Source organism: Exiguobacterium sp. s145 (assembly GCF_018618835.1).
GTDB classification, from domain to species: domain Bacteria; phylum Bacillota; class Bacilli; order Exiguobacteriales; family Exiguobacteriaceae; genus Exiguobacterium_A; species Exiguobacterium_A artemiae.
In genome coordinates this window covers 1-89626 of the sequence record NZ_JACSMV010000010.1, presented here as the reverse complement: position 1 = coordinate 89626, position 89626 = coordinate 1, and the positions used below count along the sequence as shown (strand labels likewise).

The following is an 89626-nucleotide window of genomic DNA, read 5'->3' as shown; positions in this document are numbered from 1 at the left end:
AATGGGAGACCACGAAAATGTCTTAACTGGAAAACTGCATACGAGGTCTTCACGGAAGAAGTGTTGCACTTAATTTGACAAACCGTCGTTCATAAAAACTGTCTGACAAATCATCCCTCTAAAAATCAAAAATTAAAAACAAATTCTAATGAAAATCGCTATAATCAAATTATCACTAAAATTTGGTATTTTAAAAACGAGGAGGAATGGACATGAATAAAGCAGTGAAACTTATCATGACCGGTGTACTTAGTCTTTCATTGATCAGCGTGACGTCGGCGGAAAGCCATGCAGCAACGAAAGCGAAGACATTCAAGAATTGTACAGAAATGCAGAAAACCTATAAAGGCGGCGTCGCCAAGAAAAAAGGTCTGAAAAACCGGACGGGATACGATAAGAACGGCAAAGCAATTTATAAAAAAACACAACATGCTGCCCACGTCAGTTTGGCGACCTATAACCTTAATAAATCAAAAGACCGTGACAAAGACGGCATCGCCTGCGAACGCTAAAAAAGACCCGCTTCCGATTTTTTCGGAAAGCGGGTCTTCGTCTGTTTAGTTGAAGTTTTTCTTGAGGAAGTCTGTAACTTCTTCCGGTGTTTTCGCGTTGGCACTGTGCAAGTGCCCCAGTTTCTCGTTATTTTGGAAGACGAGTAAGCTCGGGATACCCATGACGACGTTGTCTGATGCGATTTCCGGGAATTCATCTTTGTCGATCGTATAGATCGGCAGTTCGCTGAATTGTGATTCGACGTCCGGCATAAAGTAGTCCATCCGTTTACAGTCCGGGCACCAGTCGGCTTCGAACTTGATAATGACCGGTGTTTCGCTTGCGATTAACTCTTTGAATGTATCTTCACTCTTAATGTAGTTACTCATGTGTTAGTTCCCCCTGTTGTTGGTGTGTATCTTTAGTCTACTGATTCGGGACGCAAGATGCACGGATTATGATTGAAAAGGAACCGGGTTCTGCAAAAATGTTGTAGATCGAAGTAAGAAGAGTATGCGCAAATTGCACAAGAAGCACCAATACACGATTAAATATGATTTGCCTTTAGGAAACACTATTGGTCTTTTGTTAATTAACTAGTTTTAAGCAAAATGATTTCTATAGACCCACTTGATTTCGACCTGTTACGATGAGGTTTGCTAATCGACAGAGCGAGTGGGGGCGACAAAAATGGATCAACAAAAATATGATAATTTAAAGCTTGGTGAGCGTGGTGCCATGATCAGCATCATTGCTTATATTGTCTTATCGGTCATCAAATTGATTGTCGGCTACACGGCGGATTCAGCGGCGTTACGGGCAGACGGTTTAAACAATACGACGGATATCATCGCCTCAATTGCGGTTTTGATCGGATTACGAATCTCAAGACGTCCGGCAGATGATAATCATAAATACGGACACTGGAAAAGTGAGACGATTGCCTCGATGGTCGCTTCCTTCATTATGATGGCAGTTGGACTACAGGTCTTGATTGATACGGTTTCGACGTTGTTCGAAGGAAAGCAGGAGTCGCCGGATATCGTCGCGGCTTACGTCGGGATTGGTTCCGCCATCGTGATGTATTTCGTTTATCGTTACAACCGGAACTTATCACGGAAAATTGACAGCAAGGCCGTCATGGCGGCTGCGAAAGACAACTTATCCGATGCCTGGGTCAGTATCGGGACGACGATCGGGATTATTGGGTCACAGTTCGGGATGCCGTGGCTTGATATCGCAACAGCGATCATCGTCGGATTCTTGATCTGTAAAACGGCTTGGGATATTTTCTCGGAAGCGTCCCATGAATTGTCGGATGGATTTGATGAACAGAAGCTGAAGATGTATGAAGATGTGATTTTTGATTTAGAGGGTGTCAAAGGAATCAAGTCGATCAAGGGACGGAATTATGGGAATAATGAAGTCGTTGATGTCGTGATTCTTGTCAACTCGCAATTAAACGTCAACCAAGCCCATGATATCGCGACGAAAGTCGAAGATACGCTGACGGATGAATATGGTGTCTACGATATTCATGTCCATGTTGAGCCGGAATGAAGCAGATAAAAGGAACGATCGTCATCTGACGACCGTTCCTTTTTTTATTTAATGGAAAGGTTTATAGCCCATCACTGCAACGTTACGGAATTGCCTTGAAACAGGACCTTCAATGAATGAGATATCGGAAAATCCGTGTTTTCTTGCTGCAGGAAGGAGTTCGTCTTGGACTAGATCTCTCACGCCGGTCCAAATGACATCATTCTTACCATCACAAAAGGTGATAACGAAATGACCGCCTGGCTTTAATGCATGATAGAGAGCTGCTAAGGTACCGGAGATGTTTTCCCAAAAATAGAGTGTATGTATCGTAAATACCTTATCGAACTGTTCATTTTGAAACGCCAATTGATTTAAATCTCCATACAGTACCTTGACCCGATTGGATTGGATCGCCTCTTTGTTTCTTTCTTGTACCGAACGTAGCATAGCAGAAGAAGAATCGATACCGGTAATCTGTTTTGCTAATGATTGATGGACAAGTCGCTCGATGGCATAACCTGCCCCGCAGCCAAGTTCTAGAATGGTGTCATCTTGTTGGACGTTCAGCAGATTTACGGTCCACTCAGTCTCAGGTTGATGTTGTCTCACCATTTTTTCCCCGATGTATGTGCCAAACCGTCCTGTAGGATGTACATATTGCTGATCAATGAAACGTTTAATGGTGGCAATGATGGTGATTCGCTCCTTCCGCTTAGAAATTCCGTTCAATCGTTAAAGCCAGTGCCCCGAATTGTTTTTCGGATTCGCTTGAATAAATGGTATAGGTTGCGTTTAATAACTCCTCCATGGACCAGCCGATACAATCGATTTGTTCGAGCGGAATCTGTTCGTACAGTTCTCGAAAATCTTTGAATGATTGACGTGCAGTGACTTGGACAACTACCTGTTCATTCGTTGACAGGTTCGTGAATTCGATTTGATCCGCCACTTGAATCGCTTGGCGCTTTTGGTCGTTTAAACGAATTTCGACCACTTTTCTTCCGGAAACGATGAATTGAAAAGGTTCCTGGTATAACCCCATTTGATGTAACAAAGTAAGTTCTCCTTTTTAATGAATCCTTTAATTGTACGTTTCTTTCATTATACGTGAGATGAATCATATCCTCGTTGCAAATATGTGCATTTTCACATTGTTTCTGCGTTGACATTTGAGATAAATGAGCGTAATTTAATTTACATAGATAATCGTTCGATATGGAACGATTCGAAATGGAACACGGAGGTGGAAGGATGGAAACAGAGCAACGGGAGCCGGTTCGTTCAACGGCCATGATGCAGTCGTTTTGGAATGTGCAACGGCATCTTGTTCGGGCGGCGCATCAGACAGCGCAGGAAAATGGACTCAGTTTACCGCAATTTCACAGCTTAATGACGATTGCGCCAAGAAGTCCGATTACGCAAAAAGAGCTTGCCGCGCATACGCACTTACCGAAAAGCACGCTCAGTCAATCGATAGAAGGATTGGTGCAGTCGGAGTGGGTGATCCGGGAAACGAATCCGGACAACCGGCGGGAAGTCGTTTTACGTTTGAGTGATCACGGACGGCAATTCGTCGAAACGATCAAACAACAGGAGGCCGGGATGCAACAACGGCTCGAACAGGTCCTCGATCAGATCGATCCTGCTGTTTTTGAAAAGATGTTACAGACCCATGCCCAGATTGCAGAAGGGTTAAAAGGAATTTTGTCACCAGGAAACGGAGGCTGTACAGATGATTAAGTTACTCAAAAATCTGACGACCTATAAATGGGCGGTCTTGGCCGTCTTGATTCTTGTCTTCGCCCAGTCGATGTCGGATTTATACTTACCGACGTTGATGGCGGACATCATCGATAAAGGGGTCGTGACGGGGGATACGGCATACATTTGGAAAATCGGCGCCGTCATGCTCGGGATTACTGGACTTGGCGCGCTCGCGGCGATTGCTGCCAGCTACTATTCCTCGAAAGCCGCGATGGGACTCGGCCGCGACATTCGCCGGAAAGTCTTTAACCACGTCGAACGGTTTACGCTACAGGAGTTTGATCAACTCGGAACGGCTTCATTGATCACACGGACGACAAACGATATCACCCAAGTCCAGCAGGTCGTCATCATGATGCTGCGGATGGTCGTCAGTGCGCCGATCATGTTCGTCGGTGGACTGATCATGGCCGTCTCGAAAGATGCCAAACTGTCGCTTGTCATTGTCGCGGCGATGCCGGCGTTGGTCATTTCGATTTTATTGATTCTTTGGAAAGGGGTCCCGTTGTTCGGCCAAGTCCAAAAACGGCTCGACCGCTTGAATCTCGTTTTGCGGGAAAACCTGACCGGGATTCGTGTCATCCGGGCCTTTAACCGGGAATCCCAGGAAAAAGTCCGGCTGACAAAAGCGAATGCCGATTTGACGGACGTCTCGATCAAGGTCAATAAAATCATGGCCTTTTTGATGCCGGTCATGATGCTCGTGATGAACTTGACGGTCGTCGGTGTCATATGGTTCGGCGGTATCCGGATTAATAACGGCGGGATGCAAATCGGGGATTTGATGGCGTTCATTCAATACGTCATGCAAATCATGTTTGCTCTCGTCATGGCGTCCGTCATGTTCGTCATGATTCCCCGGGCGGCCGTCTCGGCGAAACGGATTAATGAAGTCCTTGAAATGGAGCCGACGATGGTCGATGCCGGAACGGCTTCTGCGGATCAAGAACGCGGTACGCTTGTCTTTGACGGGGTGACGTTCAGTTATCCGGGAGCCGAGGCACCGGTCCTGTCCGATATCAGCTTTACTGCCCGACCTGGTGAAATCACGGCTGTGATTGGTGGAACCGGTTCCGGAAAATCAACGCTCGTCAATTTGATTCCACGCTTTTATGACGTGACGGAAGGCAGCATCCAAGTCAACGGCGTCGACAGCCAAGCCGTCCCGCAGGAAGAATTGCGTTCGAAAATCGGCTTTGTCCCGCAAAAAGCGTTGCTGTTTACGGGAACAATCGCGGAGAACATCCGGTTCGGAAAAGAGGATGCGACGGACGAAGAAATCCGGCATGCGGCACAAGTCGCTCAAGCAACTGATTTCATTGAACGGATGCCGGACCGATATGAATCAATGATTGAACAAGGCGGTTCCAACGTCTCCGGTGGTCAAAAACAACGCTTGTCGATTGCTCGGGCACTGGTCCGGAAACCGGATATTTATGTCTTTGATGACAGCTTCTCGGCGCTTGATTTCAAAACCGACGCGACGTTACGGAAAGCTTTGAAACAGGAAACGCAAGACGCAACCGTTCTGATTGTCGCGCAACGCGTCAGTACCGTCATGGATGCCGATCAAATCATTGTCCTGGAAGAAGGACGTGTGGCCGGAATCGGGACACACGATGAACTGTACGAAACGAACGAAGTCTATCAGGAAATCGTTAAATCTCAACTGTCCGAGGAGGAAATCGCATGAGTACCAGTAATACGAAACGACCTGCCGGCGGCCCTCCCGGTGGAGGTCCCGGCGGCGGGAACATGATGATGATGGGCGAAAAACCGAAAAACTTTAAAGCGACGTTCCGCCGGTTACTCGGTTACCTGAAACCACGCCGGAACGCTCTCATAGCGGTCTTTGTCGCGGCGATTCTCAGTACGATCTTCATGATTGCCGGACCGAAAATCATGGGGACGGCGATCACGGAACTGTTTGAAGGCGCCTATGCCAAGTTCCAGGGTGTACCGGGAGCAGCAATCGACTTTACGAAAATCGGACAGATCCTGTTGTTGCTCGCGGGACTGTATGTCGTCAGCAGTCTGTTCAGTTATCTGCAACAGTATCTGATGTCGGGCATCGCGCAAAAAACAGTCTATGATTTACGGGAAGATGTAAATCAGAAGCTCGAGCGGTTGCCGCTGAAGTATTATGACGGCCGACCGAACGGGGAAACGCTCAGCCGGGTCACGAATGACATCGATACGATCGGAAGTACATTGCAACAAAGCGTGACGTCGTTCATTACGTCGATCGTGACGATCGTCGGCATTTTAATCATGATGCTGACGATCAGTCCGCTATTGACGTTGATCTCACTTGTCTCTTTACCAATCTCGATTTTTGCGATTCGTCCGATTTTGAAACGGTCGCAAAAATATTTTGCTGATCAGCAACGGACACTCGGACAACTGAATGGTCATGTCGAAGAGATGTATACCGGTCATCCGGTCGTCAAAGCGTTTGGTCATGAACGCAGAGCGGTCGAACAATTTGATGCCGTGAATGAAGATTTATATGAAGCGGGACGAAAAGCCCAGTTCATCTCCGGAATCATCATGCCGATGATGATGTTCATCGGGAACATCAGCTATGTTCTGATCAGTGTCGTCGGCGGTATTCTCGTCACTCAGCGCAGCATCTCGATCGGAGATATTCAAGCGTTCATCACCTATACACGTCAATTCACACAACCGATCACCCAAACGGCCAATATCGCGAACATCGTTCAGTCGACGGTCGCAGCAGCGGAACGGGTCTTTGAGTTACTCGACGAAGAAGAGGAAGTTAAAGAAGTAACGACGCATCACTTAACAAAAGCCGACGGCGCGGTTGCCTTCGAGCATGTTGACTTCGGTTACGGCGAACAGCTGTTGATTGAAGACATGAACATCGATGTCAAACCGGGTCAGACGGTGGCAATCGTCGGTCCGACTGGTGCCGGGAAAACGACGTTAATCAACCTATTGATGCGGTTTTATGAGTTAAACCGTGGTGTCATCCGCATCGACGGGATCGATACACGGAAGATGTCTCGCGAAGATTTACGGACGACGTTCGGTATGGTCCTGCAAGATACGTGGCTTTTTAACGGTACGATTCGTGACAATCTCGCTTATGGAAAAACCGGGGCGACGGAAGAAGACATCGTCGAAGCCGCGAAAACGGCTCATGCCGATCACTTTATCCGGACGTTGCCGGACGGTTACGATACCGTCTTAAATGAAGAAGCATCAAATATCTCACAAGGGCAAAAGCAGTTGTTGACGATTGCCCGGGCGGTCCTCGCCGATCCGCCGATCATGATTCTCGATGAAGCAACGTCAAGCGTTGATACGCGGACGGAAATCTTTATTCAACAAGCGATGAAACGGTTGATGGAAGGGCGGACCAGTTTCGTCATCGCCCACCGTTTGTCGACGATTAAAGATGCAGATTTGATTTTGGTCATGGATCAAGGCCGGGTCATTGAACAAGGCACACATGAAGCATTGCTCGAAGCAAACGGCTTTTATGCCGATCTCTACAACAGTCAGTTCTCGGAAAAAGAAGTCGTCTGAGGAAATGGCAGCATCCGATCCGGATGCTGTCTTTTTTTGTGGAATCTTTTTTCTTGCACTCATATACCTAAGGGGGTATATTGATGGCAGGAACTTATTCAGTAAAGGGGCAAACAATATGAAAAACATCTCAACCAACGAATTAGAACAGGTACTGCAAGACGACAAAACCATTCAACTGATTGATGTCCGTGAAACGGATGAATACGCCGGCGGTCATATCCGACAGGCGAAAAACCTTCCGTTATCCGAACTGGCGGAACGGACGAATGAACTGGATGCCGACCGGCCATTACATGTCATCTGTTTAGCTGGGGGACGCAGCATGAATGCTTCAACCTATCTCGAACAAGCCGGTTTTGATGTCACGAATGTCGACGGCGGCATGATGAGCTGGCAAGGCGACGTCTCGAAATAATCGATCACACTTATCCGAAGGGGGAACTTCCATGTTATTACGTTACTTTTACGATGAAAAATTAGCCCAAGCTTCTTATCTGGTCGGTTGTCAAAAGACAGGAGAAGCAATCGTCATTGATCCGGCGCGAAATATCGAAGGATATCTCAAAGAAGCGGCAAAAGAAGGATTACACATCGTCGCGACAGCGGAAACGCATATCCATGCGGATTTTGTATCCGGCACACGGGAATTTGCCGAACGGTTTGATACGACGGCGTACCTGTCTGACGAAGGAGACGCCGACTGGAAATACGATTTTGCAGCTGACATCGAAGCGAAACTGGTGACGGATGGAGATCGATTCAAAGTCGGAAACGTGACATTTGAAGTCATGCATACACCGGGACATACCCCGGAACATCTGTCATTTGTGCTGTATGACCGCGATCAGACGGTTCCGATGGGCATTTTTACAGGAGACTTTGTTTTTGTAGGCGATATCGGGCGTCCGGACTTACTTGAAGAAGCAGCCGGCATTCAAGGGACGACGGCTGTCGGAGCAAAACAGATGTTTGCGTCACTGAAACGGTTCAAAGCATTACCGGATTTTGTGCAAGTCTGGCCGGGTCATGGAGCCGGCAGCGCCTGCGGGAAAGCACTCGGTGCGATTCCGACGACGACGGTCGGTTATGAAAAACAAACGAACTGGGCTCTCCAGGCAGAAGACGAAGCTACATTTGTCAAAGAGCTGACGACGGATCAACCGGAGCCGCCGAACTACTTTGCGATGATGAAACGCGTCAATAAAAAAGGAATCGCGGTCACGCCTACGCTTTTAAAGCCGCGGGTCGCTGATGCAACTGAACTGGAAACCCTTGTCGAAACGATGCAGGTCGTTGATACACGTAACGGAAAAGCGTTTGCTGCAGGACATGTACCGGGGACACTCAATATTCCATACAACTCAAAATTCGTCACGTGGGCCGGCTGGTTACTGGACTTTGATCACGATATTGCCGTGATTGCCGAGCCACGTTTACTGGAAGAAATCCAGACCGATTTACAATCGATTGGTCTCGACCGGTTCGTCACATTGGTAGATATAGCAGATTTGTCACCCGAACAATTGACGGAACAGTATCCGGACTGGAGTGCCGAACAAACGATTGAAGCAGCGGAAGCCGGTGACGTGTTTGTCCTCGATGTCCGCAATAAAACAGAATGGGATGCTGGTCATTATGAGCAGGCGAAACGAATTTTACTTGGTAAACTGTCCTCACGTTACGAAGAAATTCCGGTCGATTGTCCGGTCGCCGTCCACTGTGCCTCCGGCGTCCGGTCACGAATGGCAGTCAGTGTCTTACAATCACTCGGCATGAAGAATGTCATCAATATCGATGGTGGATATGCCGCTCTTCAACCGGTTCTTGACCGGCAGGCGTTAATAGAAAAATGACAGCACGATACTAAAAGAAAATAGCTTTTCCAAAATGGATGGTTCTAATCAGAATCATCCATTTTTTTAAATACTATTCACAAACTGCCACTTTCAGGTTAAAAGTGGTTTAGTAATTCCTTTAGCTGGGGAAATTAAAGAAGTGTCGGAAATATATTATTTAGAGATGAAGGAGTGTGGCAGGATGAACAACTTTTGGAACACGACGTCCTTTGACGTCAACGGGATTCTAGGGACTCTCGGAAATATTTTAGGAGCACTTATCGTCTTCTTGATTGGATGGCTGATTGCGAAACTGATCGCAAACGGTATTCAAAAAGCATTAGAAAAATCGGGTGTCGTTCATAAGTTGTCACCACAAAAAGAAGGTACACCACCACAAAAGAAAAAGTGGACGCCTGAAAAAATTATCGGGACAGTCATCTTCTGGATCTTGATGGTATTTGTTCTAATCCTAGTCTTTAACATCTTGAACTTGAACATCATCGCAGGACCACTTGCGGATACGATGAGCACATTGCTCGCAGCGATCCCGAATATCCTGAAAGCAGCATTGATTCTTCTTTTTGCTTACGTCATCGCGGTTGTACTCCGCATGATCATCGTCAAAGGCGGAACGAAGCTGATGTCGAACGAAAAAGTCCGTTCGAACAAAATGCTTCAAGGTCAAACGGATCTTTCAAGTTATCCGAAGATTGCAGGCGAAATCGTCTTCTATCTTGTCTTGTTATTGTTCCTACCGGGTGTACTTGGTGCACTTAACATCGAAAGTGTTTCTGAACCGTTCAGTCAATTACTCTCGTCGTTCCTTGGTTTCATTCCACGTCTGATTGCTGCAGCAGCGATCTTCTTCGTCGGATTCCTCGTTGCGAAAATCGTCCGCGATATCGTTACGAACTTCCTGCATGCAGTCGGTACAGACAAGTTTGCTTCACGCTTCAACATCGGTACAAACGAACAAAAAGATACAAAATCACTTTCTTCAATCTTAGGGACAGTCGTCTTCATCCTGATCTTAATCCCGATCACGATTTCGGCACTTGACCAGCTCAACATCAAAGGTATTACAGGACCAGCCATCAACATGTTAAACGATGTTCTTGGTATGATTCCGAACATCATTATCGGTGTCGTCTTGATCCTTGTCGGTCTTTATGTCGGTCGTTTCGTTAAGAAATTCGTTGCAGATCTCTTGTCACGTCTCGGTTTCAACAACTTAACACGCCACTTGAAAATCGGTAACTGGGATGCAAACAATGCATCGACATCACCATCATCAATCGTTGGATCACTCGTTGAAATCGTCATCGTCGTCTTGTTCGTCGTTGAAGCCTTCAACTTAATCGGTCTTGACTTCATGGTTGATCTTGGTCGCGCGGTTCTTGCTTTCCTTCCAAGCGTCTTGACAGCGATCATCATCTTGGCCATCGGTATCATCATCAGCAACTTGGTGAAACGCACGATGGACAGCCTGTTTGCTAACTCGGATTTAAAAGTTCTTTCAAGCGTCGCGAAATATGCCATCCTTGCTCTTGCTGTCTTCATGGCACTTGATCAACTTGGTGTTGCTGCTACAATCGTTAACTCAGCGTTCATCTTGATTCTCGGTGCTGTTGCTCTTGCTTTCGGACTCGCGTTTGGTTTAGGTGGCCGTGATAATGCATCACGTTACCTCGACCGTCTCCAGAAAAAAGCAGAGAATGCAGATATCGACACATCGAACCTGCCGTCAAACAACACATCGTCTGCTTCGACGAAGCCAAGCTTAAAAGAAGCAGCAAAAGGTGCCGCGTCTAAAGCAGCAGATGACGTTACACCAGATCAAGCACCAAAAGCTTCTAAACCATCATCTTCTACGAACGTAAACCCGACACATGGTACACCAAAAGGGGCACTTCCTGAAAATGATTTAGCACAACAAGACGATTACCCGATCGATCCGGACACACATCGTGGCCCGAACTTAGATCACCCGAACGATCGTCCGTAACATTAATAAAACTCCTTCACCAGCCGGTGAAGGAGTTTTTTTAGTGCGTTAATACATGGCTGCATATTTGTATTGTAGTAAAATAACAAAACTGGTTTGACCAATTTGTGAAAAAAAACAGAAACTTTTGCTTATAAAAGCTGACATCCTTTGTTATGATGAAAAGGTCAATTAGAAAAATGATTTGAATATTCAGAAAAAAGAGAAAGTTCGGAGGGTGTTTTATGAGTTTGCTTCGTAAGAAAGATGTCAGTGTAATGATGGATCAAAAGAGCCATTCTAAACTGGCACGGCATTTATCAGGCTTTGATTTAGTGTTACTTGGGATTGGTGCAATTATCGGAACAGGGATTTTTGTCCTGACCGGAACAGGAGCATTGTATGCAGGACCCGCATTACCGGTTGCCTTTATTATTTCTGCTATCGTCTGTGCATTAGCGGCTCTCTGTTACGCCGAATTCTCATCGATGATTCCCGTCTCGGGTAGTGTGTACACGTACACCTACGCCACAATCGGGGAACTGGTTGCCTGGATCATCGGTTGGTGTCTCATCCTGGAATACGGTTTGGCATCAAGTGCCGTAGCGACAGGTTGGTCCGGTTATTTCCAATCACTATTATCCGGATTCGGAATCAGTCTGCCGACAGCGTTAACGGCAGCACCGGGTGCTGTACCGGGAAGCGAAACATTCTTCAATTTACCGGCGTTCTTGATCTTGATGGTCATCACGCTGTTGCTCTCAATGGGTATTAAAGAAACAAAACGCGTCAACAATATCATGGTTCTTGTAAAAGTAGCCGTCGTTGTCTTGTTCATCGTCGTCGGGATCTGGTACGTCGAACCGGGCAACTATACACCGTTCGCACCGTTCGGTATCAGTGGTGTCCTGCAGGCTTCAGCCATCGCTTTCTTCGCTTACCTCGGTTTTGATGCCGTTACGTCAGCAGCAGAAGAAGTAAAAGATCCGGGCCGTAACTTACCGATCGGGATCTTAGGATCACTTGCCATCGTTACCGTATTATACGTCGTCGTATCCGCCATCATGGTCGGAATCGTACCATTCAAACAGTTTGAAGGGGTCGACAGTCCGGTTTCGTTAGCCTTAAAAGTAGCAGGTCAGGACTGGGTCGCAGGTTTCGTCGACTTAGGTGCGATCGTTGGTATGACAACGGTTATCCTCGTCATGACATTTGGTCTGGTTCGTCTCCTGTTCGCGATGAGCCGTGACGGATTATTGCCGAAAATCTTCTCAGACGTGAATGAAAAATCACATACGCCTGTCAAAGCAACATGGATTCTTGGTACGACTGCCGGTTTGATCGCCGGATTCGTTCCACTCGGTACACTGGCAGAATTGATCAATATCGGAACACTCGCAGCATTCGCTCTGATTTCAATTGCCGTCGTCATCTTACGGAAAACGCGTCCTGATTTGAAGCGGGCGTTCAAAGTGCCATGGGTTCCATTCTTACCGATTCTTTCCGTCCTTGCCTGCATCATGTTGATGTTGAACCTTCAAACATTCACATGGATTGCTTTCTTCATCTGGACAGCGATCGGTCTGCTCGTCTACTTCGGATACGGAAGATCACGTTCAAAATTACAACAATAAACACTCATGCCATCCAGGATTATTTTTGGATGGTTTTTTGTTTGCTGCCGGCAGGAATGAACACCGGAAAAGGCGAACGGTTGTAAAGAAAGGGGCGATCCGAAATGATTCATATTAAACGGGCACCTGATACAGAAACAGCATATTTAGTCATGAAGGAAGGTTTCAGCGATTACATGATTCCACTAGGTCTTTCACCTGAAGTGTTTCAGGAACGAATCTTAGAACGTGACGGCAACCAACTGGAACATTCGTTCATTGCCTATCACGGGGAACGACCGGTCGCGATTTGGTTGAACGGGCTGAAGACGATCAAGAAAAAAACGGTCATGCGTTGTGGCGGACTGGCGGTCGATCCACAGTACCGGCGTCTTGGAATTGCCAAAGCCTTGTATGAAGCACAGCTGAGTTATGCCAAATCTTTGAATATCGATTGCTTGATGCTTGAAGTCATTCAAGGAAATGAGCCGGCGATTACCTTATACAAGAGTTTCGGTTATCAAACTGTCAGTGAACTCGGTTATTTTCATAAAGAAGAACAGGGACAGGTTGAACCGCTTGTTGAAATTGATCAAGTGGCTTTTGAACGGCGGTACATACAGCAGGACGAATACATTTGGCAACAGGATCCGGGCGTTATGAAACTGGCGAAAGCCCGTTACTACGAACTGGATGGTGCCTTTATTGCCGCAGTCAATGAATCAATTTTTGCCATTTTGACAGATGAAGAAGAAGTTGCCCGGATCGCGACCGAAGCAACACGCCGGTTGGCAGGTGAACACTATCATCTGCAGTCGACGAATCAACAGGTATGGGAAGAGTTACGCGAAGCCGGTTGGAAACAGCGGGATATTAAACAATTCATCATGCAAAAACCAATCGAAGTCTAAACAAACGGGATGTGCAGAACGGCCTTTGAGGCAACTCTGTCCATCCCGATTTTTTGTTACATCCACAAGCTGATCATGACGATGACGGCAAAGATCACGAATAAGATCCCTGTGCCACCAAGCATGACGAGCATGATTTTGTTCATCATAAAACATCCTCAAATCTGTAGAAAACTACAATTTATTTTACGAAGTAATTTAAGCTTGCACTATACTTCTCCCATTCGTCGAGTCCTTTGTCATATGTTTTGCTATTAAAACTACGTGAAAGATAACTGTGGGATTCCTTTTCGACTAATTTGTTTTTTACCAAAGAAAAATCATGGAAAATAAAGCCGACTTTTTCACCACCGTTCACATAGATGGGTGTCTGGATTAGGTTTTTATTCATTTTAGGGCGCATACCATAAGAAACAATCGAACCAGGATGACGCACTAATTTTTTATCTACAATTGAGTACGTTTTTAAACTAATTAATGATGAAGTTTCCCGAGTTGATAAGGAAAATACGTTAGGTGATCCTTTTGCATTCCTTAATTTTGCACTCGTTCTGAAATCATGTGCTGCTCTGACATAAGGGTTATCTTTTGTATAGTTGTAAGAATAGTTGGTTGCTTTCCCATTAAGATATAACGTGAACTTTCCTGTACAAAGTTCATCTTTTCCTTTTAACCACCAAGAATCATTTGATGTAGCCTTGTGACAAGTTGCTTTTGTAGAGCGGACCGAAACGATGTGCTTTTTATTGATAGTATCTACGATCGTATAAGTTTGGTCGATTTTCTTTAATGAAGTAGCAGCTTCCGTAGGGAGTGGAAGAAAATTAATTAAAGCCACAGTACAGGTTGTAATTAGTAATTTTTTCAAAGTATAGTCTCCTTTTCATAATACGTTTCCTTTCCATTTTATAACATTTAAAAGGAGGTCAGTTAAAAAGATAAAAAATAAAACCAAAAACGCCTTTCTTTCGTTTTCTGAAGAAGGCGCATGGTCAATCACTTCATGGCAATGTACAGTCACATCTGTTTTAAGTAGTCCTCAATCATCACACGATGCGAGCCGACGATTTGCTCCGGTAAATCTGCCAAAGGGAAATACGTTAACTCAACACTTTCTTCGCTGATGCGTAAGGTGCCCGACGTTTTAGTAGCAAAATAAGCCAGCGTGACGCTTTGAAACACATCACCGTTCGCAAGCGTCGTGACATAGTTCTTACCGGAATAGACACCAAGCAAAGTCAGTTTTTCGGCGACGAGTCCGGTTTCTTCCAACAGTTCACGGCGTGCGGTTTCATCTGTTGATTCCGCCCATTCCATCAGACCGCCCGGCAGTCCGAACCGGGCCTGTGTTTCATTCCGTTGCTCGAGCAAAATCTGTCCGTCCTTGATGACGAGAACGACGGCACCAACGAGAATCAGCGGGGTCTGTCCGATTTGCTTTCGGAGTGTCTCGACATAATTCATCGGGGCGCCCCCTGGTGAAACGGACAGCCGGTTGAAATATTTGGTTCTTCCGCAGGCGCAGAACGGGCAAAGAAATTCGGACGCTTGACGGCCGGATCGAAATCTTTGTGGAAGACATGCGTCGCGGCACCGCTCATGGGCGGTACGAGCCAGGACCATTCTCCGGTTACGTCCCGTTCACAGGCCGCTTCATTTTTTTCGAACCGGGCAAATTGTTTCGTCGCCGTATGATGATCGACGATTGTCACACCGCTCCGTTCAAACGAATCAAGAACGGCATAATTGAGCTCGACGAGTGCTCGGTCCTTCCATAACGACCGCTCCCGTGACGTATTCAGTCCAAGTTGTTTGGCGACCAGCGGCAAAAGATCGTAGCGGTCAGTATCGGCCAAATTTCGGGCACCGATTTCTGTTCCCATGTACCAACCGTTGAATGGAGCACACGGATAGGAAATACCGCCGACTTCAAGCCGCATATCGGAAATCATCGGCACGGCATACCATTTGATTGTCCGGTCCCCAAACAGATTTTGCTCGGGGTGTTGAATCGTGACTTCCAGCACCAGTTCATCCGGAATCGGATGCAAACTGACTTGGCCGTCGAGTTCAATCAGTAAGGGTAAGATATCGAAATCGGTTTTAGATCCGCTCCATCCGAACGACTCACACAACTGAGTGAAGGCGATTGAAGCCGAATCCCCAATGATACCGTCCGGGGTGTCATATCCGGCGTAACGGATCAATTGATGGTTCAAGACACGGACCCGGTCGGGATCGAAAATCGTAAGGGTCGAACGGATCCGGCCTTCGTTGGTCGCATACGAAATGTGACGGAACAAGGCATCCCGGACCGATTCGACTGTCAGCGCATCGCGGGCATCCATGACGTGAAGTTGATCCCAAAAAAGGCGTCCGATACAGCGGTTGCTGTTCCGCCAGGCGAGTTTTGCTCCATACGTAAGTTCTTGAAGCGTTTGCGTATACGTACCTGTCCGCAAAATTTCTTCGCGCACTTCATGCAGGCGATGTGCCTCTTGCGGGTATTGTTCTATATAGTCATAAAAAAAGCGTTCGGCTTCAGTGAGTAAAGTAGACACGGCGTAAATCCTTTCTTTATCCAACACGACGATGGTTCTTGCTTCAGTGTACCGTTTGCTTGCGCTTTGTGCCAAACGATAATCGTTAAACGCTTACTTACAAGTTCAAAAGACGTTAAAAGTTTAGAAAGTGTATGGAAAGGGGGATAGAGGAGAGAACTATTCGAAAGTGAGGAAATTGTTATGTCATTATTAAAACCTGTATTTGCCCGATTTTTTGGCGAAGCCTTTTTTGATAAATCGGCTCAGCTTGCTTATTATCTGATGTTGTCCTTATTCCCATTTTTATTATTCGTAGTGGGCCTTGTGTCTTTTTTACCGTTCACATCGGGTGACGTCCTCGATTTGATCCGTCCGTTTGCTCCGGCGGAAACCTATGATTTAATCCGGAAAAATGTCGTCGGGATTTTTGATAACGGGGGCCTGAAACTGGCCTCGATCAGCTTCCTGGCAGCCTTTTGGCTCGCTTCGATGTCGGTCCAGTCACTGGTCCGTTCGTTAAATGATGCGCTAGAAGTCACGCGGAAAGTGCCGTTTTGGAGAGGGTTACTGCAGGACTTTGGTTTTACGGTCGGAATGATGATTATCTTACCGATGTCGCTTCTCGTTCCGGTTGCTGAAAAGTTAACGCGGCGTTTCATCACGCATTTTGCGATCGTCAATGATGTCGTCACGAACTACTCTTGGATTTGGTTTTTATTCCGTTGGGGACTCGGATCACTGTTCCTGTTGGTCTTCTTCATTCTGCTGTATCGTGTTTTACCGAGTGTCCGGTTGACAGTCCGTCAAGTCTTACCGGGTGCGTTGTTTGCGACAATCGCCTGGCAGGCTGTTTCTGAATTCTTCTCGTATTACGCGGAATTCGGCAGTTACGACCGTTTGTATGGACAACTGGCCGGAATCATCGTCCTGATGACGTGGTTCTATTTGTCATCTGTCGTCCTGATGCTCGGTGGATTGATGAACGCTGAACGGATGCGGCAAAAGAAAGAAGCAAAGGTCTTAAAACCCGAAAAAATCAAACAAGAGACTGTCCGTTAAGGGTAGTCTTTTGTTTGACGTTGACTTACTTTTTGATAGAAAAATACACCGATTAAACCGGTCGTAAACAAGGCAAGCAGAAGTAACGAGAGTTGTTCAAAATGCGTGGTTTTTAAGAAGACGCTCGCTGCAACAGCGGCATAAAAACTGCCAAGACTCTTTTTGACGAATTGACTGCTGAAGAGATTGAGGAATGACGCGCCGAGCGGTGAGCCGATGAGTGCTCCGATGATTAGAGCGATCCCTAAAGCAAGCGGTGCCTGTGTACCTGACATGAAATAACTCGTAACGCCGCCGAGTACAATCAACGTAGCTGCCGCAATACTTGTTCCGATTGCTTGCTTCAGCGGGAAACGCACCCATCCCATCAAAAGCGGTGTCAATAAGAATCCACCGCTGACGCCCATCAAGGACGACAGGATTCCGGCAGCGGTTCCGATCGCGACCAGTTTATAGAACGAGGCGTGCGGCACAGGTGTCTCCCGAATGACTTTTTTAGCCGGTTTCAAAAACTGGATGGCAAACAGCAGGAGCAGAACGATGTAAAGGGTGGAGATGACCGTATCCGCACCGCTGTGCCGTTCCATCCAAAAGACGACAGGCGTAATCGCGGCGGAGCCGATGATACCGGAAACGCCGATCGTAACAGCATCCCGCAGGTGAAAGTTATTTTGACGGAGATGGGCAAAGGTGCCTGTTACCGTCGAACCGAGTGTCAAAAGTAAACTTAAGACGATTGCGGTGCTTGGGGTGTATCCTAAGATCAATAAAAGAGGGGTCAGGATGATGCCTCCGCCGATTCCGAAAAAACCGGAGAGAATGCCGATTGCGGCTCCAAGTACGAGAAAAAGTAATAAATCCAAGCGTATTCCTTCTTTCTGTGAAGTGATACAGATGACTCTACGGGGAAAGTAATGATTAGGAAAATGAATTATACTGATGGTAACGATTAGAAAAATAAATGAGGTGAATCCATGAATTTTAATGAACTGAAGACCTTCGTCGCGTTGGTCGAAACCAAACATTTTACGAAAACAGCGGACCGCTTATACATTTCACAGCCGACGGTTAGTCTCCATTTAAAACATCTGGAAGAACATTTCGGACAAAGTTTGATTCATCGCCATACCTTTAATAAGACGATTGAAATCTCGGAAGCGGGATGGATTGTGTACCGGCATGCCAAGGAAATTTTGCACCAAGCGATCCGGCTCGAGCAGGAAATGGATGAGTTGGAAGGCATTACACGCGGGACGCTCAGAATCGCGGCCACACATACGATCTACGAAGCGATGTTAGAAGAGATGATTCACGACTTTTTGCTGGTCTATCCGGATGTTTCCGTCGATGCGCGCGTCATGAATCAGGAACAAGTCGAACAGGCCTTGCTCCATTACGAGATTGATTTAGGTATGGTAGAAGGACTGCATCGCTCGCACCAAATCGAAGCCATTCCTTTTGCGACAGATCGACTGCGCATCATCGGTCATCATCAGCTGGTTCCGGAACAGGCAACCTGGATTTACCGGGAAGAGGGATCAGCCGCACGTTTAGCACTGGAAACGTGGTTGCAGACACAAGCAATTGTTCCGAAGCGGATAATCACGGTATATTCCAACCGCTTAATCAAACAGTTAATCAAAAATGGAACGGGAATCTCAATTCTTTCGGAACGCTTGGCGGGAAGCCTGCTCGAATCAGAACGGTTTCAGACACACGATGATTCGCAGATTGATCCAAGGATGTTTCAATTCATTACACTTAAAGGAGAGACGACCCGTCTGTCTCAAAAATGGATCGATCAACACAGTAAGTCCGAATAAAAACTTTTTCGTTGACATATACCCCTATAGGTATTATTGTATGGAATGTAGCCAACAGATATGACACAGGTCACACGGTAAAAAGGAGAGTGTTCTTCACATGGAAAAAGTGTACGAAGACAAAATCATTCATCGGATGAACCGGATTGAAGGTCAGCTTCACGGCATTAACCGGATGATGAAAGAAGAGGCATCCTGTAAAGATGTTGTCACTCAACTGAGTGCGACACGGAGCGCGATTGATCGTGTCATTGGACTTGTCGTGAGTGAAAATCTCATCGATTGTGTCACGAATGACGAAACAGCTGATAACCACGAACAGTCTGTAGCAGAAGCTGTTCAACTGTTATTAAAGAGTAGATAAAAAAATTTACAACGATTAATACCCCTTAGGGTAAAATAGATGGAGGAATTTTTCAGATGTCAGAGATTAAAAAAACAACGATTGTCTTGTTCAGTGGAGATTACGATAAGGTCATGGCAGCGTATATCATCGCCAACGGCGCAGCCGCTTACGACCATGAGGTGACGATTTTCCATACATTCTGGGGATTAAACGCAATGCGTAAAGATGAACCGATTCAACCGGATAAAACATTACTTGAAAAAATGTTCGGCAAATTCATGCCCCGCGGTGCCGACAAAATGCCGCTCTCAAAAATGAACTTCGGTGGCGCCGGCCAGAAGATGATCAAAAACGTCATGAAAAAACACAACGCAATGCCGCTTCCCGATTTAATTGAACTGGCAAAAGAACAAGACGTGAAGTTGGTTGCATGTACGATGACAATGGATCTGCTCGGTTTAAAGCAAGAAGAATTGCATGACGGTATCGAATATGCCGGCGTAGCAGCGTATCTTGCTGATGCTGAAGACGGAAACGTCAACCTGTTCATCTAATTTCGAGGAGGATTGATGCAAGTGGATATCTTGAACATCGTATTTCTAGTGATTGTCGCTTTTCTCGCTTACCGGATGTTCGCCCCGACAAAAGGTGTCAACAAATTGTCGGCGTCCGACTTAAAGCAACGGTTAGGCGACCGGACCCGGTTTTATTTGGATGTCCGGACACCGGGTGAGTTCAAAGGAAATCACATTAAAGGATTTAAGAACATTCCGCTCCAAGTCTTGCCGACGCAACTCGATAAGATTCCGAAAGACAAAGAAGTCATCGTAATCTGCCAGAGTGGCATGCGCAGTAAACAAGCGGTCAAACAATTAAAAAAAGCCGGATATACGCAAGTAACGGAAGTGTCAGGCGGAATGAATGCTTGGCGTTAAAAAACACGAGGAGGAATAACAAATGAAACGATTCACAGCAAAAGAAGTACAGGAAAAGCTAGAGAACGGAGAACAACTTAACATTATTGATGTCCGTGAAGTGGATGAAGTCAAAGAAGGTAAAATTCCAAATGCGATTCATATTCCACTCGGTCTCGTCGAATTCAAAATGAACGAACTCGATAAGAAAAAACAATACGTCATGGTTTGCCGTTCCGGTGCCCGCAGCGGCCGTGCCGCAACGTATCTTGAAGGACAAGGCTATGATGTCATCAATATGGATGGCGGGATGATGGCGTACGAAGGTAAAACCAACTAATTTTTTTAATTTTAATTATACCCCTATAGGTAAAAGGAGCGAATACTTTTGCAGACAATCAAAACAGATATCGTACTTGATGCACGTGGTTTAGCATGTCCGATGCCGATTGTTCGGACGAAAAAAACGATGAAGACAATGGAACCGGGTCAAGTCGTAGAAGTTCAAGCGACAGATAAAGGATCGACGGCTGATCTTCGGGCCTGGGCCAACAGTACAGGCAACCAATACCTTGGAACGATTGAAGACGGCGATGTTCTACGTCATTACGTCCGGAAAGCTTCCGGTAATGATCAGGAAGCGCCGGCATTTCAAAAAGTCGTCAACAACGAGACGGTCGAAGCTGTTCGCGGCAACGTGGATACAATGATTCTGGATGTTCGGGAAACGGCGGAATACGCCTTTTCACACATCCCGAGTGCCGTCAACATTCCACTCGGTGAACTGGAAGAACGTATCGAAGAACTCGACTCGTCGAAAACAATTTATGTGGTCTGCCGGACAGGAAACCGCAGTGACTTAGCTTGCCAACAACTCGACGCTAAAGGATTTAACGTTCAAAACGTCGTTCCGGGTATGAGTGACTGGAAATACGACACAAATCAAACCGTTTAATTCGTAAATTATTATCAGGAGGAATACAACACATGGCACAAGCAATGACAACAAAAGAAGTCACCCAAAAAATCATTCGCCGTGAAAAAATGTTTATCTTGGACGTCCGGAATGAAGACGCGTTTCAAGACTGGAAAATTGAAGGCGAACAATTTTCTTATCTGAACGTTCCATACTTTGATTTACTTGATGGTGTGGAAGACATACTGGATCAACTGCCGACCGATCAAAACGTACTCGTCGTCTGTGCAAAGGAAGGATCGTCGATTTTCGTTGCGGATTTGTTGGAAGAAGCAGGGCGGACGGTCTCGTATCTCGCAGGAGGAATGAAAGCCTGGAGCGAACACCTCGAACCAATCTCACTTGGATCATTAAATGAAACCGGTGCAGATCGTGGAGAAGTCGTTCAGTTTGTCCGCATCGGGAAAGGCTGCCTGTCTTACATGATTATCTCGGAAGGCGAAGCCGTCCTCGTGGATGCAACGCGTATGACAGATGTTTACCTCGACTATGCAAAAGAACGTCAGCTTGAAATCACACATGTTTTTGATACACATCTTCATGCCGACCACATTTCAGGTGGACGTGAAATTGCGGAAAAAACAGGCGCGACATATTGGTTGCCACCAAAAGACGCGCCAGACGTCACATTTGATTATGCAGCGCTCGAAGATGGAAGCCACGTTCAGGTAGGAGATACACAAATTGATGTACGGGCACTTTATTCCCCGGGACATACGATCGGATCGACTTCGTTCGTTGTCGATAATCGTTATCTCCTGACGGGCGACATTTTGTTTATTGATTCAATCGGGCGTCCTGATTTAGCCGGTCTCGCAGAAGACTGGGTCGGTGACTTAAGAGACTCGCTCTACAACACGTACCGTGAACTGTCGAAAGATCTGATTGTTCTGCCTGCTCACTTCATGTTAATCGAAGAATTAAACGAAGACGGCAGCGTCGCAGAAAAACTCGATGTATTACTTGCCAACAATCATGGCTTGAACATCGAAGACGAAGAAACATTCCGGAAAATGGTGACAGAAAACTTGCCGCCGCAACCGAATGCGTACCAGGAAATCCGTGAGACGAACATGGGGAAACAGACACCGGATCTCGAAGCACAACGTGAGATGGAAGTCGGTCCAAACCGATGTGCCGTTCGCTAAACTAAAAAAATCACTTCAGGAGGAATTACAATTATGAAATCAGAACTCGTATTAGATGCAAAAGGACTTGCATGTCCAATGCCGATCGTTAAAACAAAAAAAGCAATCGCCGGACTCGAATCCGGACAGATTCTTGAAATCCATGCAACCGATAAAGGGGCTAAAAACGATTTACAGGCATGGGCAAAATCAGGCGGCCATGAGCTCATCAAACACGAAGAAGATGCCAGCGTTTTAAAATTCTGGATCCAAAAAGGGTAATTCAAGTTGAAGGAGGGCTGGCGACAGTCCTCCTTTTTAAAGGAGTGAATTAAATGGAAATTGGATTTATCATTACCATTTTTTTGATTGGATTCGTTGGATCATACATTTCAGGAATGCTCGGAATCGGTGGTTCAATCATCAAATACCCGATGCTGTTATACATTCCGCCGTTGCTCGGATTCGCTGCCTTTTCGGCCCATGAAGTGGCGGGAATCAGTGCGATTCAAGTCTTTTTTGCGACGATTGGCGGCGTTTGGGCTTACCGGAAAGGCGGTTATCTCAACAAGTCATTAATCGTAAGTATGGGTGGCGCCATTTTAATCGGAAGTTTTATCGGTGCCTACGGATCAAATGTCTTGGCGGAAGATACCATCAATATCGTCTACGGAATACTGGCGTTAACGGCAGCGGTCATGATGTTCGTTCCGAAAAAAGGACTGGATGATATTCCGCTCGATCAGGTTCGGTTCAACAAAACAATTGCGGCGAGTAGCGCGTTCATCGTCGGAGTCGGGGCCGGAATCGTCGGTGCGGCGGGAGCATTCTTACTTGTTCCGATTATGCTCGTCGTTTTAAAAATCCCGACCCGGATGACGATTGCTTCGTCGCTCGCGATTACCTTTATTTCGTCAATCGGCGCAACGGTCGGAAAGATTACGACAGGGCAGGTCGATTGGGGACCGGCGGCTGTCATGGTCGTCGCCAGTCTGATTGCGGCACCGCTCGGCGCAATCGCCGGGAAAAAGATGAACACGAAAATACTGCAAATCATTCTCGCTGTCCTGATTTTAGCGACAGCCGTCAAAATTTGGATGGATATTTTATGAAAGAATACAAAAAAGCGATACTTTGCTTGTACGTCAGCAAAGTATCGCTTTTTTTGATGAAGCTACAAACGGCTTTTTTCAATGACATCGACAAGTTGCCGTTCGACATCGAGTGCGACTTGTTTTAACTCGTCTTCTTCCACCAGACCAATCAGTGAGGTCGGGCGCGGCATGCCGACCTTCGTTTGTCCATTTTCCGTATATACAGCGAGCTTACACGGTAAAAAGTAACCGGCTCGTCGTTCAGCCGATACAACACGATGGGCCTCTTTCGGGTTGCAGACTTCAAGGATATGATACTGGTCATCAAACGTTAACTCTTTTTCAGCGAATTTTTTCGCTAAATCAAACTCCCACAAAACGCCAAACGAAACCTCGGCAAGTGCTGTTTTGAGACGTTCGATGGTTTCCTCTGTTGAATGGTTGGAACTGACGGTGTAGTCAAACATAAATACCCCTCCCGGTTTTTCGATTCTTTTATCTTATTCCCTGTCTGAACAAGATGAATCGTCTTTTTTGAATGTGCCGAATGAAAGCAGACCGGGCGACAAACTGTGGGAAATCAAGGTACATTAGAAAAAAGACATCCGTCCGGGTGTGGGGGACGTAAGCTTAAAAAAGGAGGGTGAAGGGAGATGAAGAAACGGATGTTGACGATTCTTTCAGTCGTGGCATTGATTGCCATCATGATTGGCGGCTACTTTATCTTTCAGCAGCAACAGGCAAAATCAAGCGGCAGTAAAGAGCTGACATATGCTAAAGAAGAAACAGCCATTCTTGCAGGCGGTTGCTTCTGGTGTATGGAGCCGCCGTTTGAAGAGTTAAAAGGGGTGAAGTCAGTAGTTTCCGGTTATACCGGCGGAGAGGTGAAAGATCCGACGTATAACCAGGTATCGGCGGAGACAACCGGTCACCGGGAAGCGGTCCTGATTACGTTTGATCCGGATGTCATTTCGTATAAACAACTGCTGGATGTGTACTGGCGTCAAATCGATCCAACCGATCCGAACGGTCAATTCGTCGATCAGGGGGAGTCGTATACGACAGCGATTTTCTATACGAATGCGGAACAAAAACAGATTGCGGAACAGTCGAAGAAGGATTTGGCTGCGAGCGGTATCTTTGATAAAAAAATTGTCACACCGTTGATTGAAGCCGGTCCGTTTTACGAGGCGGAAGCGTATCATCAAGACTATTACTTGAAGAGTGAAACGAAATATAAATTCTACCGGGCTGCATCCGGACGTGATGAGTTCATCAATCAATATTGGAATGATCAGCCAAAACTCGATCTACCGAAGTATTCAAAATTGACCGACGATCAAATCAAAGCAAAATTGACGGATATTCAGTATAAAGTCACCCAGGAAGACGGAACGGAGCCTGCTTTTGATAATCCGTACCATGACTTAAAAGCAGACGGGATTTATGTCGATTTGATTTCCGGTGAACCGTTATTTTCATCAAAAGACAAATTTGATTCGAAAACCGGCTGGCCGAGCTTCATCCGACCGTTAGAAAAAGGAAATATCATTGAAAAAAGCGACTTTGCTTTAGGAATGAAGCGGATGGAAGTCAGAAGCCGGCACGGAAATGCCCACCTTGGTCACGTCTTTAATGACGGTCCCGAGTCGACTGGTTTACGTTATTGCATGAACTCGGCTGCTTTACGGTTTGTGCCGAAAGCCGACCTTGAAAAAGAAGGGTACGGTCAGTATGCTTCTGAATTTAAATAATCAGCTAAAAAGGGATTTTTCACTTTCGTGAAAAATCCCTTTTTCTTTCGAAAATGTAAGGTAGCCGCTCCAAAAATAACTATCCATTTTATCCAAATATTGTTTATACTGTAAACAATGTAAGATCATATCTTGAGGAGGAACATCGTGAAAAAGTTAACGATTTGGCTCATGCTGAGCTGTTTGATTCTGACACTCGGAATCGGACCGTCAGCTGTGAAAACGGCAGCGGCAAGTGAATTGTCGGAAGCCGTCTTATTAAAAGCAGGTCAGGAAACGGTTCTTAAAACCGGAGCCGAAAAAAAGAATACATACTGGTACAAGGTCGAACACCAGGCCGGGATTGAAAAAACGGCGACACACTTTGAATTATCAATCGATACGGATCAGCCGATTGAAGTAACGGCTTACCCGAGTCAGGAAATGGCATCAAAAGACGAGACCTTTGACCGTTACCGCGGATATGCAGAACCTAACGATAAAGAGGTTACAAAAATTGCTGTTCCTTATGCCTGGGACGGACCATACTACGTCAAGGTCGATTATTATCCAGAAATCGAAGAAGACAAGTCGGTCAAACCAGCCAACGTCAAGTTGACATACAACAATGTCAAACTGGCGGTCGAATACGAGCCGATTAGTGATATGAGCTGTATGGCGGAAGAAGCACTCAAACAAACATCAGATGAAAAACCGATGCTTGCCTTGATGCACGCCATTCAAAAACAAGTACTGAGCCAATCGGAACAAGGTCGCAACTTAACTTCGTTGTACTATAAGGCTTCACCATACGTCGTTAAAACGTTGTTGTTCAACAAAGATAAACGGACACAAGCCTACGAGGATTTAAAATCGTTGAAGCCGGCTATGACAGCTCTCGTCAACGGTACAGCGTACACATTGACAAAAACCGATCAGGCAGCCGTCAATCGCTTATACGCATTGACACGTGACGCATCACCGGAAGTCATCGCAACGGAAATCAATCAAGTCGCGAAAACGGCGAACATTGAAACGATCGGCGGTTCAGACTTAACAGAAGCGTTTAAACCGTTCGGTATTCAGGTTAAATCAGAAGCGAAAACACGGTTCATCGTGAAGTTGAAACCGGGTCATACCGAGCGGACGATGAAAATCGCCGGTACACAGGCAACAGACGTTGAGAAGTTATCGCTGGGTAAAACAGGCGAATTCGTCATCGTCACGGAAGATCCGACAGTTAAAAATCAGTCGGCAGCAGTCCTGAAACAATCATTGAAAAAATCAAGTGCTGTTGAGTATGTCGAACAAGTCCAGACATACCGGGCAACAGGAGATATCAACTATGACTACCAATGGTCGCTCAATCAAAAGTCGATGGTTGAACAGTTCCCGGATGCAGGAATCGGATTCGAAAAATTCCTGAAAAACAATGCTGGTCAAAAGTTGAAGCCTGTCACGATTGCCGTCATTGATACAGGAGTCGATTACCGCCTCAAGGATCTCCAAGGGAAAGTTGATATTGCCCAGGAAAAGAACTACGTTGATGTGAATGGAAAAGGTGATGCCATTGACGATAACGGTCACGGTACGCACGTCTCGGGTGTCATTGCAGCCGCTCTCGAAAACGATTACGGCATCCGTGGTATCCATCAGTCGGCAAAAATTCTTCCTGTTAAGGTATTGAATGCCAACGGTGAAGGGGAAACGGATGCGATCGCCCTCGGAATTAAATACGCGGTCGATCACGGAGCAAAAATCATCAACATGAGTCTTGGCGGCGGGGAAAGCCGGACAATGGCATACATGATGAAATATGCGGCAGATCACGGTGTAACGGTCGTCGCGGCGTCAGGTAACGAATACGATTCAATGGTCGGCTTCCCGGCGAGCTCAGAGTACGCGATTTCGGTCGGAGCAACGAATCCGCTCGGTATGGTCGCTGATTACTCGAACTACGGCATCGGACTTGATGTCGTCGCACCAGGTTCAAAAATCGCAAGTCTTGTTCCGGACGGAAATACGGTCTACATGGACGGAACAAGCATGGCAGCTCCGCACGTTGCAGCGGTTGCCGGCATTTTGGCATCACTCGATTCTAAATTGACACCAAAACAAATCGAGACGATCTTACGGACAAGTGCTGAGCCGCTTGCCTTTGAAAATCCAAATGACTGGTACGATGAAGAAGACGATATGGAAGATGAGTATCCACCGGGTTATGAGAAAGAACGGACACCAGACTTCCCGGCTTTCGTCAGTCCGGTATCGGGATACGGAAAAGTCAACATCACACGTGCCATCTCGCAATTGCATTTAAACGGAAAAGTCAATCCGGTCTATGACAATCAGCTTGTTGTCAGCGGACAAGTCAAAACCGGAACAAAAGTTAAAATCACGACAGTCAAGACAACAATGATAAACGGTAAAGAAAAGAAAGAAACGATTACTTTAGCAAACACAACAGCTAAATCCGGTAAATACAGTGTGACGATTCCGCGTCAGGAAAAGACGACTGTGTTGACGATTCATTACACGAACGGTCTGGATGTCACATCGGAACGGACGGAAGTCTTGCCAGGGAAAGCTCCAGCTGCCCCGAAAGTGAACCGCGTATTGGCCGGAGCGACGAAAGTCACCGGTACCGCGATTGCGAACGGTAAGATTACGGTAAAAGATCCGAAAAACAAAGTAGTCGGAACAGCGGTCGTCGACAGCAAAGGGAAGTTCACGGTTAAAGTTAAAGCACTGCAACCAAACACCCGTCTTGCCGTCACGGTCAAAGACATTGCCAACCGTTCGAGTAAAGCCACTGTCGTAACAGTTCTTGCTCCTCCGGCCGCGCCAAAAGTGAAGCCGGTAACAGCTGGTCAAACGAAAGTAACCGGTACTGGTGAGAAGAAAGCGCATGTCTATATCCAAAATGCGAAGAAAAAAGTCATTGCCAAAGGAACGATCACTTCTAAAGGAACGTTCTCTGTAAAGATTGCGAAACAAAAAGCAGGAGCGAAGCTATATGTCTACCTTAAAAATGACTTGAAACAAACAAGTCCTAAAACAGCAGTTGTCGTCAAAAAAGCGAAGAAATAAGTCTTGAAAGCAGCCTTTTTCGGGTAAAACGAAAAAGGTTGCTTTTTTTTGAGGGGTTGTCTTACTTTTAAAGTATTTTTTTTGAAAATATGCTATTTTTAATTGATTCTATTATTTTTAGAAAAGCATCATTCTAATCGAATGATGAGGAGGATATTTCATGATTAATTGGATTCGGAGACGAATCGGGCGGCAATTATTGGCAGTATTTTATGTCTTACTGTTTTTGGTTTCGATGACTTCCTTTTTGGTTTATGGTTACATGGAAAATCGAATCGAATCATCACGCGATAACTTGGAAGTCATCAGCGAACAAAATCGTCGTGCGGATCATTTATGGGATAACTGGCAGAATGTCCAGTTTGGTTTGCGGGGATTTGTTATTTTCGGTAACCAGGAACGTTTTGATGAAATCCAGGAGCTGCGGACAGAAATCAAAAGTGAAACGGATTGGTTTACCCGTAAAGCCAAAACGGATGAAGAAGAAGAATTTGCCGCTCAAATGACGAATATGTACAACTTATATTATGGGGCCTTGTTTCCTTTGACCCAGTCATACGTAAATGAAAAAAAGGCGAATCAAATCAATGAAGATTTTTTACAGGGTGACAGTCTGTTCTCTTTACCGATTGCCAAACGATTGGTGGAACAAGGTCAATTAAAACAAACAGCGGACGGTTCGATTGATGTCGAACCGGATATTGAAAAAGCCTCTTCGGCATTAAATGAATACCGGAATAATTTACAACAACAGCAGGATACGGCCGTTGCCAACCTCCGGAGTGAAGTCGCAAAAACGAAATGGATCTGGATTTCGAGTATCTTTGTCCTGATTATCTTTATTTTACTGTTTGTTCATCCGTTCCTGAAACGAATGACGAAACAGTTATTACGCCTGATTGAGGACAATCGAAAGCTGTCGCGGAACGAGCCGATTGAGATGGATGTCATGGAGCGGCGGGCAGATGAGATTGGCATGTTGCGTTCTTCCTTTAATCAGATGGCTGTGACAACCGGTCTGCATAAAGAAGAGATGCAAAATAAAAACGAAGAATTACAGGCGCAGAGTGAAGAATTACTGGCCCAACAAGAAGAATTGCAATCGCAACAAGAAGAACTCGAAGAGGCGTATCAGGCGACGAAACAAAACGAAGAGAAGCTGAAGATGCGCAGCGAATTAACGGAAGCACTCGCTGTCCGGGAAACAGTCGAATCGTACCCGGCGATTGTTCAAAAAATGTTGGATATCACTTCATCCGAATATGGAGCCTTGTTGTTGTATGACGATGGCGTTTACATCGGTGCGACGACGAACGGCATGAAGATACAACAGGTTCAATCCTTACTGGATGATGAGAATTCCTTATTGAACCGGATGCGGTTAGGGACAAAAGTCGTTCAGTCGGAAAAACGGGTTTCGCGGACAAACGACACACCATACAGCTTCAGTACGTATGAAGTTGCTTTGCCGATTTATGATCCATCGACGCATCAGTTGATGGCTGCCGTCTACATGGTTCGTTATCAGTCTCCATACCAGTCGCAACAGTTGGCGGATATGCGTGAGTTCTCGCAACAGATGACTTTATCTCTGTTGCGGACGCGTTCATATGACGAGATGAAGCAGGAAAAACAAAAGACCGAGCAGGTACTTGACTCAATCCGGGAAGCGATTATTTATCTGGAAGACGGAAATGATGAATTATACGTCAACCGTCCGTTGTTCGAACTGATACCGGAGCTGCAATCCGAATTTACGAGGGATCGGACTTTATCGTCGGCCAGTTATGTGATTGAAGTGATGCGTAATATCGTCGATGATGTCGAACGATTTAACGATTATTTGGACTTGATCCGGTCCGGGGAAGTTTCTCCGGATAAAGTTCAATTTGATGTCCGTGGTAATTCCGCACATCTTGAAGTATATGCAGAACGAATCGATATTGAAGGTGGTTGGAAAGGGGTCATCCTCGTCATCCGTGATATTACCCGGGAAACAGAAGCAGACCGTCTGAAGACCGAACTTGTTTCAACGGTGTCTCACGAATTGCGGACTCCCTTGTCTTCGATTTACGGATTCACGGAATTGATGCTCAATCGGGAGATTGATGCGATAAAACAACAGAAATATTTGTCGACGATTCATAATGAAACGGAACGGCTGTCGAATTTGGTGACCGATTTCCTCGATGTTCAACGGATGCAATCGGGTGGACAACGTTACCAAATGGCTCATCTTGATTTGTATTCGATTGTCGATCAAGTGATTGGTGTCTATAAGGCGTCAAACGGACTTCACGATATTCAGCTTCACTTGTTGAGTGTAGAACGACCGGCGATTATTGGAGACGAAACACGGATTAAGCAGTTGCTGAACAATTTAGTCAACAACGCCATCAAGTATTCACCGGACGGTGGACAGGTTGACATTACAGTCAGCACGGATCAGGAAAATGCGACGATTCAGATTACCGATCACGGTATCGGGATTCCACAATATGCCTTTGCCCATCTGTTTGATAAATTTTATCGTGTGGATAATTCAGATACACGACGAATCGGGGGTACGGGACTTGGTCTTTCGATTTGTAAGGAAATCGTCAAAGAACATGACGGTGTGATTCATGTCGAATCGACTGTCGGAAAGGGAAGTACCTTTACGGTCGCCCTGCCGTTGTACGCATTGGAAAATGTCTAATCCAAACAGGTATCGGATTGCTTCGGCAACCGGTACCTGTTTTTGTTTTACAATAATTTTTCAAACGCTGAGAAAAAACACAAGACGTTCAGTGAATATTTAAATATAATGAAGAGATAGTTAAAAAACAGAAAGATTTGCCGATAAACATATAGGACAAACGAACTAGGACAAAAGAAAGGGCGTGGACGATGCATAAACTAATCTATACCATCATCGGCGGATGGGTGATGTCTCATTTGTTATGGTTAGGAATCATCGGCACATCATCGGATCTTTCGAGAACAGGGAACAGCCTGTTCATGATTCTAGGCGCGGTCCTTTCGACGATCATGTTGGTAGCGGCGGCGCGGCGTCATCCGAATCGTCCCATTACGCAACGTCTATTTTTACTGCTCTTATTCGGAAATATGTCGCTGGCGATGGGCGAAACGGCAGAATTGATCGTGTCCCAACAGCACTTGGAACGTTCCGGAATGTTTGATGGAATTGATTTAATATTCAGTCTGCAAATCGGATTTTATTTGCTGGCTTTTTGTTGTTTTTTAATCAGTCGCCGTTCAGAAGTGAATTTACGATTTTTCCTATTTGATGAACTCATCATTTTGATTGTGACAGGGGCGATTTCCTGGCATTATCTCGTCACGCCGTATTTGGAACAGGCGGAACTGTTCAGCATGGAAACACTGTTATTACTCCGTTATCCATTAGGAGATCTGTTGTTACTGGGTGGGATGCTGATCCTGTTCTTTGGTGTCATGAAACGTGGAAACAGTATCCCGCTTCTGATGATATTGATTGGTTTTCATCTGCAGTTGATTGCGGATTTATTATACGTCATTTTGGATCGAACCAGTCTTCCGATTTCTTTGATGTGGTTGGATCCGATTTGGATTGCGACCGTCTTATTAATTGGCGGGGCAGGACTGTTATTTGATGTCGATGAACGACCGATTGGATTTAACGTCAACCGGCGGATTCTGGACGGGATTCGTCTCGTGACACCGTATGTCTTCCTGTTGATTTTGTTTGTGACAATGGCACGTCAAGCCGTCAGTTGGAATGGTTTAACGATTGGTTTAATGATTGCCATTCCTTTATTGATTTCAAGGCAGGTTCGGATCGTGATGGACAATCAACGGTTGCGGGAAAATCTTGAGGCGAAAGTCGAGGAGCGGACGGCAGCACTCGAACAGGCATTGGAAGAGATGGAGCATATGGCTTATCATGACGCACTGACGAATTTACCGAACCGGTATTTGTTTGCCCGCTTGTTCAAGGAGGAACTTCGCCGGGCGGAAATTCATCAACGATTTGTCGGTCTGTTTTTCATCGATATTGATCATTTTAAACAAGTGAACGATACATACGGCCATCAAATTGGAGATCAGTTGATCATTGATATCGCCAACCGTCTTGAAAAAAAATTGCCGCATAATACGGTCATCTCCCGACAAGGTGGGGATGAGTTTGTTTTACTGTTATTTGATGTCAAAGACGAATCGGACATCGAAGCATGTGGCCGACAGCTGGTTCAGTTATTCGAACGACCGTTCATTCTGAAGGACACGCCTGTCTTCATGACGGCAAGCATTGGCGGCGCTGTCTATCCGACGCATGCGACTTCCCGGACGGCATTAATCGAACAGGCGGATGTCGCGATGTATGAAGCGAAGCGGCGCGGGAAAAATCAATTTCATGTGGAAGTCTGAATCAAGCAAAGAGTCCCTGACAACTGTCGGGGACTTTTTTTGACTCATTTCATCTTACTTAGTAATTTTTCCAAAGCAGCCGGACTAGTCACCTGCTCATTGCAATGGTCACTGTCGATACAAATATAGTTTCCGATTGCCCGGTATTGATCAGCGGATTGATTCGTCCGGGCGGAGACGAGAGTGACATCACTGTATTGATTGCAGATGGTACAGATACCTTTTTGAATCGTCGGCAGATACGTGCCTTCGATTCCGATCCATTCTCCTTTCAAAGGATAGACGAAAAATTTCTTTTTATTTCCGGTGTCGTTCCAACTTAAATAGGTCGTCTTAAGAAAATCGATCGAGTGAAGGGGCGGGTGCCGTAACTTCTTCGTTTTTCGGAACAGTTGCTGCAGTTGCGTCTCGGTAATCGACGGGAAAGACCGCACGACTGGTTGAATATCCTCAAGATACGAGGTGGAATCTGCCTCGGTTTGAACGGTTCGAACGACCATCAATAACGCCTCCTGTTCGGCAGTCAAAACCGGAAGCAAATCAAAGATTTTTTTAGAAGCGCTGTAAATGACGGCGTCCCGGACGTCCGGATCATGGACAGCGCTTAACTGTTGAATCATCGAGTCGATCTGGCTGCGGATAAAATTATACTGAAATGGCTGAATGAAAGGTTCCATTTTCCATCGCTCCTTTATAGTTCTGTATTCACGAAAACACTTTCATCGAAACGGCATTTTTTTGTTTTCTTCAAGCAGTGCACGGGAAATAAATACCTGAGGAGGTGTACGGGAATGCAAGCATTGACCGGACTACGCCTGTTAAATTTAATCAGCTTTTTATTTGTTTTTTTAGCACGTGTCGTCTGGTATGAGGCACCGACCGGAGAACCTCTTGCTATTGTGCCGGCATCGTTTACGGATGCGGTGTTTGGTGTTGTCTATACGACTTTGCTGATTTGGTGTATCCGGCCTGTACAAGCCTATCCGGCTGACCGGACGTTGATTTTTGATATCAGCGGCTGGTTTGTGCTGACGATGCTCGGATACGGGGCGGGCAGTATCGTCGGTCCGCCGTGGGAACTGGTGTTGACGACGATTTCATTCATCAGTTTATGTATCATCTATATGAAAGTACAACATCATCCGAACCGTTCCCCGTGGATGCGATTCCCATTTTCCGTATTTCTCGCCTGGTCGAGCATCCAGATTCTAATCTTACCATTTCGTATTTTGCGTGACTTCCGGTTTGAAGATTTGTTTGGACTGATGACGTCGGAGTGGGTGACGATCATGTTGATTTTATTTGCCTGTGGCATCGTATTTTTTATTTTCGTCCACACCGATTGGGTATTTGGTCTCGTCATGATTTGGTATTACGTCGGTCTGTTCTTTAATGGTCGGTTGACGGACTTTCAGCAAGGCGTGGCGGTCTTTAGTGTGATTGCCGTTCTGGCAGCGGTCATTCTGGTCTTTCGGAAACGCGACCGGCTGTTTGCCGAGGAAAAAAGACCGGTTTCATAAGAAAGCGGCAGTTGGTGTCATTGCTTTTCGGTTTTTGGGGTATATCCCTTATAGAAGTATAAAAGGGGGAAATGACCAATGGGGAAAAAACAGTTGATCGGAACATATGAGAATGAGACGGATTTGATTCGCCAGATTGAAGATTTACACTTTGCCGGATACCTGGAAGAAGATTTATATGTCGTTCTGCAGGATAAAACCGATATGGCGATGTTGCGTGGCCAATCGGCAGCCCAGCTTGTTTCGGGAAAACGGACATTATTTGAACGGTTTACAGGGAAGCCGGTGACAGAGGAAGAGACCCGTGAAGCGTTCGAATCCTTAGGACTGGCAGAAGGCGACATGGAACGGCATGTGGCAAGCGTCAAACACGGGGCTTATGTTCTGTTGGCGGATGAAGAAGGGGCAAGACGCCCTAAACCAGAACCCCAAAGTATTTTAGAGAGTGAACCGGAAGGCATCGAGGCCGAGCGGAAGCTTGACCACGAAAACCGGGCACTTGAGAACGAAAACGACCGGATGTTGTAATCGTGCCAGAGTGGAAAGGGTGAACGACGATGGATAGCCATTATCACACGATTTTAGTAGCAGTCGACGGCTCCAAAACAGCAGACTTAGCTTTTGAAAAAGCCGTTCAGTTCGCGAAACTCGATCAAGCAAAACTCGTCATCACACATGTCATCGATATTCAAACCTTTGCGAATGTCCGGGCGAACCAGCGCTTCATCGATCAAAATGTCACGGAGTACGCCCAGGAACTGCTTGATAAATATCAAAAACGGGCGGTCGAGGAAGGCGTAGCGGAAGTTGAACTGGTCATCGAAAGCGGGTCGCCGAAAACGCTGATTCCGAAAGTCATCGCACCGCGTGTCGGGGCAGGGCTGATCGTCTGTGGTGCTGTCGGAATGAATGCAATGGAACGAATCATGATCGGGAGTGTCTCTGAAAACATTACCCGTTATGCGAAGTGTGATATCTATATCGTTCGTCCGAAAACACTCAAGTGAATACCACACAAACAGGCTGTTTCGATGAAGAATCGAAGCAGCCTGTTTGATGTTCAGTGATCTTTTTAAGTTAATAAATAATAAAAAATGCCTAAGATGATCAAAATGACCGGCAACAAGACTAAATACATCCAGGACATGTTTTTGGCTGTCTGGCTGTTGCTGTACGTTTCTTCGTTTCGACTCTGTCCGACCATTACTGTAAAAATAAGTCCAAGTACACAGATTACTAAAGCAATCCAAAATAAGACGGTCATGTTTAGCCCTCCTTCAGTAAGATAAATCCTCTCTCCCATCATAACGAAAAGTGGGTGTAAATGTCAGAGTATTTGTGACAGTTTGGAGTTGACGCCATCTGGTTTAGGGGCTAAACTACTGATATGAGTTTAGGGGGTAAACTAATCATGAAAGAAAATCTTCGGGAAGCCGTTCAGTTATTTGAAGAAGTGATGATTCACGGGACGGAACGTGTCTTGAAATCAGTCGATTCACCGGTGTGGCGACTCTATTCACCGGAGCAGCTGCATTTGTTAAAGCTGGTCGATAAATATGGACCGATTGCTTCCGGGCGGATTGCCGTCATCCAAGGAGTTCATAAAAGTGCGATTTCCAATCGTCTGAAAAAGTTAAATGAACACGGCTTGGTGGAAGTCGAACGTTCAGAAGATGATCACCGGACCAAGCGGATTATTTTGACGGATGCCGGAAAAGAAGTCGTCGAAGCATCCGATCAAGCGATTTACAGTTATTTGGAACAGTTGATTGATGGCAAGGTCGACGATGACGAAATTAAACAATTCATCGAGACGTTCCGAAAAGTCAAAGCCATTTTAAAGATTGAAGATTAAGTCAGAAAAACAGACAAAGAAGAGGTGGAACGGGAATGCGACAAATCGTCAAATGGCGTTGGCCGATCGTAATCGTCTTGTTGCTTGCGACAGTCGGATTATTTTTAGCGGCACCAAACTTATCAAAACAGGCGGAAGATGCGGGTGCCATTCAGCTCGCGAGTGACACGGATTCACAACGGGCAGCCGATATTTTAAAGACAGCCGGTGCAAGTGAAGAAACGATTTCGCTGGTTATTCCGTTAAAGGAAGCCGTCACGAAACAAGATCGGACCGAAATCGGTCAAATCGTCAAAGATTTGGAGAAACTGGATAAACCGGTGACGGGAGTTCTCGATCCGTTTGAAAGTAAGGAAACGGAAGGACAATTGATTTCAAAAGATAAAAAAACGGTCCTCGTTCCGATTACCGTCGATGGTTCGCAGGAAGAAATCACGGCACTCGCCGAGGACATCCGGAGTGATCTTTTACCGGACGACCGGACGATTTATCTGACCGGTGAATCGTTGATTAATGCCGATGTTAATAAAAGTTCACAAGAAGGATTGAAACGAACGGAATTGATCACAGTCGGTCTGATTTTTGGTCTGTTGCTAATCGTGTTCCGTTCGATTGTCACACCATTCGTTCCGTTATTTGCGGTGGGTGTCACGTATTTAATGAGCCAATCGTTTGTGGCCTTTTTCGTTGATTGGTTCGGATTCCCTGTCTCGAATTTCACGCAGATTTTCCTTGTTGCGATTCTCTTCGGGATCGGGACGGACTACTGTATTCTGCTTCTCAGCCGGTACAAGGAAGAATTGACTGCCGGACACGATGTCGAGACAGCCATCGTCAACACATACAAAACAGCGGGACGGACGCTGCTCATCAGTGGTCTTGCCGTCCTCGTCGGCTTCTCGGCGATCGGTTTCGCTGATTTCCCGATCTTTAAATCATCGGTCGCCGTTGCGGTCGGGATTGCAGTCTTGTTACTGGTTCTCTTTACACTGGTACCGTTTTTCATGGCAACGTTAAAAGAGAAACTGTTCTGGCCGTCTAAAAATGCGGCGAGTCACCAAGACAGTCGTTTGTGGGCCCGCTACGGCGGATTATCGATTCGTCGTCCATTACTTGCGATGGCCATCGTCGCTGTCGTGACGATTCCAACCTTGTTCACGTATGATGACGATCTGTCGTTCAACACTGTTGATGAGATTGGTGCGAAATATGAAACGGTCAAAGGATTAAATGCCATTTCAGACGGCTTTGGTGCAGGTGAGTCATTACCGGTCAATATTATCCTGAAGGACGATCAAAATATCGTGACTGAAAAAACTGTTCCATATGCAGAACAGTTGAGCCGTGAACTCGTTAAACTGGACGGGGTCAAAGCCGTTCGCTCGATTTCGCGTCCGACGGGCGAAGTCATCGACGATTTATACGTCGATCAACAACTGAAACAAGTCGCATCCGGTCTGACGGATGCCAAAGACGGACTCGGTGAAGTCGGCCAAGGTCTACAGACTGTGGAAGATAATCTGAAGACAATCAGCGGTCAGCTTCCGGCCGGTGACCAGGCGTCAGCAGGTGCAGCACAATTGCAGCAGGCAGCAGACGGTCTCGGTCAAATTAATCAGCAGTTAACGCTTGTCGGTCAAGGATTACAGTCAGCGGAAAACATTCCGCAAACTGTCGGGACACTAACAGCGTTATCCGGTCAATTGACCCAGATTCAAACGGGGATCGCACAAGCGGCAACCGGGATTGAAACACAAGGTGCACAAGCCGGTCAACTCGGTAGCGGATTAACCCAACTGGCGGATGGTGTCGGATCTGCCAATGCAGGGCTTGGTAAAATCGAAGACGGATTAACGGAAGCTGCCGATTTCCTGAAAGAGATGGGGAACTCCAAAACGATTCGCGGTACCGGGATGTTCATTCCGAAAGATACCTTAGCGAGTAAAGACTTCGAACCTGTCATTGACCGTTATACGATTGATGATCAAACCGGTCTGAAATTCGAAGTCATCCTGAATGATGATCCGTATTCACCGGAAGCGATCGAAACGGTTGCTGCCATCAAGAAAACGACAGCGAGCACACTGAAAGATACACCGCTTGAACAGGCACAAGTTGCGTACGGCGGTATCTCAAGCATCAACAGTGATTTAAATGATACGTCTAAAGCCGATTTTTCACGGACGGTCGTCATCATGATCATCAGTTTGTTCATCGTCCTTGCGATCATGTTCCGTTCATTGATCATGCCGCTGTTTATGATCGGTTCGCTCCTGTTGACGTACTATACGTCGGTATCGATTGCTGAACTGATCTTCGTCAACGGTCTTGGTTATGACGGCATCAGCTGGGCCGTTCCGTTCTTCGGATTCGTTATGCTCGTCGCTCTTGGTATCGATTACTCGATCTTCCTGCTCGACCGGTTCCGGGAAGAAACGATTAATGGACTCGAGACGAATGAAGCGATGTATGTTTCGATGAAGAAAATGGGATCTGTCATCATCACGGCTGCCATCATCCTTGCCGGAACGTTTGGTGCGATGATGCCGTCGGGTGTCCTGAGTCTGGTTCAGATTGCAACAATCGTCATCACGGGTCTGCTCCTGTATGGATTAATTGTCTTACCGCTCCTGATTCCGGCAATCACGGTATCGTTCGGACCGGGTGTCTGGTGGCCGTTCCGTCAAAAGCAAAATAAGAAGTAAGTCGATTCGACTGGTCCATTCGGAAATCATCCGGATGGACTTTTTCGTTATACTACAAACAGGAGGCGATGGAAATGCAACAGTTTAAACAATTAACGGACCGGATCTGGTATCAAACGCCGGTCAGTGAAACGGATCGGCCAATCGTTGCCGTCATTACGGGTGACGACCGGAGTCTTGTAATTGATGCCGGAAACTCAAGTCAGCACGCGACACTCTTTTTAGAGGAGATGAAGAATCAAGGGCTCGGACGTCCGGATCTCGTCGCATTGACGCATTGGCACTGGGATCATATTTTCGGCATAAAACAGATGGCGGTACCGACGATCGCAACGCACCGGACAGTCGAAGAAATGCAGAAAATGCTGGACTACGAATGGACGGATGAGGCACTGGAGGAACGGATCCACCAGGGCATTGAAATTCTGTTTTGTGCCGATGCGATCAAACTGGAGTTCGGGAAGGACCGGGAGATTGAAGTCATCTTGCCGACGATTCGTTTCACGGGAGAACTTGCAATCGACCTCGGGGGCGTGACGTGTCTGTTACGACAAGTCGAGAATGACCACTCACCAGGGAGTGCTCTTGTCTATATTCCGGAAGAACGGGTTTTATTTTTAGGAGATGCCATGTATGCGGATATTTTCTCCGACAAGTGGAATTATACAGTCAATCAAACAACGCGGCTGTTAGATACGATTGCTGAATACGAGGCGGATTATTATGTCTGGTCTCACGGCGAAGCGATGGCGAAAGACGCGTTTGAGCAAGAGGTACACGTCTTACGCCAAATCATCGAAGTGACAAAACAAGCAGAAGGACATGTATCGGAGATGCGCCGGCTGTATCGTGATCTGGTCGGACGGGACTTGACGACAGACGAAGAAGAAACACTCGTATTTTTTGCGAATGGTGCGAAAAAATAATTAAAACAGCAGGTGCTGAACCGTTCATTCGAGAATTCCTTAAGTATAAGATGGAAAAACGGATTTTAGCAAAGGGGTTCTCGTAATGGATCGTAAGCCTGAAGATCGGAATGAAACGGCCAATCGTGTATTTTTTGGAACAACTAACATTTTCACGATCCTTGTAGTGATTGGCTTTGCCTTATACCTGCTGTATCAATTTTTTGTGAAATGACTGATCACCCTGTAGCTCAGGGTGATTTTTTTCGTTTTAGGGGAGTGCAAGCGAACCAGATATTGGGTAATCCTTAACTGAGGGCACAAAGAAAACTCACTTAAAAGGAGGCACTTCAACAATGAAACGCATCCAGATTGCCGACTTTGATCGTCGAATGCCACCACTTGAACTACGAGAGATGGATGACTATTACGAAGCGGTATTGGTATCAAACTATGATGAATTGTATCCTTCGACCCAAGTACGGACGATACAGTTGGCAGATATTTATGTCAATCTTGTGATGACTTCTGAAGGGGCGCATCTCGTATCCGCGCTCTTTTTAAAACCGGTCGAAGTACCGGATATCGTCGCCTGGATGCAACTCTATACGATAGGTTTTGCGACAGCGGATGCAACAGGTTACTACGTGGAACAAGCAGATGAAATTTTAGAAATCGTTTTATATCAGGGAAATCCGATTGTCATTGCGACGAGAGGAACCGATCGATTGTACTATGAGACGGAAGGAGCAATTGAGATGCGGCGGGAATCAAGCGAAGTGATCGGGAAAAAACCATTGTTGTATTTGAATGGGGAAGCCCGGTTTGAGGTTCCTCATCTTGAATTCAACTCGAATCAGGATGAGGTTCATATCAATGGAACCTTTTTATTTGCAGACTATATGGATACGTATCAGGGACGGGTCGGATTTTTCCGGAAAACGGATTCGAATCTGCCGATTGTCTTATTGGTCGGTAAAGCCATTATCGAAATGGAACTGACAGAAAATCCGGATGGAAGCCGGATCCTTGTCATTGAGCAGCCATACGATGAAGCTTAATTTTCCCATGAGGATACCGGGGATTTTTTCTGAGAAAAGTTAAAAGGGACGAATCTTTAGCTAATCATGAAATCCCTTACAAAATATGCGAGAATAGGAATAGAGACAAAAAGGGAAGGGATGCGGGACGAACATGGTGAAAGAGATGCCACGAAATTCAAAGTGGATGCGTTCCTACAATCGGGCACTTGTATTACGTTTGATTCGGATGCATCAACCGATTTCACGAGTGGAACTGGCACAACAAACAAAACTGACGAAACCGACCGTTTCGAATATCGTCGGAGAACTGATTGCCGATCAACTCGTGACAGAGCGTGAACTCGGCGTTTCAAACGGTGGACGAAAGCCGATTCTGCTCGAACTCGTGGCGAAAGAACAATACGTCATCGGGATTGATGCGACAAGTCACCGCTTCATCGGAGTTATCGCGGATTTAAGCGGAAATACGATTCACGAAGTGGAAACGATGGGTAAATTTGATACAAACGAAGAATTGATGGAGGCTGTCGTTCTGTTGTGTGAAGAACTGATTGAGGCGACGGAGCAGGCCGGAACGATTCACGGCATCGGAATATCCGTTCACGGGATGGTCAATCCGGAGACCGGAGTGATTCTGTTTGCTCCTCGTTTTCATCTCCATGATGTGGCCTTAAAAGAACATTTGGAAAAGCGGTTTGCGTACCCTGTTTTTATCGAAAACGATGTCCGGGCTCTCGCTTCGTTCGAATTGTTATTCGGAGAAGGTGTCGGGGTCGATCAATTTTTCTATCTGTATGCCGGAGAAGGAATCGGAGGGGCGTATGTCCTGGACGGAAAGCTGATTGACGGCGAAAATCACATTACAGGTGAGGTCGGGCATATGCGGCTTGATTTGGACGGTCCGATTTGCTCCTGCGGGAATCGGGGATGCCTCGAAGCATTGGCCGGGGAAAAAGCATTGTTGCGTGATTTCGAAGCCATTGACCCGCAAGTCAAGACACTGACGGAACTGAGAAAACGTCTGACGGACGGGGATCCGTACGCGAAAGCCGCGTACCACCGGGCCGGCGAGTACATCGGAATCGGTGTCCTGAATACAATTCATCTGATCAATCCGAAGCGGATTTTACTTGGAGGACCAATGTTTGAACTGGCTCCTTCGATCGTTGATCAAATCAAAGAACGGGTCGAGCACACGGCTTTGACGACGGCTTCACGTGAAACCGATGTTAAGATGGTTCCCTGGAGTGAAAAACAAGGGGCACTCAGTGCAGCGGCACTCGCAACAAACAGTATTTTTCAAACGATTTAAAATGCAGCTTGCTGGATGACGGTGTTTTCACCGGATCCGGCAAGCTTTTTTTGTGAAAAGAACGAAGAAAAAATATTTTTTGAAACCGTTTACAAAACAAAACAGCATGTGCTATAGTTTTCTTAAAGTTAGATAATAAATTTAATTTACTAAGTTTTCATCAACCAGTGGAGGTGGATGCAGACCGGCAGGGACCGGTTAAGCTGAAACAGAAAGAAGGGGGCGTCGCGCAGATGGAAACAGAGGATTTATGGGTTTCCTACCGTGAAGCTTTCGGGCGTTACGGAGCAATCCGTGGCTTTTACGTGAACCGTTTGACAGGAGATATGACGGAACAACAGCCGGGAGATAAGCGGTCTGCAGATCAAGACGGCGTTCTCGTTCGGCCACGACAAGATGGAGTCTTTCAATTTCGGATGTCGTCCGTACAAGGGGTACTGACGATTCGATCTTCAGAACTTCATCTTCGAAAAAATGAGAACGGATACATTGAATTACGGGTGTTGATGCAACACATGCGCACAGCCGGTTGTTTGACGCTCGGTGGAGAATTTTATCTGTTCGTGACACCGGAAGTGGACACGCTCGACTATCGTCTGCGACTGATTGCACGGGTCTTGATTCAACTCCAACGGATGCCGATTGGCATGGAAGTCATCGAACAATGGTGTCAACACGCACAGCTTGAAGGACAACAGCTTAGAAAGTACGCTTGACCACTCACATACAAAAGGGGATCACTCACATGAAATTCAAAAAAACCAAAGTACTCGCAGCGGCATCAGTTCTGACATTATCGGCACTTCTCGCTGCTTGTGGCGGCGAAGATGAAAAACAAGCCACAACCAAAGACGGCAAAACAATCATTTCCTGGTGGGGTTGGGCACCTCAGCCTGAAGCCGGTAAGGAAGTCGTCGATGCCTTCAACAAATCACAGGACAAATACGTCGTCGAATTCAAACGGTACAGTGAAGATTACGAAAAGCAACTTCAAGTCGCGATGTTATCTGGTAAGGGACCAGACATCATCGGCTTAAAAGAACCAATGATTCAACAATACAAAGACCGTGTCGTACCGGTCGATTCTTACATGGATAAAGCAGCCGGCAAAGGATGGAAAGATAAATTCGTTGAGCTCGGAATTGATCAAACGACGATTGACGGCAAACAATATGCAGTTCCAATCGGATTTACGGGGCAAGCCTACTTGATGTACAACAAAACGATGCTTGATAAATACGGCGTAACACCACCGAAAAACTACAAAGAAACAGTCGACGCTGTCAAGAAAATCAAAGCGTCCGGCGATAAAGTCATTCCATTGATGCTCGGTGCAAAAGATGCTTGGATCGACATTGATGTCTACAACGTATTAAGCCACCAGGTAGCACCTGGTTACATCCAAAAGGTCTTATCTGGCGAAGCGAAATGGACAGACGACGAGATGGTCAAGACAGCGCAAATCTGGCAAGATCTGTTTGAAAAGAAAGTCTTCCAAGAAGGTGCACTCGGACTTGCGACATACAATGACGGGATGAACCAATTCTTCGATAAAAAAGCAGCGATGTGGGTCATCGGTTCGTGGGAAGCCCACTCGATGACGACAGCTGAGAAAAAAGACAAATGGAAAATCAAAGACGAGCTTGGCTTCACACCACTTCCAAACCTTGCAGGCGGAACAGAACAGCCGATCATCGCTTCCATCGATATGGCGCTTGCCGTCAACAAAGAATCAAAACAACAAGAAGGTGCAGCTGAATTCGTTGCCTTCATGAGCCAAGGTAAAGGACAAGAAGTTTACATGGGCGAGTTCGAAATGGCACCGGGAATCAAGGATGTCAAAATTGATTCAGATGCAGCCTTCACATCTGAAGGGGAAAAAGAGTCGTACAAAATGCTGAACGAAACACTTTCTAAAGCTGTAGCAAGCCGTGGTATCCGTGATACAAAACTGAACGATATCCTCGGTAAGGAACTTCAAAACATCGCGACGGGTCAAAATCCGAAAGAAGCACTCCAACGTGTTCAGGATGCAGCCGATCAATCGAAAAAATAAGAACGATACAGTGAAGTGGTGCGCCCAGCGTGCCACTTCCTGATTTTTAAAGATCAAGAAAGTGGGGAAATCGTTATGCAGACAGAGCAACAAGAATTGCCGATCAAACCGAAAGCGGAAACGCTGAAAGCAGCACCACGTCCGAACGTTCCGAAACAGAAGAAAAAAGGCAAAATAAAGCAAAACATGGTCGGTTGGGCGTTCGTAGGTCCCATCGTCCTGTTTGTCGTCGCGTTTATCTATTACGGCATTTTCTATAACGCCTATAACTCGTTCTTCTCGTGGGACGGCATTTCGTTTGATAAAGTCTTCGTCGGGTTTGAAAACTACGCGGAAATGTTCCGTGATCCGGATTTCTACCTCTCGCTTAAAAATACATTCATCTTCACGATCTTGACGGTTACGATTCAAGCTTTCATCGGTTTGGTTCTCGCGTACTTCCTGCACACACAGGGACCGTTGCGGACGGCGATGAAATCGGTCTTCTTCTTCCCGGTTGTCCTGAGTCCGGTTGTTCTTGGAGCCGCGTTCTCACAAATCTACGACTTCCAGTTCGGATACATCAATGAGTTTCTCCGTGCAATCGGTCTCGGCAGCCTGGAGCAAAACTGGCTCGGCGACCCGGATATCGCGCTTTATTCGGTCATCGCCATCAACATCTTCCAGTGGACAGGTTCATCGATGGTCATGTACTACATGGCGATGCTGACGATTGAAAAAGAAATCTTTGAAGCTGCCAAAATCGACGGAGCCGGATTCTTCCGGACGCTTTGGAGCATCGTCTTCCCGAACTTAAAAGGAACGACATTTACGTTATCAATTCTCGGAGTCATCGGTGGTCTGAAGACGTTTGATTTAGTCTGGATCACGACAGCCGGCGGACCCGGTTCTTCAACGGAATTCATCTCGACGTACCTGTTCCGTAAATCGATGCTGCAACAAGAAGTCGGTTTTTCAAGTGCCGTTGCCATCATCCTGCTGACAATCGCTTTACTGATCACGTACTTCCAGTTACGTGTGCAAAAGAAAATGGATAACTAAGGAGGAACGTCCCATGAATGTAGAATCTAAAAGAAGTCGTTGGGTCATCAACCTTGTCCTGATGCTCGCTTCGATCGTCTGGCTGTTCCCGATCTTCGTCATGTTCAAGGAAAGCTTACGTGTCAACGGATTTGAAAACTATATCGCAACGCTGCAAAACCCGAATTTCCCGACATTCGTCTTTAACAGTTTCTTTGTCGCTTTCTTCATGATCATCATTTCGATCACGATTCTTGCGTTTGCCGCATTCGCGTTCTCAAAACTCGAATTCGCCGGAAAACGTCTGTTGTTCAACATGGTACTTGCCGGTCTGATGTTACCGGTCGCTTCCATGATCGTTCCATTGTTCTTCACATTACGGTCGTTTGACGGTCTGAATAACCACTGGGGCTTGATCGGGGCGGAAGTCGCGTTCTTCCTGCCGTTCGGTCTGATGCTGATTAAAGGATATTTTGACGAGCTGCCAAATGAGTTAATGGAAGCCGCGTACATTGACGGCGCGACGATTCTGGAAGTCTTCTTTAAAGTCATGTTGCCGCTTGCGAAACCGGCACTGGCAACAGCGTTAATCTATGCTTTCCTCAACTCGTGGAATGAGTATTTGATGGTCTTGACGTTCATGACGGATCCGGCTTATCAAACGGTCACGATGGCACCAAGCTTCTTCAAAGATGCGCTCGGCGGTGATCCGGGGAAAATCTATGCGTCACTCGTATTAATCAGTTTACCGACAATGGTCTTCTATATCTTCTTCCAACGTTTCTTCCAAAAAGGAATGACGGCAGGTGCAGTAAAATAATTTGTTTTGAGTCAGGGGGAGCACAATGTATTTAGGCGTCGATTATTACCCGGAACAAACTCCACGTGCGTTATGGGAGGAAGACTTCCGATTGATGAAAGAACTTGGTGTCAACGTCGTTCGGTTGGCGGAATTTGCCTGGACGATGATGGAGCCGGAAGAAGGAGTTTACGATTTCCGGTTTTGGGACGATATCATCGAACGCTTGAGTGCCGCCGGTTTTGACATCGTCCTCGGGACACCGACGGCAACACCACCGGCCTGGATGTGTCACAAGTATCCGGAGATTCTTCCGGCAGACGAGCACGGCGTGACAATCAGTTTCGGAGCCCGTCGCCATTATACGGTTCACAGCGAAACGTACCAACGTTTTTCCGTTGCCATCACGACAGAAATGGCGAAACGCTATGGAAAACACCCGCGTGTCATTGGTTGGCAGACGGACAACGAATACGGTCATGAGAAATCAGACCGTTCCTACAGCGATGTCGACCGGGCTGCTTTCCAGGTCTGGCTCAAAAACCGTTACGGCACACTCGATGCGTTAAATGAAACATGGGGAACCGTCTTCTGGAGTCAAATCTATACGGCATGGGAGCAAATCCCGGTGCCGCGGAAAGTCTATCAGGAACACAATCCATCGTTACTTGTCGACTTCGACCGTTTCTGTGCCGACGGTTACAACCATTACAACAAACTGCAAGTCGATGCGCTCCGGGAACACATCCATCCGGAGGCCTTCATTACCCATAACCTCGTGTACAGCGACATGGCCGTCAATCAGCAGCAGATGGCACAGGATCTTGATTATATCGCCTTTGATAACTATCCGGTCTGGGGCGGTTTGCCGGAGCCGAACCGATTCGAGAAGATGGCGAGCGATCATGACCTTTGCCGCTCCTCGAAACAGGGGAAAGGTTTTTGGGTCATGGAACAACTGAGCGGAGCACAAGGCTGGAGTAAAATCGGTTACCTGCCGCGCCCCGGTCATATCCGCTTATGGACGTACCAGGCGGTTGCCCGCGGTGCGGAAGCCATCGTCTATTTCCGCTTCCGGGCGGCGTTGTTCGGAACGGAAGAGTTTTGTCATGGGATCATCGATCACGATGGAAAACCGAAGCGTAAATTCAACGAAGTCAAACAAATCATGACCGAACTGAACACGTTTGGTGACGAAATCAACGCGAGTAGCTATCGGGCGGAAGTCGGCGTGTATTTCGATCAAGAAAACGTGTGGGCCTGGACCCATCAGCCGCACAGTGATGCGTTTGATTTCCGGACCGAGTTCGTCCGTTTCTACGGTGGTGCCGTCCGGCGTCAAGCGTCGACGGATATCGTCTTCCCAGGAGACAAGCTGGATCAATATAAATTAATCATCGTTCCTCTGTACTTCCTGACGAATCCGACATTCGATCAGTCATTAATTGAGTACATGGAGCAGGGCGGACACGTCATCTTTACGTACCGGACCGGCGTCAAGGATCCGCACAACAACGTCTTGCCGCTGACGTTGCCTGGTAAGTTTGCACCGTATGCCGGGATTGAAATCGATGAGTACGAATCGCTGCAAGCCGTGCAGGAAAACCGGGTGGAAGGGATCGGAAAATTCGCGGGACAAGGCTCACCGGCCCGTCTTTGGTGTGATTTGATTACACCGACGACAGCCGAACCGCTTGCTGTCTACCGCGATACGTTTTATGACGGCGTCGCTGCCGTGACACGCAACGAATACAAAGGAATGATTACCTATATCGGCGCATCGATTGACGATGCGATGATCGATACGATTTACCGTCAAGCGTTTCTCGATGCCGGTGTTCAAACGTTTGAAGCACCGGATCAAGTCGAGATTGTACGCCGTCATGGTGAGACACGTGATTTCCTCTTCCTGATGAATCACGATACGAAAGCAAGCCGGGACGTTGTGCTCGATGCTGCCTATCAAGAGTTGAATACGAACGAGACATATAGTGGAACAGTGACGCTCGCCCCACTCGAGACGCTGATTCTGACAACGTAAGGAGGAGAACGACCATGGCCATTCTTGAACTGCCGAATCAGCGGTTCGTCCTCGAAGGACAACACGTCGCGCATGTCGTGACAATCGGACAGCACGGCAAAGTGTTGCATACGTATTTTGGAGCGCGTCTGCCGTACCCATCCGACTATGAAGCCTTACCGAATCCGGTCCTGGTACACAGCTCATTTGAATCGCCGGACGGGGTTGCGGTCTATGACTTCATTCCATTTGGTGAGATGGTCTACACAGAACCGACTTTAAAATCAGAACGGGAGGACGGGCAACGAATCAGTCAGTTCGTTTTTGAACGCGCCGAACAATCCGATAATGGATTGACGTTATGGTTGTTTGATTCGTTACAGGAACTCCGGGTCGGTATCAAATACGATCTGTACGAAACGTACGATATGATCGGACGATCACTCGTGATTGAAAACACAGGAACACAATCCGTCCGGTTGACGACGGCCCAATCGTTTGCGATGGGGATTTTACAACGACCGGACTTGAACTTACACCACTTCGCGGGAACATGGACCGGTGAATTCCAAAAACAAGTCACACCGCTGACACCGGGACGTAAGACAATTGACAGCCGACGGGGTGTGACGAGTCACCAGGCGAATCCGTGGTTCGCTTTGGAACACGGCGCAACGGAATCAGCCGGCGAAGTCATTTACGGACATTTCGCTTATTCCGGCAACTGGTCGATGCACTTCGAGCAGGATGCCTTCGGATTCGTCCAGCTATCGGGCGGGATGAATGAGTTTGATTTCAGCTGGCGACTTGAAGCCGGTCAGCATCTTACGACACCGGAATTTTATATCGGATACGCGCCAGACGGCTTTGCCGGAATGAGTGCCCGCGCACACGATTTTCAGCGGGACATCATCATGCCGGAATCGGACCGGAACAAGGTCCGGCCGGTGCTCTATAACTCCTGGGAAGCGACCTATTTTGACGTGACGGAACACGGTCAACGAACACTGGTGGATCAAGCCGCTGCCATCGGCTGTGAACTGTTTGTCGTCGATGACGGCTGGTTCGGTGAACGGAACTCCGACCAGGCCGGTCTTGGCGACTGGGTCGTCAATCCGGAGAAGTTTCCGAACGGATTAACGCCGTTGATTGATTATGTGAAACAACAAAACATGTCATTTGGACTTTGGGTCGAACCGGAGATGGTTAATCCGGATTCAAATTTATACCGGACCCATCCTGACTGGATTTATCACAGTCCCGGTGCCCTTCGGACGACATCACGCAATCAGTTTGTCTTGAATCTCGGCTTGCCGGAAGTGGAACAATTCGTATTCCGGATGATGGATGAACTGCTCGCAACCCACGCCATTGATTACATCAAATGGGATATGAACCGTGCGTTTTCGGAACCGGCTCTCCCGGGTGCGACACCGGCAGAACAACAGGAATTATGGAAGCGGCATGTCGATGCGCTGTACCGGATTTTTGACGGATTGCGCGTCCGTCATCCGGAAGTTGATTTTGAAGCGTGTGCCGGAGGCGGCGGACGGATTGATCTCGGAATTCTCAAACGGACGGAACAAGTCTGGACGAGTGACAATACGGATCCACTGGATCGCTTGACGATCCAACAAGATTTCTCCTTTGCCTACAATGCGAAGATGATGAGTTGCTGGGTGACGGATGGTCCGAACTGGCTCAACGGTCGGAACTTACCGCTTGCAACACGCTTCGTGTCTTCGATGCAGGGAACACTCGGCATCGGCGGTAACTTAAGCGAATGGACAACGGAAGAATTGGCGGAAGCAGCTGAATGGATTGCAACGTACAAGACGATTCGGGAAACCGTTCAATTCGGTCGTCAGTACCGGTTGAAGGCAGACCGCGTGACGGCCTCGCTGATGCAGTATACGTCAAACGATCAAACGGTGATTCTGGCGGTCGCCCCGATGCGTAAACACGGAATCGGTCACTACCATTTCCGGTTAGCCGGCCTTGAAGCGACCACATTTTATCAGGTTGAAGATCGTCAACTGAGTGGTGCTTACTTGATGCAACAAGGTCTGACCTGGAACTACACGAACGATTATGAAGCACGTTGCCTGCGGATCCAACCGGTTCATCGCAGCATAATACCTACATCAGAGTCAAAGGAGCCGATCGTATGACAGACCAGACATTAGAACAGATTTTCGAACAACAATTCGGTCAATCGTCGACCCACCGTTTTTTTGCACCGGGCCGGATTAACTTGATCGGAGAACATACAGATTATAACGGTGGTCATGTCTTTCCGTGTGCCTTGACGCTCGGCACCCATGCGGTCGCCCGAAAACGGGACGATGTGGTCTTTCGGTTTTATTCGCTGAATTTTGAAGATGACGGGATCATTGAAGTCGCAGGTGATGACTTGACGCCTCAATCTGCCCATGGCTGGGCCAACTATGCCAAAGGAATGATTCATGTCTTACGGGAAGCCGGTTACCGGATTGATACAGGGTGCGACATTTTAATTAAAGGTGATATCCCGAATGGTGCCGGATTATCTTCGTCCGCGTCACTCGAACTCGTCATCGGTGTCTTACTCGATAAACTGTACAATCTGGATATCGATCGGATTGACCTCGTTAAATACGGTCAACAGGTCGAAAACCAGTACATCGGCGTCAACAGCGGCATCATAGATCAGTTTGCAATTGGTATGGGCAAAGCAGGATCCGGACTGTTGCTTGACTGTGAGACGCTTGAGTACACGTATGCACCGCTTGATTTATCCGGTTATACGATCATCATCATGAATACGAACAAACGCCGTGAACTGGCAGATTCAAAATACAATGAACGCCGCTCGGAATGCGAAGCGGCGCTCGCTTATCTGCAACAGTACCGTCCGTATGCCTCACTCGGCCAATGGTCGATGAATGAATTCGAAACGGTTTCGTTTGAGGACGAACGATTGGAACGGCGGGCCCGGCATGCGATTTCTGAGAATGAACGGACATTGCAGGCACTGGATGCACTCAAAGAAGACCGGCTCGAAGCATTTGGTCAACTGATGAACGCTTCCCACCGTTCGTTACGGGTCGATTATGAAGTAACGGGGAAAGAACTCGATACATTGGTCGAAGCCGCTTGGGCGCAACCGGGAGTTCTCGGTGCCCGGATGACAGGTGCCGGTTTTGGCGGCTGCGCGATTGCAATCGTTGAAGACGACACAGTGGAAACATTCATGACGGCAGTCGGACACGCGTATGAGACCGAAATCGGTTATCCGGCATCGTTTTATACGGCAACCGTTGGCGATGGAGCACGAGAAGTCGAACAGGAGGTTATCTAAATGGCAGTACTCGTAGTAGGTGGAGCAGGTTATATCGGATCACACGCAGTCTATCAACTGGTCGATGCCGGACAAGATGTTGTTGTCATCGATCATTTAAAATCGGGACACCGGGAAGCCGTTCATCCGAAAGCCCGTTTTTACGAAGGGGATATTCGGGATCGTGCTTTCCTTGACACGGTGTTTGAGAAGGAAACAATCGATCAGGTCGTACATTTTGCGGCCTTTTCGTTAGTCGGCGAATCGATGGAGCACCCGCTCGCTTATTTTGATAACAATGTCTACGGCACACAAGTGTTGCTTGAAGCCATGATGGCACATGACGTGAAGCAAATCGTCTTCTCGTCGACAGCTGCGACATACGGTGAACAGGAACAGATGCCGATTCTTGAGACGGCCACGACGAATCCGACGAATGCTTACGGTGAAACGAAGCTGATGATGGAGAAGATGATGCGTTGGTGTGAAACGGCATATGGTCTGAACTATGTCGCGCTCCGCTACTTTAATGTTGCCGGGGCACGCGCAACGGGTGAAATCGGAGAAGATCATACACCGGAAACCCACCTGGTTCCGCTTGTCCTCGAAGTCGCCAACGGGCAGCGGTCGGTGATTTCGATTTACGGCGATGATTATGCGACGGAAGATAGCACGTGTATCCGTGACTATATCCATGTCGAGGATTTAATCGATGCCCACCTGTTGGCACTGGAATATTTAAAACAAGGCAAAACGAGTGACGTCTTTAATCTCGGTTCAAGCCGCGGCTTTTCAGTCCGGGAAATCATTGAAGCGGCACGCCGTGTAACGGGACATGCGATTCCGGAACAGGTTGTCGCACGACGCGCCGGAGACCCGAGTACATTGATTGCGGGATCTGATAAAGCGAAAACGGTTCTCGGCTGGACACCGCGCCGGACAGAAATCGACACCATCATTCAAGATGCATGGCGTTGGCATGAACAGCGTCCGCAAGGCTACAAAACACCTGTACGGTAAAGAGAGAGTTAGGAGAGTGAATGGCGATGAATGAACTCATCAAACAATTAACAGAGCAGGCGGTCCGTCAACGGTTGATCGAACCGGAAGATACGGTCTACGCAAGAAACCGTCTCTTATCCTTGCTCGGGGAAGCTGCATACGTGGATCCGGGAACCGTCGGAACGCGTCCGATTCCTGATCTTTTGGAAGAGATGATTGAACAACAGATCACGGCCGGGAAGCTGGCACCGCGTCTGGACGAAAAAGAACGGTTAGCGGCAGAATTGATGGATGTGTTCGTCGATCGCCCGTCTCAGATCACTTCGACTTTCCATCAGCTGTACGCGGAACATCCGCAACAGGCGACTGACTATTTTTATCAGCTCAGTCAAGCGAATAATTACATCCAAACAAAACGGATCGCTAAAAATATTCAGTATCAGGCGGATACGGTCTACGGGGAAATCGATATTACGATCAATTTATCAAAACCGGAAAAAGATCCCCGTGAAATTGCGGCGGCCCAGACAGAAATCGTTGAATCAACGTACCCGACCTGCCTCTTGTGTGTTGAAAACGTCGGCTATGCCGGACGGAGTAATCATCCGGCCCGTGCGAATCACCGGATTGTACCGCTGACACTCAGTGGCGAATCTTGGGCGTTACAATACTCGCCGTACGTTTATTACAACGAACACAGCATCATTCTGTCGCAGGAGCACCGGGATATGGTCATTAACCGCCAAGCCTTTGCTCGATTGCTTGAATTCGTCGCCCAGTTCCCGCATTATTTTGCCGGATCCAATGCTGATCTGCCAATCGTTGGCGGATCGATTTTGACGCATGATCATTATCAGGGCGGACGCTATGAATTTGCGATGGACCGGGCGAAGACGTTACAGAAGTTTGGCTTGCCGGATCATCCGGACGTCACCGGTGAAACGTTGCATTGGCCGTTGACGGTCGTTCGTCTGAGCAGTACCGACACTTCCGCATTACTTGATGCGGCGGACGAGGTCTATCAGACCTGGTTGACATACGAAGATGCCGAACATGAGATTTTGGCCACAACGAACGGTGTCCGCCACAATACGGTGACACCGATTGCCCGGATGCGCGGCGAACGGTTTGAACTTGATCTCGTCTTGCGCAACAACCGAACATCGGAAAAACATCCGGACGGCATCTTCCATACGCATGCCGACATTCACCATATCAAACGCGAAAACATCGGTTTGATTGAAGTAATGGGTCTCGCGGTGTTGCCGGCCCGTCTGTTAAGTGAACTTGAGCAAGTCGAACAGTTTATCGTAGGGACGGCTGATTCGACAGCTCCTTCGCATCAAGAATGGGCAACGGAATTGAAGGCGGCCTACACCGGACAAGACGTGACGGACTATGTCCGCCAAGCGGTCGCAGCAAAATTTGTCCGCGGACTCGAAGATTGTGGTGTCTTTAAACAGACGCCGGACGGGCAGGCGGGACTTGACCGCTTTCTTGAAAAGGTCAGCCGCCAAGTGGCAGGTGATCGGCGATGACGAAACAGACAGCATTGATCCGGGAAACGGATCTCATTCGTCACACACTGACGCAACCGGGAATCGAAGTCGAGATTTGGAACTACGGCGGCATCATCAATGATATCCGCGTTGCAGATCGAACCGGGCGAATCGAGAGTGTTGTTTTAGGTTTTGATACAGTCAAGGAATACGAGGACCACTCCCCGTACTTCGGGGCAATCGTCGGACGGGTCGCCGGACGCATCGGGCAAGCGCAGATGGAAGTCGAAGGAACCATCTATCCGCTCGCAGCAAACGATGGAACCCATCATCTGCACGGAGGAATCAACGGATTTGATCAAGCGCTTTTTGAGGTCGTCGAGGCCGCGACGGATCGACTTCATCTCCGTCTGTTCAGTCCGGACGGAGCGGAAGGGTATCCCGGCAACGTCACACTCGATGCCGTCTATCAGCTCAAAGGTCTCGCCTTGACGTTGACGATGCACGCGACGACGGATCAGACGACACCGTTAAACCTGACGAATCATACGTACTGGAATCTGTCGGGGAACTTACAACGGGATATCCTCGACCATCAATTGACGATCCCAAGTGAGATGTACTTGCCTGTCGGAGCGGATTTACTGCCAACCGGTGAGTTGCGGGACGTGACAGGGACACCTCTTGATTTCCGAACGGGACGACTGATTCGAAGCGGAGCGGAATCCGGTCATCCGGAAACGGCAGCCGCAGGGAACGGCTACGATCATCCGTTTCTTTTATCCGGACAGCCGATTCGGTTGGAAGACCCGGCAAGTGGCCGGTCTCTTGAAGTGACAACCAATCAACCCGTCGTCATCCTCTACACCGGGACGCAACTCGAGACGGATTATGAAATCCGCGGTGTCCGTTCCCGTCCTTCACTCGGACTGTGTCTTGAAACGCAGGTTCATCCGAATGCAGTGAATGAACCTAGTTTCCCAGATATTTTGGTTAAACCAAATCAGACCTACCACTGGGAAACGACTTACCGGTTTGGTGTAAATAACGATTGAACCAACGGGATACCCGGGATTATCTTTTTTCATAGCAGAGGCGTCGGAGTAAAATCCGGCGCCTCAGACTGAAGACAAAGTAGCGGTTTTTCTCTTGATCGAGAAGAACCGCTTTTTTGTTCGCTTCGAATCGTTTTCCTGGGACAAGCATCGCGCCGCATCGCTTTGCTGCTGGGTCGCTCCTGCTTGTTTTTCCCTAGGAAGCGATTTCGAGCGAACAAACACTGCTTCTTTCACGCCTTTTCCTCAGGCGAGACACCGGCCAGTTTGCGCTTTTTTCTGTAGGAGTCGCATGAAGGCGAGTGATTCTTTTTTTTTTACGGAATCAGGGTGGCGGACTATCATTCCGCCACCCTGATTTTTATAGAGAGTGACTTTTGAGTCAGTCCTTTTTGTGTATGAACGAAGTGTTTCCCGATATTCTTCAATCACAGGAAAGGGAGTTTCGAGGACGAGACCTGTTCGATCTCCAACAGCTGACGTTTCATGTTCAGACCGCCCCAGTAACCGGTTAAGTCGCCTTTTTTGCCGACGATGCGGTGGCAGGGAACGACGATCAGGACACGATTTTTACTGATGGCTGTTCCGACAGCACGCGTCGCACTCGGCCGGTAAATCTGTTGGGCGATATCTGAATACGTTACCGTCACACCGTACGGAACATGACATAAAGCCTGCCAGACTTCCAATTGAAAGGGTGTACCGATCAAATGCAGCGGGAGGGAAAACCGGGTCCGTACCCCGTTTAAGTATTCAAGAAGTTGTTCCTGGTATGGTTGCATGATACGTGGATGCTCAATCAGTTCAGCCCGGGGTAAATGCTTTCGGATCCAGTCGTCAAATAAGTCCGACGGTTCATTTAACGCACCGACATAACAGAGTCCGGTTTCCGATGCCGCAATGGGAAAGGATGTGTCGTTCCAGTTCAACCTTGTAAAGTAGACTTCCATCGTCTAACCTCCTTCGCACTAAAAATCCAAACAACAAACCGGCCGTTACCTAGGAAAAGGAACGGTCCGGTTGCAACTTACGACTTCGCTAAGACATCCTGCTGACGAGGCGGTAAATGAATTGCCTGTCCGAGCAAGGCTTCGATAGCTTCCGTAAAGGCTTCGTTTCGACTTGGATGCGGCATGACCGGGAAGCGGACGTCTTCTTCTTTCGCATGCAGTTCAAGCGTCTGAGCAAAGACACCGGCCAATTCGATCGCACCTTCGCCGATCATATGAATACCGAGGATGAGACTGGTCGTCGCATCGGAAATCACTTTGATGAATCCGCTACCTCCTTCGATGGTCGTCGCTCCATTGGCGTTAAGTGCGAACTGCGCGGTCCTGAACGAATGACCGGCGTCTGTCGCCGTTTGTTCCGTCAAGCCGATCGAGACAATGGGCGGAAGGGAGCGGATGATGGTCGGATAATAGGGAACCATCGTATCAGCCGACTGTCCGCTCAGATGTTCAGCGGTCCGTTTTGCCTCGTGGATGGCACGTGTTGCAATAGCGGGACCGGGTGTCACATCGCCGATCGCATAAATGTGAGGACGGTTCGTCTGTCCGAATGGATCGACGGGAATCGTTCCGTCTTCTGCTAACGTCACACCGATTCGTTCAAGCCCAAGCTCCAATGTATGCGGAACCCGGGGTAACGAGTGAAACAGGAAAGGAGCGGACCAGGTCGTTTCCTGCCCCTGTTTGACAACAGTCACGGTCACGTCCTCCTGAGCTTCGATTGCCGTGACGGTACCGGTGACCAACTGGATTTTTTGTTTTTTAAAGAGACGCCGCAACTCTTTGTCGAGACTCGGATCAAAATCGAATGCATCTGCAATCAGTGTGACTGACGTCCCGAGGGCTTGAAAACTCATGGCGGCTTCGATCGCGATATAGTCCTGTCCGATGATGACGAGACGTTCGGGTAACTCGGTCAATTGATATAACTGTTCGGCATTCAGTACGGAAGGGGCATCTTGCTTGATGCTGTGACTGCCGGTCGCAATCACGACATCGTTAAACCGGTACGTATCAAACTGATGCCCGAGCTCGACACCGATCCGGTCATCCGCCAAGAAGGAAGCCGTTCCGTGAACGACTTCAATTGCGTTGGCCTGACAGAGCGCTTCGACTCCGGTTCGTAATTGACGGATGGTCCGTTCCCGGTACTCGACCAATTGACTGAAATCATGTGTCGGATGAAACGAGAAGCCGAGAGCAGTCATATGTTTCGTTTGCAGTTTGACTTCTGCGGCATGAGCAACGACTTTAGACGGAATACATCCTTTGTTCAAACAAAGTCCGCCGATTTGTGCCTGTTCAATCAAAGTGACGGTTCGACCCAATTGACTGGCACGGATCGCAGCGGTGTAACCGGCTGGACCACCGCCAAGAATCACTAAATCACGTTCTTGCGTCAGTTCACCTACGACCATTTAAATCAGCTCCATCAATAAAGTAGTGGGGTGTTCGATCAATCCGGCGAACCGGTTCGTAAAAGCAACGGCCGTTGCGCCGTCGGCGACGCGGTGATCAAAGGACATCGAGAGATTCATCATCGAACGGATGACGATTTGATCGTGGTCGTCAACACAGACCCGTTTTTTTGTTTTATGGAAGGCAATCAAAGCAGTTTCCGGATAGTTGATGATTGGCGTCGCTCCCGTACTTCCGAGGGGACCGACATTACTCATCGTGAACGTGCTTGGTTTCAGGTCTGCAGCGCGTAAATCGCCTGTCTTGGCACGGGCCGACAGTTCTGCGACACGCGTGTGCAACTGTTGCATCGTCAATTTGTCAGCGTCACGGACGACCGGCACAATCAGTCCATCCGCCGTCTCGGTTGCGACGCCGATATGAAACTGTTGCTCGAGAATGATCTGTTCGTTGGCCTCATCAAGTTTAGCGTTAAAGACCGGGAAGTCTTGCAGTGCGACGATCAAGGCTTTAATGAAAAAGGCGTTGACGCTGATCGGTTTACCGGCCGTCTTTAATTCTTCGCGTAAGGCGAGCAGGCGGGTCATATCGACTTCTTCGAAATGCGTGACATGCGGAATCGTAAAGAGCGACTGTGTCATTTTTTTAGCGATCTGCTTCCGGATGCCTCGGAACGGAATCGTTTCGACCGGGTTAGCGGAAAGTGTACTTGTCTGTTCGACGACATCGGTTTTCTCGACGGAAGTATCGGCATCAAGGAACCGCCGGACATCTTCCTCTGTCACACGACCTGACGGATCGGAAGGCGGAACTTGTTCCAAATCAATTCCATGTTCACGTGCGATTTTACGCGTGTACGGTGTAGCCAAGACACGCCGATTATTTGACGGAACAGCCGGTGTGACAACAGGCGGCCGGACTTTGATTTGTTCCGTCGTCTGCCGGATCGGTTGTTCCGCAGTTACGGCCGTTTCTGTTTCAAGGGCTTCAATCAATAATAGGACCGTACCGACCGAGACGGTTTGACCGACAGGGATGATGAGGTCCGTAACGACACCGGAAACCGGTGCCGGTAATTCAGCGACCATTTTATCGGTCGACACTTCGACGACAGGCTGATCAATTGTGACACGATCCCCGACCCGGACCAGATAGTTCGCGATTTCACCTTCCGTCATCCCTTCACCGACGTCATGCAGCTTTACTTCAATCATCACATTCACTCCTTAAAAATCGACCGTACGCTGGATCGCTTCAAGCACACGCGTCGGCGTCGGGATGTAATGGTCCTCCAGGGCGAATAATGGAACAGGAACGTCGAACCCGGTGACGCGGGCAACTGGTGCCCGTAAATATAAGAACGAAGTATCGTTGATCAGCGCAAGCAGATCATTTCCAAGACCACCCGTTGCCTGGGCTTCATGAATGATCACAGCCCGGCCGGTTTTTTGGACCGATGCTGAAATCGTTTCACGATCCAGCGGATAAAGGGTCCGTAAATCAATCACTTCACAGGAGATACCACGGGTCGCGGCTTCCGTCGCGGCTTTTTGTGCGACTTGAACCATTGCTCCCCAGGCAATCAGGGTCACGTCCTGCCCTTCGGTGATGCAGTTGGCTTTACCGATTTCAATCGTATACGCTTCACTCGGAACCGGCTCCTTAAAGGCCCGGTAACTCCGCATCGACTCGAGGAACAGGACCGGGTCCGGATCTTCAATGGCGGCAATCAATAATCCTTTCGCATCATACGGCGTCGAAGGGCAGACGACTTTCAGGCCGGGCATCGAAGTAAACAGCGCTTCCGTACTGTCGGAATGGATTTCCGGTGCCCGAATGCCGGCGCCATAAGGTGCACGGATGACCATCGGTACACCGTAACGTCCCATTGTCCGCATCCGGATCCGTGAGACGTGGGTCATGATCTGTTCGTAAGCAGGATAGATAAAACCGAGAAATTGGATTTCGACAATCGGCTTAAATCCGTTGACCGCGAGACCGATCGATGTTCCGACGATGCCGGCTTCACTAAGCGGCGTATCGATGATCCGGTCTTCCCCGAACTCTTCCTGCAAACCGTCCGTTGCCCGGAAGACACCGCCGTTTTTTCCGACATCTTCTCCGAGTACAAGCGTCGTCTCATCGTCCGTCAGTTTTGTCCGTAAAGCATCGGTGACAGCCTGGACAAGCGTCATCTCTGTTTGCCGATTGATAGGTGTCGCCATGTTAATTCCCCCTTGCAGTCAGATAATCCGTTTTTTGACGGACTAAATCGTCCGGTAATGTTGCAAACGTATGGTCAAATAAATCATTGACGTCAGGCGGCGGGAAGGATTCCATCGTCTTGACGGCGGCTTCGACTTCTTCCTGATGACGGGACCGAATCGTTTCGATCTCCTGCTCATCATAAAAGCCCTGTTCCTTCATGAATGCTTCTAGTCGCTCGAGAGGATCCACTCGGTCCCGGGAGCGTTCCTGATCGCGGTATTTCGACGGATCGTCCGCCGTCGTATGGGCACCGAAGCGCCACGTGACGGCTTCGATCAATGTCGGACCGCCACCGGAACGGGCCCGCTCCAGTGCTTTTTGCATCGTGAAATACACGGCGAACACGTCATTGCCGTCAATCCGGACACTCGGCATACCGTATGCCAATGCTTTTTGGGCAATCGTTTCCGAATGCATCTGTTTTTGAATCGGGACGGAAATCGCATAGCCGTTGTTTTGATTAAACAGGATGACTGGAGCCTGGAAGACGCTGGCGAAGTTCATGCCTTCATGAAAATCACCTTCCGACGTCGCTCCGTCGCCAAAGTAAGCGACGGCAACTTGGGTCGATCCTTTTCGTTTTTCCGCCCAGGCCGCACCGACTGCGTGCGGAATTTGTGTGGCGATCGGAACAGCGGGTGGAAAGATATGCAACTCATCCGTCGGGACACAGCCTTCGACGCGTCCGTTCCAATATAAGAACGTCCGGACCATGTCGGCGCCAAACGTCAGTGTTGCTCCGTGATCCCGGTATGTCGGGAAGACCCAGTCTTTGTCCTGCAACGCATACGCACTGCCGACCTGTGCGGCTTCCTGTCCTTCGAACGGTGCATAGGTGCCAAGCCGCCCTTGACGTTGGAGATTGATCGCTTTCCGGTCAAACGTCCGGATTCGGTTCATATGTGTAAATAAGGCGAGGCTCAAGTCTTTTGTCAGCAAATCGGTTTTAGATGTATCGAGGACGTGTCCTGCATCATCAAGGATTCGGTAAATCGGAAATTCGGTTTCCATTGGTGTCACCTCCATTTAGTCGTTCCGGATGTTCCATTTCGGTTTGATCGTATTCGTAAAGATATTGTTATGACGAGACCGGATCTGAATCCGTTTGTTGCACATCCGGTTGGCGGCTTCGAGTGTCGTGATTGATTCTGCATGCGACTCGTTAAACACTTCTAGCACCGCATCATAGATATGTTTCGTTTTTAACAGGACACGTTCATGGTTTGCCCCGTACAGTTCGTCAGCGACTTGAATCAGACCGCCGCCGTTGACGATATAATCGGGTGCATATAAAATCCCGCGTTGCTGTAATTCGAGTGCCAGCGCATCGTCGGCCAGCTGGTTGTTGGCCGATCCGCAGATGGCTTTACATTGCAACTGTCCGATATTCGCCGCCTGGATGACACCACCATAGGCACACGGGACAAAGATGTCGGCATCTGTCAGATGAATTTCATGGGCAGCAATGACACGGACCGTTCCCGGTGTTTTTTCCGCCTGCTCAACGAGAGCAGCGAGAACGGCTTCGCTCAAATCGGATACATACAGATTCGCGCCGGCGGACAATAACTGTTCGGCAACTTTATAGCCGACTTTTCCAAGTCCCTGGACGGCATAACTGGCCCGGCTCAAGTCATCGGATCCGTATAAGGTTTCGACCGTTGCCCGCAAACCGTAAATGACACCTTCTGCCGTCGGAATCGATGAATCGCCGCTGCCGCCGAAGGCTTCCGGAATCCCGACGATCCGTGACGTTTCCCGGCTGGCATGGACGAAATCGTCCATCGTCGTGCCCATGTCCGTTCCGGTATAAAACCGTCCGCCGAGCGAATCGACGAATCGTCCGAAAGCACGGAACAATTCAGGTGTTTTGTCTGTTGCCGGATTGCCGATGATGACGGCTTTCCCGCCGCCGAAATCAACGTCGGCTGCAGCGCATTTATACGTCATGCCGCGTGACAGCCGCAAGACATCATCGAGAGCTTCATCGACGGTCGAATACGGTGCCATCCGGCAACCACCTAGGGCGGGACCGAGTGTCGTATCATGAATGGCAATGATGGCTTGCAGACCGGACACAGGATCATTACAAAAAACGACCTGCTCGTGACCTGAGATTTTTTCCATGATCGATAGCGATGGATTTGTGGATGGGTTCAACATGTTCATAAAAACATCCTCCTAACTTTAGTAAGCGCTTTCATTTTTAAGTTCAAAAAACATGCGGCGTCAACTTTTCCTGAATCAGCTGCTTATTTAAGATAATCTGTTTGACTTCCCCAAGACCGATGACACGATTGCCGTGTCTGACTTCGACTTTTGCCAATACGCGACCCGGGGTAAGCTCACTGACAACGGCTTCAATCCGGATATTCGATCCAAGTGTCGCCATTCCTACATGCTTTAAGGAAACAGCTCCACCGACACCTTCCTCCTGTTCTTCCAGATAAGGAAGGATGAGTTTTCGGGCAGCCCATTCCATATGATAGACCATCGAGACGGTCGAATAGGCGGGATGGACAACCACACCCTCAAACTGTGCAAACATTTCTTCTGTGACAGTCGTCTCGATCACCGCAGAGTCGCCGAGCGACAAACCGTTTTTCACGTCGATTCCCCCTTACCCCTGACCAGAGCTGGTCTTACCAAAAACAGTATAACACTTGTCACACGATATTTTATCAATCAGTTACAAAATGAGCAAACAATTTCAGGAATATTTTCCAAAAAGAAATATCGTTTTTTGAGTTTCTCTGTAGGAAAGGTCTTTATTCACATATTTAATCGAAATAAAGACGGATCTTAAGAAAGTTGGGAGCTTTTAACAAAATGAAGGATTGACAACATTGTGAACGTATCGTAGTTTAATGGTATAACCATTTTAAAACGAACGTTTATTTATTGTGTTATATAGACGCGGGAAGGGGTGCCACTTGTATAACGAAATCCTGGAAACGATGGAAGCGGAAGAACGGACGCGCTTACAACTGACAAGTCTACGAGAGACCGTTCGTCATGTGATGGAACATGTTCCGTTTTATCAAACCCGCTTCAAGGAACGGGGACTTGATGCCGAAGCACTGCAAACGATGGCAGACATCCAAAAGTTGCCGTTCACGTATAAAAGTGACCTTCGGGAACAGTATCCGTTCGGATTGTTTGCCGTTCCGCCGCATGAAGCGGTGCGGATCCATGCCTCATCCGGAACAAGCGGAAAACCAACCGTCGTCGGTTATACACAAAGTGACCTCGATGACTGGTCGACCGCTGTTGCACGTGGTCTGGTCGCCATCGGTGCTGAAAAAACCGATTTGTTGCACAACGCCTACGGCTACGGTCTGTTCACCGGCGGACTTGGCTTGCACAGCGGAGCTGAACAGCTGGGAATGACGATTGTTCCCGTGTCCGGCGGTAATACGGATCGGCAAATCACATTGATTGAAGATTTTCAGCCGCGCGGAATTTGCGGAACACCGTCTTATATGTTGCATCTGGCGGAACGGATGGAAGAGAAGGGTCTCGATCCGAAGATGAGCAGCCTCCGGTACGGGATTTTCGGAGCCGAGCCATGGTCGGAAGAGCTGCGGCAGACCCTCGAAGACAAGTGGGGGATTCGGGCATTTGACATCTATGGTCTCAGCGAAATCATGGGTCCCGGTGTCGCGATGGAATGTCAGGAACAAAACGGATTGCATCTGATGGATGATTTGTTCATCACAGAAGTCATTGATCCCGTAACGGGCGAACCGCTACCAGAAGGAATGGTCGGGGAACTCGTTTTTACAAGCTTAAAAAAGAAAGCGCTTCCAATCATCCGGTACCGGACCGGGGATTTGGCATCCGTGACGACAGAAGTCTGTGCCTGCGGCCGGACGACGACCCGGATGTCACGGGTCAAAGGACGAACGGACGACATGATGATTATCCGGGGCGTCAATGTTTTCCCGTCCGAAATCGAACGGGTGCTGTTGCAACAACCGGGTGTCACACCGCACTATCAAATTCACCGGATTCAACGGGCAGGACTTGAAGCACTGGAACTGCACATCGAGCTCGAAGCTGGGACGGTTGCCGAAGAGCTGAAGCGGGTCATCTGTCATGCGATGAAAACAGAATGTCTGATATCAGTGGATCTGATTTGTCACCCACCATATGGACTTCCGCGGTCTGAAGGCAAGGCCGTCCGAATCATCGACCGTCGCACAGAGTCTGAGAAGAAGTTTGTTTAAGCAAAGGAGGAAATGAAATGTACGATGCGACGCATCTTTTTGAACCACCGGTCATGACCGAAGAGGAAAAAATGGAACGATTTAAAGAACGGATCGAAAACGGGGAAAAAATTGAAGCCGACGACTGGATGCCTGATTTCTACCGGGACACGCTGATCAAATTGATTTCGATGCACGGCATCAGTGAAATCATGGGCGCCTTACCGGAAAAAGAATGGGTGCCGAAAGCGCCGTCCTTACGCCGGAAACTCGGTATCATGGCAAAAGTCCAGGATGAGATGGGACATGGTCAACTCCTGCTTCGGGTCGTTGAGGACTTGATGAAACCGTACGGAAAAACACGGGCGGATCTGATGGATGACTTATTCACGGGACGTCTTAAATTCCATAACGTCTTCCATATGCCGACCCGTTCCTGGGCAGACGCCGGGACAATCGGCTGGCTCGTCGACGGGGCAGCAATCATTACCCAGACGAACATGCTCGGAGCTTCCTACGGACCGTATGCACGGGCATTGCAACGGATTTGTGCCGAAGAAGTGTTCCATGCCCAGCACGGCGAATCAATCATCATGGCTCTGGCAGAAGGGACACCGGAACAAAAAGCAATGATTCAGGAATCGCTGGACGAGTGGTGGGAATCCCTGTTGATGTTCTTCGGTCCGGCATCAAAAGAAACGACCGGTACGTCCAAACAGGACGTGACGATCGCTTATAAAATCCGGACGAAGACAAACGAAGAGTTGCGGCAAAATTTCTTTACGAAATATGTTCCCCGTATCCGTTCGCTTGGTCTCATCATTCCGGATCCGACATTACGGTTTGATGAGGAAACCGGACAATGGATTTACGCCCAGCCGGACTGGACGGAATTCAAGAAAATCATTCAGGGCGGCGGTCCCCGTTCGAAGGAACGGCTCGCCTTACGCCAAACTTCATATCAAAACAATGCCTGGGTGCGCGAGGCACTTGCTGAGACGATCGGCTGAAGGAGGAAAGACCATGACGGAAACGTTTTATCAAGAGTTCGAAGTGTTCAGTAAACGGACGCCGAATGCAGCCTTTACGCATCAGTTCAGTTTACTGGCACCGAATAAAGAGATGGCTCTACTGATGGCGCAGGAAAATTTCATGCGCCGCGAACCGGTCGTCGACATCTGGGTCGTCAAACGGGCCGATATCCGGGGAATGACACCGGATGAAAAGCTGATGCTGCAACGGCTCGACAACAAAGATTACCGGACGACGAAAGGGTACGGTTACCTGAAGAAAAAATGGCGTCATTATGAGCAACAGATGCTCGATGAAAAAGAAATCATGTCCTGGCAAGGAGGCGATTCGAAATGACGGAAACAGAACGTTTAGCGTTGGCTTCACTGCTCTATCAACTGGCGGATGATGACTTTTTATACGCCTACCGGGGATCAGAGTGGTTAGGGCCCGCACCGCATATCGAAGAAGATGTCGCGTCATCCTCGATTGCCCAGGATTCGATGGGGCATGCGGCGATGTACTATCAGCTGCTTGAAGAAATCGGAGAAGGAAAAGCCGATGCACTCGCACACGTCCGGCTTGCGCACGAACGGAAAAACTCCGTTCTCGTCGAACGCGTCAACGGACCGGGCTATTATATGGAAAACCCGGAATACGACTGGGCCTACGCCGTTGTCCGCAACTATTGTTATACGCTCGCGAAAAAGGTTCGGATTGATTCTTTGAAAAAAAGCAGTTATACGCCGCTTGCGGCCCTCGCCGTCAAGGTCAACATGGAGTTGTATTATCATCTGCTGCACTGGCAGACGTGGTTCACCCAGCTGTATCAATCGACGGAAACAGCCCGTCAGAAAATGGATGCGGCGCTTGAACGGGTGCTGGCAGACTTCGGTGATCTGTTTGATTACGGGGAAGCGTCAGAACTGATTGATGAAATGCGGTTGATTGAAGGTCAGGGGATTTTACTGGATCGCTGGTATCAGGCACTGACGCCGGTGCTCGTCGATCTAAACGTCACGTTGCCGGAAATGAAGATGACCTACAACGGACGAAACGGTGAGCACTCGCCTGATTTGAACGATGCCTTATCGACGCTCGGGGAAGTGTATCTGCTCGATCAGTCAGCGGTATGGTGAAGGGGGAACGGCAGATGACGACACGTTTAGAACAGGAGATCCGGCAGGCGCTCGATACGGTCAAGGATCCGGAAATCGATGCGGTCAGTATCCTGGATCTCGGGATGGTCGAAGCGACGGAATGGACGGAGACACTGTTCGGATACGATGTCCGGGTGACACTGCTGCCGACATTTTTAGGATGTCCGGCGCTTGATATCATTCAAAAAAATACGGAATCCGCGTTGTTGCAAGTACCTCGGGTCAATACGGTCAATGTCGTCTTCCTGTTTGATCCACCCTGGACATCGGACCGGATTACGGAACAAGGGATTGCCGGTCTGAAGTCGTTTGGGATTGCCCCGCCGCGGGTCGTCGATGGGAAATGGGAAATCGACTGTCCGTACTGCGGATCGACGTTCGTCTCGATTGAAAATCTGTTTGGTCCGACAGCTTGTCGCAGCATTTTATACTGTAAATCATGCAAAAATCCATTCGAGGCGATGAAACCCGTCTCTACTCTCATGTGAAGGAAGGTAATCATTATGGTAAAACTAATCGCGCTTTATACACATCCGGAAAACAAGGAACAGTTTGACGAGCATTACTTTAATGTCCATGGTCCGCTGACGGCCAAGATTCCCGGTCTGCAACAGATGACGGTCACGAAAATCGTCGGTTCACCGATGGGCGGAGACGGGAAATATTATCTGATGTGCGAAATGGTCTACGAAAGCCATGAAACAATGAAAGCCGGCATGCGTTCGCTTGAAGGGAAAGCATCCGGGAAAGATTTGATGGGCTTTGCGGGAGATCTTGTAACGCTGATGATTGGTGAAGAAGTCCATGCTGACGCCACAGTACGTTAAGGCGAGTATCGACGGTCGGATCGGCCGGATCCGGCTGAACCGTCCGGAGCGTTACAATGCCTTAAACCGGGCGATGATCCGGGAAATCGTCGAAGCGATGGAGCGGTTCGATCAGGATGAAACGGTTGCGGTCATCGTCCTGAACGGTGAAGGAAAATCCTTTTCCGCCGGAGCCGACATCGAGGAGATGGTCGACGCAACCCCGGTTTCGATGGAATTGCTTGATCCGTTTGCGGATTGGGACCGAATCAGCCGGCTGCATAAACCGTTGATTGCGGCCGTTCATGGCTTTGTGCTCGGCGGAGGGTTTGAACTGGCTCTCGCCTGCGACTTAATCTATGCGACACCCGAGACGCAGTTTGCGTTTCCGGAGGTCGGACTCGGCGTCATGCCGGGAGCCGGCGGGACACAACGGTTGACGAAACGGATCGGTCGGACACGGGCACTGGAATGGTTGTGGACGGGAGACCGGATGCCGGCATCGGAAGCACAGCAACTCGGGATCATCAACCGGATCGTGGAAGCGGATCAGCTTGAAGCACATGTGTTGACAGTGGCCGAGCGGATTGCAGCGCAACCGGTGATGTCCGTGCGTCTGATTAAAGATGCGGTCGATAAAGCAGGGAATCTGTCGTTGCAAGACGGCATGGATCATGAACGACGCAATTTCTACTTACTATTCGGGACGAACGATCAGACGGAAGGCATGCAAGCTTTCGTTGAAAAACGCCAACCGACATTCAAAGGAAACTAAAAGGAGTGGGAGCTATGTCAACGGTACATGAAAAAACAATTGAGATGAAACGTTCCGTCTATCATCTGGTCATCAACGGCGAACAGGTCGAAGGGACATCAGGCGAGACATTCAAAACCTATAATCCGGCGACGGGCGAAGTCATCGCGGAAGTCGCAAAAGCGTCAAAAGCCGATGCCGATCGTGCTGTCCAGGCGGCGCGTGATGCTTTTGATCACGGGAAGTGGAAAATGTGGCCGGTCGGTCGCCGGTCACAAGTGCTGAATAAAATTGCCGGCATCATGCGTTCACGTTTTAATGAGCTCGTGGAACTTGAGATTCTGGATACCGGGAAATCACTTGCTGCGGCACAGGGACAAATCACGCAAGCGATTGAAGACTTTGAATTTTATGCCGGTGCCATCGTCGGTCACCGCGGATCCGTCAATAACGTGCCGGGTCAATTCCATAACTACACGGAAAAAGAACCGGTCGGCGTCTGTGCCCAAATCATTCCGTGGAACTATCCGTTGATGATGGCGGCGTGGAAAGTCGCACCGGCGATTGCCGTCGGCTGTTCGGTTGTCGTGAAACCGGCGACGCTGACACCACTGACAGCCATTATCCTGGGTGAAATCTGTCTCGAAGCCGGTGTACCGGCGGGCGTCGTCAACGTCATTCCGGGATCGGGCCGTGAAATCGGCAACCATTTGGTAGAGCATCCGAATGTTGATAAAGTGGCCTTCACCGGTTCAACACCAGTCGGAAAAGATATCATGGGCCGGGCGTCGGAAAGTCTGAAACGCGTCACGCTCGAGCTTGGCGGTAAATCACCGAACCTCGTCTTTGAGGATGCCGATATCACGGCAGCTGTCGACGGTTCGTTGTTCGGAATCTTCTACAACAGCGGTCAGTCGTGCGAAGCGCGCTCACGCCTGTATATTCATGAAGACATTTACGATACGTTCATGGAACAATTCGTCGCGAAAACGAAACAATTGGTGCTCGGTAATCCGTTCGACAAAGGCACACACGTCGGAGCGATCATCGATCAACAGCAACTCGATGTCATCGACGGTTATGTCCAGTCGGCAAAAGCGGACGGTGCTACGATTTTGACTGGGGGTCAAGTCGAGAAGGTAGCCGGCTTTGAAGAAGGTTTCTGGTATGCACCGACGATCATTGCCGATGTAACACACGACATGAAAGCCGTCCAGGAAGAAATCTTCGGACCGGTCGTCGTCGTGATGAAGTTCAAGGACGAAAAAGAAGCCGTCCGTCTCGCAAACGATACGGAGTTCGGACTCGGATCAGCGATTTGGACAAAAGACGGAGCGCGGGCGACACGGATTGCGAATCAAATCAAAGCCGGTATCGTCATGATCAACTGTCCGTTCTCGGCCTTCCCGGGCACACCGTTCGGCGGCTACAAACAATCTGGTTTCGGTCGTGAACTCTGCATCGAGACGCTTGATTTATATACGGAAACGAAAAGTATCCTGTCGTACTACGGCAGTCGTCCACTTAATCCGTTCGGACTGTAAAACCAAAGCGTGCGGACGTTCGTCCGGACGCTTTTTTAAAGGGGGAAATCAGATGATGGTTCAACAGATGGTTGTCGTAGGATCAGGTGTGATGGGAAGAGGGATTGCGTACGTCGCAGCAGCAAGCGGATTTGACGTGACGCTCGTCGATGTGGAGCAACAACTGCTTGCGTCAGCGCAGCAAGAACTGGAAACGATTGCGGATAAAGGTGTCAGCCGTGGGAAAATGACGACGGAAGAAGTCGGTCAACTGTTCGACCGTTTGCGTTATGCAACGGATTTAGAAGAGGCGGTCAAAGAAGCAGATCTCGTAATCGAAGCTGTTCCGGAACGACTCGAAATCAAACGAATGGTGTTTGAGACACTGGACCGTCATGCGCCGGCGGAGTGTGTCTTTGCGACCAATACGTCGACGATGAGCCCGACCGAGATTGCGTCGTTTACGAAACGTCCGGAACGGGTCATGGCGATGCATTTCTTTAATCCGGTCCACCAGATGCCGCTCGTCGAACTGGCACGGGGTCTTGAGACATCGGACGAAACGGTAATGATCTGCGAAACCGTTGCGCAACAGATGGGAAAAGAGACGGTTGTCATTCAGGAGTTTCCCGGATTCGTTACGTCACGGATCAGTGCCCTTGTCGGAAATGAAGCGTTTTATATGCTCCAGGAAGGACTCGGGACACCGGAAGAAATTGATAAAGCGATCAAGCTTGGACTGAACTATCCGATGGGACCGTTTGAACTCGGGGATCTCGTCGGACTCGACACCCGTTTAAACAATCTGAAGTATCTGCATGAAAAATTGGGTGAAAAATACCGGCCGGCACCACTGCTCGAACAGTATGTCAAAGCAGGACGGCTCGGGCGAAAAACCGGACGCGGTGTCTATGAGTATTCCGACAGCGGGGTGAAGACACGATGAGACGTGTAGCGATCATTGATGCGGTCCGTACACCAATCGGCCGGTATAACGGGGCACTGAAAGACGTCCGCCCGGATGATTTAGGGGCGTGTGTCATTCAAGCCCTCGTTGACCGCAATCCGAATGTCGATCCGAAGCAAATCGAAGAAGTGATTTTCGGAAATGCCAATCAGGCGGGAGAAGATAACCGGAATGTCGCCCGGATGTCCGGCTTACTCGCCGGTCTGCCGGTAGAAGTCGCGGGAACAACCGTCAACCGGCTGTGCGGTTCCGGACTGGATGCCGTCATTGCGGCAGCCCGGGCGATTGCGATGAACGAAGGCGATATTTATATTGCCGGCGGAACGGAAAGCATGACCCGGGCTCCGTTCGTCATGGGCAAACCGGAAACGGGTTTCGCCCGCGGGAATCCGACGCTGTATGACACGACAATCGGCTGGCGGTTCGTCAATGAAAAGCTGCAAGGAATGTACGGAACGGACTCGATGCCGGAAACGGCGGAACACGTTGCAACCCGGTACGGCATTTCGCGGGAAACGCAGGACGATTTTGCCTTTTCCAGTCAGCAACGGGCGAAGCAGGCGATGGAAACACATCGTTTTCAAACCGAGCTGGTGCCGGTCCGGTATACGACACGTAAAGGACAGGTCATCGAAGTCGATACGGACGAACATCCGCGTCCCGATACAAGCCGTGAAAAGCTTGGAACGCTCAAAAGCCTGTTTCCGAACGGTACTGTTACAGCGGGAAATGCATCGGGTGTCAACGACGGGGCAGCCGCCTTGCTGTTGATGAACGAAGAAACGGCGAAACATCTTGGTCTGAAGCCTCTTGCCTATTACCGAGCCAGTGCCGTCGCCGGTGTTGAGCCTGCTGTCATGGGAATCGGACCGGTCGACGCGACCCGGAAAGTCTTGAAACGGGCCGGTTTGACGGTGGAGCAGCTGGACTTGATTGAACTCAACGAGGCGTTTGCGGCACAAAGCGTCGCCTGTATGAACGAGCTTGGATTACCGCCGGAAAAAGTTAATGTCAACGGAGGTGCGATCGCATTCGGTCATCCACTCGGCGCAAGCGGGGCACGGATTTTGACGACGTTAATCCACGAAATGTGCCGGACGAATCAGACATATGGTCTCGCAACGATGTGTGTCGGAGTCGGACAAGGCATTGCACTCATTGTTGAACGGGAGGAACTGACATGATTCATTTGGAACGTTTGGATCACGTCGCCGTTATTCGGGTGGACCGGCCGGAACGGCTGAACTGTTTCGATTATCCGACGCTGGTCGAATTGAACGAGCTCGTCGCAACCGTCCGTCGCGAGCCGGATATCCGGGTCGTTCTCTTCACGGGAACGGGGAAAGCATTTAGTGCCGGGGCGGATTTAAAGGAACGGGTGACGTTAAACGAAACGGAAGTCCGACGGAACGTCGAAATGATTCGTGACGTCTTCGCAGATATTGCCCGTTTGCCGCAACCGACGATTGCTGCCGTCAACGGTCATGCGCTCGGAGGAGGCTTCGAATGGATGCTCGCCTGTGATTTCCGGATCATCGTCAACGGTGCGCTCGTCGGCTTAACGGAAACCAGTTTCGGGATCATTCCCGGCGCCGGCGGGACACAACGTCTGCCCCGGTTGATTGGGGAGACCCGGGCAAAGGAAATGATTTTCACCGCAAAAAAAATCGATGCGGAAACAGCGGAACGTTACGGCATCGTCTCGCGTGTCGTTCCGACCGTCGAAGAATTGATGGAAGTCTGTCTGGCTTTTGCCGACGAGATGCTGCGCAACGGACCGATTGCCATCCGGCAGGCGAAACAGGCAATCGACCAAGGGCTTGATCATACGCTTTCAGAAGGCTTGAAACTTGAAACAGCTGCCTATGAAACCGTCATCCCGACGGAAGACCGCTTGGAGGCGTTACGTGCTTTTGCCGAGAAACGGACACCGCAGTTTCAAGGAAAATGAGGATGGTCGTTCTCTGAAATAACACGTATACTAACGGTACACAAAAAAACGTTATATTAAAGAGAGAGTGAATGACATGAGTGCGAATACACAATCGATGATTTTTACGGTCTACGGGGATTACATCCGTCATTACGGCAATCAAATCTGGGTCGGCAGTCTGATTCGTCTGCTCAAAGAGTTTGGTCATAATGAACAGGCGGTCCGGGTCGCGGTTTCCCGGATGGTCAAGCAAGGCTGGCTCACCTCACAAAAACAAGGCACGAAAAGTTTTTATTCGCTGACCCCGCGTGGTGTCGAGCGGATGGAAGAAGCCGCCCGGCGGATTTATAAATCGACACCTCATGTCTGGGACGGAAAATGGCGGACGCTGATGTACACGATTCCGGAAGACAAACGGCAAATCCGTGATGAATTGCGGAAAGAGTTGTCGTGGAGCGGCTTCGGAAATTTATCGAACGGTGTCTGGATTTCGCCGAACCCACTTGAAAAAGAAGCAGAACGGTTGATTGAAGCTTATGATATCAAGGCGTATGTCGACTTTTTTGTCGGCGAATACCATGGACCGCAACAGGATCAATCACTGGTCGAACGGGCCTTTCCGCTCGATGAATTACAGGAACGATATGAACGGTTCATTGCTGAGTACAGCCGACGTTACATCGTCCATCAAAGCCGGATCCAGCTCGGTGAAATGGATGAGGAACAGTGTTTTGTCGAACGGACGACACTCGTCCATGAATACCGGAAGTTTTTATTTACGGATCCCGGACTGCCGCAGGAGCTGTTGCCGGATGAGTGGAGCGGTCATCACGCGGCCTTGTTGTTTGAACAGTATTACCGGTTGCTCGCAGAACCGGCGAGCCGGTTTTTTGAATCAATCTTTCGCGAAACCCACGATGTGACGCAAAAAAGTGCCGATTATGATGCATCGGAACATCCGTTGTTCGCAGAACGCTGAAATAAAACGCTCATCCCGAAGAAACGAGATGAGCGTTTTCGTGCCGATCGTTAATTATCAGCAAGCTGTTTTCGGAAGGCATACCCTTTATCGACGTAGGAATCGATCGATTCCTGAATCATCTCAAGATCGGCTGCCGTGAGTTCACGGACGACTTTACCCGGTGACCCGATAATGAGCGAACGGGGCGGGAATTTTTTGCCGGACGGGATTAAGGTATTGGCACCGATGATACATTCTTCCCCGATATCGGCATGATCGAGAACCGTCGCCCCCATCCCGACGATTGAGCGCCGGCCGATTTTACAACCGTGTAAAATGGCATTGTGTCCGACCGTCACTTCATCTTCGACGATGACCGGGGCTCCTTCGTAGAGGTGGATGGTCGCATTGTCCTGAATGCTGCAACGTTTGCCGATCGTGATCGGACCTTCATCGCCGCGGAGGACGGCATTAAACCAAATCGTCGACTCTTCCCCGACGGTCACATCGCCGATCAAAAAAGCGCCGGGAGCGACAAAGACATTTGTGGCGAGCTGCGGAGAACTATCACGGTACGGAATCTTCATGAAAACGCCTCTTTTCTAAAAAATGAATTAAAATTCAATCTTACTTAGTATACCATTCCTGACAACGGAAACGGAGGGAGACCATGTCTCGTCTATGCAGCAAATTAAAGATTGATGTCCCGATTATTCAAGGCGGGATGGGGAATATCAGCCATGCCGAACTGACCGCAGCCGTCTCAAATGCCGGAGGGCTTGGAACGATCGGATGCGGGACGATGACACTTGCTGAAGTCAGACAGTTAATCGAAGCAACACGCCGTTTGACATCACGTCCGTTTGCCCTCAACATCGCGATCCGCGTCTCGCCCCATGCCGAACAGTTGGTTGAGTTGGCGATTGAGGAACGGATTCCGGTCGTATCCTTGTCGGCCGGTAATCCGGCTCCTTTTTTGTCCAAGTTAAAGCAGGCGGGGATCCAGACGATCGGAGTCGTTGCTTCGGTCAAACAGGCGATTAAAGCTGAACAGGCAGGGATTGATGTACTGGTGGCGGAAGGCGTCGAAGCGGCGGGCATCAATTCACCGCTTGAGTTGACGACGATGACCTTGATTCCGCAAATTGCGGATCATGTCACGATTCCTGTCCTTGCCGCCGGCGGCATCGGCGACGGGCGTGGTCTTGCCGCTGCCTGGATGCTCGGAGCAGAAGGTGTGCAGCTCGGCACTCGATTGATTGCGACACAGGAATCCCGTGTGCATGAGCAGTATAAACAACATCTTGTGCAGGCGGACGATCTGGAAACACGAATCATCGGTCGTGAAGTCGGACAGGTTCGGCGGGTGTTGAACGGACCGTATGTCGAGGCACTGCAGCCGACGTCACTCACGGCTTTTCAGGAACAGACAAACGAATCGTTTCATATCAAAGGAGCCCTTGAGGGGGACGAGACGGCAGGATACGTCAATGCAGGTCTGATTTCCGGTTTGATTGACGATGTTCCGACCGTCGCGGAGCTGTTTAACCGGATGATGGATGATGCGTTCGGACGGATCGAACGCATGTACCGGACACTCCAGTAGCGTACAAGAAAAAGAAGCCGACCGATCTGGTCTGCTTCTTTTTCTTGTGGTTCAGGACATTTGTCCTTTCAAATGAGTGTAAAATACGTTCTACTCATAATTAGAGAAAAAGGAGGATGAAGATGCAAGGAATCGTTTTTGCTTTATTCAGCGGATTGTTCATCGCATTGCAAGGGATCTTTAATGCCCGGCTCGGTGACGCGGTAGGGCCATGGATCTCCGTGACGATCGTCCATTTCGTCGGTCTGATCGGCTGTTTATTAATTTACGGATTTGTCCGCGACCGAAAAATCGGCGGTTTCCGCACTTTGCCGCTGATTTACGCAAGCGGCGGATTGCTTGGTGTCCTGGTCGTCGTGACGGAACTAACGTCGATTCAATTGCTCGGGATGACATGGGCAATGTCGCTGTTACTTGTCGCCCAGATTTTGTGTGCCTTTGTGATTGATTTGAACGGCTGGTTTGGAGTCATTAAAAAAAGCAGTAATACCGGGCAGTGGGTCGGTGTCGGCTTGATGTTGACCGGCGTCTTGATTTTTTCATTTGCCTGAATGGAATAGGAGGGATTAGAATGGGACTCGGAATGTTTTGTGCCATCGTCGCAGGAATGATGATCAGTTTACAGACCGTTTTAAATGCACGGATGAGTCATGCCTTCGGTGCTTGGGCGACGACGACATTAGTCTTTTTTGTCGGACTGCTCGGGTCGTTGCTCGCATTGATCTTCTTTCGGGGTGGAACGCTTGCGGGGCTGGCCGAAGTCGAACCGCTTTATCTGTTTGGCGGTTTCGTTGGTGTCGGGGTTGTCTTTTGTGTCATGCGGGGAATTCAGTTGCTCGGACCGTCGATTGCGATTTCCGTCGTCCTGATTTCGCAACTCAGTTTTGCGCTCTGTGTCGACGTCTTTGGCTGGTTCGGTTTACCGAAAGTCGAGTTGTCGTTCGGTCAAATCATCGGTCTGGCCGTCATGCTCAGCGGCATCTTTGTCCTGAAACGGTATCAGGTCGCAGAGGATACAGAAGAAGTGGAAGATGTTAAAGTCATTTCCTGAAGAAAAAAAGATATAAAAAAAGAGATCATTTCTTTCACGCCACTTCTACTGGTAAAGTGCGTGAAAGGGTGATCTCTTTTTGAAGCTGAATCAGACAGTGACTTCTTCTTTCCAGGCGACATCGATAAAGGCATCGCGACCGGATGCTTTCCGGTCTTTTTTGTAGTGCGTCGGATTTTTTTTGTGGAAGTCCTGATGGTATTCTTCCGCCGGATAGAAGGCGTGTGCCGGTTCGATCCGGGTGACGATTGGTTGTTTAAAACGGTTTGTCGCCGCTAAGGCGTCACGCGAAGCAATTGCTGCAAGGCGTTGTTCTTCCGTATGATAAAAAATCGCCGGAGCATACTGTGTCCCGCGGTCCTGGAATTGTCCGCCGGCATCGGTCGGATCCGTTTGCGGCCAGTACAGTTCGAGTAACCGTTCGTATGAGAACAGCGCCGGGTCAAATGTAATTTCGACGACTTCGGAATGTCCGGTCGTTCCGGTTTTGACTTGCTCGTATGTCGGATTGTCGACATGTCCTCCTGTATAGCCGGATACGATACTGTGAATCCCCGGCAGTTCCTCAAATGGTGTCACCATGCACCAGAAACATCCTCCTGCAAATGTTGCTTTTTCCATGTCATCTCTCCCTTTCCCTTGGCTTCTTGAGCCTTAATCCTGTCATGTCTGACAGTGAGAAAACGAAAACGACTCCTTTGCTTGGTTGCAAAAGGAGTCGCCGCTTTTTATCAACCAAAGCTTTCGCTTTGCTGGTCGTAGCACCTTGCTGTACGCAGGTTGCTGGGACGTCATCGATCCAGATCTCTCGGTCCACTCTTGATAAGTGTTATATGAAGTTGATGTAAGTTCGTTATCATTGGGATGATAATACCATTCATAAAAGTGGAAAGTCAATCCTTATGTTTGCAGGGCACGAAGAACGGTCGCTCCTAACGTTTTCGCTCCAATCAGTAGAGCCCGCTCATCGATTTCATATTTCGGATGGTGTTGCGGATAAATCGTCCGCCCATCCGTTTTTGCAGAGCCCGTGAAGAAATAACTGCCCGGTACTTTTTCGAGGTAATAGGCAAAGTCATCCGCTGCCATCATCGGTTTCATCTCGCGAACCTGTGCTTCCGGTAAAAAACCGGCGGCTTCCTGGACGAGCTGTGTTTCATCCGGATGATTCCAAAGCGACGGATAACCGGTCGTGAAATCGATCGAATAATCAGCGCCGACTCCGGTGCAGGTCGTCCGGGCGACGAGGTCCACCTGTTGACGTAACTGGTGCCGGAGTTGTTCATTGAACGTCCGGATTTCTCCGACGATCCGGGCTTCACCGGTGACGATGTTCGGAGCCGTTCCGGCGTGGAACGAACCGATCGCAACGATAGCCGGCTCAAACGGATCAACCCGCCGGCTGACGAGATGCTGGAGATTGCAGACAAGCTGGGCACCGGCGACGAGCGCATCCTGTGTCCGGTGCGGGGCCTGGGCATGACCGCCTTGACCATGAACAACGATTTCAAATTCATCGATCGCACATAACGTATGACCGCTGTGATAGCCGATTGATCCGACCGGAAGATCATTTTCGAGGTGGGTGCCGAAGATGGCATCGACACCGTCGAGACAACCGTCCTCAATCATCTGGATGGCACCGCCGGGGAACACTTCTTCACCGTGTTGATGAATGAAGACGACAGTACCTGCCAGTTCATCCTGTATGGCATGAAAAGCAGCGGCCAGTCCGAGAACAATCGCCGTATGACCGTCGTGTCCGCAGGCATGCATGACACCGGGACGAATCGAACGGAACGATAACTCGGTTTCTTCCTGCAACGGTAACGCATCAAAATCGGCCCGGATGGCGATTGTTTTCCCGGGACGTGTTCCTGTCAGCGTCGCGACAATTCCGCTGCCACCGACGTTCGCCCGGTAAGGAATACCGAGGGCGTCATAAAAAGCGGCGATTTTAGCGGGAGTCCGGACTTCCTGAAACGATAATTCCGGATGGCGGTGAAAGTCGCGGCGTAAACGAATCATCTCTGATTCATACTCAGTTAAGTAGGTGAATAAATTTTCTTGCATCGAAATCATCCTTTTCGGTATGTCTTGAGTAAAAACGGGTACAGATAGAGGTAATCAATCAGAGGAGGAATCAACATATGGGTGAAATCATCGTCAATGCCGTTCTTACAGTCAAAGCAGGATTAGCCGATCAAGTCTTTCCGATTTTAAGCACAGTCTACAAAGCAGCACAAAATGAACCGGGTTGCTTGCGTTATACATTACATCAATCGATTGAAAATGAACATCAGTTCATGCTTTATGAAGTGTACCGGGACGAAGAGGCTCTGGAAGCGCATATCGCATCTGATCATTATAAAGCATACCGGGAACAAATCGAGTTATACCTGGAGGATCGTCAAGTGACGAAGTACGTCGAGATGACATTCTAAATCAAGGAAAGAAGGGCGCATGGATCCGAAAGGGGCCATACGCCTTTTTCGTTGTTACATCGATTTAAAGCCGAGGAAATGTTCCTGCCAACGTGGTTCGTAAATCGAATTGATTTGCAGTTGTGAGCCGCCGGCATGAATGAAATATTCATTATCGAGCATGATACCGATGTGTGACGGTCCATCCGTGTACGTATTTTCGAAGAAGACGATATCCGACCGTTTCCCGCTGCTGATTGTCGTCCGTCGATTCGTAAAGAACGCCCCGTACCAGTAGCCGCTGACGTTCGTCCGGCCACCGTATTTCCCGGCTTCATTCGTCGCGTAATGAATCAGTCCGGAACAATCAAACCCACCGTTGGCTGCTGTTTGCGAACCCCATGTATATGGTGTTCCCAAGTGTTTGGCGGCTGCCTGAATCAACTTTTCACCGCGCGATGTATTTTTCTGTGCAATCCGTGTATCCGTCTTGACCGTGACGGCACTGACCGGCAGATAAACAGGGGACCAGCCGGACTGGATGACATAAAAATTACCGACCCGGTACCGGGGATAAACACGTTTTCCCTGTTCCACCAATCCGGCACTTTTCGGACTGACCGGTGTCGCAAAATAAGACGATGTTGCTTTGACCGTATAGATTTTTTGACGGTTAATCGCTTGTTGGGTGTAACGCATATCCGGTTTTGTTGTTCCGATGTACGGATTGATGACATAACCGGTTGTTCCGTTCGGCAAGCGGACTTGCCAAAAGTCATCGTCGATTGCTTTCAGACCAATCAACTTTGTGCCTTTACTCAAATAACCGGCAGGGCGGCTGTAAGCGACATCGGCTGAGAAGAGCGGCGTCTGATCAAAGTGGACATAAAAGACGGTGCCGACTTTCGGGCGCGCGACCGGTTTGTTTAAGCCAAGTCTGCTCGAGTCGACGAAGCCAAATGTCGTTCCAATTTTGACCCGTGTGTAGTAGCCGCTTGTACCGTAAATCGACAGTTGTGCATTTTTCTTCAGAGTGCCGATTTTTCCTGTCAGACTGGCTTTTGGATGAACGACGACTTTATCATCGAGAACGTAACGGATTCCGGTGACATCATACAAATCCGGTTTTTTCGTCACGAGATCGGCTGTCTTGACGTAAGCGTAGACGGAACCAAGCTTAACGCGTGTGTAGGAACCGCTTGTGCCATAAATGTCAATCTGTTCTGCGCGCTTCATTGTACGGATAATCGTTTTTGCCGTCGTGTCTTTAAAAATCGCTGTTGATTTGCTCGCATACCGGAGACCTGTCTTGGCATAGACTTTTGTCGGAGCAAGCGTACTCGTTAAGACGTAGGCGTATTGTTCGCGGAACAGAATCCGGCTGTAGGCACCGCTTGTTCCGTAGACCGTTAACAGCGTGTTCATCTGATGCTGCTTGAGGACGGGACTGGATGCATTAGGTGCGGAACGGATTGCCGTCGGTGTCTGGACGTATAAACGAGCTGTTTTGGCATAGACTTTTAAAGGAGCAAGTGCGCTCGTCAGGACATAGGCATACTGTCCGTTGAATAAAATCCGGCTGTAGGCACCGCTTGTGCCATATACCGTCAGCAAGGTATTTGTCTGGTGTTCTTTTAAGACGGGACTCGATGCGTTAGGTGCTTGGCGGATTGGAGTAGGTGACTGGACATAAAGTCGGGCTGTCTGCGCAAAAAACTCCAGATCGCCTAACTGAGCTGTCAGGACAAATCCATAGACGCCGTTTAAGCGGACGCGTGTATAGGCACCGGATACGCCGTAGATGTCGACGAGTTGATTTTGGGACAATATGCCGAGTGGTGTCCCTGTCGTTGCGGCGGTTGGATAAACGTTGGCAGTTTGTTGGCTGTACTTTTTACCGGTTGCTTCATAGGAGACGACTGGTTTCGTCCCGAGGTGAGCCGTTAAGACGAAAGCATATGTACCGTTCCACTCAATCCGGGTAACATTCCCTGACGTCCCGAATGTCTTGATGGAATCATTTTGTGTCAAAGTGGCAAGCGGCTTTTGTGTGGTGTCGGCGGTCGGATAGACCGGTGTTTTCTGTTGGACGAACCGTTCTCCTGTCGCCGAATAGACAGGGGTTGTACTTAAATCCGCCGTCAGGACGAACAGATAATCGGCATCCTGTTTGACGCGGGTGAAGAGACCGACCTGACCATATGTATCGATTTTGCTGTTTGGCGCAAATGTCTGAGCGGTTGCTGCCGACGAATCTGCCGATGAATACAGGGCTGTCACTTTATTTGTATACTGACTGTCAATTTTCGGATACGTCGGAGTATCCGCCAGTTGGTCTGTCTTCACAAAACGGTAGACACCATCGAGTTTAATGCGGGTAAAGAGACCTTCGACTCCGAACGTCTCGACTTCAGTAGCGGCAGGCAGGGTGCTGACTGCGGCTGTACTTTCCGTTGTTTCAAAGACCGGGGTAGCAGTCTCGGTAAACTGTTTACCGGTCGCCACTTCTGTTTGCTCGTCGACAACGGCGGCTGAATCATTTCCTTCTGCCAGCGGACTGATCGGGAAAGAACTGAACAGCATGACGGAAGCAGCGAGTGACGTGAACCATTTTTTTGAAAGAGGCATCGTATATAAAACTCCATTTCTATAGAAAATTAATTTTTACTCCAATTAAAACTAAGTTTACCATGTTCATTTTTAATGGTGTAAAAAGATATCAAAAAAAGTAAATCATCATCCAAATGATACAAGAGACGGTATGACGTTAAAAAAACGGTACCTCGTGTTAAAGAGGCACCGTCTGAATTATGCGGGATCGTCTTCGTGATCGACTTGCCATTCCCAATCGAGCATGCCGTAAATGAGCGAATCGCGCCAATGATCTTCGAGATAGACGGTTTCACGCAGCTGTCCTTCTTTCGTCATCCCAACTTTCTGAAGAACACGTTCTGAAGCGACATTTCGCGGGTCACACGTGGCAGTAATCCGGTGTAACTCCAGTTTTTCGAATCCGAATTCGAGTAAAAATGCCGCAACGGACGTTGCATAGCCGTTTCCCCATTCATCGGGTGACAGGATATAACCAATTTCGGCAATCTTGTGTTCGGTATCGGTGATTACCAGTTCACCGGCTCCGATGACACGGTCGTCCGGGAAGGTGACGGCAAAGACATAACGGCGGCGTGGATTTTCAAGTTCGCTCTCGAGAGCATCATGAATAAACTGTTTACTGTCGCTTTCGGAGTTGGGTCCCCACGATTGATACTGACTGACAATCGGTTTTGAGGCATAGGCATGGACAGCTTCTAAATCTTCTGGAGTGAAACGACGGATTCGCAGTTGCTCGTTGATTTTATAGCGCATGATGGACTCCTCCTCTGTAGTGGACTCTCTATAAGATATTAGCTGTTCAGCCCGATTTTCCTGTTTGACAGGCAAAATCAAGCGTGCTAAAGTCGGTGTATCGAATGAACAGTATAAGTATCCTCTAGGGTTCCGTTCGGCTGGACCAAGGGAGGAACATAAGGGAAACCTTATGCAACGGAGGGATAAAAGCCCGGGAGTAAAGCGTTTTTACGCTTGCTCCCGGGCTTTTTTGTTTGATTCGAACTGAAGGAGGAAATGACATGGCAAAATATTGGTTCAGCATCATTCTGGCATCCTTTTTTGAAGTCGGCTGGGTCATCGGCTTAAAGCACGCTACGACACCACTTGAATGGGCGGCGACTGTGGTCAGTATCATTATCAGTTTCACGGTTTTAATCAAGGTCAGTAATCATCTGCCGGTCGGAACAGTCTATGCCGTTTTCGTCGGACTCGGCACAGCAGGAACGGTCGTGACGGATATCGTCTTGTTTGATCAGTCCGCCTCCGTCATCAAGTTGATCTTGATCGCGGTCTTGCTCGTAGGGGTGATCGGTTTGAAATTAGTCAGCGGGGAGGGGGAACAACAATGAGTTGGTTCTATTTGATTCTGGCCGGATTGTTTGAAATGCTTGGTGTCGTTTTGATCAATACGTACAATCAACAAAAAAACGTTAAAAATCTGTTGCTGATGTTCGCTGGTTTTGGGTTCAGTTTTTTATTCCTGACCTTGGCGATGAATGAGTTGCCGATGGGAACAGCCTATGCGGTCTGGACGGGCATTGGAGCGGCAGGCGGTACGATTCTCAGCATGATTTTTTACAACGAAGCGAAGGACTGGAAACGGATTGTCTGTATCGGTTTGATTCTCAGTGCGACAATCGGCTTGAAGCTTGCAGGCGAATAAACATATCATTTAGATTACTTTTCCTGTTTGAGCCGACTGGGTGGCATATTTTAGCTGAAAAAAGGAAATACTCCTTATAAGACAAGTACGTCATTAAATTCGTGCATAAGGGGATGGATGGATATGAAAACGAAACAGTATATCGGAACGTTTTATAAAGAAGAAGAACTGATTTCAAAAATGGATGAGTTGCATCAGCAAGGTCATCGCGAAGAAGATTTTTATATCATCGTTAAAGAAAAATCGAATCTTCAACTGGTCCGCAGTCAGATGGACGCGGAAATCGCGACGACGAAACCGTCGTGGATTGACCGGATTCGCGGGAATCAGGGACGCGATCAGGAAGTGGACGATCTGTTTGGTTCGCTCGATCTACCGGAAGATCAAGTTGAAGTCCATAAAACGGAAGTCGAAGGCGGCGGGTTCGTACTGTTGCTGGAAGTTCAGGACATTCAGTTCGATCCCCACTTAAATACGGACAATACACATCCGGACGTCAAAGTACGTTACGGCAGTTACGAAGAAACGCATACATCAGACGATGCCAATTCAAATGCACAACTCGGTTCGGGAAATCCGCTTGACGTCGATAAGGATTCGAAAGAGGAGCATGCGGAAATCGATTTGCATCGTGCCGGAACCGACAAGATGCCGCAAGACGAAGAGGCCATTCAGCATGCCAAACTGGACAGTAACCGTGAACCGGACATTGCGATGCGCCGGGACGACGATTTTAAACGTCCGGAGTGGGAAGAACAAAAGGAACGTCATGAGGAACATTCGGATGAGAAAAAAGAACAACTGCACCGTCCGACCCGTTCTGTGGATCACTCCGATGATGTGGCGAAACAGGATCACGGAAACGATTTGGATCGTTAATCTAAAAAAAGAGACTGACGGACGTGTCAGCCTCTTTGCATCAGGCGATGTTCACAGTGATGTGGGCATCGTCTTATTTTTTATGCATCTCGTCCGGATTCGAGCCGGTCCGCTCATTCCGATTGAGCTGATCGATTTGTCGCATGTCATCCGGTGATAACACAAAATCAAAGATGTCCAAGTTTTCCTGAATCCGGCTTGGTGTGACGGATTTCGGGATCGCGATGATGTCATGCTGAAGATGCCAACGGAGAACGACTTGAGCAGGTGTCTTACCGTGACGTGCCGCGATGTCTGTGATGACCGGGTCTGTTAAGGCATCGCGTCCCTTCATCAACGGGCTCCAGGCTTCGACGACAATCCCGTTCTTTTGGCAAAATGCGCGAATCGCTTCCTGACTTAAGAACGGATGCAGTTCGATTTGATTGACGGCAGGGACGACGGTTCCTTCTTCCAATACCCGTGTTAAATGCGGAATGTGGAAATTCGATACTCCGATCGCTTTTGCTTTGCCATCTCGATACAGCTGTTCTAAAGCACGCCACGTATCCATATACAAATCCTCGTCCGGCATCGGCCAATGAATCAAGTATAAATCAACGTAATCAACCCCGAGCTTTTGGAGACTGGTTTCAAACGCGGCCAGTGTCCGTTCATAACCTTGATCCTTATTCCAAACCTTTGTCGTCAAAAAGATATCTTCCCGTGGAATCCCCGAATCCTTTAAGGCGCGACCGACACCGGCCTCGTTTTCATAAATCATTGCCGTATCAATGGAACGGTAGCCGACCCGTAAAGCTTCCCGCACCGCTTCATACACTTCCTGTTCCGGGACTTTAAACACACCGTATCCGAGTTGCGGCATGACCAGCCCATTGTTCAACGTAACGAATTCCATTTGAATTCCCCCTTAAGATAATAATCCTGTCTTACCCAGTTTACGCTTTTCACTTTCGAAAATCGAATCAAAGGAAGGGTTGAATTGGCGCTAGGAAATCCGTATACTGAGCGTTAACAAATAATGGGAGGGATCAGGATGATTCGTCAAGCCGTTTTACAATACATACACGAAGAACAAGCCGTCGATCGGCTTTCAGAATTGTTACGGGGGAGAAAAGCGGTGCTGATTCACGGTGAACAGGCATTAAAATCGTCCGAACAGTATTTGCCGGAATTGCCGAAGCTGCTGTTTTCCGGACATTGTACAGATCAGCAGGTAATAGAGCTTACAGAACAATGTGCCGCGTACGACATCATCATCGCTCTTGGCGGCGGGTCCGTCATTGATACGGCCAAACAAGTGGCCGTCAAACGAAATTGCCCGTTGATTGTCATTCCGACGATCGTCTCGAACTGTGCCCCGTGGACACCCCTTAGTGTCATGTATGATGAACGGGGTCGGTACCTTCGTTTTGACACGATTCCTGTCGTCATTGAAGCATTATTGCTCGACCATCGGATTTTAGCAGCCAGTCCATATGATTATTTTGTTGCCGGACTGGTCGATACATTAGCGAAATGGTACGAAGCCCGGGCGCTGAGCGGATCGACTTCTGACCATCCTGTCGTCGAATCGGCCTTACGGATGGCAGAACACTGTAAACGATTAATTTTGCAGACACCGATCAGTCCAAAACAATTTCAGGAGTATTCGTCCCCGATTCAACATCTGGTGGAGACGGTCATTCCGCTTGCCGGAAGTGTCGGTGGATTCGGTGACGAAGCAACACGTGGGGCGATTGGTCACGGTGTTCATAATGCGTTATCTCCGTTCCCGTCGACGAACCGGATTTTACACGGAAGTAAAGTCGGTTACGGCTTGTTGATTCAGGAGTTATTGTTAGGTGAAACAGTGTCCTATACAGAGTTGCGAAAGTATTTGATTGAAAACAAACAACCGACGACGAGTACAAATCTAGGATTGACGGAAGCGGAGCGAGCCGACTTGGCGCAACGAATTGGTCAGGAACTGCTCTGTCAACTGATTGCGACGGATTGGTCGAAGGCGACCGTTCTTTCGGCCTTAATGAAAAATGACCGGGAAGCAGTACTCATATCTTGATGGAAATATAAGATAAAGCCCCTTTCCTCGAAGCGGAGGAGAGGGGCTTTACGATTACTGTGCTTTTGCCAGTTCTGAGTACGGTGCGGGACGGCCGAGCAGATAACCTTGTCCGAGATCAAATCCAAGTTCGCGGCAGAGATCGAGTTCTTCCTGACGTTCGATGCCTTCCGCAAGAATCTGAATCCCCATCTCTTTTGTTAAATGACGCGCTTTTCGTAAAAAGGCTTCATTTTCTGTTACAGTGTCACAGTTTGAGATGAAGGCACGATCAATTTTGACATAATCCGGTTGGAGTAACGACAACATATCAAGCGTCGAGAAGCCGGCACCGACATCATCGAGTGCTACTTGGATGCCTTGTTTTTTATATTGTTCGAAGACATGTTTCAAGTGATTGACGTCTTCGATTTTTTCCGTCTCGACGACTTCGAACACGAGCCGGCTTGGATCGACGTTATACCGTTCGACGATTTCGAACGTATGACGCAGGCAGTACTCCGGATTGTAGATGGTTGAAGGGAGGAAGTTAATAAAGGTTTTTTGCGTTCCACCGACCAGATGTGTTGCCCGAATCGCTTCTTCACGCGCCCGTTGATCGAGTCGGGAATGAAGCCCCATTTTGGAAGCCGTCGAAAAGAGCAGACCCGGGGACATCGGAATCGTTTGATCGGCGGCCCGAAGCAACGCTTCATTCGCAAAAAGTGAGTTGTCTTGAATGTTGAAGATTGGTTGCAGATGACTCGTCATGATGCCGTTTTGAATGAAATCAATGGCTTGTCGGCTCTTCAACTGTTCGAGCAAAACAGAAGCTGCAAGTACAGGTGTCACGAGACGTGATCCGTTCGCCCGGCAGGAAACCGGAAAATCCCCAATCTGTAACGTAGAGCTAAGGATTTGTTCCAACTGCTCAAATGAACTGTAAGAAAATACTTCTGGCGCAGGCGATTGAATATGTAAAGAACCGGCCTCGATAAAACGGATTGTTGTTGTACATTCGGCGCAAGGATGCCACATGAATGGGTGTCCACCTCTCTTGGTAAAATACGTCTGTAAAAGATGTATTTATTAAATTAGTTAAAGTCTTTACCCGAAGATAATCTATAAATAAACCTGATATCAACTATTTGTCTTTCAATTGACCAAAGTAAAAAAAAGACAGGTACAGTTCATCTTTTGATGAACCATCCTGTCTTTTTTATCGGTTAATCGGTACATAATTTAAAGGATTACGATCGAATCCACAAAATCCAAAGCGTAGCATGCAGTAAAATTGCTAACGGTACAAAGAGTTGGAATTTGGCGGTCCGTGTTTTATGCCGGACGAGTTGCATTGCCAAAAGCGTCCCGAGAGCGCCGCCCAAAAAAGCAATCATCAACAAGGTGGCTTCGGGCGTCCGCCAGGCATGTTGCTGGGATTTACGTTTATCCCGCCACATCGAGATAAATCCGATAACGGTCATGATGCCGTAAAAGGCAGCGATAGTTGAAAAAATAGTCATGTCTGTTTATTACCTTTCCGCGCCGCCGCCGCCGGAACTTCCGCCGCCACCCCGGCTGCCACCGCCACCACCTCCACCGCCACGCATGATGGCGGAAAAGATATTGATGATGGCAAAGAAGAACATGCCCCCGGTGAACTTCATGTCGAGGAACAGCAAGAGGACAAGACCGGCACCGATCAGGACTTTTGCCCAAGTACTCAAACCGCCGTCCGTACTTTTCTTGACCGGATCCTGCGATTCAAGCGACTGTTCTTTTGACACGACGCTGACGACCGCTTTGTACGTTTCGGATGCTGCTTTGCCATAATCACCTTGATCCCGATACGGAACGGCGTATTTGTCCAGAATCCGTCCCGCTGTGATGTCGGTCAGAATTCCTTCGAGCTTATAGCCGACTTCAATCCGAAAATTCCGGTCTTTTTCGTTTGGTGCCACGACGACGAGAATCCCGTTATCTTTTCCGGCCTGCCCGATGCCTTGAGCCCGAAACGTTTCATTGGCATACGTGCTTAAATCCTGTCCTTTTAAATCCGGCACCGTCTTGAGAACGACCTGTGCTGTCGTGTATTGTTCGAGTTCTTGCCCGAGACGAGCGATCTCCGCTTCTTCCGACGCGGTCAGCAGCTGTGCATCATCCTGGATGAAGAACGCTGCGCCCGTGCGTTCTGACACGGCTTCGGCAGTCGGAGTCAGAAGGAAGAAGACGAGGAACGCGGTAAAAAGCAGTCGCGTTCGCCGCCAAATCATTTCGAGTCACTATTGAAGTCGACCGTTGGATTTTCACGGTCACTTTCCGAGATTTCATAATATGGTTTTTTCTCGAAACCAAATGCCGAAGCATAAAGCGAAGTCGGGAAGCTGCGACGTTTTTTATTGTAAACGGTCACGGCATCATTGTAATCTTTCCGAGCAATACCCAAACGGTTTTCCGTGCCTTCTAGTGTATCCATTAACGATTGGAATCGTTCGCTTGATTTTAATTCCGGATATGTCGTTTGCAACGCAATCAATCCGCGAAGTGAAGACGTGACCTGTTGATCGGCTTCAATCCGTTGTTCCGTCGAAGCGGCACGGGCAAGACCGGCTTGTGCTTCGGCGATATCGCCATAAACTTTTTGTTCCTGACCGGCGACCCCTTTGACGGTTTCGACGAGATTCGGAATTAAATCCGCCCGGCGTTTGATCTGATTATCGACTTGCGACCACTTATTCGAAACATCTTCTTCGACATTGACGAGACTGTTGTACTGTCCGATTGCTAAAAAGGCAATCAGGACGACGACTGCAATCCCGATGATGAGAGGTAACTTGGAACCTCCACGATTTCTACGAGCCATATTGATGACCACTCCTTTTTTCTGTATCTCAACTATCTATACCCTAATCCGCAAGAATAAGTTTCAAGAAATAAAAAAACCATCAGTGAAAAGCTGATGATTTTTGGGATTACATATAGACGATAACGGCAAGAACCGCTGCCAGGACAAGACGGTAAATCGCAAACGGAACGAGTTTGATTTTATTGATCAGTTTCAGGAAGAAGCGGATCGACAATAACGCAAAGCCGAACGAAGCGATGAAACCGACTACATAAAATCCAAGATCTCCGACATTGATATATTCCCAGTTCTTGACGAGTGACAAGGCACTTGCCCCGAACATGATCGGAACCGCCATGATGAATGTAAAGTCCGCTGCTGTCCGGTGATTCATTCCGAGGAAAACACCACCGGAAATCGTTGAGCCGGACCGTGAGAATCCCGGCCAAAGCGAGATACATTGGAACAGACCGACGAGTGCTGCCTGACGATACGAAATTTGATCAAGCGACGTTGTCTTCGGTTCTTTTGGTCCGAGTTTATCGGCGGCAATCATCAGGATCGCACCGGCGGCAAGACCGATGATGACTGTATCGATCGAGAAAAGATTTTCGTCGATGAAGTCTTCAAACAACAGACCGAGAACGGCTGCCGGGAGTAAACCAATCAGGACGTGGCGTAATTTTAATTTATGCGTACCCGATGCATCGTGTTCACCTTCGATTTTATAAAGACCGATTAAACTGAACAGCCGTTTCCAAAAGACGACGATGACGGCTAAAATCGAACCGAGTTGGATGACGATTTTAAAGGTGTTCGCCGAGTACTTCCCTAAGAAGTCCGTTGTTTGAAGCCACATGTCATCAACGATGATCATATGTCCGGTCGAGGAGACAGGGGCGAATTCCGTCATTCCTTCGACGAAACCGAGTAAAAGTGCTTTAAGTAATTCAATGATAGTCATGTTATTCTCCTTCTATATTATTCTAAATAAAAACATATCATGTTTTATTCTTCTGAGATAGAACGAATCGAAATATCGGGCGCAGGACTGAGAGAAATCCGGCTTGTTGCAAGCATCAAAAAAGAGTACACTGAACTTATAATCAAACAAACGTTTGAATGAGGTGAGGGAATGGAAGCGAAAACAGAACGTCTGAAAATTACAGGAATTGATTGTGCCAACTGTGCGGCGAAGGTGGAACGGGGTGTCGCGAGCGTGGCAGGCATCGAACAAGCTGATTTGGATTTTGCCGGTCAGAAACTCTATCTGACATATGAAAAGGGCGCTGCAAGCGACGATACGTATCAGGCAGTCGTCGAACGGATTCAACAACTTGAACCGGATGTCCACCTCGTCCGGACGGCGTCCACAGAAGCCGTCGATCCGCGTGAACACGCGGGACATGACCACAGCCATCCGCACGATCATGGTCCATTTTTGAACCGTACGAAAAAAATACAATACAGTGTCGGTATAGACTGACCTAGCAATATGAGACACATATAAAACACCTTGATTAGGCTGCCAGTACACCGTATTTTTTCGGTGTCAGGTAGCCTA

General features: G+C 48.4%; 91 protein-coding genes and 1 riboswitch. Of the genes, 63 read left to right on the top strand and 28 right to left on the bottom strand.

Features of this window, described 5'->3' with window-relative positions; genetic code table 11:
• Positions 1–212 precede the first annotated feature (212 nt).
• Positions 213–512 carry an excalibur calcium-binding domain-containing protein gene (locus tag KNQ07_RS09640; protein WP_214766347.1) on the top strand — a complete coding sequence of 100 codons (300 nt, stop codon included), beginning with the start codon at positions 213–215 and terminating at the stop codon, positions 510–512.
• Between the two features lie 45 nt (positions 513–557).
• Here KNQ07_RS09640 and KNQ07_RS09635 read toward each other — a convergent pair whose 3' ends face one another.
• A complete protein-coding gene (locus KNQ07_RS09635) occupies positions 558–881 on the bottom strand; it encodes a thioredoxin family protein (protein ID WP_012369239.1) in 324 nt (107 codons plus the stop codon).
• A gap of 301 nt (positions 882–1182) precedes the next feature.
• Here KNQ07_RS09635 and KNQ07_RS09630 point away from each other — a divergent pair, with 301 nt between their 5' ends.
• Positions 1183–2052, top strand: a complete 870-nt coding sequence (locus tag KNQ07_RS09630; RefSeq protein ID WP_214766345.1) for a cation diffusion facilitator family transporter — start codon at positions 1183–1185, stop codon at positions 2050–2052.
• A 48-nt stretch (positions 2053–2100) separates the two neighbouring features.
• Here the strand turns inward: KNQ07_RS09630 and KNQ07_RS09625 are convergent, their stop codons facing one another.
• Together KNQ07_RS09625 and KNQ07_RS09620 are read right to left on the bottom strand one after the other, a co-directional pair.
• A complete protein-coding gene (locus KNQ07_RS09625; protein ID WP_214766343.1) occupies positions 2101–2643 on the bottom strand; it encodes a class I SAM-dependent methyltransferase in 543 nt (180 codons plus the stop codon).
• A gap of 103 nt (positions 2644–2746) precedes the next feature.
• Positions 2747–3088, bottom strand: coding sequence for an ASCH domain-containing protein (locus KNQ07_RS09620; RefSeq protein ID WP_214766341.1), 342 nt, complete (start codon positions 3086–3088; stop codon positions 2747–2749).
• A 197-nt stretch (positions 3089–3285) separates the two neighbouring features.
• On the opposite strand from KNQ07_RS09620, the gene KNQ07_RS09615 reads away from it, so the two are divergent.
• The 8 genes from KNQ07_RS09615 (at position 3286) to KNQ07_RS09580 (ending at position 13699) form a co-directional block, all read left to right on the top strand.
• The gene (locus tag KNQ07_RS09615) at positions 3286–3774 is read left to right on the top strand and encodes a MarR family winged helix-turn-helix transcriptional regulator (protein ID WP_214766339.1); all 489 of its coding nucleotides are present in this window, start codon (positions 3286–3288) and stop codon (positions 3772–3774) included.
• A complete protein-coding gene (locus KNQ07_RS09610; protein ID WP_214766337.1) occupies positions 3767–5491 on the top strand; it encodes an ABC transporter ATP-binding protein in 1725 nt (574 codons plus the stop codon). The genes KNQ07_RS09615 and KNQ07_RS09610 overlap by 8 nt, the downstream gene beginning before the upstream one ends.
• The gene (locus KNQ07_RS09605; protein ID WP_285801132.1) at positions 5488–7350 is read left to right on the top strand and encodes an ABC transporter ATP-binding protein; all 1863 of its coding nucleotides are present in this window, start codon (positions 5488–5490) and stop codon (positions 7348–7350) included. Before KNQ07_RS09610 ends, KNQ07_RS09605 begins: the two co-directional genes overlap by 4 nt.
• A gap of 118 nt (positions 7351–7468) precedes the next feature.
• Positions 7469–7768 (top strand): rhodanese-like domain-containing protein, encoded by a 300-nt coding sequence (locus tag KNQ07_RS09600; RefSeq protein WP_214766335.1) that lies wholly within the window; start codon positions 7469–7471, stop codon positions 7766–7768.
• 31 nt (positions 7769–7799) lie between these two features.
• Complete coding sequence (locus KNQ07_RS09595; protein WP_214766333.1) at positions 7800–9206, top strand: MBL fold metallo-hydrolase; 1407 nt, start codon at positions 7800–7802, stop codon at positions 9204–9206.
• Between the two features lie 184 nt (positions 9207–9390).
• Positions 9391–11196: a mechanosensitive ion channel gene (locus tag KNQ07_RS09590; RefSeq protein WP_214766331.1), complete on the top strand. Its 1806-nt coding sequence runs from the start codon at positions 9391–9393 to the stop codon at positions 11194–11196.
• 224 nt (positions 11197–11420) lie between these two features.
• Entirely contained in the window at positions 11421–12809 is a 1389-nt protein-coding gene (bcaP, locus tag KNQ07_RS09585; protein WP_012369248.1) for a branched-chain amino acid transporter BcaP, read from the top strand.
• A gap of 104 nt (positions 12810–12913) precedes the next feature.
• Positions 12914–13699 carry a GNAT family N-acetyltransferase gene (locus KNQ07_RS09580; RefSeq protein ID WP_214766329.1) on the top strand — a complete coding sequence of 262 codons (786 nt, stop codon included), beginning with the start codon at positions 12914–12916 and terminating at the stop codon, positions 13697–13699.
• Positions 13700–13880: 181 nt separating this feature from the next.
• Here KNQ07_RS09580 and KNQ07_RS09575 read toward each other — a convergent pair whose 3' ends face one another.
• The 3 genes from KNQ07_RS09575 to KNQ07_RS09565 all read right to left on the bottom strand — a co-directional run bounded on the left by KNQ07_RS09575 (position 13881) and on the right by KNQ07_RS09565 (position 16260).
• Positions 13881–14567, bottom strand: coding sequence for a hypothetical protein (locus KNQ07_RS09575; RefSeq protein ID WP_214766327.1), 687 nt, complete (start codon positions 14565–14567; stop codon positions 13881–13883).
• 149 nt (positions 14568–14716) lie between these two features.
• On the bottom strand, positions 14717–15163 hold the full coding sequence (locus tag KNQ07_RS09570) for an NUDIX hydrolase (protein WP_214766325.1): 447 nt from the start codon (positions 15161–15163) through the stop codon (positions 14717–14719).
• Positions 15160–16260 carry a nitric oxide synthase oxygenase gene (locus KNQ07_RS09565; RefSeq protein ID WP_214766323.1) on the bottom strand — a complete coding sequence of 367 codons (1101 nt, stop codon included), beginning with the start codon at positions 16258–16260 and terminating at the stop codon, positions 15160–15162. Before KNQ07_RS09565 ends, KNQ07_RS09570 begins: the two co-directional genes overlap by 4 nt.
• A gap of 183 nt (positions 16261–16443) precedes the next feature.
• Between KNQ07_RS09565 and KNQ07_RS09560 the strand changes: the two genes are divergently transcribed.
• On the top strand, positions 16444–17301 hold the full coding sequence (locus KNQ07_RS09560; protein WP_012369253.1) for a YihY/virulence factor BrkB family protein: 858 nt from the start codon (positions 16444–16446) through the stop codon (positions 17299–17301).
• Here the strand turns inward: KNQ07_RS09560 and KNQ07_RS09555 are convergent.
• Complete coding sequence (locus KNQ07_RS09555; protein WP_214766321.1) at positions 17298–18164, bottom strand: sulfite exporter TauE/SafE family protein; 867 nt, start codon at positions 18162–18164, stop codon at positions 17298–17300. The two genes, KNQ07_RS09560 and KNQ07_RS09555, sit on opposite strands and share 4 nt — an antisense overlap.
• Before the next feature lie 111 nt (positions 18165–18275).
• Here KNQ07_RS09555 and KNQ07_RS09550 point away from each other — a divergent pair, with 111 nt between their 5' ends.
• From KNQ07_RS09550 to KNQ07_RS09510, 9 genes are all read left to right on the top strand, one after another.
• The gene (locus KNQ07_RS09550) at positions 18276–19124 is read left to right on the top strand and encodes a LysR family transcriptional regulator (RefSeq protein ID WP_214766320.1); all 849 of its coding nucleotides are present in this window, start codon (positions 18276–18278) and stop codon (positions 19122–19124) included.
• Between the two features lie 100 nt (positions 19125–19224).
• The gene (locus KNQ07_RS09545; RefSeq protein ID WP_214766318.1) at positions 19225–19488 is read left to right on the top strand and encodes a metal-sensitive transcriptional regulator; all 264 of its coding nucleotides are present in this window, start codon (positions 19225–19227) and stop codon (positions 19486–19488) included.
• Between the two features lie 56 nt (positions 19489–19544).
• On the top strand, positions 19545–20024 hold the full coding sequence (locus tag KNQ07_RS09540; RefSeq protein ID WP_014969361.1) for a DsrE/DsrF/DrsH-like family protein: 480 nt from the start codon (positions 19545–19547) through the stop codon (positions 20022–20024).
• Between the two features lie 15 nt (positions 20025–20039).
• Positions 20040–20405 carry a rhodanese-like domain-containing protein gene (locus KNQ07_RS09535; RefSeq protein WP_012369258.1) on the top strand — a complete coding sequence of 122 codons (366 nt, stop codon included), beginning with the start codon at positions 20040–20042 and terminating at the stop codon, positions 20403–20405.
• Between the two features lie 22 nt (positions 20406–20427).
• On the top strand, positions 20428–20724 hold the full coding sequence (locus tag KNQ07_RS09530) for a rhodanese-like domain-containing protein (RefSeq protein ID WP_012369259.1): 297 nt from the start codon (positions 20428–20430) through the stop codon (positions 20722–20724).
• A 48-nt stretch (positions 20725–20772) separates the two neighbouring features.
• Positions 20773–21339, top strand: coding sequence for a sulfurtransferase TusA family protein (locus tag KNQ07_RS09525; protein ID WP_214766316.1), 567 nt, complete (start codon positions 20773–20775; stop codon positions 21337–21339).
• A gap of 32 nt (positions 21340–21371) precedes the next feature.
• Positions 21372–22508 carry an MBL fold metallo-hydrolase gene (locus KNQ07_RS09520; RefSeq protein ID WP_214766314.1) on the top strand — a complete coding sequence of 379 codons (1137 nt, stop codon included), beginning with the start codon at positions 21372–21374 and terminating at the stop codon, positions 22506–22508.
• 33 nt (positions 22509–22541) lie between these two features.
• On the top strand, positions 22542–22769 hold the full coding sequence (locus KNQ07_RS09515) for a sulfurtransferase TusA family protein (protein WP_214766312.1): 228 nt from the start codon (positions 22542–22544) through the stop codon (positions 22767–22769).
• 53 nt (positions 22770–22822) lie between these two features.
• Complete coding sequence (locus KNQ07_RS09510) at positions 22823–23599, top strand: sulfite exporter TauE/SafE family protein (RefSeq protein ID WP_214766311.1); 777 nt, start codon at positions 22823–22825, stop codon at positions 23597–23599.
• A 62-nt stretch (positions 23600–23661) separates the two neighbouring features.
• Here KNQ07_RS09510 and KNQ07_RS09505 read toward each other — a convergent pair whose 3' ends face one another.
• Positions 23662–24048, bottom strand: coding sequence for a DUF302 domain-containing protein (locus tag KNQ07_RS09505; protein WP_214766309.1), 387 nt, complete (start codon positions 24046–24048; stop codon positions 23662–23664).
• 186 nt (positions 24049–24234) lie between these two features.
• On the opposite strand from KNQ07_RS09505, the gene msrB reads away from it, so the two are divergent.
• The 4 genes from msrB (at position 24235) to KNQ07_RS09485 (ending at position 32814) form a co-directional block, all read left to right on the top strand.
• Positions 24235–25335, top strand: a complete 1101-nt coding sequence (gene msrB / locus KNQ07_RS09500) for a peptide-methionine (R)-S-oxide reductase MsrB (protein ID WP_214766307.1) — start codon at positions 24235–24237, stop codon at positions 25333–25335.
• Positions 25336–25482: 147 nt separating this feature from the next.
• Positions 25483–28404 (top strand): S8 family serine peptidase, encoded by a 2922-nt coding sequence (locus tag KNQ07_RS09495; protein ID WP_214766305.1) that lies wholly within the window; start codon positions 25483–25485, stop codon positions 28402–28404.
• A gap of 160 nt (positions 28405–28564) precedes the next feature.
• Positions 28565–31102 carry an ATP-binding protein gene (locus KNQ07_RS09490; protein ID WP_214766303.1) on the top strand — a complete coding sequence of 846 codons (2538 nt, stop codon included), beginning with the start codon at positions 28565–28567 and terminating at the stop codon, positions 31100–31102.
• Positions 31103–31293: 191 nt separating this feature from the next.
• Positions 31294–32814, top strand: coding sequence for a GGDEF domain-containing protein (locus KNQ07_RS09485; RefSeq protein WP_214766301.1), 1521 nt, complete (start codon positions 31294–31296; stop codon positions 32812–32814).
• 44 nt (positions 32815–32858) lie between these two features.
• On the opposite strand, the gene KNQ07_RS09480 is transcribed toward KNQ07_RS09485, so the two are convergent.
• Positions 32859–33491, bottom strand: a complete 633-nt coding sequence (locus tag KNQ07_RS09480) for a FusB/FusC family EF-G-binding protein (RefSeq protein ID WP_214766299.1) — start codon at positions 33489–33491, stop codon at positions 32859–32861.
• A gap of 114 nt (positions 33492–33605) precedes the next feature.
• On the opposite strand from KNQ07_RS09480, the gene KNQ07_RS09475 reads away from it, so the two are divergent.
• The 3 genes from KNQ07_RS09475 to KNQ07_RS09465 all read left to right on the top strand — a co-directional run bounded on the left by KNQ07_RS09475 (position 33606) and on the right by KNQ07_RS09465 (position 35341).
• A complete protein-coding gene (locus tag KNQ07_RS09475; RefSeq protein ID WP_214766297.1) occupies positions 33606–34334 on the top strand; it encodes a hypothetical protein in 729 nt (242 codons plus the stop codon).
• A 78-nt stretch (positions 34335–34412) separates the two neighbouring features.
• Positions 34413–34862, top strand: a complete 450-nt coding sequence (locus tag KNQ07_RS09470) for a general stress protein (RefSeq protein WP_214766295.1) — start codon at positions 34413–34415, stop codon at positions 34860–34862.
• A 29-nt stretch (positions 34863–34891) separates the two neighbouring features.
• Complete coding sequence (locus tag KNQ07_RS09465; RefSeq protein WP_114597045.1) at positions 34892–35341, top strand: universal stress protein; 450 nt, start codon at positions 34892–34894, stop codon at positions 35339–35341.
• Positions 35342–35406: 65 nt separating this feature from the next.
• Here KNQ07_RS09465 and KNQ07_RS09460 read toward each other — a convergent pair whose 3' ends face one another.
• Positions 35407–35598 (bottom strand): hypothetical protein, encoded by a 192-nt coding sequence (locus KNQ07_RS09460; RefSeq protein ID WP_012369273.1) that lies wholly within the window; start codon positions 35596–35598, stop codon positions 35407–35409.
• A 147-nt stretch (positions 35599–35745) separates the two neighbouring features.
• Between KNQ07_RS09460 and KNQ07_RS09455 the strand changes: the two genes are divergently transcribed.
• The 15 genes from KNQ07_RS09455 (at position 35746) to KNQ07_RS09385 (ending at position 54924) form a co-directional block, all read left to right on the top strand.
• Positions 35746–36189, top strand: coding sequence for a MarR family winged helix-turn-helix transcriptional regulator (locus KNQ07_RS09455; RefSeq protein WP_012369274.1), 444 nt, complete (start codon positions 35746–35748; stop codon positions 36187–36189).
• A 35-nt stretch (positions 36190–36224) separates the two neighbouring features.
• The gene (locus KNQ07_RS09450; RefSeq protein ID WP_214766293.1) at positions 36225–38894 is read left to right on the top strand and encodes an MMPL family transporter; all 2670 of its coding nucleotides are present in this window, start codon (positions 36225–36227) and stop codon (positions 38892–38894) included.
• A 74-nt stretch (positions 38895–38968) separates the two neighbouring features.
• Positions 38969–39820, top strand: a complete 852-nt coding sequence (locus KNQ07_RS09445; protein WP_214766291.1) for an MBL fold metallo-hydrolase — start codon at positions 38969–38971, stop codon at positions 39818–39820.
• Positions 39821–40155: 335 nt separating this feature from the next.
• A complete protein-coding gene (locus KNQ07_RS09440) occupies positions 40156–40860 on the top strand; it encodes a hypothetical protein (RefSeq protein ID WP_214766289.1) in 705 nt (234 codons plus the stop codon).
• A gap of 145 nt (positions 40861–41005) precedes the next feature.
• On the top strand, positions 41006–42154 hold the full coding sequence (locus KNQ07_RS09435) for an ROK family transcriptional regulator (RefSeq protein WP_251136071.1): 1149 nt from the start codon (positions 41006–41008) through the stop codon (positions 42152–42154).
• A 233-nt stretch (positions 42155–42387) separates the two neighbouring features.
• Positions 42388–42870: a hypothetical protein gene (locus KNQ07_RS09430; RefSeq protein ID WP_026829381.1), complete on the top strand. Its 483-nt coding sequence runs from the start codon at positions 42388–42390 to the stop codon at positions 42868–42870.
• Between the two features lie 29 nt (positions 42871–42899).
• Positions 42900–44210, top strand: coding sequence for an ABC transporter substrate-binding protein (locus KNQ07_RS09425; RefSeq protein ID WP_012369280.1), 1311 nt, complete (start codon positions 42900–42902; stop codon positions 44208–44210).
• 75 nt (positions 44211–44285) lie between these two features.
• Complete coding sequence (locus KNQ07_RS09420) at positions 44286–45251, top strand: carbohydrate ABC transporter permease (protein ID WP_214766285.1); 966 nt, start codon at positions 44286–44288, stop codon at positions 45249–45251.
• Between the two features lie 13 nt (positions 45252–45264).
• Complete coding sequence (locus tag KNQ07_RS09415) at positions 45265–46050, top strand: carbohydrate ABC transporter permease (protein WP_012369282.1); 786 nt, start codon at positions 45265–45267, stop codon at positions 46048–46050.
• A gap of 25 nt (positions 46051–46075) precedes the next feature.
• A complete protein-coding gene (locus KNQ07_RS09410; RefSeq protein WP_214766283.1) occupies positions 46076–48070 on the top strand; it encodes a beta-galactosidase in 1995 nt (664 codons plus the stop codon).
• Between the two features lie 14 nt (positions 48071–48084).
• Positions 48085–50220: an alpha-galactosidase gene (locus tag KNQ07_RS09405; protein ID WP_214766281.1), complete on the top strand. Its 2136-nt coding sequence runs from the start codon at positions 48085–48087 to the stop codon at positions 50218–50220.
• On the top strand, positions 50217–51389 hold the full coding sequence (locus KNQ07_RS09400) for a galactokinase (RefSeq protein WP_214766279.1): 1173 nt from the start codon (positions 50217–50219) through the stop codon (positions 51387–51389). The genes KNQ07_RS09405 and KNQ07_RS09400 overlap by 4 nt, the downstream gene beginning before the upstream one ends.
• Positions 51390–52388, top strand: a complete 999-nt coding sequence (gene galE / locus KNQ07_RS09395; RefSeq protein ID WP_214766277.1) for a UDP-glucose 4-epimerase GalE — start codon at positions 51390–51392, stop codon at positions 52386–52388.
• 20 nt (positions 52389–52408) lie between these two features.
• Positions 52409–53908 (top strand): UDP-glucose--hexose-1-phosphate uridylyltransferase, encoded by a 1500-nt coding sequence (locus KNQ07_RS09390; protein ID WP_214766275.1) that lies wholly within the window; start codon positions 52409–52411, stop codon positions 53906–53908.
• Positions 53905–54924, top strand: coding sequence for an aldose epimerase family protein (locus KNQ07_RS09385; RefSeq protein ID WP_214766273.1), 1020 nt, complete (start codon positions 53905–53907; stop codon positions 54922–54924). Before KNQ07_RS09390 ends, KNQ07_RS09385 begins: the two co-directional genes overlap by 4 nt.
• Before the next feature lie 428 nt (positions 54925–55352).
• On the opposite strand, the gene KNQ07_RS09380 is transcribed toward KNQ07_RS09385, so the two are convergent.
• The 7 genes from KNQ07_RS09380 to KNQ07_RS09350 form a co-directional block, all read right to left on the bottom strand.
• Positions 55353–55874 (bottom strand): methylated-DNA--[protein]-cysteine S-methyltransferase, encoded by a 522-nt coding sequence (locus KNQ07_RS09380; RefSeq protein ID WP_214766271.1) that lies wholly within the window; start codon positions 55872–55874, stop codon positions 55353–55355.
• Between the two features lie 77 nt (positions 55875–55951).
• On the bottom strand, positions 55952–57352 hold the full coding sequence (locus KNQ07_RS09375) for a dihydrolipoyl dehydrogenase family protein (protein ID WP_214766269.1): 1401 nt from the start codon (positions 57350–57352) through the stop codon (positions 55952–55954).
• Positions 57353–58567, bottom strand: coding sequence for a dihydrolipoamide acetyltransferase family protein (locus KNQ07_RS09370; protein WP_214766267.1), 1215 nt, complete (start codon positions 58565–58567; stop codon positions 57353–57355).
• A gap of 12 nt (positions 58568–58579) precedes the next feature.
• Entirely contained in the window at positions 58580–59578 is a 999-nt protein-coding gene (locus KNQ07_RS09365; RefSeq protein ID WP_012369292.1) for an alpha-ketoacid dehydrogenase subunit beta, read from the bottom strand.
• Between the two features lies 1 nt (position 59579).
• Positions 59580–60632, bottom strand: a complete 1053-nt coding sequence (gene pdhA, locus KNQ07_RS09360) for a pyruvate dehydrogenase (acetyl-transferring) E1 component subunit alpha (protein ID WP_214766266.1) — start codon at positions 60630–60632, stop codon at positions 59580–59582.
• A 15-nt stretch (positions 60633–60647) separates the two neighbouring features.
• Positions 60648–61790 carry a Glu/Leu/Phe/Val family dehydrogenase gene (locus KNQ07_RS09355; protein ID WP_012369294.1) on the bottom strand — a complete coding sequence of 381 codons (1143 nt, stop codon included), beginning with the start codon at positions 61788–61790 and terminating at the stop codon, positions 60648–60650.
• Between the two features lie 43 nt (positions 61791–61833).
• Positions 61834–62229 carry a thioesterase family protein gene (locus KNQ07_RS09350; protein WP_012369295.1) on the bottom strand — a complete coding sequence of 132 codons (396 nt, stop codon included), beginning with the start codon at positions 62227–62229 and terminating at the stop codon, positions 61834–61836.
• Between the two features lie 325 nt (positions 62230–62554).
• Between KNQ07_RS09350 and KNQ07_RS09345 the strand changes: the two genes are divergently transcribed.
• The 12 genes from KNQ07_RS09345 (at position 62555) to paaX (ending at position 72962) form a co-directional block, all read left to right on the top strand.
• Positions 62555–63850 (top strand): phenylacetate--CoA ligase family protein, encoded by a 1296-nt coding sequence (locus KNQ07_RS09345; RefSeq protein ID WP_012369296.1) that lies wholly within the window; start codon positions 62555–62557, stop codon positions 63848–63850.
• 17 nt (positions 63851–63867) lie between these two features.
• Positions 63868–64839: a 1,2-phenylacetyl-CoA epoxidase subunit PaaA gene (paaA, locus tag KNQ07_RS09340; protein ID WP_214766264.1), complete on the top strand. Its 972-nt coding sequence runs from the start codon at positions 63868–63870 to the stop codon at positions 64837–64839.
• Positions 64840–64852: 13 nt separating this feature from the next.
• A complete protein-coding gene (paaB, locus tag KNQ07_RS09335) occupies positions 64853–65197 on the top strand; it encodes a 1,2-phenylacetyl-CoA epoxidase subunit PaaB (RefSeq protein WP_012369298.1) in 345 nt (114 codons plus the stop codon).
• Positions 65194–65979, top strand: a complete 786-nt coding sequence (gene paaC / locus KNQ07_RS09330; RefSeq protein WP_214766262.1) for a 1,2-phenylacetyl-CoA epoxidase subunit PaaC — start codon at positions 65194–65196, stop codon at positions 65977–65979. Before paaB ends, paaC begins: the two co-directional genes overlap by 4 nt.
• A gap of 14 nt (positions 65980–65993) precedes the next feature.
• Complete coding sequence (gene paaD, locus KNQ07_RS09325) at positions 65994–66488, top strand: 1,2-phenylacetyl-CoA epoxidase subunit PaaD (RefSeq protein ID WP_214766260.1); 495 nt, start codon at positions 65994–65996, stop codon at positions 66486–66488.
• 15 nt (positions 66489–66503) lie between these two features.
• A complete protein-coding gene (locus tag KNQ07_RS09320; RefSeq protein WP_012369301.1) occupies positions 66504–66827 on the top strand; it encodes an EthD family reductase in 324 nt (107 codons plus the stop codon).
• The gene (locus KNQ07_RS09315) at positions 66805–67581 is read left to right on the top strand and encodes an enoyl-CoA hydratase/isomerase family protein (protein WP_012369302.1); all 777 of its coding nucleotides are present in this window, start codon (positions 66805–66807) and stop codon (positions 67579–67581) included. Before KNQ07_RS09320 ends, KNQ07_RS09315 begins: the two co-directional genes overlap by 23 nt.
• Before the next feature lie 14 nt (positions 67582–67595).
• Positions 67596–69104: an aldehyde dehydrogenase family protein gene (locus tag KNQ07_RS09310; protein WP_214766258.1), complete on the top strand. Its 1509-nt coding sequence runs from the start codon at positions 67596–67598 to the stop codon at positions 69102–69104.
• A 55-nt stretch (positions 69105–69159) separates the two neighbouring features.
• Positions 69160–70029 (top strand): 3-hydroxyacyl-CoA dehydrogenase, encoded by an 870-nt coding sequence (locus KNQ07_RS09305; RefSeq protein ID WP_214766351.1) that lies wholly within the window; start codon positions 69160–69162, stop codon positions 70027–70029.
• Positions 70026–71234, top strand: a complete 1209-nt coding sequence (locus KNQ07_RS09300) for an acetyl-CoA C-acyltransferase (protein ID WP_214766256.1) — start codon at positions 70026–70028, stop codon at positions 71232–71234. The genes KNQ07_RS09305 and KNQ07_RS09300 overlap by 4 nt, the downstream gene beginning before the upstream one ends.
• Positions 71231–72001, top strand: a complete 771-nt coding sequence (locus tag KNQ07_RS09295) for an enoyl-CoA hydratase-related protein (RefSeq protein WP_214766254.1) — start codon at positions 71231–71233, stop codon at positions 71999–72001. Before KNQ07_RS09300 ends, KNQ07_RS09295 begins: the two co-directional genes overlap by 4 nt.
• Positions 72002–72077: 76 nt before the next feature.
• Positions 72078–72962, top strand: coding sequence for a phenylacetic acid degradation operon negative regulatory protein PaaX (gene paaX / locus KNQ07_RS09290; protein ID WP_214766252.1), 885 nt, complete (start codon positions 72078–72080; stop codon positions 72960–72962).
• A 50-nt stretch (positions 72963–73012) separates the two neighbouring features.
• Here paaX and KNQ07_RS09285 read toward each other — a convergent pair whose 3' ends face one another.
• Complete coding sequence (locus KNQ07_RS09285) at positions 73013–73531, bottom strand: gamma carbonic anhydrase family protein (RefSeq protein WP_012369308.1); 519 nt, start codon at positions 73529–73531, stop codon at positions 73013–73015.
• An 83-nt stretch (positions 73532–73614) separates the two neighbouring features.
• Here KNQ07_RS09285 and KNQ07_RS09280 point away from each other — a divergent pair, with 83 nt between their 5' ends.
• The 3 genes from KNQ07_RS09280 (at position 73615) to KNQ07_RS09270 (ending at position 75601) form a co-directional block, all read left to right on the top strand.
• Complete coding sequence (locus KNQ07_RS09280; protein WP_214766250.1) at positions 73615–74550, top strand: NAD(P)H-dependent flavin oxidoreductase; 936 nt, start codon at positions 73615–73617, stop codon at positions 74548–74550.
• A 122-nt stretch (positions 74551–74672) separates the two neighbouring features.
• On the top strand, positions 74673–75101 hold the full coding sequence (locus KNQ07_RS09275; protein WP_214766248.1) for a DMT family transporter: 429 nt from the start codon (positions 74673–74675) through the stop codon (positions 75099–75101).
• A 20-nt stretch (positions 75102–75121) separates the two neighbouring features.
• Complete coding sequence (locus tag KNQ07_RS09270) at positions 75122–75601, top strand: DMT family transporter (protein ID WP_012369311.1); 480 nt, start codon at positions 75122–75124, stop codon at positions 75599–75601.
• A 90-nt stretch (positions 75602–75691) separates the two neighbouring features.
• Here the strand turns inward: KNQ07_RS09270 and msrA are convergent, their stop codons facing one another.
• Positions 75692–76222: a peptide-methionine (S)-S-oxide reductase MsrA gene (gene msrA, locus KNQ07_RS09265; RefSeq protein WP_214766246.1), complete on the bottom strand. Its 531-nt coding sequence runs from the start codon at positions 76220–76222 to the stop codon at positions 75692–75694.
• Between the two features lie 104 nt (positions 76223–76326).
• Positions 76327–76430: riboswitch (SAM riboswitch) on the bottom strand.
• 71 nt (positions 76431–76501) lie between these two features.
• Complete coding sequence (locus KNQ07_RS09260; protein ID WP_214766244.1) at positions 76502–77674, bottom strand: M20 metallopeptidase family protein; 1173 nt, start codon at positions 77672–77674, stop codon at positions 76502–76504.
• Between the two features lie 77 nt (positions 77675–77751).
• Between KNQ07_RS09260 and KNQ07_RS09255 the strand changes: the two genes are divergently transcribed.
• The gene (locus KNQ07_RS09255; RefSeq protein WP_012369313.1) at positions 77752–78045 is read left to right on the top strand and encodes a putative quinol monooxygenase; all 294 of its coding nucleotides are present in this window, start codon (positions 77752–77754) and stop codon (positions 78043–78045) included.
• A 54-nt stretch (positions 78046–78099) separates the two neighbouring features.
• Here KNQ07_RS09255 and KNQ07_RS09250 read toward each other — a convergent pair whose 3' ends face one another.
• On the bottom strand, positions 78100–80652 hold the full coding sequence (locus KNQ07_RS09250) for an SH3 domain-containing C40 family peptidase (protein WP_251139514.1): 2553 nt from the start codon (positions 80650–80652) through the stop codon (positions 78100–78102).
• Between the two features lie 180 nt (positions 80653–80832).
• Complete coding sequence (locus KNQ07_RS09245) at positions 80833–81390, bottom strand: GNAT family N-acetyltransferase (protein ID WP_012369315.1); 558 nt, start codon at positions 81388–81390, stop codon at positions 80833–80835.
• A 263-nt stretch (positions 81391–81653) separates the two neighbouring features.
• On the opposite strand from KNQ07_RS09245, the gene KNQ07_RS09240 reads away from it, so the two are divergent.
• From KNQ07_RS09240 to KNQ07_RS09230, 3 genes are all read left to right on the top strand, one after another.
• Entirely contained in the window at positions 81654–81983 is a 330-nt protein-coding gene (locus KNQ07_RS09240; RefSeq protein ID WP_214766242.1) for a DMT family transporter, read from the top strand.
• Positions 81980–82297: a DMT family transporter gene (locus KNQ07_RS09235; RefSeq protein ID WP_012369317.1), complete on the top strand. Its 318-nt coding sequence runs from the start codon at positions 81980–81982 to the stop codon at positions 82295–82297. The genes KNQ07_RS09240 and KNQ07_RS09235 overlap by 4 nt, the downstream gene beginning before the upstream one ends.
• 123 nt (positions 82298–82420) lie before the next feature.
• The gene (locus tag KNQ07_RS09230) at positions 82421–83176 is read left to right on the top strand and encodes a general stress protein (protein ID WP_251136073.1); all 756 of its coding nucleotides are present in this window, start codon (positions 82421–82423) and stop codon (positions 83174–83176) included.
• A 73-nt stretch (positions 83177–83249) separates the two neighbouring features.
• Here the strand turns inward: KNQ07_RS09230 and KNQ07_RS09225 are convergent, their stop codons facing one another.
• Positions 83250–84074: an aldo/keto reductase gene (locus KNQ07_RS09225; RefSeq protein ID WP_012369319.1), complete on the bottom strand. Its 825-nt coding sequence runs from the start codon at positions 84072–84074 to the stop codon at positions 83250–83252.
• Between the two features lie 138 nt (positions 84075–84212).
• Here KNQ07_RS09225 and KNQ07_RS09220 point away from each other — a divergent pair, with 138 nt between their 5' ends.
• On the top strand, positions 84213–85238 hold the full coding sequence (locus tag KNQ07_RS09220) for an iron-containing alcohol dehydrogenase family protein (protein WP_214766238.1): 1026 nt from the start codon (positions 84213–84215) through the stop codon (positions 85236–85238).
• Between the two features lie 54 nt (positions 85239–85292).
• On the opposite strand, the gene KNQ07_RS09215 is transcribed toward KNQ07_RS09220, so the two are convergent.
• The 5 genes from KNQ07_RS09215 to KNQ07_RS09195 all read right to left on the bottom strand — a co-directional run bounded on the left by KNQ07_RS09215 (position 85293) and on the right by KNQ07_RS09195 (position 89026).
• Positions 85293–86255, bottom strand: coding sequence for an EAL domain-containing protein (locus tag KNQ07_RS09215; protein ID WP_131503407.1), 963 nt, complete (start codon positions 86253–86255; stop codon positions 85293–85295).
• A 212-nt stretch (positions 86256–86467) separates the two neighbouring features.
• The gene (locus tag KNQ07_RS09210) at positions 86468–86740 is read right to left on the bottom strand and encodes a DUF1294 domain-containing protein (protein WP_214766237.1); all 273 of its coding nucleotides are present in this window, start codon (positions 86738–86740) and stop codon (positions 86468–86470) included.
• Between the two features lie 9 nt (positions 86741–86749).
• On the bottom strand, positions 86750–87490 hold the full coding sequence (locus KNQ07_RS09205) for a TPM domain-containing protein (RefSeq protein WP_214766234.1): 741 nt from the start codon (positions 87488–87490) through the stop codon (positions 86750–86752).
• Positions 87487–88080, bottom strand: a complete 594-nt coding sequence (locus KNQ07_RS09200) for a LemA family protein (protein ID WP_012369324.1) — start codon at positions 88078–88080, stop codon at positions 87487–87489. Before KNQ07_RS09200 ends, KNQ07_RS09205 begins: the two co-directional genes overlap by 4 nt.
• A 109-nt stretch (positions 88081–88189) precedes the next feature.
• On the bottom strand, positions 88190–89026 hold the full coding sequence (locus KNQ07_RS09195; protein ID WP_214766232.1) for an undecaprenyl-diphosphate phosphatase: 837 nt from the start codon (positions 89024–89026) through the stop codon (positions 88190–88192).
• A 171-nt stretch (positions 89027–89197) separates the two neighbouring features.
• Between KNQ07_RS09195 and KNQ07_RS09190 the strand changes: the two genes are divergently transcribed.
• A complete protein-coding gene (locus KNQ07_RS09190; protein ID WP_251139513.1) occupies positions 89198–89548 on the top strand; it encodes a heavy-metal-associated domain-containing protein in 351 nt (116 codons plus the stop codon).
• Positions 89549–89626: the final 78 nt, after the last annotated feature.

Bases quoted from the DNA above. Each gene is read 5' to 3' on its own strand.
- KNQ07_RS09460 (WP_012369273.1), bottom strand. From the start codon at position 35,598: ATGACCGTCTTATTTTGGATTGCTTTAGTAATCTGTGTACTTGGACTT.
- KNQ07_RS09295 (WP_214766254.1), top strand. From the start codon at position 71,231: ATGATTCATTTGGAACGTTTGGATCACGTCGCCGTTATTCGGGTGGAC.
- KNQ07_RS09475 (WP_214766297.1), top strand. From the start codon at position 33,606: ATGCAAGCATTGACCGGACTACGCCTGTTAAATTTAATCAGCTTTTTA.
- KNQ07_RS09205 (WP_214766234.1), bottom strand. From the start codon at position 87,490: ATGATTTGGCGGCGAACGCGACTGCTTTTTACCGCGTTCCTCGTCTTC.
- KNQ07_RS09450 (WP_214766293.1), top strand. From the start codon at position 36,225: ATGCGACAAATCGTCAAATGGCGTTGGCCGATCGTAATCGTCTTGTTG.
- KNQ07_RS09415 (WP_012369282.1), top strand. From the start codon at position 45,265: ATGAATGTAGAATCTAAAAGAAGTCGTTGGGTCATCAACCTTGTCCTG.
- KNQ07_RS09470 (WP_214766295.1), top strand. From the start codon at position 34,413: ATGGGGAAAAAACAGTTGATCGGAACATATGAGAATGAGACGGATTTG.
- KNQ07_RS09535 (WP_012369258.1), top strand. From the start codon at position 20,040: ATGCAAGTGGATATCTTGAACATCGTATTTCTAGTGATTGTCGCTTTT.
- KNQ07_RS09455 (WP_012369274.1), top strand. From the start codon at position 35,746: ATGAAAGAAAATCTTCGGGAAGCCGTTCAGTTATTTGAAGAAGTGATG.
- KNQ07_RS09195 (WP_214766232.1), bottom strand. From the start codon at position 89,026: ATGACTATCATTGAATTACTTAAAGCACTTTTACTCGGTTTCGTCGAA.
- KNQ07_RS09385 (WP_214766273.1), top strand. From the start codon at position 53,905: ATGACGAAACAGACAGCATTGATCCGGGAAACGGATCTCATTCGTCAC.
- KNQ07_RS09435 (WP_251136071.1), top strand. From the start codon at position 41,006: ATGCCACGAAATTCAAAGTGGATGCGTTCCTACAATCGGGCACTTGTA.
- KNQ07_RS09640 (WP_214766347.1), top strand. From the start codon at position 213: ATGAATAAAGCAGTGAAACTTATCATGACCGGTGTACTTAGTCTTTCA.
- pdhA (WP_214766266.1), bottom strand. From the start codon at position 60,632: ATGGAAACCGAATTTCCGATTTACCGAATCCTTGATGATGCAGGACAC.
- KNQ07_RS09285 (WP_012369308.1), bottom strand. From the start codon at position 73,531: ATGAAGATTCCGTACCGTGATAGTTCTCCGCAGCTCGCCACAAATGTC.
- KNQ07_RS09255 (WP_012369313.1), top strand. From the start codon at position 77,752: ATGGGTGAAATCATCGTCAATGCCGTTCTTACAGTCAAAGCAGGATTA.
- KNQ07_RS09505 (WP_214766309.1), bottom strand. From the start codon at position 24,048: ATGTTTGACTACACCGTCAGTTCCAACCATTCAACAGAGGAAACCATC.
- KNQ07_RS09305 (WP_214766351.1), top strand. From the start codon at position 69,160: ATGGTTCAACAGATGGTTGTCGTAGGATCAGGTGTGATGGGAAGAGGG.
- KNQ07_RS09530 (WP_012369259.1), top strand. From the start codon at position 20,428: ATGAAACGATTCACAGCAAAAGAAGTACAGGAAAAGCTAGAGAACGGA.
- KNQ07_RS09225 (WP_012369319.1), bottom strand. From the start codon at position 84,074: ATGGAATTCGTTACGTTGAACAATGGGCTGGTCATGCCGCAACTCGGA.
- KNQ07_RS09550 (WP_214766320.1), top strand. From the start codon at position 18,276: ATGAATTTTAATGAACTGAAGACCTTCGTCGCGTTGGTCGAAACCAAA.
- KNQ07_RS09590 (WP_214766331.1), top strand. From the start codon at position 9,391: ATGAACAACTTTTGGAACACGACGTCCTTTGACGTCAACGGGATTCTA.
- KNQ07_RS09365 (WP_012369292.1), bottom strand. From the start codon at position 59,578: ATGGCGACACCTATCAATCGGCAAACAGAGATGACGCTTGTCCAGGCT.
- KNQ07_RS09445 (WP_214766291.1), top strand. From the start codon at position 38,969: ATGCAACAGTTTAAACAATTAACGGACCGGATCTGGTATCAAACGCCG.
- KNQ07_RS09465 (WP_114597045.1), top strand. From the start codon at position 34,892: ATGGATAGCCATTATCACACGATTTTAGTAGCAGTCGACGGCTCCAAA.
- KNQ07_RS09240 (WP_214766242.1), top strand. From the start codon at position 81,654: ATGGCAAAATATTGGTTCAGCATCATTCTGGCATCCTTTTTTGAAGTC.
- KNQ07_RS09485 (WP_214766301.1), top strand. From the start codon at position 31,294: ATGCATAAACTAATCTATACCATCATCGGCGGATGGGTGATGTCTCAT.
- KNQ07_RS09425 (WP_012369280.1), top strand. From the start codon at position 42,900: ATGAAATTCAAAAAAACCAAAGTACTCGCAGCGGCATCAGTTCTGACA.
- KNQ07_RS09545 (WP_214766318.1), top strand. From the start codon at position 19,225: ATGGAAAAAGTGTACGAAGACAAAATCATTCATCGGATGAACCGGATT.
- KNQ07_RS09210 (WP_214766237.1), bottom strand. From the start codon at position 86,740: ATGACTATTTTTTCAACTATCGCTGCCTTTTACGGCATCATGACCGTT.
- galE (WP_214766277.1), top strand. From the start codon at position 51,390: ATGGCAGTACTCGTAGTAGGTGGAGCAGGTTATATCGGATCACACGCA.
- KNQ07_RS09275 (WP_214766248.1), top strand. From the start codon at position 74,673: ATGCAAGGAATCGTTTTTGCTTTATTCAGCGGATTGTTCATCGCATTG.
- KNQ07_RS09310 (WP_214766258.1), top strand. From the start codon at position 67,596: ATGTCAACGGTACATGAAAAAACAATTGAGATGAAACGTTCCGTCTAT.
- KNQ07_RS09610 (WP_214766337.1), top strand. From the start codon at position 3,767: ATGATTAAGTTACTCAAAAATCTGACGACCTATAAATGGGCGGTCTTG.
- KNQ07_RS09220 (WP_214766238.1), top strand. From the start codon at position 84,213: ATGATTCGTCAAGCCGTTTTACAATACATACACGAAGAACAAGCCGTC.
- KNQ07_RS09400 (WP_214766279.1), top strand. From the start codon at position 50,217: ATGACAGACCAGACATTAGAACAGATTTTCGAACAACAATTCGGTCAA.
- KNQ07_RS09230 (WP_251136073.1), top strand. From the start codon at position 82,421: ATGAAAACGAAACAGTATATCGGAACGTTTTATAAAGAAGAAGAACTG.
- bcaP (WP_012369248.1), top strand. From the start codon at position 11,421: ATGAGTTTGCTTCGTAAGAAAGATGTCAGTGTAATGATGGATCAAAAG.
- msrB (WP_214766307.1), top strand. From the start codon at position 24,235: ATGAAGAAACGGATGTTGACGATTCTTTCAGTCGTGGCATTGATTGCC.
- KNQ07_RS09380 (WP_214766271.1), bottom strand. From the start codon at position 55,874: ATGGAAGTCTACTTTACAAGGTTGAACTGGAACGACACATCCTTTCCC.
- KNQ07_RS09270 (WP_012369311.1), top strand. From the start codon at position 75,122: ATGGGACTCGGAATGTTTTGTGCCATCGTCGCAGGAATGATGATCAGT.
- KNQ07_RS09615 (WP_214766339.1), top strand. From the start codon at position 3,286: ATGGAAACAGAGCAACGGGAGCCGGTTCGTTCAACGGCCATGATGCAG.
- KNQ07_RS09390 (WP_214766275.1), top strand. From the start codon at position 52,409: ATGGCGATGAATGAACTCATCAAACAATTAACAGAGCAGGCGGTCCGT.
- paaC (WP_214766262.1), top strand. From the start codon at position 65,194: ATGACGGAAACAGAACGTTTAGCGTTGGCTTCACTGCTCTATCAACTG.
- KNQ07_RS09410 (WP_214766283.1), top strand. From the start codon at position 46,076: ATGTATTTAGGCGTCGATTATTACCCGGAACAAACTCCACGTGCGTTA.
- msrA (WP_214766246.1), bottom strand. From the start codon at position 76,222: ATGGAAAAAGCAACATTTGCAGGAGGATGTTTCTGGTGCATGGTGACA.
- paaA (WP_214766264.1), top strand. From the start codon at position 63,868: ATGTACGATGCGACGCATCTTTTTGAACCACCGGTCATGACCGAAGAG.
- KNQ07_RS09320 (WP_012369301.1), top strand. From the start codon at position 66,504: ATGGTAAAACTAATCGCGCTTTATACACATCCGGAAAACAAGGAACAG.
- KNQ07_RS09480 (WP_214766299.1), bottom strand. From the start codon at position 33,491: ATGGAACCTTTCATTCAGCCATTTCAGTATAATTTTATCCGCAGCCAG.
- KNQ07_RS09235 (WP_012369317.1), top strand. From the start codon at position 81,980: ATGAGTTGGTTCTATTTGATTCTGGCCGGATTGTTTGAAATGCTTGGT.
- KNQ07_RS09315 (WP_012369302.1), top strand. From the start codon at position 66,805: ATGCTGACGCCACAGTACGTTAAGGCGAGTATCGACGGTCGGATCGGC.
- KNQ07_RS09630 (WP_214766345.1), top strand. From the start codon at position 1,183: ATGGATCAACAAAAATATGATAATTTAAAGCTTGGTGAGCGTGGTGCC.
- KNQ07_RS09250 (WP_251139514.1), bottom strand. From the start codon at position 80,652: ATGCCTCTTTCAAAAAAATGGTTCACGTCACTCGCTGCTTCCGTCATG.
- KNQ07_RS09540 (WP_014969361.1), top strand. From the start codon at position 19,545: ATGTCAGAGATTAAAAAAACAACGATTGTCTTGTTCAGTGGAGATTAC.
- KNQ07_RS09595 (WP_214766333.1), top strand. From the start codon at position 7,800: ATGTTATTACGTTACTTTTACGATGAAAAATTAGCCCAAGCTTCTTAT.
- KNQ07_RS09370 (WP_214766267.1), bottom strand. From the start codon at position 58,567: ATGATTGAAGTAAAGCTGCATGACGTCGGTGAAGGGATGACGGAAGGT.
- KNQ07_RS09605 (WP_285801132.1), top strand. From the start codon at position 5,488: ATGAGTACCAGTAATACGAAACGACCTGCCGGCGGCCCTCCCGGTGGA.
- KNQ07_RS09260 (WP_214766244.1), bottom strand. From the start codon at position 77,674: ATGCAAGAAAATTTATTCACCTACTTAACTGAGTATGAATCAGAGATG.
- KNQ07_RS09355 (WP_012369294.1), bottom strand. From the start codon at position 61,790: ATGAACATGTTGAACCCATCCACAAATCCATCGCTATCGATCATGGAA.
- KNQ07_RS09520 (WP_214766314.1), top strand. From the start codon at position 21,372: ATGGCACAAGCAATGACAACAAAAGAAGTCACCCAAAAAATCATTCGC.
- KNQ07_RS09510 (WP_214766311.1), top strand. From the start codon at position 22,823: ATGGAAATTGGATTTATCATTACCATTTTTTTGATTGGATTCGTTGGA.
- KNQ07_RS09190 (WP_251139513.1), top strand. From the start codon at position 89,198: ATGGAAGCGAAAACAGAACGTCTGAAAATTACAGGAATTGATTGTGCC.
- KNQ07_RS09405 (WP_214766281.1), top strand. From the start codon at position 48,085: ATGGCCATTCTTGAACTGCCGAATCAGCGGTTCGTCCTCGAAGGACAA.
- KNQ07_RS09430 (WP_026829381.1), top strand. From the start codon at position 42,388: ATGGAAACAGAGGATTTATGGGTTTCCTACCGTGAAGCTTTCGGGCGT.
- KNQ07_RS09580 (WP_214766329.1), top strand. From the start codon at position 12,914: ATGATTCATATTAAACGGGCACCTGATACAGAAACAGCATATTTAGTC.
- KNQ07_RS09490 (WP_214766303.1), top strand. From the start codon at position 28,565: ATGATTAATTGGATTCGGAGACGAATCGGGCGGCAATTATTGGCAGTA.
- KNQ07_RS09570 (WP_214766325.1), bottom strand. From the start codon at position 15,163: ATGAATTATGTCGAGACACTCCGAAAGCAAATCGGACAGACCCCGCTG.
- KNQ07_RS09300 (WP_214766256.1), top strand. From the start codon at position 70,026: ATGAGACGTGTAGCGATCATTGATGCGGTCCGTACACCAATCGGCCGG.
- KNQ07_RS09440 (WP_214766289.1), top strand. From the start codon at position 40,156: ATGAAACGCATCCAGATTGCCGACTTTGATCGTCGAATGCCACCACTT.
- KNQ07_RS09635 (WP_012369239.1), bottom strand. From the start codon at position 881: ATGAGTAACTACATTAAGAGTGAAGATACATTCAAAGAGTTAATCGCA.
- KNQ07_RS09200 (WP_012369324.1), bottom strand. From the start codon at position 88,080: ATGGCTCGTAGAAATCGTGGAGGTTCCAAGTTACCTCTCATCATCGGG.
- KNQ07_RS09515 (WP_214766312.1), top strand. From the start codon at position 22,542: ATGAAATCAGAACTCGTATTAGATGCAAAAGGACTTGCATGTCCAATG.
- KNQ07_RS09560 (WP_012369253.1), top strand. From the start codon at position 16,444: ATGTCATTATTAAAACCTGTATTTGCCCGATTTTTTGGCGAAGCCTTT.
- KNQ07_RS09420 (WP_214766285.1), top strand. From the start codon at position 44,286: ATGCAGACAGAGCAACAAGAATTGCCGATCAAACCGAAAGCGGAAACG.
- KNQ07_RS09280 (WP_214766250.1), top strand. From the start codon at position 73,615: ATGTCTCGTCTATGCAGCAAATTAAAGATTGATGTCCCGATTATTCAA.
- paaD (WP_214766260.1), top strand. From the start codon at position 65,994: ATGACGACACGTTTAGAACAGGAGATCCGGCAGGCGCTCGATACGGTC.
- paaX (WP_214766252.1), top strand. From the start codon at position 72,078: ATGAGTGCGAATACACAATCGATGATTTTTACGGTCTACGGGGATTAC.
- KNQ07_RS09375 (WP_214766269.1), bottom strand. From the start codon at position 57,352: ATGGTCGTAGGTGAACTGACGCAAGAACGTGATTTAGTGATTCTTGGC.
- KNQ07_RS09600 (WP_214766335.1), top strand. From the start codon at position 7,469: ATGAAAAACATCTCAACCAACGAATTAGAACAGGTACTGCAAGACGAC.
- KNQ07_RS09215 (WP_131503407.1), bottom strand. From the start codon at position 86,255: ATGTGGCATCCTTGCGCCGAATGTACAACAACAATCCGTTTTATCGAG.
- KNQ07_RS09245 (WP_012369315.1), bottom strand. From the start codon at position 81,390: ATGCGCTATAAAATCAACGAGCAACTGCGAATCCGTCGTTTCACTCCA.
- paaB (WP_012369298.1), top strand. From the start codon at position 64,853: ATGACGGAAACGTTTTATCAAGAGTTCGAAGTGTTCAGTAAACGGACG.